This is a genomic window from Amorphoplanes friuliensis DSM 7358, assembly GCF_000494755.1.
GTDB lineage: Bacteria > Actinomycetota > Actinomycetes > Mycobacteriales > Micromonosporaceae > Actinoplanes > Actinoplanes friuliensis.
This window is the reverse complement of sequence record NC_022657.1, coordinates 1,936,166-2,051,508: the sequence shown is the minus strand read 5'-3', so window position 1 is coordinate 2,051,508 and position 115,343 is coordinate 1,936,166. Positions and strand designations below refer to the sequence as shown.

The window sequence follows — 115,343 nt, the reverse complement described above, 5'->3', positions numbered from 1 at the left end:
TTGCGCGAGAAGAGCACCCGGACGCCCCGCGGTGCCGGCGGCAGCCCGTGCACCCGCTCGGCGCCGTCAAAAACGACCGTGACCTCGTCGCCGGTCTGCGCGGCGATCCCGCCCAGACCGGTGATCAGCCGCTTGCGCTGCTGCTCGAGCGACATCTCGGCGAAGCCCCGCTTGGTGACGTTGTAACCGTCGACGATCAGGTGCGCCCGCGGCAGCGCGAGGAGCTGATCGAGCCGGCCCGGGTCGTCGGTGTCCTGCGCCCGCGGGCGCGAACGCTCCAGCCCACCCGGACGGTCCGCCGCGGCGTCCGCCACGAAGTCGGCCGGAAGCTTGTCGGTCGGGCCGAGCGCCAGCTCACGGCGCAGACCCGAGGCGGCCTGCCCGATCGTCTCCAGCAGCAGCCAGAGGCGGGCGTCGTCGGCTGCCCGCGCCTCCTTGGCGGACTGCTTGCCCGAGGTCGCCGCGGCTTCCGCTTCGGAAAGTCGCGTACGCATCCGGCGTACCTCGGCGTCATGATCTGCGGTGACCTTCGCCGCGCGGCCCTTCTCGGTGGCCAGGAGATCGGCGGCGCGTTTCTGGGCCGCCTGCGTCTCGCGCAGGGCGCGGGCGGTCGCCCGGGCCTCCTCGCGCAACTGGCCCAACTCCTCGCGGACCCGGGCCAGCTCGTCGCGGAGCTTGTCGGCCTCGACCTTGGCGACAGCCCGGTCGTGTTCAGCACGGGCGGCGCGCTGCTCGGCCTCGCGGACCTGGTTGGCGATCGCGGCACTGTCGGCCTCGGCCCGGACCGACTCACCGGCCGCGCCGACCAGCTCACGCCAGCCGTCCGGCCGGGCCAGATAGGCCAGCGCGGCGACCTCCACCGGATCGGCGGCGGCCGGCGCCATCCCGCTCGCGACCGCGGCCCCCAGGTCACCGGCGTCGGTCACGATGCGACCGGCGATGCGCTGCCGGAAGAGCGGGTCCGCGGCGAGCTGCGCGGCGATCACCTGCCCACCGAGCCGGGCCCGGCGATTGGGCGCAAAACGGGCAACCCGCCGCAGCGGCACAGGCGTCTCGTCCGCCGGCAGACCCGGCAGGGCCGCCGCAGCCAGCGTCGTGATCCGCTGCCGCACAGCCTCGGGCAGCGTCGGTTCCGGTGCGTGATCCTCTTCCGCTTCACCCTCCGGTACGCCCACAGCACCGCTGTCCCCACCGTCGGCACCCTCGGACCCGCCGTCACCGGTCTCGGACCACGTGCCGGTGGGGTGGGCAGGGTCGGCCGCGGATTCCGCCTCCTCGAAGGGGCGGTCGTCGGAGGGCGACGGCGCGGACATTTTTCTATTCTCCCACCGTGGGCAGCGGAAAAGCTTGCGGTAGCAAGTGATGTTTTCCCGCCGCCGCGCGGATCTTGTCATACCCCCTCTCTAAATTGCCCGTCGTGGCACAACCGGCATACGTGCAGGGCACTCTGGACACCCTCCTGAGTGCGGACGGCTCCGTCGATCCGGCGGCGTTGTCCCTGCAAGACACGACATTCGTGGTTCTCGACCTGGAGACGACCGGCGGTGCTCCCGACGGTGGTGGCATCACCGAGATCGGCGCGGTCAAGGTGCGTGCCGGCGAGGAGCTGGGCGTCCTCGGCACCCTGGTCAACCCGGGTGAGCGCATCCCGCCGTTCATCACCGTGCTGACCGGCATCACCGAGGCCATGCTCGCCCCGGCGCCACCGATCGAGGCCGTGCTGCCGAGCCTGCTCGAGTTCCTGCGCGGGGCGGTGCTGGTCGCCCACAACGCGCCCTACGACGTGGGCTTCCTCAAGGCGGCCTGCGCCCGGCACGGTCACCCCTGGCCGCAGGTGCGCGTCCTCGACACCGCCGCCCTCGCCCGGCGCGCCCTCACCCGCGACGAGGTGCCCAACCGCAAGCTCGGCACGCTCGCGCAGTTCTTCCACGCGGCGGTCCAGCCCACCCACCGGGCCCTCGACGACGCCCGGGCCACGGTCGACGTCCTCCACGGGCTGATCGAGCGGCTCGGCAGCTTCAAGGTCCACACGCTGGGCGACGCGATCGAGTTCGCCAAGGCGGTCACCCCCACCCAGCGCCGCAAGCGCCACCTCGCCGACGGTCTGCCGCACGCCCCGGGCGTCTACGTCTTCCGCGCGGCCGACGAGCGCCCGCTCTACGTCGGCACGTCGGTCGACATCGCCACGCGGGTCCGCAGCTACTTCACCGCCAGTGAGAAGCGCGCCCGCATGTCCGAGATGATCGGCGCCGCGGCCCGGGTCGAGGCGGTCGAGTGCGCGCACTCCCTGGAGGCCGAGGTCCGCGAGCTGCGGCTGATCGCGGCCCACGCCCCGCCCTACAACCGCCGGTCGAAATATCCCGAACGGGTGGTCTGGCTCAAGCTGACCGCCGAGGCCTTCCCCCGGCTGTCGGTCGTGCGCCAGCTGGCCGACGACGGCGCGGCCTACCTCGGGCCGTTCTCCTCCCGCCGCACCGCCGAGCTGGCCGCCGCCGGTGTCTACGACGCCGTGCCGCTGCGCCAGTGCACCCACAAGCTCTCCACCCGGACGATCACGCCGGCCTGCGCCCTGGCCGAGCTCGGGAGATGCCCGGCGCCCTGCGAGCACAAGATCACCCCCGAGGAGTACGGCGCACGGGCGGCCATCCCGTTCCGCACCGCGACCTACGGCGACCCGGAGCCGCTGGTGGAGGCGCTGATGGCCCGCATCGACGTGCTGTCCGAGCGCCGGCGCTACGAGGAGGCGGCCGTCATCCGGTCCCGGCTCGTGGCCCTGCTCCGCGCCACCGTCCGCATGCAACGGCTCGGTGCGCTGACCAGCATCGCCGAGCTGGTCGCCGCACGCCGCAACGACTCCTACGGGTGGGAGATCATCGTCGTCCGGCACGGCCGCCTCGCCGCCGCGGCGACCTCACCACCCAAGTTGCACCCGCGCCCGACCCTCGACATGGCGCGCGCAACGGCCGAGACGGTCCTACCCGGACCGGGACCGGTTCCGTCCGCGTCGGCGGAGGAGACCGAGCGGATCCTGGCGTGGCTCGAACGCCCCGACACCCGCCTGGTGGAAACTTCCGGCGACTGGGTGTCACCGGCGCGTGGCGCAGCGCGCTTCACTAGGCTGCTCAACAGGGCAGAAGCCGGAGGGTCGAGAAGAGACTCGTCCGTTCGCTCATCGGTAACTGCCCGAACGGATGACGGTCGCTCGCTTAGGCTGTAAGGAACGCGGCGCACGAAGCCGTGAAAATCGGTGGGATCCGCGCGTACCGTTCCGGGACCGTGCGGTCGATCGGTGAGGGGGTGTCCGAGTGGACGTCGACGCCGGCCACGGCGCCGCCCTTGGACGCGCCCTGTCTTCAGCAGCCGCGGAGATGCCCCTGTCCCGTCGGCTCATGTCGTTCCTGAGCTTCCAGGGCAACGACGACGACCCCGTCACCACCCTCACCCGCACCCACCGCGCGATCCACCCGTCAGCTGACGCGGGGGTCCTGCGCCGGAGCTACGCGGTCGCGGAAAACATGCACCGGGGGCAGTTCCGGAAGAGCGGTGATCCGTACATCACGCATCCGCTCGCCGTCGCGCAGATCTGCGCCGAGCTGGGCATGGACACGACGACGCTGGTCGCGGCGCTGCTGCACGACACGGTCGAGGACACCAGCTACACGCTGGAGACGCTCAACGGCGACTTCGGCCCCGAGGTGACCCACCTGGTCGACGGCGTGACGAAGTTCGACAAGGCGTTCTACGGCAAGGTGGCCGAGGCCGAGACGATCCGCAAGATGATCATCGCCGCCGGCAAGGACGTCCGCGTCCTGGTGATCAAGCTCGCCGACCGCCTGCACAACATGCGGACGCTCGACGCCCGCTCCCCCGCCTCCCGGGCCCGCATCGCGACCGCGACCCTGGACGTCCTGGTCCCGCTCTGCGACCGCCTCGGCATCCAGGCCCTCAAGCGTGACCTCGACGACGTCGTGCTCTATCACCTCGAGCCCGACTCGTTCTCCCGCATCGACGAGCACGTCAAGAACCGCCCCGGCTGGTCCGAATACGTCGAGGACGTCCGCGTCAAGGCGGCCGCGGCCCTGCGCCGCTCGCGGGTGGACGCGAAGGTGGCGCCCCGCCCCCGCCACTACTACTCGATCTGGAAAGACACGGTCGCCGGCGGTCACGCGGTCCCCCTCGACCTGCCCCGCATCGTGGTGATCGTCGACGGCCCCGAGACCGACTGTTACGCCGCCCTCGGCGCGATCCACGGTCAGTGGCGCCCGGTCGCCGGCCGCTTCAAGGACTTCATCGCCTCCCCGAAGAACAACCTCTACCGCTCGCTGCACACCACGGTCACCGGACCCGAGGGCCGCCTGGTCGAGGTGCTCATCCGCACGGTCTCGATGCACCGCTGCGCCGAGTACGGCGTCGCCACCGGCTACCGCTACCCGAAGTCACCGGAGGCCTCCGACGCCACCGGCGCCGACCAGCTGACCTGGCTCAAGCGGGTGCTCGACTGGGAGCAGGACACCACCGACGCGGGCCAGTTCCTGGCGTCGCTGCGGTGCGACCTCGCCGAGGGCCAGATCCAGGTCTTCGCCCACGGCAACACGTTCGACCTCCCCGCCGGTTCCACTCCGGTCGACCTCGCGTACGAGGTCAGTGCCGACAAGGGTGACCAGACGCTGGCGGCGACCATCAACGGCCGGCTGGCGCCGCTCAGCTCGCCCCTCCGCGACGGCGACGTCGTCGAGATCTTCACCGAGACCGACGGCCACGTCGAGGTCGAGCCCGGCGCCGCCCCGCGCGGCCCCCGCAAGGAGTGGCTCGGCTTCGTCAAGTCGACCCAGGCCCAGATGCAGATCAACCGCTACTTCGCGGAGGAGAACGCCCCCGGCATCAGCATCGCCGACAAGGTCCGCCTGGGCCGCGCCACGATCGGCCTGACGCTCCGCAAGCACGACCGCGGCCTGGCCAGCGAGGTCCCGCTGCGCCGCCTCGCCGAGGAGCTCGGTTACCCCGACCTCGAGACCATGCTGGTGGCGGTGACCGAACGCAACCTCGAGCCCGACCAGGTGGTCGAGCAGCTCATCGCCCTCGTGGACCACCCGGACTGAGAGCGTCGCACCAGGCCGCTAGCCTTGCGGTGTGAAAATCCCTCGGCGGTTGCGTGGCGTCGCGTACCAGACGTTCTACCGGCTGCCGCACCCCGTGCGCCGCCGTGTCGTCCGCCTGATCGTCCCCAAATATCTGGTCGGCGCGGTCGCCATCATCAAGGACTCGGAGGCCGCCGACCCGGGCCGTCTCCTCCTGCTCCGCCAGCCCCCCGGCCGCAGCTGGGGCCTGCCCGCAGGCCTCCTCAAAAAAGCCGAAGCACCCGAGGTCGGCGCGGCCCGCGAGCTCGCCGAGGAGTCCGGCGTCGTCCTCGACCCGACCGACCTCACCCCGGCCACCCCCAACGCCGTCGTCCACGCCAAGGGCTGGGTCGACATGATCTACCTGGGCCAGGTCCCCGCCTCGACCACCCCCCTGGTCGTCGACGGCGGCGAGGTCCTCGAGGCCGGCTGGTTCTCCCTCGCCGACCTCCCCCGCCTCACCCCCAACACCGCCAAGGTCCTCGGCCTCTACGGCATGGGCCCCAACGCGTCATGACCCCCGCTGTCTGCGCGGTCGTGCTCGCCGCCGGTGAGGGCCAACGACTGCGCCCCCTCACCGAACTGCTGCCCAAGGCCCTCTGCCCGGTCGGCAACGTCGCGCTGCTCGACCGGGCGCTGGCCCGCATCGCCGGCCTGGGCCTGACCGGCCCCACCGACGTGGCCGTCAACGCGGCCTACCTGGCCGACCAGGTAGTGGCCCACGTCGGCGACCGCGCCCACCTGTCGGTCGAGCCCGACGGCCCCCTGGGCACCTCCGGCGGCATCGGCCGCCTCCTCCCCTGGATCAACGGCCGCGGCGTCCTGGTCGGCAACGCGGACGCCTACCTGGCCGACCCCCACCGAGACCCCGGCAAGGACATCGAAGCCCTCCTCGAATCCTGGACGGGCGAAACAGTCCGCATGCTCACCCGCCCCATCCCCGAAGGCGGCCAGGGCGGCTTCAGCGGCCACCGCTTCGCCGGCTTCTCCCTCCTCCCCTGGCGCTACACCCAAAACCTCTCGGACAAACCCTCCGACCTGGTACGCACCGCCTGGCGCCCAGCCGAAGCAGCCGGCGAGCTCGAGTTGGTCACCTACGAAGGCCTCTACATCGACACCGGCACCCCCGCGGACTACCTGAAGGCCAACCTCCACGCCGCCGCAGGCCTGACCGACCCATCAGCAACCCTCGACGGCACCGCCTCAGAGTCCGTAATCGGCGCCGGCGCGCAGGTCCACGGCCAGATCAACCGGTGCGTCATCTGGCCGGGCGCCACGGTCGCCGCCAACGAAACCCTCCATAGCACCATCCGAGCCGGCACGACCCTGACCGTCCCCGCCTGACCCGCTCTCACCGCGCTGGGTTCCGCTCCGGCCGCGCACCGTCCATGCACTACAGCCCCACGCTGAGGCCGGACGTCTCCCACCGGCGCGACCGCATGACCGGCGGCCCGGACCCCGACCGCACAGCGAACCCGCTGGGCCTGGGGGCAGGAACGCCGCGCCGGCGCGGTATGACCGCCACCCACGGGCGAACCACGAGCACCAACGGCAACGCCGGTGCTTCTCGCACCGCCAACAAGGGCGGCGTTACGGAAGCAGCCGCCGCGCCCCACGACCGGCGGGACTCCGGCCGCGGGCGGCGATCCGTGAAGGTCCGGGCGCGACAATCTCTCCTGATGTCTGGCTGACGAGGTGCCGCCCGGCAATTGCCGGATGGCACCTTTGTCTATGAACCATCCGGCCCACCGTCCGCGATAGTCCTTGTGTGCGGCGGAAGACACCACGAGCAGAGCTGGTCACCGAGCTCAGCAGCGACCATGAGTTGCTGCGCGCCGTGGCCGGCGAGCAGCTCGAGGCGCTCCAACTACCGCATCATCAATGAACATCTTTGCGAGCACGTCGCGCTCTTACCGGTGAGGTCTGAGCGTCGGCTCGTCGGCATAGGTGACGCCCCGGTTCAGGGCCGAATACGACATCGGTGGTTCGACTTGAGGCAGGGGTGCCTCGCACAGCGTCGGGGTCGATCGGCCGAGTCGCTGCCGACCGGCCACTGGCCTGCTGGCTGCCGGCTACCGGCTGGCGGCTGGCGGCTACCGGCTGGCGGCTGGCGGCTGGCGGCTGCGGGCCTGCTTACACCGGCTACTGGCCTGCTTGCGCGGGGCCGGGGTTCGGGGCCAGGGGTGCGGGCACCAGCACTGGTTCGGGCCGGGGTGATCTCGCGGCGAGGCGGGCCGATTCGCGGACGTTGGCGCGGGTGATGAGGGCGGTGCCGATAACCGTGGGGGCTGTCCAGGCGATCAGGTTGCCGTCGGTGATCTGGACGAGGAAGGCGGTGACGAAGGAGATCACGCTGCTCGACATGAGGTTCAGGTGCCAGAGGCGCCAGGCGTGCCGGTTGCCGCGGATCACCGGTCGTTTGCGGGCCAGCCAGACGCCCGCCCCGACCCAGATCGTGGTGAGGGCGCCGAGGACCGCCAAGCCGGTGAGTTCGAGGGGGTCGTAGGCGACCAGGACGAACGCTGTCAGGCAAAGGACGGCTGCGCAGAGCGCGTAGGCACGGCCGAGGATCGGGTGGCGTCCGCGGCGTTTCGGGGCGGTGATCACCGGGATGGCCAGGAGGAGGCCCAGGCCGCCCGCGGTGGCGTGGAGGGCGATCAGGGTCGGATGGAACCATTCCATGGGATGCCCCCGTGACCTAACTATGTGGAATGTCGTGGGCCTCATCCTGCGACCTGACACAATGGGATGTCAAGGAGGTGCCGATGCCTGCCCGCCCGTTGAACGCCACAGCTGCGTCGTTGCTGGGATTTCTGCATGAGGGGCCGCTGTCAGGCTGGGATCTGGTGGCGACCGCGCAGGAGCGGATCGGGGATTTCTGGTCGCTGACGCAGAGCCAGGTCTACCGGGAGCTCTCCTCGATGGCTGCTGACGGGCTGGTCGAGGCGCAGGAGCGCGGGCGGCGCGACCGGCGGCCCTTTGCCATCACCGACGCCGGCCGGGAGGCTTTTGCCGTCTGGGTGTCGCGGGAGCCCGAGCCGGAGGCCATCCGGTTCCCGTTGCTGCTCACGATCATGTTCGGGCGATATCTTCCGCCGGGACGGTTGGCGGCGATCGTGGCGCGGCACCGGGAGGTGCACGCCGCACGGCTGGCCACCTACGAGCAGATCGAGGCCGAGCTTCCCTCCGGGGCAGCCGACGCCGAGCCGTACGCGGTGGCGACCCTGTCGTTCGGTCTTACCTATGAACGCGCCCTGCTGAACTGGTTCGATGCGCTTCCGGCAGCCGTCAAGGGCGAGGGGACCTGAGCGCGGATAGCATGAAGCGACCATCCGAGCTTGCGTCAGAAGCGAAAAGCCAAAAGCGGAAGCGAACCTGCCGAGGAGACCGCGTGAACACCGCGATCGTGCACATCGACTGCGCCACCGACTCGATTCCTGAGGTTGCTGAGGCGCTCGCGGCGCTGCCCGGTGTCAGTGAGGTCTACTCGGTGGCCGGGAACGTCGACCTGATCGCCATTGTGCGGGTGCCGCAGTTCGAGGACATCGCCGAGGTGATCGCCGGGCGGATCTCGAAGACGCCGGGGGTGCTCAACACCGAGTCGCACATTGCGTTCCGGGCGTACTCGAAGCACGACCTCGAGGATGCCTTTGCGATCGGGCTCCCCGACGCTGACTGATCGGTCTGACATACGAAGGCCGGACATACGAAAAAGGGGGCCCCGAGGGGCCCCCTTTGACGTTGGCGCTGTTACTGCTGCTGGCCGGAGGTGATCTCCTCGCGCTCCTCGCGCGCGGTGATCGGCGGCATGCCCGGCGAGACCGGGGCCTCGGCCGGCTTCTCGACCGGGTAGAAGAAGCCCTTCACCGCGGGCGCCAGGGCGCCGAGGCGGTTCATCTTCTTCGGGACGACCCAGCCGGCGTAGTCCAGCGGGAGCGGGTGGCCGTGGTCGTCCACCGGGCCGAGCGGCTGGTGGACCTCGTAGAACCGGCCGTCGGGCGACCGCTTGATGATGCCCGTCTCGACACCGTGGGCGAGGACCTCGCGGTCGTGCTGCTGCAGGCCCAGGCAGATGCGGACGGAGATCCAGTACGCCAGCGGCGGCAGGATCACCAGGCCGATGCGGCCGGCCCAGGTCATCGCGTTCAGGCTGATGTGGAACTTGTCGGCGATGACGTCGTTGCCGCCGGAGATCGTCGCGACGATGAAGAAGGTGAACGCCATCGCGCCGAGGCCGGTGCGCTCGGGTGCGTCGCGCGGCCGCTGGAGCAGGTGGTGGGAGCCCTTGTCCTTGAGACGGCGGGCCTCGATGAACGGGTAGAACATCGGGACCGTGGTCAGGGCGCCGAGGCCGACGACCGCGGGCCAGAACAGCGGCGGGATCACGTAGCCGTCGCCGATCGGGATGTCGATCTGCCAGGCCGGCATGAGGCGGACCAGGCCGTCCATGAACATGACGTACCAGTCGGGCTGGCTGGCCGAGGACACCTCGGAGGCGCGGTACGGGCCGAACAGCCAGATCGGGTTGATCTGGAACAGACCGGCCATCAGCGCGATCACGCCGAAGACGGCCATGAAGAAGCCGCCCTGCTTGAGCGCGTACCGCGGGAACATGCGCTCACCCACGACGTTGTCGTTGGTCCGGCCGGGGCCGGGCCACTGGGTGTGCTTCTGCGCGAAGACCAGGCCCAGGTGGACGCTGATCAGCGCGAGCAGGCCGCCCGGGATGAGCAGGACGTGCGCGATGTAGAAGCGGCCGATGATGAACTCGCCGGGGAACTCGCCGCCGAAGACCGACGCGGAGACCCAGGTGCCGACGACCGGGATGGACAGCATGATCGCCGAGGCGATGCGGAGGCCCGTGCCGGAGAGACCGTCGTCGGGGAGCGAGTAACCGGTGAAGCCGGCGAGGAAGCCGAGCAGGAACAGCGCGACGCCGATCGCCCAGTTCGCCTCGCGGGGCTTGCGGAATGCCCCGGTGAAGAAGATGCGCGCCATGTGCACGACGATCGACGCCATGAACAGCAGCGCCGCCCAGTGGTGCATCTGGCGCATGAACAGACCACCGCGCACCTCGAACGACAGGTGCAGCGAGGAGGCGTACGCCGCCGACATCTCGGTGCCGCGGAGGGCCGGGTAGGCACCCTCGTACGCGATCTCCCGCATCGACGGGTCGTAGAAGAGGGTCAGGAAGACACCGGTGAGCAGCAGGACGATGAACGAGAAAAGGGCGATTTCACCCAGCAGGAAGGACCAGTGGTCCGGAAAGACCTTGTTCAGCAGGCCGCGCAGTGGCGTAGCCGCCTTGTAGCGATCGTCCAGCCCCTTGCCGACGTTGGCGGGGACCTGGGCCAGATCGAGCTTTCGACGCTTCACGGCCGCTCCCAGAAGTCAGGCCCGATGGCCTCCTTGTAGTCCGACGCTGCCACGAAGAAGCCCTCGGCGTCCACCTCGATGGGCAACTGGGGCAGACGGCGACTGGCGGGACCGAAGATCGGGCGGGCGTTGTCGGTGATCAGGAACTGCGACTGGTGGCACGGGCAGAGCAGACGGTTGGTCTGCTGCTCGTACAGGCTGGCGGGGCAGCCGGCGTGGGTGCAGATCTTCGAGTACGCGATGTAGTTGCCCCACATCGAGTTCGCGTTGGTCGCGTCCGCGGCGTTGCGGCCCCGGGCGTCCTCGGCGTCGGTCGACCGCAGGTGGATCAGCAGGGTCGGCGAGTCCGCGTAGTGGTTGGTCGCGCCGCCCGGGATGCCGGGGAACACCGTGATCTGACCGCCAACGCTGACGTCCTCGGGCCGGACCGGGGTGCCGTCCTCACGGGTGAGGCGGACCAGGTTGCCGTCGTTCGGGACGGGGTCGAAGCCGGTGTGGTACATCATCGGCTCGTCGTCCTTGTGCGGGTTCTCGATGAGCCCGCCGATCAGCGGCGCCGCCGCGACCAGGCCCAGCGGCGCGAGGCCGAGGCCGATCGCCCCCTTGAGCAGCGGGCGGCGCTGGACACCCAGCTCCTCACCGAGGTACGCGATGGTCTGACCCGTGATCAGCCGGTCCTCGTCGCTGGACGGCGTGTTGTGCCGGTCCTGGATCGAGACCTCGTGGGGCAGGAGCTTCTTGGCCCAGGCGAGGATCGCGAAGCCGAGCGCCAGCAGCGAGACGCCCAGCGAGATGCCGAGAATCGGCGTGAAGAAGTCGCTGTCGGTGGCGCCGAGCTCGAACTCCCACGGCCACACGATGTAGAAGACCAGGAAGACGAGCGCCGCCGCGCCGGAGAGCAGGAACAGGAAGGCGATGTTGCGCACGACGCGCTTCTCGGCCTTGGAGTTGGTGCCCAGGAACTGCGACTCGTACGTGACGATCTCGATGTCGTCGCGCCGGGCGCCCTCGCGGACGATGTCGAAGCGGGACAGCCGCGGGTCGTTGACGTCGACCGGCTCGGTGCCGGCGCCGTGCGCCCCGTCCTTCACAACGGTCATGACTTCCCCGCAATCCACAGCGACGTGAAGACCAGGAGCGTGATGCCGACGACGAAGATCGCCAGGCCCTCGGTGACCGGGCCGTACCGGCCGAGGTTGAACAGGCCGCCCGGGTCCCTGTCCTCCTGCAGCTGCATCTTGACGTACGTGATGATCTCGCGCTTCTCGTCCGGGCTGAGCTCGTTGTCGCCGAAGACCGGCATGTTCTGCGGTCCGGTGAGCATCGCCGCGTAGATCTCCTGGGTGGTCGCGTCGTGCAGGCTCGGCGCGTACTTGCCGGAGGAGAGGGCACCGCCGCCGCCGCCGAAGCCGTGGCAGGAGGTGCAGTTGATGCGGAAGAGTTCGCCACCGGCGGCCAGCGCCTCGGGGTTCTCCTTCAGGTCGTCGGTCAGCTCGCCGCCCGGGATCTGCGGTCCGCCACCCAGCTCCTGGATGTACTGGCCCATCTGCTTCGTCTCGGCCTTGTCGAAGACCGGCCGCTTCTCCTCGGCCTGGGCCTCCTGGCGGGTCATCGGCATGCGGCCGGTGCCGACCTGGAACTCGACGGAGGCCGAGCCGACGCCGATCAGGGTCGGGCCACGACCCTCGACACCCTCGGCGTTGCGGCCGTGGCAGCTGATGCAGCTGTTGTCGAAGAGCGCCTTGCCCTCCTGCGCGGAGGCGGAGAGCTGACGGGTGTCATCGGCGAACGCACCCGGGGCGAAGGCGGTGTAGACGCCTCCGGCCAGCGCCAGCGCGGCGAGCATGCGGACAGCCGCGCCGAGGCGCCGGCGCGCCCGGCTCGGGGCCGACCGCCGCCGGTTGAACACCCGGAAGCGCCGGCCGGCGGGGGTGTCAGAAGTCATGGGTTGTGTCCCTCTGGGTTTTGACCTTGAAACTCTCACGGACGGACGGCTACTGCAGCCAGTAGATGATGGCGAACAGCGCGATCCACACGACGTCGACGAAGTGCCAGTAGTACGACACGACGATCGCCGAGGTCGCCTGCGCCGGAGTGAACCGGCCCATGGTGGTGCGGATCATGAAGACGATGAAGGCGATCAGACCGCCCGTGACGTGCAGACCGTGGAAGCCCGTCGTCAGGTAGAACATCGAGCCGTAGCCGTCGCCGTTGAGGGTCACGCCCTCGTGGACGAGGTTGCGGTACTCGTTCGCCTGGCCGAGCACGAAGATCAGGCCCATGACGAAGGTGATGGTGAACCAGCGTCGCAGCGCAAAGACGTCGCCCTTCTCCGCCGCGAACACGCCGAGCTGGCACGTGACCGAGGACAGCACGAGGATGACGGTGAAGAACGTCGCGTACGGGATCTTGAGGACCTCGGTGTGCTTCTCCCACTGGCTGTAGTCCGCAGCACGGATGGAGAAGTACATGGCGAACAAGGCCGCGAAGAACATGAGTTCACTGGAGAGCCACACGATGGTCCCCACGCTGACCATGTTGGGTCGGGTCAGCGAGTGGATCCGGCTCTTGTCGATGGCTGCCGCTGTCACGGGCTCATTATTGCCCCGCGATCACCCGAACATGTCGCGGGGGGCCTAATCCGCTCCGTGTCACTCCCCCGTCCAAGGATGGTCACGCTGCTGGGCCTAGCCTCAAGGGGTGCAGCACGCCGAATTGCCCGCGTTCACGATCGCCGCGGGGGATACTGTCCCCCCGCCGTTCAGCGTCGGTGAGATCTTCAGCCAGATCCGCCTGACCAGCCTGCTCGCGCTCTTCCTGCTGGTCGCGGCGGCCGTCTACCTGTACGGCGTCCACCGCATGCGGCAGCGCGGTGACCACTGGCCGCCGGGCCGCACGGTCGCGTTCATCGTCGGCGGCCTGGGCTCGCTCGCGGCCGTGACGGTCACCGGGATCGAGGCGTACGACACCACGCTGCTCAGCGTGCACATGGTGCAACACATGGTCCTGTCCATGGTGGGCCCGATCTTCCTGGCCCTCGGCGCACCGGTGACGCTGGCGCTGCGCACCCTGCCGGTCGATCACCGCAAGCTGCTGCTCCGCGTGCTCCACAGCCGCCCGGTCGCCGTGATCACGTTCCCGCTGGTCGCGTTCGGATTGTTCATCGCGAACCCGTTCGTCCTCTACTTCACCGGTCTCTACCGCGCGACCCTCGAGCACGCCTGGCTGCACGAGTTCATCCACGTGCACTTCATCATCACCGGCTGCCTGTTCTTCTGGCCGCTGCTGGGCCTGGACCCGCTGCCCAACCGCTGGCCCTACCCCGCCCGCGCCCTGCTCATGGTCCTGTCCGTGCCGTTCCACACGGTGCTCGGCCTGACGATCATGCAGAGCCGCACGCTGCTCGGCGGCGACTGGTACCCGAACCTGCACCTGGCCTGGTCGAACCCGTGGAACGACCAGGTCGTGGCGGGCGGCATCCTGTGGGCCGGCGGCGAGATCGTCAGCGTCACGATGCTGGGCATCCTGGTCCTGCAGTGGATCAAGCAGTCCGAGCGCGAGGCCAAGCGGATCGACCGGGCCCTGGACCGCGCCGAGGCCGCCGAGCAGGCCGAGGCCGTCACCTCGGCGACCAAGATCACAGACCGGACCGCCTCGGTACGACCACAGCCGGACGGCGACTGACCGGTTCGGTACGATCAGCGGGCACCTACGAGCGTCGGAACCGGGGCACACATGAGCGACAGCAAGCCGAAGCCGGACAAGTACACCGTCCTGCTCTACAGCGACGATCTCGCGGTCCGCGACCGGATCAGGCTGGCGATCGGCGTCCGTCCCGCCGCCGACCTGTCCGTGGAGTTCGCGGACGCCTCCACCTGGGAGGAGTGCCGGATCCTGCTGGACACGTACGAGATCGATCTGATGGTTCTCGACGGTGAGGCCTCCCCGGCCGGAGGTCTGGGCATCGCCCGCCAGACCAAGGACGAGTACGCCGACCCGCCGCCCACCTGCGTCGTGATCGCCCGTGCCGCCGACCGCTGGCTGGCCGCCTTCGCGCAGGTCGACGCGACCCTGGTGCACCCGCTCGACCCGGTGACCACCGGTCAGACCGTCGCCGGCCTGCTCCGCGGCCGCCGCAACGGCGTGATCCCGCTGGGCACCATGGGCACCCTCGGCTGAACTCCCCTCCCCCTTCCAGCCTCGACGCCCCCCGAAGGAGTGCCCGCCATGGGCGCACGTACCTGGCCGAACCTGCTGAGCGCCCTGCTGCGGGCCGAGGAGCTGTCGGCGCAGGACACCGCCTGGGCCATGGGCGAGATCATGGCGGGCAACGCCACACCGGTGCAGGTCGCCGGTTTTGCGGTGGCGCTGCGGGCCAAGGGTGAAACGCCCGGGGAGCTGTCCGGCCTGGTCCAGGCGATGCTGGCCAACGCCACGGTCGTGGATCTGCCGGAGGATGTCCGGGCCGACTCGGTCGACGTGGTCGGCACCGGCGGCGACCGGGCCCACACGGTCAACATCTCCACGATGGCCGCGATCATCACGGCGGCCTCCGGCGTCAAGGTCGTCAAACACGGCAACCGCGCAGCCTCCTCGGCCTGCGGCACCGCCGACCTGCTCGAATACTTCGGCATCCCGCTGGATCTCGGTCCCGAGGGTGTCAAGCGGACGGTCGCGGAGGCCGGGATCGGCTTCTGCTTCGCCGCCCGCTATCACCCGGGCATGCGGCACGCCTCGGTGACACGGCGCGAGCTGGGCCACCCGACGTTCTTCAACGTCCTGGGCCCGCTGACCAACCCCGCCCGGCCCCGCGCGGCGGCCGTCGGCTGTTTCGATCAGCGGATGGCGCCGGTGATGGCCGAGGTCTTCGCCGGCCGCGGCGACTCGGCCCTGGTCATGCGGGGTGAGGACGGCCTCGACGAGTTCACCACCGCGGCACCGACGCGGGTGTGGCTCGTCCGGGAGGGCACGGTCACGGAGTCCGTGGTGGACGCTGTCGACCTCGGCCTGCCCCGCAGCGAGCCCGGCGACCTGCGCGGTGGCGACGCGGCATTCAACGCCGACGCGGCGCTGCGGATGTTCGCCGGCGAGAAGGGCCCGATCCGCGACGCTGTGCTGGTCAACGTGGCTGCCGCGCTGGGCGCGCATGCGGGCTTCCCGGGCGAGTTCGCCGACACGATGCGTGCGGGCATCGCACGGGCCGCGGAGACCGTCGACTCGGGTGCCGCCACGGCGCTGCTCGGGCGCTGGGTCGAGGCCGCAAAGGCCGCCAAAGCCGCCGAAACAGTCTGACCCCAATATTTTCCTGACACGCCGGGCCGGTTTCCCGCACCGGCTCTTCCGTCGTGACAACGTTCGAATGACATTCGGGTAATTCCACCTTCCGGCGAAGAGGAGCCACCCGTGCGAAACCGTGAATTGCGCTGTGTCCTGTGTGACGCGGAGATGCCTTTCGAGACCCCGCCCTGCGCGGACGGCCACGAACAGGACTGTCCCGAACTCCTCTGCACCCGCTGCGGTGCCGCGGAGATCCTGGCGCCGGTCACCATCCGCGTGCTGATGTCCGCAGGGGGATCCCGGATCGCTCCCCAGCAGCGCCGCGCCGCCTGACAGCGCCGCAGAGAGCACAACCAGAAGGCCCGCACCCCCCGGGAGGGGATGCGGGCCTTTTCAGCGTCTGTTGCGTCCGGGTCAGTGCTCGGCCGGGTGGCGGGTGCCCGAGTAGTACTCGAACAGCAGGCCGCAGGCAGCGAAGACCACCAGGATCATGCCCAGGGCGACCAGCCACCACATCCAGAACACCAGTCCCAGACCGGCGATCGCGGCGGCCAGCGCCAGACCGAACGGCCAGTAGCTGCCCGGGCTGAAGAAGCCGACCTCGCCGGCGCCCTCCGCGATCTCACCGTCCTCGCGGTCCTCGGGACGCAGGTCGATACGCCGGGCGACGAACCAGAAGAAGCCGCCGCACATCGAGCAGAGCAGGCCGGAGAGGATGAGGGCGACAACGCCGATCCACTCCAGCTGCCCGGTCTGACCGTGGGTCCAGATGCCGTACACGGTGGCCGCACCGAAGAGGAAGACGGCGACGCCGGCGAAGATCTTGTATTCGGTCTTCAACTCGGGTTCCTACTTCCCTGCCGCGACGGGATCGTTGTTCTGGTTCCAGGACTGCCCGTGCCGGCGGGTGTCGAACGGCTGGGTAGTGATCGCGAAGCGGTCGTCACCGGTGTAACCGATCACGCCCATCGCGTCCTGGGTGGAGGAACCCGCCTCCTTCGCCGCGAGGAACTGGTCGAACTTCTCCGGGGAGACGACCACCAGCTCGAACTGCATGAAGGCGTGGTACGTGCCGCAGAGCTCGGCGCAGCGACCGACGTAGCGGCCCTCCTTGTCGAGGGTCACCTCGAAGGTGTTGCGCACGTTGCCCGGGAACACGTCGCGCTTGAAGAGCATCTCCGGGACCCAGAACGAGTGGATGACGTCCTTGCTGGTCTCCTCGAAGCGGATCTTCTTGCCCGTGGGCAGGACCAGCAGCGGGATGACGTCACTCGAGCCGAGCGTCGACGCGACCGTCTTGGCCTCGGCGCCGGGCGCATCGCGGTAGTTGAACTGCCAGTTCCACTTGAACGCGACGACCTCGACGGTCATGTCCGGCTTGGCCGACAGCTTGTCCACGTCGGTCTGCACGATCGCCGTGTAGTAGAAGAGCACCGCGACGATCAGCACCGGCGTGACCGTGTAGAGGACCTCCATCGGCATGTTGAACCGGGTCTGCACGGGCAGCTTGTCGCCACGCTTGCGGTACCGGATGACACACCAGAAGATCAGGCCCCAGACGAACACGCCCACGATCAGCGCGGCGATCGTCGAGGCGATCCAGAGGTCGTACATCTTGTGGGCCTGCAGGCTGATGCCGCCCTGCGGCCATCCGAAGCCACCGAAGGCGCTTCCGATCCCGTCGACGGAACAGCCCGACAGCAGGGCCAGCAGCATGGCACCACCGACACCGAGCCCGGCGAGCCGTACGACGCGCGGCCGTGCGACCGAACTCCTTGAGACCACCTGCTCCTGCCTCCCTAGAGCACCGCCCGGTGCGGAAATCCGGACACCGGCGGCAAGGTGTCACCGACGGTCGCACACTACTCGACCTGGCCCTGCCACCCGCTTACCGGGGGTCGGATCATGGGAGTACCCGTGTGACCACTGATCATGTGGACGATACCGTTCCGAGAGTGGAATACAGGGCCGTTCACGCCGGTGCGCCCGCCTACCTCGACGCCGCCTCGGCCACGCCGCTGCATCCGGTCGCCCGTCAGGCGCTGCTGGCCGCGCTCGAGGACGGCTGGGCCGACCCCGACCGGCTCTACAGCGCGGGCCGGCGGGCCCAGCAGCTGAGGGAGGCGGCCCAGGCCACCGTCGCCGAACTCCTGGGCGTACGCCCGGACGAGCTGTCCTTCGTGTCCTCCGGCACCGCCGCCGTCCACGCCGCGGTCCTGGGCGGACTGGCGGGACGGGTGAGAGTCGGCCGGACGCTGGTCCACTCCGCCATCGAGCACTCCGCCGTGCTGCACGCCGCGGCCCAGGGCGAGGCGGTCCCGGTCGGTGTGGATCTCCTCGGGCGGCTCGACCTGGACGCCTGGAACACCGCGGTCGCGGCACCCGGCGTGGCCCTCGCGAGCCTGATCAGCGCGAGTCACGAGGTGGGCACCGTGCAGCCCGTGGCGGCTGCGGCGGAAGCGTGTGCCGAGGCGGGTGTGCCGCTGTATGTCGACGCCGCCCAGTCCGTCGGGCGTTCGCCGGTGCCGCCGGGCTGGTCGCTGCTGACGGCCAGTGCGCACAAGTGGGGCGGCCCGCCGGGAGTCGGTGTGCTGGTGGTGCGCAAGGGCGTGCGCTGGCTGTCCCCGTACCCGGGTGATGATCGTCACCGGCCCCGGCCGACCGGCGCGCTGGACCTGCCCGCCGTGGTCTCCGCCGCGGCGAGCCTGCGAGCTGTCCTGGGCGAGGCGCAGACCGAGGCCGTGCGGCTGTCCGCCCTGGTCGAGAAGATCAGGGCGACCGTCGCGGCGACCGTGCCCGACGTCGAGGTCGTCGGCGACCCGGTCGAGCGGCTGCCGCACCTGGTGACCTTCTCCTGCCTCTACGTGGACGGCGAGGCGCTGCTGCACGCGCTCGACCGCCACGGTTTTGCGGTCTCGTCGGGCTCGTCGTGCACGGCGTCGACCCTGCAGCCGAGCCACGTGCTGGAGGCGATGGGTGTGCTCAGCCACGGCAACGTGCGCGTGTCGCTGCACCGGGGCACCACCGAGGCGGACGTCGACCGCTTCCTGGCCGTGCTGCCCGGCCTGGTCGCGGACATCCGCAAGGAGGCGGGAATGTGATCGAGGTGGACTCGCGGGGCCGGCGCTGCCCGCTGCCGATCATCGACCTGGCCCGGAAGATGCCGTCCGTCGAGGTCGGCGAGGTGGTCCGGGTGCTCGCGGACGACCCGGCGGCCGCCAACGACATCCCGGCGTGGTGCCGGATGAAGGGTCAGGAATACCTGGGCAGTCCGGCGCCGGACACCTACGACGTGCGCAGGCTCAGGTAGTCGACGACCGGGCCGACCGGCTCCTCGGCGAGGAACGTGTCGACGACCAACCGCGGGCCGAGGTAGGGCTCCCACTCGGCCTGACGTTCGAGGACCCGCACCCAGTCCGGGATGCCGTCATGGGCGCAGGCCGCAAATCGGGTCTCGACCCGGCGCCGGTGCTCGGCGTCGTCACCGCAGACGACCTCGACGACCCGGAGCGGGACGCCGAGGTTCTCCGCGAGCTCGGTCCAGAGCTGCCGGGCCGCCTTCACCGGGTTCACCGCGTCGATGATCACGTGGTGGCCCATCCTGAGCTGCGTCTCGGCCAGCGCCGCCACCACGCCGTAGGCCGCGTAACCGGGCCGGGGCTCGGAGACGTCGTACGACTGCATGGTGAAGTCGACCGTGTCGACGGCGAGCACCGCAGCCGGCAGCACCGCCCCCACCTGCTGCGCGAGCGTGCTCTTGCCAACGCCCGGCAGACCGGCGAAGACGGCGAGGACCATCTGTCTTACACCGCGGCCGGCAGGTGGGGCTGGACCTCCGCGGCGGCCTCGTCACCGTAGGAGTCGGCGAGGCGCTTGAGGAAGAAGTCCGGCTTGATGTCGTACTCCTGGGGGCCGACCGTCTCGAGGACGAGCGCGGCGATCAGCGAACCGACCTGGGCCGCCCGCTCGAGACCGACACCCCAGCCGAGCGCGGCGAAGAAGCCGGCGCGGAAGCCGTCGCCGACACCGGTCGGGTCCTCGGCGATGACGTCACGGGCGACCGGGACGTGGATGCGCTCGAGGCCGCGCCCGGTGATCTCGACGCCGTCCTTGCCCAGGGTGGTGACCCGGACCTTGACCTGCTCGAGGACCTGCTCGCTGGTCAGACCGGCCTTGGTCTCCAGCAGCGAACGCTCGTAGTCGTTCGTCATGAGGTAGTCGGCGCCGGTGATGAGCGTCAGCACGTCGCTGCCGTCCATGCGGGCGAGCTGCTGCGACGGGTCGGCGGCGAACGCGTAACCGCGGGCCCGGCACTCCTGCGAGTGACGGATCATGGCGGCCGGGTCGTTGGCGCTGACCAGCACCAGGTCGAGACCGCCGGCGCGCTCGGCGACCGGGGCGAGCTCGATGTTGCGGGCCTCGCTCATCGCACCCGCGTAGAACGAGGCGATCTGGTTGAGGTCGTCGTCGGTGGTGCAGACAAAACGCGCGGTGTGCGCGACCTCGCTGACGTGCACCGAGTCGCAGTTGACGCCGTGCCGCTCGAGCCAGGACCGGTAGTCGGCGAAGTCGGCACCGACCGCTCCGACCAGGATCGGGCGCAGGCCGAGCTTGCCCATCCCGAAGGCGATGTTCGACGCCACGCCGCCGCGCCGAACGACCAGGTCGTCGACGAGGAAGGAGAGCGAGACCTTGTGCAGCTGATCGGCGATCAGCTGCTCGGCGAACCTGCCGGGGAAGTGCATCAGGTGGTCGGTGGCGATCGAGCCGGTAACGGCGATCTTCATGTCGGCCCTCGAGGTCGGGTGCGATTACCGGGTGAGCCTACCGGCAGGGCGCCTGGACGACACCTGGGCGTCAACTGGTGGACATACGAACAGGGCCGCCCCGGAACGGGACGGCCCTGGACGAAGCGGCGATCAGTGGAACGAGTCACCACAGGCGCAGGAGTTCTGCGCGTTGGGGTTGTCGATGGTGAAACCCTGGGCGTCGATGCGGTCCGCGAAGTCGATCGTGGCACCCGCGAGGTAAGGCGAGCTCATCCGGTCCACGACGACCTCGACACCGTCGAAGTCGCTGACGACGTCACCGTCGAGCGAACGCTCGTCGAAGAAGAGCTGGTAGCGCAGGCCGGAGCAGCCACCGGGCTGGACGGCGATGCGCAGGCGCAGGTCGTCACGGCCCTCCTGCTCCAGGAGACGCTTGACATTGCCGGCCGCGACGTCGGTCAAAATGACGCCGGTCGGCGCGGCCGTGGTGGCCTCGGTCGACTCGGTGTGCGATTCAGTGGTCACGTTGCGGTTCTCCCTGCCGGTCCGGTGATGTGCCGTACCGGCCAACGCTAACGCTGTCCGGGTGTATTCCCAATCGCTGGGGGCGAGATGTCGCCCACCTGCTCAGCGGCTCCACAGCCGGGCCAGCCTGGCGGACACCTCCCGCAGCCCGCGGGCGGGCTCGGCCATCGCCTGCTCCACCGAGCCGAAGTGGTCGACCAGAGCGTACGTCTCGGTGACGCCGGCGCTCGCGGCCTCGCGGTGACCCGTCTCGTTGCGACCGGCGATGACCACGCACGGCACACCCCGGTCGCGGGCGCCGTTGGCGATGCCGGCCGCCACCTTGCCGCGCAGCGACTGGTGATCGAACGAGCCCTCCCCCGTGATGACCAGGTCGGCCACGTCCAGCTGGGCCTCCAGGCCGATCAGGGAGGTGATCAGGCCGATGCCCGACACCACCTCACCACCGAGGGCCAGCAGGGCGGCACCGATGCCACCGGCCGCGCCGCCACCCGGCAGCGTCCGCAGATTGTCGATGGCGAAGGCCTGCTCCAGGACACCCGCGAAGTGGTCGAGCGCGGCGTCCAGACGCAGGACGTCCTCCCTGGTGGCGCCCTTCTGCGGGCCGTACACACTGCTGGCGCCGTGCAGGCCGGTCAGCGGGTTGTCGACGTCGGTGGCCGCGACCAGCCGCACCTGGCGCAGCCGGGGCGCACCCTCGAGCGCGGCCGCGGTGATCAGCGGGGCACCGCCGTAGGGCAGGGCGTAGCCGCTCTCGTCGACCGGTCCGGCGCCCAGCGCGGCGAGCATCCCCGCACCCGCGTCGTTCACCGCGGAGCCACCCAGCCCGACCACGATCTCGGTCGCCCCCGCCTCCACCGCGGCGGCCAGGAGCAGACCCAGCCCGTACGAGGTGGTGACGTTGACGTTGCGCTCTTGGGGGGTGAGCAGGTGGAGGCCGCAGGCCTGGGCGCTCTCGACGTAGGCCGTGCCGCCGGCCAGCAGGACGTCACCGCGGGCCGGACGACCGAGGGGGTCGACGGTGTCCACGGCGAGCCGGCGCCCGTCCAGCGCCGTGGCGAGCACCTCCACGAAGCCCGGGCCGCCGTCGGAGAGCGGGCGCAGGACCGTCTCGTCGCCCGGGGCGGTCTCGTGCCAGCCCGCGGCGACGGCGGTGGCGACCTCGGAAGCTGTCAGGGTGCCCGCGAACTTGTCCGGGCAGATCAGTACGCGCACGCTGAGAAGGTACAGGCAGCACACAGGTAGGCATGAGACGGTTACTCCATGGCTACCCTCATGCAGCGACTGCAGATGTTCCTCCGCAGCCCCCAGGGGCAGCGGATCGTCCAGAAGGGTCAGCAGCAGCTGGCCAAGCCGGAGAACCAGGCCCGGCTCCGCAAGATCGCGACCCGCATCCAGAGCCGTAAGCGCTGAGTGCCCTAAGACACCCTCTCGACGGCCGACGGCACGGCAACGTTGTGGAAACATGAAGCCGTGACGTCTACCTGGACCGAACCCTCGAACACCGCCACGGCGCTGCTGCTGCTCGGCCGGGGCACCGACCCCGCCAGTGAGCGTGGCGTCGACTGCCCCGGCGATCTGCCGGCGGCCAGCGACCCGGACCTCGTCGCGCGGGCCACCGCCGCCAAGGCGGCACTCGGCGACCGCGTCTTCGTGCTCGGCCACCACTACCAGCGCGACGAGGTCATCCAGTTCGCCGACGTGACCGGTGACTCGTTCAAGCTCGCCCGCGAGGCCGCGGCGCGCCCCGACGCCGAGTTCATCATCTTCTGCGGTGTGCACTTCATGGCCGAGAGCGCCGACATCCTCACCGGCCCGGGCCAGCGTGTCGTGCTTCCCGACCTCGCAGCCGGCTGCTCGATGGCCGACATGGCCGTGCTGGGTCAGGTCGAGGCGGCCTGGGACGAGTTCACCGACCTGGGCATCGCGGACGACATCGTCCCGGTGACCTACATGAACAGCTCCGCCGACATCAAGGGCTTCGTCGGGCGCAACGAGGGTGTCGTCTGCACCTCGTCCAACGCCAAGCGGGCTCTGACCTGGGCGTTCGAGCGGGGTCAGAAGGTCTTTTTCCTCCCCGACCAGCACCTCGGCCGGAACACCGCCGTCCTCGAGATGGGTCTCACGCTCGACGACTGCGTCCTCTGGGACCCGCACAAGCCGCACGGCGGGCTCACCCCCGAGCAGCTCCGCGAGGCCAAGATGATCCTCTGGCGCGGGCACTGCTCGGTGCACGGCCGTTTCACCCTCGACAGCGTCCGCGAGGTCCGCGAGCGCGTGCCCGGCGTGCGCGTGCTGGTCCACCCCGAGTGCCGCCACGAGGTCGTCCGCGCGGCCGACGAGGTCGGCTCCACCGAATACATCATCAAGGCGCTCGACGCCGCGCCCGCCGGCTCGTCATGGGCCGTCGGCACCGAGCTCAACCTCGTCCGGCGGATGGCACTCGCCCACCCGGACAAGCAGATCATGTTCCTCGACCGGGCGGTCTGCTACTGCTCGACGATGAACCGCATCGATCTCCCGCACCTCGTGTGGTCCCTCGAGGAGCTCGTGGCGGGTCGCGTCCCCAACCAGATCTCGGTCGACGCCGACACCGCGAAGTACGCCCGGGTGGCGCTCGACCAGATGCTCGCCCTCCCCTAAACGATCACTCTTCGTAATCGGTGATGAGCCGTGCGCACGGCTCCACCTTTTTGTTGCCTTAATCATCAGCAATTCGTGCCGCCCTGGGCGTTGTGGTGATTTCTGCAACGGTCACTCAGGGCTATGCTGCCCGGGCGGCAGCCGCAGGTCCCCCAGACACGGCTGCACCCCTATTCGTTCCCGGGCGCGCCGACGCGCCCCCCTCTGGAGGTTGCGTTGACCGACGACGTCCTGGCCGTACACGGCGGTACGCCGCTGCACGGACAGATCCGGGTCCGTGGCGCCAAGAATCTGGTTTCCAAGGCCATGGTGGCCGCCCTGCTGGGCGAGTCGCCCAGCCGGCTCTTCGACGTGCCGCGCATCCGCGACGTGGAGGTCGTCCGCGGCCTGCTCGGCCTGCACGGTGTCAAGGTCAGTGACGGCGCCGACGACGGCGAGCTGGTCATGGACCCCACCAACGTGGAGAGCGCCAGCAGCGACGAGATCAACGTGCACGCCGGCTCGAGCCGGATCCCGATCCTGTTCTGCGGGCCGCTGCTGCACCGCCTCGGCCACGCCTTCATTCCCGACCTGGGCGGCTGCCACATCGGCCCCCGCCCGATCGACTTCCACATCCAGGCACTGCGCCAGTTCGGCGCGGTCGTCGACAAGACGCCCGAGGGCATGCACCTCACGGCGCCGAACGGCCTCCACGGCACCAAGCTGGAGCTGCCGTACCCGAGCGTCGGCGCCACCGAGCAGGTGCTGCTCACGGCCGTCCGCGCCGAGGGTGTCACCGAGCTGCGCAACGCGGCCATCGAGCCCGAGATCATGGACCTCATCTGCGTGCTGCAGAAGATGGGCGCCATCATCACCGTGCACACCGACCGGGTCATCGAGATCCTCGGCGTGCCGAAGCTCCACGGGTACAACCACAAGCCCATCCCGGACCGCATCGAGGCCGCCAGCTGGGCCGCCGCGGCGCTCGCCACCCGCGGCGAGATCGAGGTCCTGGGCGCGCAGCAGGCCGACATGATGACGTTCCTGAACGTCTTCCGGTCGATCGGCGGCGAATTCGAGATCACCGACGCGCGCGTCGCCCGCCAGGGTGTCACCGGCGTCGAGGGCGGCATCAAGTTCTGGCACCCGGGCGGCGAACTCAACGCCGTCGCGCTGGAGACCGACGTCCACCCCGGCTTCATGACCGACTGGCAGCAGCCGCTGGTCGTCGCGCTGACCCAGGCCCGCGGCCTGTCGATCATGCACGAGACCGTCTACGAGCAGCGCCTCGGATACACCGAGGCACTGAACACGATGGGCGCCACGATCCAGGTCTACCGCGACTGCCTCGGCGGCACCCCGTGCCGCTTCGGCCGCCGCAACTTCAAGCACTCCGCCGTCATCGCCGGCCCGAGCAAGCTGCACGCCGCCGACCTGGTCATCCCCGACCTCCGCGCCGGCTTCAGCCACCTCATCGCCGCCCTCGCAGCCGAAGGCACGTCCCGCGTCTACGGCGTCGACCTGATCAACCGCGGCTACGAGGACTTCGAAGGCAAGCTCTCCGCCCTCGGCGCCCTGGTCGAACGCATCTAGGCCCCTTTTGCGAAACCGCGTCGACATTTTGTCGGCGCGGTTTCGGCTTTGTCGGCCCTCTTGGCTACTCTGCTGGGGTGTCCTCGCTGTTTCGCCGAAAGTCCACCGACCTCGTCTCCGACGCCACCGCCACGGTGACCTCCGAGCCCGAGCAGTCGGCCGCGTCCAAGCCCAAGGCCTACACCCCCTCCAAGAAGGAGCTGGGTGTCGCCACGCCGAAGCGCACCAGCGCCCAGCGCCGGCACGACACGGCAGCGGCCCCGGCCAACCGCCGCGAGGCCTACAAGCAGATGCGCGAACGCCAGCGCGTCGAACGCGCCGAATCCGCCGCCGGCATGCGCGCCGGTGACGAGCGCTACCTCCTCGCCCGCGACCGCGGCCCGGAACGCGCCCTGGTCCGCGCCATCGTCGACTCCAAGCGCACCGCCGGCACCTGGTTCTTCGCCGGCGCCATCATCGTCTTCATCGGCTCGACGGGCGCGATGCCGCCGGTGGTCCAGCTCGCCGCCAACCTGCTGTGGGCGATCCTCGCCATCGCCGTGATCGTCGACAGCATTTTGATCTCGCGCCGGGTGAAGAAGCTGGTCAGCGCGCGTTTCCCGGACACTACTCAGCGGATGGGGGCCCTTTATCTGTACGGCATCATGCGAGGCCTGACCTTCCGCCGGATGCGCGTCCCTAAGCCTGCGGTCGAGCTCGGCGACAAGGTCTGAGGCGCCCTTCTTTCGGAACGACAGGCCCTTTCGAACGCTGATCGTTCCTGGCTGCGTGGTCTGGACTCCGGCTCACGCTCTCCTGATCAAGGGGCTGAGCGCTGCAAGATCCGGGGGTGGTCGTGCCTGGTTGCAGGGGGCTGACCGTTGCTCACGCCGAGGTTGGACGCGGCCGATCGCACCGGCCCCGGTGATGCCCACCGCCAGCCACGTCCGCTGGTCACACGGCCGCCTGGGCCACGTCGGCTGCCTCGTCGTGCTGCCACCAAGTCACGGCGGTCATGCCAGCGACCTGGACACGCCGCCGGGGCCACCGGCCGCCAGGCCGGTACTCCGCCCGCCAGCAGGTCACGCCGCAACTCGGCCAGGGGGTCAAACGGCCGCCGCCGTGGCCCAACTTCGATGAAGTTGGGCTTCTCCGAGCCGCGTATGGCCCGACATCGTTGAAGTTGGGCCTACGGGAGGCGTCGTTTGGGCCGACATCGCTGATGTTGTGGTGACCTTGAAGCCCGATCGCCAGCGCCTCGACGCCACGATCGCGCGGGGCTTGCTGATCACCCGGCCGCTGCCGCCGCCCAACTTCGGCGAAGTTGGGCTTCTCCGAGCCGCGTATGGCCCGACATCGTTGAAGTTGGGCCTACGGGAGGCGTCGTTTGGGCCGACATCGCTGATGTTGTGATGACCTTGAAGCCCGATCGCCGGCACCTTGTCACGCGGGCCACGCTCATCACCTGGCCACTACCGTGGCCCAACTTCGGCGAAGTTGGGCCTATCCGAGCCGCGCACGGCCCGACATCGTTGAAGTTGGGCCTACCCGAGCCTCGTATGGGCCGACATCGCTGATGTTGTGACGACCTTGAAGCCCGATCGCCGGCACCTCGACGCCACGATCGCGCGGGACTTGCTCATCACCCGGCCGCTGCCGCCGCCCAACTTCGGCGAAGCTGGGCCTGTCCGAGCCGCGGATAGCCCGACATCGGTGAAGTTGGGCCAACGGGAGGCGTCGTTTGGGCCTACATCGGTGAAGTTGGGCCTATCCGAGCCGCGCATGGCCCGACATCACTGATGTTGTGACGACCTTGAAGCCCGATCGCCGGCACCTCGACGCCTCGATGGCGCGGGGCTTGCTTGTCACCCGCCCGCGGCCGCGCCCAACTTCGGTGAAGTTGGGCCTGTCCGAGCCGCGCATGGCCCCGACATCGTTGATGTTGTGGTGACCTTCAAGCCCGATTGCCGGTGTCTCGGTTACCGGGGCTATGCCGGTCATCCGACTACTGGGCTTCTGCGTGTCCACGTTCGCTGTGGGGAACCGTGCGCGGCGGTGATTAGTTGATGCCGGCTAGGCGGAGTAGGGCGGCGGTTCCTGCCGCGGCGAGGACGACCACGACGAATGGGGCCTTGCGCCAGGCCAGGAGGGCGCCGACCGCGACGCCGGCTGGGCGGGCGATGCCGGCGAAGCCTGCGCCTTCCATCAGGGCTGCGGTGGTGGCCAGCGCTGCCAGCAGGGACGCCGCGGCCATCGGGAGCAGGCGCTGCAGGGAGTCTGAGAGTTCCAGGCGGTCGCGGAGCATCACGCCGCTGAGGCGCATTGTGTAGGTGCCTACGGCCAGGGTAAGGATTGCGGCGATCAGCACGGCGCCTCCTCGGTCTTGGTGTGATGCTCAGCTGTTTGATCTGAGGTGGCTGGGTTCCCGCGGCGGGGACGGACCACCGTGAGGAGGCCCAGCAGAGCGCACAGGACCGGGAGGCCGGCCGGGAGCACCGGCGTGAGCGCAACCGCGATCGCCGCGCCGGTCAGGGCGACCAAGCGGGTGTCGCGGTCTCGGAGGGACGGGAGGATCAGGGCGATCAGGCCGGCGGGGAAGGCCGCGTCCAGGCCCAGGGCGGCCGGGTCGCCGGTGGCGCCGCCGAGCCAGACTCCCAGGGCGGTGCCGAGGTTCCAGGACGTGAAGAGGGTGATGCCGATCAGCCAGTACGTGCGGCGGCGGCGGGCCGGGTCCTTCTCGGCGAGGGTGAACGCGACGACCTCGTCGGTCATCAGGTGGCTGCCGATGAGGCGGTCGCGGAGGCGGGGGCCGACCGTTTCCGAGACTGCCAGGCCGAACGGCAGGTGGCGGGCGTTCAGGAGCAGGCCGGCGAAGACCGCGGCCAGGGGGTTGCCGGCGGCGATCAGGCCGACCGCGAGGAACTGTGCGCCGCCCGCGAACACCGCGGTGGACATCAGGAACGGTACCCAGGTGGGCAGGCCGTAGGCGATGGCGATCGCGCCGAAGGAGGCGCCGACGGCGATCATGGCCGCGGCGATGGCAACGGCGTCGCGGAGGAGGGCGCGGTCCGGTGTTCGCTTTGGCGTACTCATGGTTCAAAATAATGAACGTAGGCGTAGCGTTCGTCAAACCGAACGATCCGATCGACGGAGTGAACATGTCGCAGCCCGGCAGCCCGCTGTCCACCATCGCCGCCGCCCTGCGCCGTGAGCGGGAGCGTGTCGGGATCTCGCTCGCCGAGCTGGCCCGGCGGGCGGGACTCGCCAAGTCGACCCTGTCGCAGCTCGAGTCCGGCACCGGAAATCCCAGCGTGGAGACCCTCTGGGCGCTCGGCGTCGCGCTCGGGGTGCCGTTCAGCCGCCTGGTCGAGCCGCCCGCGCCGCCGATCCGGGTGATCCGGGCCGGTGAGGGGCCGCGGCTTCCGTCCGATCACGCTGACTTCTTCGGTACGTTGCTCGCCGCCGGCAGCACCCATGCGCGCCGTGACCTGTACGTGGTGGAGCTCGAGCCGGGCACGGGACGGCAGGCCGAGGCGCACATCCCCGGGAGCATCGAGCACCTGGTCGTCGCGGCGGGACGGATCCGGACCGGGCCCTCGGGTGACGAGGTCGACCTCGGTCCGGGCGACTACGTGATGTTCCCCGGTGACGTCCCCCACCGCTACGAAGCCCTCGAACCCGGCTCCTGGGCGATCCTGCTCATGGAACACCGCTAGGACGCGTACAGGCGGGCCACGACGTCTTCGATGTCGGGTTCGACCAGGGAGAGGTCGCGCAGGGAGGAGAGGGCCGCCAGCCGGCCCACGACCGCTCCGGCCGTGTCGCCGGCCAGGTCGAACGAGGCACGGTGGCCCTCCGCCTCGACCGAGACCAGCGTTGCGCCCTCGACCGTGAAACCCGTCGGCAGGGGTGCGTCGAGGTCGACGACGAGGCGGCGGCGGGACCCGTACCGGGTGTGGAGGGCTTCGATCGTGCCGTCGTGGACGACCCGGCCGTGGTCGATGACGACCAGGCGGCGGCAGAGGCGTTCGATGTCGGCCAGGTCGTGGGTGGTGAGCACCAGGGTGACGTCGCCGGTGGCGCCGAGCTCGGCCAGGAACGAGCGGACGGCCTGTTTGCTGACCACGTCCAGGCCGATGGTCGGCTCGTCGAGGAACAGCACCTCGGGACCGTGCAGGAGTGCCGCGGTGAGCTCGCCGCGCATGCGCTGGCCGAGGGAGAGCTGGCGCACCGGCGTGTCCAGGAACGCCTCCAGGTCGAGGAGGCCGACACACCGGCGCAAGCGGGCGGCGTGCTCGTCCGGGCGTACCCGGTAAATGTGTTTGAGCAGGCGGAACGACTCGCGCAGGGGCAGGTCCCACCAGAGCTGGGAGCGCTGCCCGAACACCACGCCGAGGCGCAGCGCGAGCCGGGTGCGTTGCGGGACCGGCTCCAGACCGCAGACCGACACGTGGCCGCCGGACGGGGTGAGCACGCCCGTCAGCATCTTCAGCGTGGTCGACTTGCCCGCGCCGTTGGGGCCGATGTAGCCGACCATCTCGCCGCGTTCGATGCTCAGGTCGATGCCGTCGACGGCCGCCACGGTGCGTTTCTCCCGGCGGAAACGGCCCGCTTTGACCCGTACCGTGAAGTCCTTGCGCAGTTGATCCATCTTGATGACTGTCATGATCCTGTGCTCCGGTAGTGCCGGATGCCGGACCGCCAGACGGCGGCGGCGAGGGCGGCCGCGACCAGCGCGACCAGCGGCGAGACAAAACCCGCCCAGGTGGGCAGGCCCAGCGGATCGGCCCGGCCCAGGAGCGCCAGCGCCGGCTGATAGGCCACAAAACCAAAGCCCAGCCCGTACGCGAAGACGGCGCGGAACCACCCGGCGTACACGGGTGTGGGGTAGGCGGTGAAATCGCGGCCGCCGTAGGTGAACGCGCTGCCGACCTCGCCGGAGTCGACCCACCAGAACGCCAGGCTGGCGCTGAGCACGAAGATCGAGGCGAAGAAGACCGCACCGGCGAGCGGCGTGATCACCAGCAGCGTGACACGCGCCGGGGTCCAGTCGATGGGGTTGACGGTGAGGGCGACGGCCAGCACCCCGAAACCGACGACCAGGCGCAGGGCCTTGCGCAGGGGCAGATCCATGAGGACGAGCTGCATCAGGACACCCAGCGGGCGGACCAGGACGGCGTCCATCGCGCCGGTGCGGACGTACGTCTTGAGCCTGTCGATGTTGCCCACCGTGAAGTCGGCGAGGGCAAAAGCGCATGACGACAGGCTGACGATCAGCAGACCCTGGCTCAGCGTGAACCCGGCGACGGTGCTCGTGGCCTGGAAGATCACCAGAACGGCGAGCACGTCGAGCGCCGTACCCCCGATGTTGGTGATCATCTCCACGATGAACGACGCGCGGTACGACAACAGCGACCGCCACTGCCCACCGAACAGCGCGGCGTACGCCCGCAGCTCAGCCACCCTGGGCCACCAGCCTGCGCTCGGCGCGGCGCTGGACCACCGCGCACAGCGCGAGGAGCACCGCGGCCCAGACGGCCTGGAGAACGACCAGACCGGCCTGGAGCGGCGCCGCGTCCCGCTCGATCAGCACATCCAGGGGCGTCTGCAGGAAACCGGGGAACGGTGTCGCAACCCACAACGTCACCGCAAGCCAGTCCGGCAGGAACCGCAACGGGAAATACAGGCCGGCCAGCACACCGGCGGACAGCGTCCACAGCATGATCGGCCCGCGGGCGTCGTGCAGCCAGTACGCGGTGGCGTTGACCAGAAACCGCATCGCCAGACTGCCGATGACGGCGAACACGATCGAGACGGCGAACAGCGGCACCGTGAACCAGCGGCCCGGCAGGTACAGATCGAAGAAAATCAGGCCGACCACCAGCGGCGGGACGAACCGGAAAATCATCGCATGCCAGGCGCGGCCCAGGTCAGGGGCGAGATATCCGATCACCGGATGAACCGGACGTAACAGATCAGCGGTCACTTCACCGGACCGGATCCGGTCGGACAACTCGGTCCAACCCCACAAGGAAACTACGGTGAGCAACCCCTGCCCCACCCACACGAACGTGGCGAGCTGCTCCGGGCCGTAACCCGCGGGCCGGCCCCCGGCCACACCCGCCGCCACAGCGAGCAGCACGTAACAGCGGAGGAACCCGAAGACGATGTTCGTGAACGATCCGGCTATCGTCGCCTGCCGGTAGGTGGCGTACCTCTGGAAACCCGACCAGGCGAGCGCACCGAACGTAGCGAAGGAGTCCCGGAACGGACGGCGCGGAGAGATCTGAGGCACCCTGGCGTCGAGCCCGTCCACGCCGTTAATCTCCTTTCACAAACCCCTGCAGCGGAGCCGGGCGACTGTACCCGGTGCCCCGCCCTGCCACCGAGCAATTTCCGACAAGGTGGATGATCGTCGTGACGGAGCGTAGCCAGACATCCGGCGCCCAGAGGGCTGCCCGATGAACGGCTGGAGCTCGCACTCCGGCGCCGACCGCTGGGACGACGAACCCGCCTGGGTCTACGAGATCACCTGGGAATGGGAGCCGCTCCCCGGCCAGCGCTACCCCGGCGACCCGGGCCGCCGCCGAGCCGTCCACCAGCCCGTCTACGACGCTTCCCGCGCCGCCGAAGCCGCCTCCCAGTGGGACGCCGACTTCCGCACGATCGCCCAGGCTTCCGGACCACCGGCCCGGCCCGTCTCACCCGCGGCGGGCCGCGCCTCGGTCAGCCGCCCACCCCAGCCGCCACCGTCGTGGTCCGGCCCTGACTCGCGTACGCCGTACGTCGCCGGTCCCCCACCCTCGTCGCCGGCGCCTTCGTCTTCGCAGCCGTCCTGGAACAGGCCCGTGCCGCTGCCGGAGCGGCTCCCGGAAGCCCAGCGCCCACAGTCAGCACCTCCTCTGTACGGCGCGCGGCCGGGTGCTGTGCCGCCTCAGGATCCGCGCTATCAGGGGCAGCAGGATCTGCGCTTTCCCGAGTCCTACGACCCGCGGTCTGCTGGGGGGCGGGCCGAGGCGGAACCGCAGCAGGGGCGGCGGGGGGCCGATGGGCGGTTCCATCAGGATGCCCGCTCTCAGGACCCGCGGTCTTCTGACCCGCGGTCTTCTGACCCGCGGTCTTCTGACCCGCGGTCTTCTGACCCGCGGTCTTCTGACCCGCGGTCTTCTGACGCGCGCTCATCGGACCCGCGGTCTTCTGGCGACCGAGCTCGGGACCCGCGTGCTTCGGACCCGCGTGCTTCGGACCCGCGTGCTTCCGACCCGCGTGCTTCCGACCCGCGTGCTTCCGACCCGCGTGCTTCCGACGCCCGCGCTTCGGACCCGCGCGCTCAGGATCCGCGCTCTTCGGATCGGCGCTCTTCGGACCCGCGTTCTATCGATCCTCGCGCTCAGGATGCCCGTTCTGGGGATCCGCGTTCGTCCGATCCGCGTTCCTCTGAGTCGCGTTCCTCTGAGTCGCGTTCGTCCGACCCGCGCTTCTCCGACCCGCGCTTCTCTGACCTTCGTTCGCCCGAACCGCGTTCCTCGGGTTCGCGTTCGTCCGAGCTGGGCTCCTCGGGGCCGCGCTCGCAGGATTCGCGTTCTCAGAGCTCGCCGGCTTCGGATCCGCGTGGCGGGCGGGAGTCACACTCCGCGCCGCGGCCCGGGGCTCAGGAAGATCCGTTCTACGGGCCGCGGCCGGGGTCGACGGCGGCTTCCCAGCAGCCTGCGCGGCCTGTCAGCCGGGAGACGCCCGCCTACCAGGGGCCGGGTCAGACGACGCCGGTCGCGCCCCGCCAGGCGCCGCGGCCGACACCGCCGGATCCCGGCTGGGCTCCGCCGGTCGATCCCCGTCCGGCTACGCCGCTGGGACCGCGCTCGGCGCCACCGGCGACCGACCCCAGGCCGATGTATCCGGGTGGCGGCTCGCGGCACAGTGCCGAGCCGCCTACAGATCCTCGTTTCCCGGCGCCGCTGCGTGCCGTGCCGCCCTCGGAGTCGCTGCAGCCACGGTCGGCGCCGCCCGCGGCCCGCCCGGCTGCCTACTCGTCGCAGCCGCCTGCGCACTCCGCGCCGCCCGTGCACTCCGCGCCGCCCGTGCACTCCGCGCCGCCCGTGCACTCCGCGCCGCCCGTGCACTCCGCGCCGCCGGCGCCTGTGGCGCCGGCTGCGTATGCCGGGCCGTCGACGCAGTCTTCGCCTCAGCAGCCGCCGGTGCGGCCTGTCGAGTCCGCGCCGCCTGTGCGGTCGGCACCGCCTGCTTACACCGGGCCACCTGCGCATTCGTCGACGCCGGCGGCATACGCCGGGCCTCAGCAGGCCGGGCGAGTTCGGGATGATGCGCCGCAGCAGGCGCCGGTTTCGGGAGCTGCTTACTACCCCGGCTCGCCTGTGGCACCGGGGCGGCCGGCCGAGCCCGGGTCGAACCGGCCCGCGTCGCCGCGGTCGGCACCTCCCGGCTACTCCGCGCCCTGGCAGCAGGACCAGTCGACGCCGGCCGATTACGTGCGGCCTGCCGACGCCGGTCGGCCCGTTTCCGGAGTCCCGGGCCCTGCGGCGCCCGCTGCCCACTCGTCGCCGGCCCGGCCTGTGTCGGCTACTCCCCCGGCGCGTCCTGTGCCGGAAGCGGTGCAGTTCCCGCCGGTGGTCAACCAGCAGCAGGCGCCGCCGGTGGTGCGGCCTACCTCGGCCCAACCTGCGCATTACCGCCCCGCGCCGCCGGCACATCCCTACGAGCCGCAGCCACGCCACGCGCCCGGGCCCGAGGACCGCCAGGCGGTTCAGCAGACACCGCCCGTTTCGCCGCCGCAGCGTTCCGTCGAGCCCACCGTGTCCATTTCGCCGCCGCAGGCCCGCGTCGAACAGAGCTCGCCGGCTCAGTCTCGGGTTGAGCACGCCGCGCCGGCTTCCCGCCCGGACCGCGTCGGGCCGGCCGCGCCTGTTTCACCGCCCCCGGCTCCCGTCGAGCCGGTCAGGCCGGTTTCCCCACCCCAAGCCCGCGTCGAGCCTGTCAGGCCTGTTTCCCCGGCCCAGGCCCGCGTCGAGCCGGTCAGGCCCGTTTCACCGCCCCAAGCCCGCGTCGCGCCTGTCAGCCCTGTGTCGCCGCCGCGCGGTCCTGAGGAGGGGGTTGCGCCCGTTTCGCCGGCCTCGGGTGCTGCGGAGCAGGTGGCGCCGGTTTCGCCGTCGGCGTGGTTCGAAGGTGAGGAGCCTGCGGACGGCACCGCGCCCGATGTCGAGGCGACCGGGCGGATTCCGGCCGCTGATGAAGTCGAGCGCGAGGCCGCAGCACGCGAAGACGCAGCACCGGAGGCGGCGGCTGAGGGCGACGAGGGGCACGGGCTCGGCTGGTTGTTGTCGATGAGCGGGCTCGGCGCGGTCACCCGCGAACCGGAACCCGTCTCCCCCGCGCCCGCCGACCTCGTGGCCGAGACACCCGACATCACCGCCGATGCGCCGGTCAGCGCCCTGCCGGTGAGTCCGGTGCCGGTCAGTGCTGCCCCGGTCAGTGCCGTCCCGGTCAGCGGGCCTCCGCAGAAGCAGGACTGGTTCTCGCCCACCACCGAGACACGACTGGTCGTCCCGAAGGCCGCGCAGGAAGAGACCGAGGAAGCCGCTCCGCCGGTCACCGCGCCTGCGCAGCCCGACGAGGTCACCACCGCGCCCGCTCAGCCTGAACAGGCCACGACCGCGCCCGCGGAGCAGACCGAGTCGGCCGAGGTGATCGGCGCGGAGCCGGTGGAGGCCGAGCCCGCCGACGAAGAGCCGGCGGTGGACGAGTTCCGGGCCGAGGTTCCGGACACCAGCAGCGTGGACAGCAAAACGGCCCTGCCCGGCGACGAGCCGCAGGACGACACTGCACCGGAGGCAGTTGCCGACGACAACACGGCCGATGCTGAGGCAGGGATTCCCGGCGGGCCGATCGAGGAAGACTCAGGGCCGCTCGTCGTCGAGGCAGTTGTCGTCGAAGGTCCGCTCGTCGACGGTGAAGTCGTCGATGCGGTTGTTGTCGAGGCAGTGGTGGTCGAGCCCGCCGCCGAGGCTCCCGCTGAGGAGGCGGCCGATACCGTCGAACCGGCTACCGTCCATGCCACCGTGGGTGAGCCCATCACAGCCCCCGAGCCGGTCACCGTCGAGGACCCGGTTGCGACCCCCGAGCCGGTCAGCGCGGACGAACCAGTCCAGCCCGGCCGACCGGATGCCGTGGACGAACCTGCTCAGCCCAGTGGGGCGGATGCCTTCGACGAACCCGCCCTGGCCGAGACCGGTGAGCCCGTGGAAGCGGCCGGGCCCGGTGAGCCGGCGGCCGAGGACGAACCAGCCCCGACGGAGGCCGGCGAGCCGGTTGCCGACGACGAGCCCGTCGCGGACTACGAGCCTGTCACGGACTACGAGCCCGTTGCCGACTACGAGCCCGTCACGGACTACGAGCCCGTTGCCGACTACGAGCCCGTCACGGACTACGAGCCCGTTGCCGACGATGAGCCTGTCACCGTCGACGAACCGGCCATCGCTGAGACCAGCGCGACGGTCACCGTCAGCGAGCCCGCCGCGGCCGAAGAAGAGGACGAGCACGTCGCCCCAAGCGCCGAGGCCGGGCCGGTGCTAGCGCCGAGTATGCAGTTGCCGGCGTTGTCCGTGGCTCCGCCGCCGGAGCCGGAGTTGGAGCCGCTGCGACGCCGGGCTGATCCGGAGCAGATTCTGGCCACGTACCCATGGACGTTTGATGAGCGGACGTTGCGGGAGGTTGTCGACGACCCGGACCGGCTGCTGGATGTGCGGGACCGGCTGACCGACAAGCTGGAGTATGCCGAGCGTGACACCGTCCGGGCCCGGCTCCTCAGTCTGCGCGCGGTTGTTTCGCGCGTGCTGGGTGATCTGGGCCGGGCGCTGGCTGATGCTCGGGAGGCGTTGCGGCACGCCGAGGCGACCGGGGAGTTGCGGCGGACGGCGATCGTGCAGGCGCGGCTGGCGCACGTGCAGCAGTGGCGGGGGGATTTTGCCGAGGCTGACCGGATCTTCGAGGAGGCGAACTCCGTCGAGTTGCCGGACCGGTTGCGGGCGGAGATGCACGTGCAGGCCGGGAAGTCCTGTTACGAGCAGGGGCGGTACCTCGAGGCCTGCAATCATTTCGAGGCGGCGCTGGAGTTGCGGCGGGTCGAGGATCCGGATCTTGTCGCGCGTACCGAGGCGGCTCTGGATGCGGTGATGGCGCGGGTGCGGGAGGCCGGGTGGGGGCCTTATCCGCGGTCGCGGGAGGAGATCCTGCAGCAGACGCGGCCGCCGCACCCGGCGGTCGACTACGAGTCGGGCTGGCAGGGGTATGCGGACAGCAACGGCGACGTGGTCATCGGCGAGCGGTACGCCGACGCGCAGCCGTTCCACGAGGGTGCGGCGTGGGTGCGCCGGCCCGGCACCGACGCCTGGGAGCTGATCGACGAGACCGGCGGGCTGCTGATCGACTCGGCCAGCGGTTATGTGCAGGCCGGGCCGTTCGGTGACGGGCTGGCGTGGGTGTCGCGGGATCCGGTGGGTGGCTGGTTCGCCGTCGACTGGCACAACCGGGTCATCGTGCCGGGCGGGTTCGACGACGTGCGGCCGTTCCGGCGGGGTCTGGCGGCGGTGAAGCGTGGCGGCTGGGGTGCCATCGACCGGCACGGGCGGGTCGTGGTGCAGCCGAAGTTCCGGCGGTTCGCGACCGAGCTGATCGCCGGGGGCCCGGTCGAGGGGTTCACGGCGGACGGTCTGGCGGTCGTCGACGCCGGTGACCGGCTCGGTGTGGTGGACCGGACGGGGCAGTTCCTGGTCGCGCCGGTGCACGCCCGGCTGGTCATCCACCCGGTGGCGTTCATCGTCGGTGACCGTGAGGGCCGGTGGGGTGCGCTCGACCGGGGCGGTGAGCCGATCGTCGACGTCGTGCACTCCCGGGCCGCCGATGTGGTCGACGAGATCGAGCGCCTGCTCTCCGACACCCGGCCGGTTCTGTAGGAGCCAGGTAGTTTCGGGGCATGGAATTCCGTCACCTCGGCCGCTCCGGCCTTCTGGTCAGTGAGATCGCGTACGGCAACTGGATCACCCACGGTTCCCAGGTCGAGGAGGAGGCCGCGGACGCTTGTGTCAAGGCCGCCCTCGACGTGGGCATCACCACCTTCGACACCGCTGACGCGTACGCGGGGACCCGAGCCGAAGAGGTCCTCGGCCGCGCGCTCAAGGGTGAGCGCCGGGAAGGTCTGGAGATCTTCACGAAGGTCTTCTGGCCGACCGGCCCGGGCCCGAACGACCGCAGCCTGTCCCGCAAGCACCTGATGGAGTCGATCAACGGCTCGCTGCGCCGCCTGCAGCTGGACTACGTCGACCTGTACCAGGCGCACCGCTACGACTACTCGACGCCGCTCGAGGAGACGATGCAGGCGTTCGCCGACATCGTGCACTCCGGGAAGGCCCTGTACATCGGGGTGTCGGAGTGGTCGGCGACGGAGATCCGGGCGGGCTGGGAGCTGGCCCAGGACCTGAAGATCCAGCTGGTGTCGAACCAGCCGCAGTACTCGGCGTTGTGGCGGGTCATCGAGGCCGAGGTGGTGCCGACGTCGATCGAGCTCGGCATCGGCCAGGTCGTCTGGTCGCCGATCGCGCAGGGTGTGCTCACCGGCAAGTACGAGCCGGGTAAGCAGCCGCCGGCCGGTTCGCGGGCGACCGACGACAAGTCCGGGGCGGACTTCATCTCGCGGCTGCTCAGCGACGAGGTCCTCACCGCCGTGCAGCAGCTCAAGCCGCTCGCGGAGCAGGCGGGGCTGTCGATGGCGCAGCTCGCGGTGGCCTGGGTCCTGCAGAACTCGAACGTCTCCGCGGCGATCATCGGGGCTTCGCGGCCGGAGCAGGTCCGCGACAACGCCAAGGCGTCGGGTGTGAAGCTGGACGACGACCTGATGGCGGCGATCGACAAGGCGCTGTTCCCGGTCGCCGAGCGCGACCCGGCCAAGACGGTCAGCCCGGCGCAGCGTCCCTGACCGTGCTCCCGGCGCCCCCGTCCGGGGGCGCCGGGGTCACAGGGACGACCAGAAGCGCATGTAGAAGAGCCCGACCTCGCCGAGCCCGTCCGGGACGCCGATCAGGCCGGCCAGCCAGCTGACCAGCGTGAAGAACCATTCGTTGATCCGCGACTGCCAGAGCAGCACGAAGAGCAGGATGAAACCGTACGGCGCGAAGAGGTTGTACGCGCGCTGGTAGGGCGGGCTCAGCCACGGCTGGACGATGTTGCCGCCGTCGAGGCCGGGCACCGGCAGCAGGTTGAGCAGACTCGCCGTGACCTGCAGGAACGCCAGCGCGCCGAGGGCCACCCAGAAGTCGCCGTGGTTGCCGCCGACCACGACCCCGCCGGAGCCGTCGCTCATCAGCACCACGTCGGAGCCGGCGCCGAACGCGAACGGGATCGCCAGCAGCAGCGCGAAGACGACGTTGGTCGCCGGGCCCGCCGCGCTGATCAGCGACTCCTTGGCCTTGCTGCGGATGTGTGCGTGGTCGACCCAGACCGCGCCGCCGGGCAGGCCGATGCCGCCGAGGATCACGGCCACCAGCGGCAGCACGATCGACAGCACCGGGTGGGTGTACTTCAGCGGGTTGAGCCGCAGGTAGCCCCGGTCGGCGACACCGCGGTCGCCGGAGAAGTACGCGACGATCGCATGGGCGTACTCGTGGAGGCAGAGCGAGAGCACCCAGCCGGAGACGACCAGCAGGAAGACGTCGACCCGCACGTTGCCGTAACCGGTCCACGTCATCCAGCCGGCGACGGCCGTGACCGCGAGGATCCCGACGAAGACGGGACTCGGGACGAACGCGCTCTTCGGCGTGCCTTGCGAGACCTGATAACTCACTCGGCCGGCAGCAGACTCATCTTGTAGTCGACCCGGTCGTCCTCGACGAGGGTGACCTGGGTGACCCCGGCGGCTGCGAGCTCACGCCACGCCTGGCCGATCCACGACTCGGCGTCCGCCTGGCTGCTGAACGTCTCGGTGGGGCCGGCCACCGGCTGCCCGTCGACGCCCTCGTACCGCCAACTCCACGGCATTCCGCCGCCTCCCTCAGGTGTCGAACTTCAGTCCTGTTCCCACCCTACGGTGTGCCGGCCGGTACGCCCGGTACGCCCGCGCCCATCGAAGCCGGGTCGCCCTGCATGATCGCGACGCCCGGCCCTAAAGTACGGGGCATGTCTGCTGACGGGTGGAGTTCGGTCCTGGTGCTCGGCGGGATCCGGTCCGGCAAGTCGGCGTTCGCCGAGGCGCTGGTCGCCGGCGCGGCGTCGGTGCGGTACGTCGCGACGTCCGCCGGTGGCGAGGACGACCCGGAGTGGCGCGCGCGGATCGAGACGCATCAGCGCCGCCGCCCGCAGTCGTGGACGACCGAGGAGACAGGCGCGGACCCGGCGCAGCTGGCAGCCGTGCTGGCCGGCGCCAAGCCCGACGACACGCTGCTGGTCGACGACCTCGGCGGCTGGGTCGCGGCCCTGCTCGACCCGGCGCAGCAACCGAACGACGACGTGGCGACGGTGACCGCGCTGGCCGAGGCGGTCCGGGCGTGTGCGGCGCGGGTGGTCGTGGTCAGCCCCGAGGTGGGCCTGTCGCTGGTGCCGGCCACGCCGGTCGGGCGGGCGTTCGCGGATGCGCTCGGCACCGCCAACCAGGCGCTGGCCGCGGCGTGTGACCGGGTGGCGTTTGTCGTGGCGGGCCGTCCGACGTGGCTGAAGACCGGCGCGGACGAGCCCGGCATCGTCACGGACCTGGAAGCCGAGAACGCCGAGACGGCCGCGCCCGCGGAAGGCCTGGCCGTCGACACAGCCGCAATGCACGACGCCATGACCGCCGCGACCCCCACACAGCCCACGAGCCCGGCGGAAGAAACAGAAACCAGGAACGAGCCGCTCACCCCGGCCGAGGCGATCGCCGCCCACCGCGCCCGCACGGCCGACGCGGGCGCCCTCCACGCCCCGACCATGGCCCTCCCCCTGGTCGCCTCCGGCACGGTCATCCAGCCCGGCATGGACATGCCGCTCCCGGACAGCGACGCCGGCCCCGACGCCCGTGACCGCCTGGCCAATGTCGACCTGCCCGGCGCGGGCATCGGCATGCTCATCGAGGCGGTCGAGTTCGCGGCCGCCACCCAGAGCACGTCCACCCCGCGCCCGTGGGGCCCGGTCCGGGTCCTGCTGATCGACGGCCGTCACGCCGGCGGTGCCGCGGCGGGCGCCGATGTGGAGGATTCCGAGCGCCGGGCCGCGCAGGCCGAGGCCGGCGAGGGCGCCCTGGGCACCCTGGCCGCGACCGCGGACGCCGACATCGTGGTCGTCCGGACCCCGCCCTCGGGGGCCATGGAGGACGGACCGGTGATCGACGCCGACACCGTCGACGCGGCGCTGCGGCAGGGCTGGGAGCTCGCCGACGCGGCCGCCGACGCCGGTCGCGACGTGCTGATCCTGGGGTCCTGCGGCGCGGGTACGGAAGCAGCCGCGACCGCCGTGCTCGCCGCGACGACGGGCGCCGAGCCGGTCGCGATCCTGCCCCGGGTGCTGGTGCCGGGCGGCTTCTACGACGACAACGCGTGGATGGTGCGCTGTGCCGCCGTCCGCGACGCCATGCACCGGATCCGGCAGGAGCCGCGCGGTGCCAAGGACATCCTGGCGCAGCTCGGTGGTGCCGATCTGGCCGTGGCCACGGGCGCGATGCTCGGGGCGTCGGCCCGGCGGATGCCGGTGCTGGTCGACGGTCCGCTGGGCATCGCCGCGGGTCTCATCGCCCGGGACATCTCGTCGCAGACGCGGCACTGGTGCCTGCTCGCCGACGCGGGCACCCACCAGTTGGTCAAGCAGGGCGCGGACGTGCTCGGCCTGACCGCGGTGCTCGAGCTCGGTCTCGACCTGGGTGAGGGCACCAACGCGCTGGCCGCGCTGCCGCTGCTGCGGTCGGCGATCGCCCTCGCGAGCGCGCTGCCGGTGCACCCGGCGCTGCTGGCCGGTCACGGCGACGCCGGCCTGTCGGCGGACGACGACGCGGACTTCATCGAGCCGGAGCCGGACGGTCCCGGCCCGGCCCGTGCTTGACGGTCTGCGCCTGGCGCTCACCACGCTGACGGTCCTGCCGGTACGCACCGGCCGGGTCGACCGCGCCTCGGCCGCCGTCGCCATGAGCGTCGCGCCGCTGGTCGGGGCGCTGCTCGGCGCGGTCCTGGCCGGTCTTTTCGTGCTGCTGGGCCAGGGCCTGGTCGCCGCCGCGGTCACCGTCGCCGCGGGTGCGCTGCTGACCCGTGGCCTGCATCTGGACGGTCTGGCGGACACCGTCGACGCGCTCGGTTCCTACCGTGACGGCGCCGGTGCCCTCGAGATCATGAAGAAGCCGGACATCGGCCCGTTCGGTGTCGCCGCGATCGCCCTCGCCCTGCTGATCCAGGCGGCCGCGCTGACCGAGGTGGGTCCGGTCGCGATCGTCGTGGCCTGGGCCGCCGGACGGCTCGGTGTGACGGTCGCCTGCCGCCGGGGCGTGCCCGCCGCCCGCCCCGAGGGGCTCGGCGCCCTTGTCGCGTCGACCGTTCCCGTGCCGGTGGTCCTGGGTGTCGCGGCCCTCGTCGCCGGTGCGGCGGTGTGGGCGGTGCCGGGCCGTCCGTGGCAGGGGCCGGCCGCCGTCGCCGCCGCCCTGCTCGTCGTGGTCCTGCTGCTGCGCCACGCGGTACGCCGCTTCGGCGGCATCACGGGTGACGTGCTCGGCGCGGCTGTCGAGACGACCACCACCCTGGTGCTGGTCGCCCTGACCCTCGGCTAGCGGACCGACGTCTTCACGAACGGCGGCTTGACGACCCGCGCCTCGACCCGGCGGCCACGGATGTCGATCTCGACCAGGTCGCCGTCGGCCGGTGCGGTGGCGGTGTCGAGCAGGGCCAGGGCGATGCCGACCTTCTTCGTCGGGGAGAACGTGCCGCTGGTCGTCTCGCCGATGAGCGTCTCCCCCGCGTACACGTGCATGTGACCGCGGGGAATGCCGCGACCGGTGAGCTCGAGGCCCCGCAGCTGGCGCCGGGGACCGGCGGCCTTCTCGGCGAGGAGCGCGTCGCGGCCCCAGAACGCGGGCTTGGACCAGCCGACCGCCCAGCCGGAACGGGCCTGCACCGGGCTGATGTCCAGGGTGAGCTCCTGGCCGTGCAGCGGGTAGCCCATCTCGGTGCGCAGGGTGTCACGGGCGCCGAGCCCGCAGGGCCGCACACCGGCCTCGACCAGCGCGTCCCACACGGTGACCGCGTCGTCCCACGGCACGACCAGCTCGTAGCCCTGCTCGCCGGTGTAGCCCGTGCGGCAGACGATCAGGTCCACGCCGTCGATCTGCGCGGGGTTGAACGACATGTAGTCGTGGCCGGTCGGCAGGCCGAGCCGGGTGACCGTCTCGGCCGACTGCGGCCCCTGCACGGCGAGGATCGCAAACTTGCGGTGCTCGTCGGTGACCGTGATGCCGTCCGGCGCGGCCTCGGCGAGGCGGCGCACGACCTCGGCCGTGTTGGCGGCGTTCGGGATGAGAAAAACCTCGTCCGGCCCGATCAGGTACGCGATCAGATCGTCGACCACACCGCCGGAGGGATCGCAGCACAGCGTGTACTGCGCCTTGCCCGGGCCGATGCGACCGAGGTCGTTGGTGAGGCAGGCGTTGACGAAGTCCGCCGCGCCCGGACCGCTGACCCGTGCTTTGCCCAGGTGGGAGACGTCGAAGATGCCGACGGCCTCGCGGACCGAGGAGTGCTCGCGCAGGACGCCACCGCCGGCGTACTCCAGGGGCATCTCCCAGCCGCCGAAGGCGGCGAACTTGGCGCCGAGCGCGACGTGGCGCTCGTGCAAGGGCGAAAGGAGCGGGGTGGCGGCCTCGGCAGACATGAGTGGCAACTTACCCGTGACCTTGAGTGTGGTTAGCATCGGCGGGACACCACACACCGTCCGGCGCAACCCGTGCCGGGGTGAACCCACCGTCGGAGCGTCCCACGAGGGAGCTCCGGCCTCAGCCGTCGCGGAGAGCCCGAGTGACCCACCCCGCCCCCTCCCTCAGCCTGGTCGACAGCGACCCCGCCGAACTGGCCGTCGATGCGATCGTCATCGGGCTGCACAGTCAGCCCGACGAGGGTGGCGCGTTGCTGCCGGCCGCCGGCGCGGAGAGCATCGCCGCCGCGTTCGACGGGAAGCTGACCTCGACGCTGGCCCTGCTCGGCGCCACCGGCGCACCCGGCGAGGTGACCAAGCTCGCCACGCTGGGCACCATCGCGGCGCCGCTGGTCGTCGCCGTCGGTCTCGGTGACGAGCCGTCCGGTTCGGCGCCCGCCACCGAGACCCTGCGCCGCGGGACCGGCGCCGCCGTCCGTGCGCTCGCCGGCAGCGGCACCGTCGCGCTGGCCCTGCCCGTCCCGGACGACGCCGACGCTCCCGGTGTGCTGCGCACGATCCTCGAGGGTGCGCTGCTGGGGTCGTACAGGTTCGCCGGTTACAAGACCAAGCCGCAGCCGGGCCGGCGTGACCCGGTCAAGGCCCTGCAGGTCGTCGTGGCCGACGCCGCGGACGCCGCCGCCTCCTCCGAGGTCGAGCGGGCCGGGATCGTCTCCAAGGTCGTCCGCCTGACCCGCGACTGGGTCAACACCGCGCCCAACGACCTGCGCCCGCCGCAGTTCGCCGACGCCGTGGTCGCCGCCGCGGACGGCACCGGCCTCGAGGTCGAGGTCCTCGACTTCGACCAGCTCAAGGCCGGTGGTTACGGCGGCATCGTCGCGGTCGGCCAGGGCTCCGAGGCGCCGCCGCGGCTGGTCAAGCTCACCTACACCCCGCAGGGTGTGGAGAACCCCAAGCGGGTCGCGCTCGTCGGCAAGGGCATCACGTTCGACACCGGCGGCATCAGCATCAAGCCGACCGCGGGCATGTGGGAGATGAAGTCGGACATGGCCGGTGCCGCCGCGGTCGGCGCCACGATGCTCGCCGTCGCCGCGCTCAAGCCGCCGGTCGCCGTCACCGGGTACCTCGCGATGGCCGAGAACATGCCGTCCGGTACGGCGTACCGGCCGGGTGACGTCATCACGATGTTCAACGGCAAGCGGGTCGAGGTGCTCAACACCGACGCCGAGGGCCGGATGGTGCTCGGCGACGCGATCGCCCGGGCCTGCGCCGACGGCACCGACTACGTCTTCGAGACCTCGACGCTGACCGGCGGCCAGGTGGTCGCGCTGGGCAAGCGCATCGCCGGTGTCATGGGCTCGCCCGAGGCCTGCGAGCGGGTCAAGGTCGCCGGTGACTCGGTCGGCGAGCCGGCATGGCCGATGCCGCTGCCCGACGACGTGCGCAAGGGCATGGACTCCGAGATCGCCGACATCAGCCAGGTCAACGCGAGCATGGACCGCGCCGGGCACATGCTGCAGGGCGGTGTCTTCCTGCGGGAGTTCGTCGCCGAGGGTGTCGAGTGGGCCCACATCGACATCGCCGGGCCGTCGTACCACTCCGGTGAGGCCACCGGTTACTGGACGAAGGGCGGCACGGGCGTGCCGGTGCGCACCCTGCTGACCCTGATCGACGACGTCGCCGCGAACGGCTGACCGCCGAAGTGCCGCCCGGTCTCAGGCCGGGCGGCGCTTCTGCCGCTCGTTGTAGTCACGCATCCGCTGCGGGTAACCCATGAGCCGGATGTCGTAGATCGGCATGGCGAGCTGGTGCGCGAAGCGCCGGGCACCCTCCGGGGAGTCGACACGCCGCCGGGTCCACTCACCGTCGTGTGCGACGAGCAACAGCGTGGTCTCGGTCACCGTCGTCTCGGGCTCGATGAAGCCCTCCACACCACGCCGCGACCGGACGAACTCAGCGAGATGCTCGAGACCGGCACGATCCGCCTGCCGTCCGGCCCCGCGGGCCGGCTCCCTGCGCCGCCGGAACCAAGCCACGCCCCACTCCTTACGGTCAACTGCCGCAAGGGTACGTCCTGACCGGTTTTGTTGGGCACCTGGATACATAGACGAGCCGGGTAAGTGACAAGATGGCCGGGACAGCTGTGACCGTTTCCACCGTGTGACCCACGTGGCAACGACGCGATCCGGGAGTAGACGTGAGCCAGCCTGGCGGAACCTTCGACATCGTGATCCTCGGCGCCGGCAGCGGCGGTTACGCCGCCGCGCTGCGTGCGGCCGAGCTGAACCTGTCGGTGGCCCTGATCGACAAGGCGGAGTTGGGCGGCACCTGTCTGCACCGCGGCTGCATCCCGACCAAGGCGCTGCTGCACGCGGCGGAGGTGGCCGACCAGACCCGCGAGAGCGAGCAGTTCGGCATCAAGGCCGACCTGGTCGGTGTCGACATGGCCGGGGTCAACGCCTACAAGGACGGCGTTGTCGGCCGCCTCTACAAGGGCCTCCAGGGCCTCATGAAGCAGCCGAACATCACGCTGGTCCAGGGCGCCGGCAAGCTCGTCTCCCAGGACACGGTCGAGGTCGACGGTCAGCGGTACACCGGCCGCAACATCATCCTCGCGACCGGCTCCTACTCGCGGACGCTCCCGGGCCTCGAGATCGACGGCACCCGCGTGCTGGCCAGCGAGCACGCCCTCAAGCTCGACCGCGTGCCGACCTCCGCGATCGTGCTCGGCGGCGGTGTCATCGGCGTCGAGTTCGCCAGCGTCTGGAAGTCGTTCGGCGCCGACGTGACCATCCTCGAGGCGCTGCCCCGGCTGGTCGCCGCCGAGGACGAGGAAATCTCGAAGCAGCTCGAGCGCGCGTTCCGCAAGCGGAAGATCAACTTCAAGGTCGGCAAGCCGTTCGAGAAGGTCGAGCACACCGAGAACGGCGTGAAGGCCCACCTCGCCGGCGGCGAGACCGTCGAGGCCGAGATCCTCCTGGTCGCCGTCGGCCGTGGCCCCACGACCAAGGACCTCGGGTACGAGCAGCAGGGCATCACGCTCGACCGCGGTTTTGTCATCACGAACGAGCGCCTGCACACCGGCGTCGGCAACATCTACGCGGTCGGCGACATCGTGCCCGGCCTGCAGCTGGCCCACCGCGGCTTCCAGCAGGGCATCTTCGTCGCCGAGGAGATCGCGGGGAAGAGCCCGGCCGTCATCGACGAGAACGGCATCCCCCGCGTCACGTACTCCGACCCCGAGGTCGCCTCCGTGGGCCTGACCGAGGCGAAGGCCAAGGAGCAGTACGGCGCCGAGCAGGTGTCGACCTACAACTACAACCTCGGCGGCAACGGCAAGAGCCAGATCCTCAAGACCCAGGGCTTCGTGAAGCTGGTCCGGGTCAACGACGGGCCGGTCGTCGGTGTGCACATGGTCGGCGCCCGGATGGGCGAGCTGGTCGGCGAGGCGCAGCTGATCTACAACTGGGAGGCGTTCCCGGAAGAGGTCGCCCAGCTCGTGCACGCCCACCCGACGCAGAACGAGGCGCTCGGTGAAGCGTTCCTCGCGCTGGCCGGCAAGCCCCTGCACGCCCACGCCTGACCACGATTCCCGTTCTTTAGCGGTTAAGGAGTTCTGAGAGATGCCGGTATCGGTCACCATGCCGCGGCTCGGTGAGAGCGTCACCGAGGGCACCGTCACGCGCTGGCTGAAGCAGGAGGGCGAGCGGGTCGAGGCCGACGAGCCGCTGCTCGAGGTCTCCACCGACAAGGTCGACACGGAGATCCCGTCGCCCGCCGCCGGTGTGCTCTCGCGCATCGTCGTCGGCGAGGACGAGACCGCCGACGTCGGCTCCGAGCTCGCGATCATCGCGGGTGACGACGAGGACGCCGGTTCGGCTTCGCCCGCCCCTGCCCAGGAGCAGGAGGAGGAGGAGGAGCCCGAGCCGGCCGCGCTCGACGAGCCCTCGACCGAGAAGCCCGTCGAGGAGGAAGCGCCGGCGCCGAAGACTGCGGCACCGACCGGTGGTGGCGAGGGCACGGCCGTCAAGATGCCCGCCCTGGGCGAGAGTGTCACCGAGGGCACGGTCACCCGCTGGCTCAAGCAGGTCGGCGACTCCGTCGAGGCCGACGAGCCGCTGCTCGAGGTCTCCACCGACAAGGTCGACACCGAGATCCCGTCGCCGGTCGCCGGCACGCTCCTGGAGATCAAGATCCCCGAGGACGAGACCGTCGAGGTCGGCGCCGACCTGGCGATCATCGGCGCCGAGGGCAGCACGCCCGCCGAGGCCCCGGCCCCGAAGCAGCCCGAGCCCGCCCAGGCCGAGGCTCCGAAGGCCGAAGCGCCCAAGGCCGAGGCTCCGAAGGCGGAGGCCCCCAAGGCCGAGGCCCCGAAGCCCGCCGCGCCCGCGCCGCAGCAGCAGTCCGCGCCGCTGGTCGAGTCGAAGCCCGCCCCGGAGCCCGAGCCGAAGGCGCCCGCCCAGCAGGCGCCCGCCCAGCCCGCCGCCCCGGCCGCCGAGACGGTCAAGGCGAACGGTGCCGGCGACGCCGGTTACGTGACCCCGCTGGTCCGCAAGCTCGCCGCCGAGAAGGGTGTCGACCTCGCGTCGCTCACCGGCACCGGCGTCGGCGGCCGGATCCGCAAGCAGGACGTCATCGAGGCCGCCGACAAGGCCGCCGCCGCGAAGGCCGCCCCGGCTCCCGCCGCCAAGGCCGAGGCGCCGGCACCGGCTGCGGCGCCCAAGGCCGCTCCGAGCCCGCTGCGCGGCCGCACCGAGAAGCTGACCCGGATCCGCGCGACGATCGCTCGTCGCATGGTCGAGTCGCTGCACATCTCGGCGCAGCTCACCACGGTGGTCGAGGTCGACCTGACCAAGGTCGCCGCCCTGCGCCAGAAGGCCAAGGCGGACTTCCAGGCCAAGAACGGCGCGAAGCTCACCTTCCTGCCGTTCCTCGCCCTGGCCGCGGTCGAGGCCCTGCGTGAGCACCCGGTGGTCAACTCGTCGATCGACCAGGAGGCCGGCACGGTCACCTACCACGACGGCGAGCACCTGGGCATCGCGGTGGACACCCCGAAGGGCCTGGTCGTCCCGGTCATCCGGGACGCCGGCGACCTCAACCTCGCGGGCCTGTCCAAGCGGATCGCCGACGTGGCCGAGCGCACCCGCAACAACAAGATCAGCCCGGACGAGCTGTCGGGCGGCACCTTCACGCTGACCAACACCGGCAGCCGGGGTGCGCTCTTCGACACACCGATCATCAACCAGCCGCAGGTCGGCATCCTCGGCACCGGCGCGGTCGTCAAGCGCGCCGTGGTCGTCGACGACCCCAACCTGGGCGAGCTGATCGTGCCGCGTTCGATGATCTACCTGGCGCTCAGCTACGACCACCGGATCGTGGACGGCGCGGACGCTGCCCGCTTCCTGGTGACGATGAAGGAGCGCCTGGAAGCCGGTCAGTTCGAGGGAGACCTCGGCCTGTCCTCGTAAAGAGCCGGAATGCGAAAGAGGGGGCGCCTGCGTCCCCTCTTTTGTTTTGAGCGGGTTCAAGTTCGGGCAATGATGGAGGCATGCGCATCCTCCTGGCCGGCGCGTCCGGCTTCCTCGGCACGCGGCTCGTCGAACGCTTCCGTGCCGAAGGGCACGAGCTGACCAAGCTGGTGCGCCGTCCCGCCCAGGCGGCCGACGAGGCCACCTGGAAGCCGTCCTCGGGCCAGCTCGACCCGGCGCTGGTCGCCGGGGCCGACGCGGTGATCAACCTGGCCGGGGTCGGTGTCGGTGACAAGCGCTGGAACGCCCGGTACAAGAGCCTGATCCGCAGCAGCCGGGTGGACACGGCCGGCACGATCGCCCGCGCGATCAAGACCCTGCCCGCCGCCGACCGCCCCCGCGTCCTGCTGCAGTCCTCCGCCGTCGGCTGGTACGGCGACACCGGCGACCGCCCGGTCACCGAGGAGGCGCCGGCGGGCACCGGTTTCCTGGCCGACGTGTGCCGGGTGTGGGAGGCCGCCGCCCGCCCGGCCGAGGACGCCGGCACGCGGGTGGTGCTGCTGCGCACCGGTCTGCCCCTGGACGAGCACGGTGGTCTGCTCAAGCCGCAGATGCTGCTCTTCCGGCTCGGCATCGGCGGCAAGCTCGGTGGTGGCAAGCAGTGGGTGCCGTGGATCGGTCTCGCCGACTGGCTCTCCGCGACCGGTTTCCTGCTCGACCGCGACGACGTGAACGGCCCGGTCAACATGGTGGGCCCCGACCCGGTCACCAACGCCACGTTCACCCAGGTTTTCGGGCGTGTCCTGAATCGCCCGGCCGTGCTGCAGGTGCCGGGGATCGCCCTGCAGGTGGCTCTGGGCGAGTTCGCCGGCGAGGCTCTGCGCAGCCAGAGGGTGCTGCCGGGTGTGCTCGAGCGGGCCGGTTTCCGCTTCTCGCAGCCCACTCTGGAGGAGGCGCTGCGCGCCGCGGTCGACCAGGAATCGAACGCGGCGGCCTGAGTCCCGGCCCGGACTTGCTAACCTGCGGCTGGTGTCCGTCGTCGCCGCAGCGCCTTCCGAGTCCGCCGATCCGCCGGTCGTCACACCGACCCGCACCGGCGGTCTTCTGTCGTGGCGTCCCCACCTGATCGTCGCCGTCGCGGCCCTCGCCCTCGCGGCGTGGGTCACCAACGGCCTGTGGCAGGACCCCGCCGGGCACGTCGTCGCCAAGAACGCCGGTGATCAGGCCTTCTTCGAATGGCTGCTGGGTTACGGCGTCTACCTGCTGGGGCACGGCGCCGATCCGTTCTTCACGGACCTGATGAACACCCCGCTCGGCGTCAACCTCGCGGCGAACACGTCCATCACCGTGTACATCGTCCTGTTGGCACCGCTGACCGTGCTGGCCGGTCCGCAGGTGAGCTTCGCGGCGATCCTGACCCTCAACCTGGCCGGCTCGGCGTTCGCCTGGTACCTCTTCCTCCGCCGATACCTGGTGAAGCGGTCCGCGGCCGCGGCGCTGGGCGGCTTCTTCTGCGGCTTCGCGCCCGGCTTCATCTCGCACGCCAACGGCCATCTGAACTGGACCGCCGGCTGGGTCGCGCCCGTGGTGCTGTGGTGGGTGCTCAAGCTCCCCGAGCCGAAGCGCTGGCTCCGGAACGGCATCATCCTCGGCCTGCTGGTGGCCGTCGGCTTCTCCATCGCCGCCGAGGGGCTGTTCTTCACCGCGCTGGCCAGCGGCGTCTTCCTGATCACCCGGTCGCTGCTGCCGGCCTGCCGGTCCGAGGCGCGCCGGGCCGTGCCGACGGTCCTCGCCGGCCTGGGCGTGACCGCGGTCGTCGCCGGCGCGCTGCTGGCGTACCCGTTGTTCATGCACTTCGCCGGGCCGCAGACGTTCAGCGGGACCGGTTTCAACCAGGCGCACTACGCCGAGGACATCGGCGCCTACTTCGAATATCCGACCCGGTCGGTCGCCGGCTGGCTCGGCCTGGGCAGCGCCCTGGCGCCGAACCCGACCGAGGAGACGTCGTTCTTCGGCCTGCCGTTGCTGGTCCTCGTGGTCGTCGCGATGGGAATGCTGCGACGGCACGCGACACCCAGCCGCTTCGCGACCTTGACGGCGCTCTCCACCGTCGGCGTCGTCTTCCTGGTGCTGTCCCTCGGACCGCAGCTCAAGTTCTTCGGCGGCACCACAAGCATCAAGCTCCCGTACGCCGCCCTGCTGCACCTCCCGCTCTTCGACTCGGCCCTGCCCGGCCGCCTGGCCCTCGTGGTCGTCGGCGTGATCGGCATCGTCCTGGCCCTGACCGTCGATCGGCTGCTGACCGAGCCGATGCCGTCGACCCGGACACACACCCTGTGGGCGGCCGGCTTCGCGGTGGCGCTGGTGCCGCTCTTCCCGATGCCGGTGCTCACGACCGAACGCGCCCCGGAGCCCTCGTTCATCGCGGACGGGATCTGGAAGGACTACGTCAGCGACGGCGGTGTGCTGACCACGCTGCCGTTCGCGACCACGGACACCGCTGACGGGCAGCGCTGGCAGGCGTACACGATGGCCCGGCGCGGGGAGCAGTTCCGCATCCCCGACGGGTATTTCCTCGGGCCCGGCGGGCCGGACGGCACGGGCCAGATCGGGGCCACCCAGCGGCACACCGACTGGCTGTTCTTCCGCGCGGCCCTGTACGGCTACGTGATCCCGCTCGACGACTACGACCGCCAGCAGGCCCGGGACGACTTCGCGTACTGGAAGGTCCAGGCCGTGTTCCTGCCGGACCAGATCACGGGATCGCAGAGCCCGCTGTTCCGCGCCGCCGTGGAGATGACGGCGACCGACCTGCTCGGTGAGCCCGAACGTGTCGGCGGGGTGCTGCTGTGGCGCATCCGCCCCGGGATCGATCCGCTCTCCAAGAGCTAGGCTCTTGTTCGTGACGACTTCTACGCTGCAGGTCCTGCGCCCGGGCCTGGTCGATTACCGCGAGGCCTGGGACGAGCAGCGGCGGCTGCACGACGCCGTGGTGGCGGGCACCCGGCCGGACACGATCCTGCTGCTCGAGCACCCGAGCGTCTTCACCGCCGGCAAGCGCACCGAGCCGCTGGACCGGCCGACGGACGGCACCCCCGTCGTCGACGTCGACCGGGGCGGCAAGCTCACCTGGCACGGCCCGGGTCAGCTCGTGGGGTACCCGATCGTCAAGCTGCCCGACCCGATCGACGTGGTGGCGTACGTCCGCCGCGTCGAGCAGTTGCTGATCGACGTCTGCGCCGAGTTCGGTGTCACGACCGACCGCGTCGAGGGCCGCAGCGGCGCCTGGGTGCGCGCCGACGACCGTGGCCCCGACCGCAAGATCGCGGCGATCGGCATCCGCGTGTCCCGCGGTGTCACCCAGCACGGTTTCGCCATCAACGGCGACTGCGACCTGGCGAACTACGACCGCTTCGTGCCGTGCGGCATCCGCGACGCGGGGGTGACCTCGCTGAGCTGGGAGCTGGGCCGGCCGGTGACGGTCGCCGACCTGCTGCCGGTTGTCGAACGCCACCTGCCGACCCTGCTGTGAACCTCTACCGCGACCCGCTGGACAAGCGCGTCTTCGTGCCGACCAGGAACGGCCGGGTGCTGCTGAACTTCGGCCACCCGATCGCCTGGGCGATCGTCGTCAGCACCACGATCATCCCGCTGGTGGTTGTCGTCGGCATCACCATCGCCGTGCTGGCCTGACTCAGGGTGTGACCCGGGTCAGGTCGCGCGGGAACGCCGTGACCTCGCGGACGTTGGACGCACCGGTCAGCCGCGCGACAAAACGCTCCAGCCCGATGGCAAAACCGCCGTGCGGCGGCATCCCGTAGCGGAACGCGTCCAGATAACCCTCGTACGGCGCGGTGTTCCCGCCCAGGGCCGCCTCGTAGTCCTCGTAACGGTGCAGCCGCTGCCCGCCGGTGACCAGCTCGAGCCCGCGGAACAGCAGGTCGAAGCTGTTCGACCAGGCCGGGTCGGACGGCTGCGGATGTGTGTAGAACGGCCGTTTGCGCATCGGATAACCGGTCACGAAGACGAACTCCGACCCGTGCTCGCGCAGCGCCCACTCCCCCAGCGCCCGCTCGTGCGCGGGCGCCAGGTCGGGCTCGTCGGCCGGCGCACCGGCGATCTTCAGCGCGTCCGAGAAGTGCAGTGCCGGGATCTCCGCAGGCACCTCGGGCACCTCGAAGCCGGTCCGCTCCGCAACGGTGGCCGTCATGCCGGCGATCACCTCGGTCAGCACCGCCATCACGTCCCGGTGGTCGCCGATGAACCCCAGCTCGGCGTCGAGCGACGTGTACTGCGCCAGATGCCGGGCCGTGTCGTGCGGCTCCGCCCGGAACACCGGCCCGACCTCGAAGACCCGCTCGAAGACGCCGACCATCAGCTGCTTGTAGAACTGCGGCGACTGCGCCAGATAGGCCGGCCGCCCGAAGTAGTCGAGCGCAAAGACGTTCGCCCCCGACTCGGTCGCCGACGCCACGATCTTCGGCGTGTGGATCTCGACGAACCGCTGCCGTGCCAGCGTCGCCCGGAACCCCTCGGTCGCGGCCGCGGAGATCCGCAACGCCGCTGCGCGGCTCGGATGCCGCAGAGCCAGAGCCGCATGGTCCAGCTGAGTGGGCAGGCTAGCCCCGAGCGCGGGCCGATGCAGCTCGAACGGCAGCGGTACGCCCACAGCGTTCAAGATCTGCAAGGTCGGACCGGTGAGCTCGACCCCGGCCGGGGCCGCGGAGTTGGCGGTGACCGTGCCGGTGAGCGAGACGACCGACTCCTCGGGCAGCGTCTCGATCCGGGCGCGCAGCTCCGGCTCGGTGACGACAACCTGGGTGAAGCCGGCGGCGTCCCGGACGATCAGGAAGGCGACGGCCTTGAGCAGCCGGCGGCGGTGGACCCAGCCGGCGACCGTGACGGTCTCGCCGGTGTGCCGGGCCAGTTCGGTGGAGAGGATGCGTTGCATGGCTGTTGACCTCCTCGGTGACTGCAACGCGGCCCCAGGGAGGCGTGGGCGAGCGGGATCCTCGCGGTACCACCACACCTTCACGCCCGGAGGTCCGGGCGCCTCTTGTCGTGCTCGGCTCAGGAGTGTCTTCGCGCCCCGGCGCCGGGCCACCTTCACAGCTGCCGGTGGCTCTCTCGGCCGGTCGGATCGGGGCGTTACTCGGTTCCGTCGTCGCCGTGGACGAGACCTTAACAGCGGCGGATCGGCCCGCAAACTGAGTTTCCGCAAAAGGCGTGAGGGCCCTCACAGGATCAGGTAAGTGAGCCTCGTCGCCCCTGCCACGGTTGATCTTGTCTTCGGCGTAACCTCAGCCTTGTGACTATTGCTCCCGAGGGCCGCCGCATGCTGCGCATCGAGGCGCGCAACGCCGAAACTCCCATCGAGCGCAAGCCGCCGTGGATCAAAGTCAAAGCCAAGATGGGCCCGGAATACACGCACATGCGTGGCCTGGTCCAGAAGGAAGGCCTCCACACGGTCTGCCAGGAAGCCGGCTGTCCCAACATCTACGAGTGCTGGGAAGACCGCGAGGCGACCTTCCTCATCGGCGGCGATCAGTGCACCCGCCGCTGTGACTTCTGCCAGATCGACACCGGCAAACCCGCCGAGTTCGACGCCGACGAGCCCCGCCGCGTCGGCGAGTCCGTCGCCACGATGGGCCTGAAGTACGCAACAGTCACCGGCGTCGCCCGCGACGACCTCCCCGACGGCGGCGCCTGGCTCTACGCCGAGACGGTCCGCCAGATCCACAAGCTGCAGGCCGGCTGTGGCGTCGAGCTGCTCATCCCCGACTTCAACGCCGAGCCCGACCAGCTCGCCGAGGTCTTCGGCTCCGCCCCCGAGGTCCTGGCCCACAACGTCGAAACCGTGCCCCGCATCTTCAAGCGCATCCGCCCCGGTTTCCGCTACGACCGCTCTCTCGGCGTGATCACCCAGGCCCGCGCGGCCGGCCTCGTCACCAAGAGCAACCTCATCCTCGGCATGGGCGAGGAGCGCGCAGAGGTCTCCCAGGCGCTGCGCGACCTGCACGCCGCCGGCTGTGAGCTCATCACCATCACCCAATATCTGCGCCCGACCCCCCGCCACCACCCCGTGGAACGCTGGGTCAAGCCGGAGGAGTTCGTCGAGCTCCGCGACGAGGCCGAGGAGATCGGCTTCGCGGGCGTCATGAGCGGGCCGCTGGTCCGCTCGTCCTACCGCGCCGGCCGCCTCTACCAGCAGGCCCTCGCCGCCCGCGGCTGACCACACCGTCGCCGTCCTCTTCATCCGGCCCGCCCACCGTTTGTTCTGGTGGGCGGGTTCTTGCGCGGTGACCTGATCAGGCGAGCGCGGCGACCAGCATGGTGAAAGCCGCGATGATGACAACGACGCGGATGTAGTGGAGGCGGTCCCAGCGCTTCATCTGCTGCTTCCAGTCGTCGGGGCGGTTGTCGGGGGTCCAGGTGCTGGTCCGGTTGTTGATCGGGACGAGCAGTACGACCGACATGAGCACGCTGACGAGCAGGAACGCACCGGCGGTGACAACGAGGCCGGTGCCTTCGTCTCCCCACCCGGCGACGGCCCAGATCGCGACCAGGACGAGCGACGTGATGTACCAGACCGGCATCACGGCGCCGAGCATCCGGCCGCCGTGGGCGCGGCCGAGCAGACCGCTGTCGCGGGGCAGGGCGCACAGGATCGGGTTGATGACAAAGGCGACCGCGAATTCCACCCCCACCATCACGCCGACGATGACGGTGGTGAGGACCTCGAGGGCGTTGAGCATGATGGTCCTTCCTGAAATCTAGCGTTGATAGCTGCCAGTGCAACGCTATACCTTCTACCGCTCGATTGTCTAGCGGTGCTAGGATCACATCATGTCGGTACAGGAACGCAAAGAGCGCGAACGGGCGGACCGCGAGCGCCTCATCTTGGCGACGGCTCGCGAGATCGCCGAGGACCAGGGCTGGGACGCGGTCACCACGCGGCGGCTGGCCGAGCGGATCGAATACAGCCAGCCCGTCCTCTACAGCCATTTCCGCGGCAAGCGCGAGATCATCGGCGGCGTTGCCCTCCAGGGCGCCGCCGAGATGGCCGTGGCGTTGCGGGCTGCGGCCTCCGCCGCGGACGGACCAAGGGCCCGGGTCACCGCCCTCGCCCGCACCTATCTCGACTTCGCCGCCCGCAGCCCGGCCGTCTACGACGCCATGTTCCAGCTGGACGGCGGGCTGGCGTTCGCCCAGGAGGACACTCCGGCACCTCTGCAGGACGCCTTCGCCGCCCTGCTGGAAAGCCTCGGGGAGGTCGCGGGCAACGGCGTCGATCCGGGGCTTTTCACCGAGGTGTTCTGGGCGTCCCTGCACGGGCTGGCCACCCTGACCCGGGCGGGGCGACTGCCACCGGCGGAAACCGAGCGCCGGACGGAGCTGCTGGTGGACCGGCTCGCCGTCCTATCCCGAAGTTAGGCAGTTCGAGTCTTTGGCCGGTGGCCGGTAGCCGGGTGGCCACGCTCCGATGGAGAGGTTCCGACTTCTCCGGGAGGACAGCCATGGCAGGCACCACACGCAGAACCGTCCTGACAGGCGCAGCGGCAACGGCAGCCGCGGCGATACCCGCGACTGCGTACGGCAGGCACCGGGCCCCGACCATCGTCCTGGTGGCGGGGGCCAACGGTGGGCCCGGCGGCGACGCCGAGCTGACCATGCGCGGCCATCGTGTGCTGGGCGTGGAGCTCCCCGGCCACGCGGCCGCGGACGGCCAGTTCCGTCTGTCGTACCAGGCGCCGCAGGACCTCGCGGCGCTGGCCACCGAGCGTTCGCCGATGGCCGGCATCACCCTCGACGACTACGTGCGGAGCACCGTCGCCGTTGTCCGCCGGGTGGCCCGGAACGGCCCGGTGCTGCTCTGGGGCGGCAGCATGGGCGGCGCGACGCTGAGCCGTGTCGGCAACGAGGTCCCGTACCTGATCGACCGCATCGTCTACAGCTCGGCGTTCTGCTGCATCGACCTGCCGAGCTGCGGCGCGTACCTGACCACGCCGGAGGCCGCGGACAGCCTGCTCATGTCCCTGGCTCCGGCGGGCATCGGCGACCCGGCGGTCATCGGGGCGTCCCGCACCAACTGGCGCACCGCCGATCCGGAAGTCATCGCCCTGCTCAAGGAGGCCCTGCAGGCCGACGCGAGCGACGCCGAGTTCCTGGCCATGCTCAACACCATGCAGCCCGACGAGTCGGTGCAGGTCCCGCTGGACGAGGCGCGCGGACACGCGGCAACCTGGGGCCGGATCCCCCGCACCTACATCAGGCACACCCGCGACCGCTGCCTCCCGCCGGCGCTGCAGGACCGCATGATCGCCGAGGCCGACCGCCTCACCCCACACAACACGTTCGACGTCCACTCGATCGCCACCACCCACGCACCGGACGCGGCGGGCTGGGCGGCAACCGTCGATCTCATCGATTCCCTGGCCCGGCGTCTCTGAACGGCTTGAGCCGGCGAAGGGTGAACCCTCGCCCGTCCGGGTCGAGGGGTCCTGTCGCCTTCTTGAAGAGGTATTCGGCGCGTTCGTAGGACAGGCGTCCGCGGCCGGTGTCCGGGCAGCGGTCCGCTTCCGGCGGCATCCGGCCCGGCCCCGGCCGCCGGTCAGCCAGGAACACCGGCCCACGGGTGCGTCCCCCCAGCAGCTCGTCCAGCAGCCGGGCAGCACCGGAACGCCAGGTCACCCAGGTTGCACCGGCGCGGGCCCGGCGGTCTTCAAGGTCCAGGTCCTCGACGTTCAGGGACAGCACCGTACGGACACCGGCCGCCGACTCGTGCAACAGGCGCCACAGTGCGCGCTCGCGGAGGGGCAGGTCCAGACCCCACACGGCTTCGAGACCAGTGGCGGTGATCGGCGTGATGCGGGGGCGGGTCTCGGGGCGGCGTTCCAGGGTCGCGGCCAGGTCGCCGGTCGCCGACCAGGTGCTGAAGGAGCGGATCGCCGACAAGTGGCGGTTCCAGGTCTTGGCGGACGTCGAGCCCCACAGCGACGAGAACGCCCGCGCCACCTCCGGAGCGGTGACGGTGGTGAGTGGCAGTCCGCCGCCGACGGCAAGGCTCAGTCGTTCGAGAGTCTGCCGGTAGGACCGCAGTGTTGCCGGGCCGAGGTCGTCGCGGGCGAGGAAGTCGCGGACCGCCTCGCCGAGCGTGCTGCCGGCCGGCGCCGGCGCCGGGATCTCCGCGGCGCGGCGGAGCAGGAACGCGCTCTCGGCGGCGTTGCGGGCCAGCGCGGCCGCACGTTCGAACTCGTGGCGGGCCTCCTCGTCGCGGCCGAGCCGGAGCAGGAGATCACCGCGGACGCCCGGAAGCAGGTGATAGGCCCGCAGGGCGGCGTCGGTGCGCAGTGAGTCGACGAGGTCCAGCCCGGCCTGCGGACCCCGGGCCAGGCCGACCGCGACCGCCCGGTTGAGCTGGACGACCGGTGTCGGCAGCAGCCGGGCCAGTGCGGCGTACAGCCCGGCGATGCCCGCCCAGTCCGTTTCCTCCGCCGTACGCGCCTGGGCGTGGGTGACCGCGATCGCCGCCTGCAGGACGTACGGTCCGGGCGTACCGCCGAGGTCCTTGGCGCGGAGCAGCGCGGTGAAGCCGCGCCGGATGAGCAACGGATCCCAGCGGCCGCGGTTCTGCTCGTGGAGCTGGATCGGCTCGCCGGCCGGGCCGGTGCGCGCCGCCGAGCGCGACTCCTGGATCTCCATGAGCGCGACCAGGCCGTGGACCTCGGCCTGGTCCGGCGCGAGTTCGGCCAGCATCCGGCCGAGCCGCAGCGCCTCGTGACCCAGGGCCGGACGCATCAGGTCATCACCCGAGGTCGCCGAATACCCCTCGTTGAAGATCAGGTAGACGACTTCGAGCACCGACGACAGCCGGCCGGTCAGCTCCTCCGGCTCCGGCAGCGCAAAGGGCACCGCGGCGTCGGCCAGTGCGCGCTTGGCGTCGGCGATGCGGCGGGTGATCTCCGGCTCGCTCGTCAGGAACGCTCGGGCGATCTCCTTGGTCGTCAGCCCGCCGACGACACGCAGGGTCAGCGCCGCCCGGTCCTGCGCCGGCAGGACCGGATGGCACGAGATGAACATCAACCGCAGCACGTCGTCGTGGTCCGGCTCGGCCGGTCGGTCCAGGTCACGGGCGTACGCGTCAGCCTTGCGCTCGTGCAGCCGCGCCCGGCGGAGGTGATCGACGGCCCGCCGTTTGGCGATCGCCGTCAGCCACGCCGCGGGATTTTCCGGTACGCCCGCAGCAGGCCATTGTTCGAGCGCAGCGACCAGGGCGTCCTGGGCCAACTCCTCGGCCAGGCCGATGTCGTGCACGAGGTGCATGAGCCCGCCGATGATCCGGGCGGACTCGAGCTTCCAGACCGCATCGATCGTGCGGTGGGTGTCCGTCACCCCCGGCCCGCATCGAGGCCGGGGGTGCGGGTCGATCCGGTCACGGGCCGAAAACCTCCTGCAGGACACTCTCGCCATCGCCGACGATCTTGCGGAAGCGCCGGGTCAGCTCGATGGCCTCCTCGCGGGACCGGACCTCGACCAGCGCGAACCCGGCCACGGCCTCCTTCGCCTCGGTGAACGGCCCGTCGGTCACGGTGATCTCGTCACCGGCCGAGGTGACCCGGACGCCGCCCGGCTCGAGACCACCCGTGGCAAGCAGGACGCCGGCCGCGGTCAGTTCCTCGATGAACTTGCCCATCTCGGCGTAGAGGTTCTCGTCGGTGGACTGCTCGGTCGGCTTGGACATCATCAGAAAGCGCATCGTGCTGCTCCGTTCTCGGTGGTGACTCCTGCCCAGACGTCGAACGAGAGATGTGACAGGTAATCACACCATTCCCTGTCACATCACAGGGCCGACGTGAAGGCAGAACCGCAGAATACGAACCCGAGAGAGGCCCAGCCATGCCCACGCCCACCACCCGTTCGATGTTGATCTGCGCCGCCGTCGCCGGACCGCTGTGGGCGGTGGTGTCCCTCGCCCAGGCGGCCACCCGCGAGGGCTTCGACCTCACCCGGCACCCGCTGAGCATGCTGAGCAACGGCGGGCTCGGGTGGCTCCAGATCATGAACTTCCTCGTCGCCGGCGTGCTGACCATGATCGGTGCGGCTGGACTGCGCCGGGTGCTGGACAGCAGGTGGGTGCCGAGGCTGGTCGCCACCTACGGGGCCGGGCTCTTCGCCGCCGGAGTTTTTGTAATGGACCCCGCCGACGGGTTTCCGGCCGGGACGCCGTACGGGATGACCTCGGCTCTGACCTGGCACAGCTACGGCCACATGGCCGCGGGAACGGTCGCTTTCACCGCCTTGATCGCGGCCTGTTACGTCCTGGCCCGGTCTTTCCGGCGTGCCGGGCACCACGGCGCGGCGGTGGTCTCGGCGGTCGCGGGCTCGGCGTTGCTGATCGGGAATCTGTGGGCGATGAGCGGCGGCGCGGCCGGATCACTGGGCCTGGCCGTCGGGGCGATCACGGCGTCGGTCTGGATCTCGGCGGTCGCCGGGTCCTGGGCGAGTAGGGCGCCTCGCTGACCACTACACTTTCGGGTATGGCAAAACCCCAGGAGAAGGTGTCGTTCGTCGAGCGCCTGAAGCAGATCGGCCAGGTGTTCGCGTTCACGGCGCGGCAGGACAAGTGGTTCGTCCCGCTGCTCATCGCGGCGGTCCTGATCCCGCTGGCGCTGACGGTGCTGGTTGTTCTCCTGGGGCTCGGCTGGGTCTGGATCCCGATCGGCATCATGGTGGCCCTCCTGGCCGCCCTGATCGTGCTCAACCTCCGCTCGAACACCGCCATGATGAACGCCGCCGAGGGTCAGCCCGGCGCGGCGGCCTCGATCGTCGAGAACATGCGCGGCGACTGGCGTGTCCGCCCGGCGGCCAGCTCGACCACCCAGTTCGACATGGTCCACATCGTGATCGGCCGCCCCGGTGTCATCCTCCTCGGCGAGGGCCAGACCCAGCGCGTCCGCAACCTCATGGGCCAGGAGAAGCGCCGCCTCTCCAAGGTCATCGGCAACGCCCCGATGTACGACTACCTGATCGGCCAGGGCGAGGGTGAGCTGTCCATCCGCAAGCTCCGCACCACGGTCATGAAGCTCCCCCGCAACCTCACGGGCAAGGACGTCAACGCCCTCGACAAGCGCCTCGGCGCCCTGATGGCCCGCCCCCAGATGCCCAAGGGCGCCATCCCCAAGAACATGCGCCCCGGCGGCAAGGGCATGCGCCAGCAACGCCCCCGCTGACGTTCATCACTGGGTATCGGCTGTTCGGACGTTGATCCTCATCACTTCGCGCTGCTACAAAGATCGAGCGTCCATCATGGAATTCGGATGCTCGACGGGGTTGTCTTTCGCGAGTGAGACAGGAGCTGATCCACCCATGAAACTCAGCACAAGGTTCGTCCGGCGTGCCGCGCTGGCCTCGGCCGCCGCGGCCGGTGCCGCGGTTCTGCTGTCGCCCGGGGCCGCGTTCGCGGCGACCGACGACAGCTTCACGGTCAAGACCACCAACGGTTGCGGCTCGGTGGAGTTCGTCGACTACGGCCCGGGTGCCGCGGGCGGTGGCAACAACGACGACTACCTGGTCATCCACGACTACTGCTCCGACGGCCACGGCGTCACGGCGTTCTCGACCGTCAACAACGGTGAGCAGAAGTCCGAGTACAACGGCAACGGCCTGGCCGGCGCCGCCGTCATCTGGGACCCGTTCGCGCCGCGGAACATCAACGCCGGTGACACCATCAAACTGAAGGTCTGCCTCTTCGACGGTCCCGCCGACGAGACCGGTCAGTACTGCAAGACCGTCTCGAAGACGAGCGTCGACGGCTGATCGTCAGGCCACGCAGAACTCGTTCCCTTCGGGATCGAGCATGACCACATGACCCAGCTCGTCACCGCCGTAGGACTCCTCACGCACCACGGTCGCCCCGGCGGTGACGAGCTCGGCCACCCGGGTACGGATGAGGTGCTCGCCGCCGACCCGGATGTCGATGTGCATCCTGTTCTTGGCGGTCTTGCCCTCAGGCACCCGCAGGAAGCTGATCGCCGGCCCTTTCCCCGCCGGATCGATCAGCGAAGCATTGTCAGGACCGTCGTAGCCCGGCTCCGGCACATAACGCAGCGCCTGCGCCCAGAATGCGGCCAGCCGCTGCGGGTCGGCAGCATCGCACCCCAACGTCCAATGGGTTCCCATGCCCGGCACGCTACCGGCGGTCACGTTCGTCCGCTCTCGGCGGCCGCACCAGGTGACGCCGCCGTTCGTCCGAGGCCCCGAACGCTGCGAAGTTGGCCCTGGCCTGCGTCAGACTGAGCGCCCTGTTGGGCCCGCCCCGCACCTCGTGGGCGTCGTGATCGTCCTGCCCGTCGTCCTCCCAGAAGCACACGGGACAGATCTCGTACTCCCCGCGCTGCTCCAAGGTGACGTATCCGCAGCACGGGCAGGCGCAGCCGGCGTGCCGCATCTCGCAGACCGGCTGCCCGGGATCGTCGTTGTGCACGATGACGTCGGCCCGCCCGGTGGGAAGAACCGCCGCGTTGTACAACTCCTGCGCGGGCAGGTAACGCTCGCGCCAACGCCGTTCGACGTCGGCCTATGACAACACCCCGCGCTCCCGGATCACGGCCCGTTCCAAGGTGGTCTCGAACGCCGTAGACACCAGAATCCGCAGGTCCCACCGATCATTCAGCTCGGGCCGCATCAGGAAGACCCCGTCAAAGATCAGCACAGCGCCGGCCGGCGCCGTCCTGACCGGCGGAGACAGCACGGCATCCGCCGCCCGGTCGTAGAGGGTGTCCTGAAACTGTCGATCACCACCCGGCCCGAGCGGATCGAGCAGCACCCGCTTCAACCCGTCGTTGTCGTGAGTGTCGAAGTAGCAGCCCTCGGCCGAATACTCCCCGCGCGCATAACGCCGCGCCCGCGGGAAGAGGAAGTCGTCGATCGTCGCCCGAACGACGTCACGACCCTGCGCACGCAAGACACCGGCCAACTCGTCGGCCAGCGTGGTCTTACCGGAGGCGGGCACCCCATCGACAGCAACCCGTACCGGATGCGCGACGGTGATGGACTCGACCACCTCAGCCAGTCTCCGAAGCACGTCGTTGCGCATCCTCGGTCCACCTCCCTGTCCGTCGCTCACCAGGCCCGCGGGCGTTCCCCGGAGACCTTCTCAGACGCGGGTCTCCGCCACGATCCAATCCAGGTACCTGCTCCACCCGCCGGTGATCGGCAGGACGATCACTTCTGGGACCTCGCTGCTGTGGTGCTCGGGCAGCCAGGCCACAAGGTCGTCGACCTTGTCGGACGCGGTCTTGATCCACAGCTGCCACTCCGGCTCGTCGTAGATCTCGCCCTGCCACCGGTAAACCGAGCGGACAGGCGAGGTGATCTGCACGCACGCGGCCAGCCGGGCCTCGACCAGCTCGTGCGCGATCTTTCGGCCCTCCTCTTCCGAGGGTGTCGTGGTCAGGACTACGACGTGATCACTTTCCATCGGGGTCTCCTTCGATTACAGCTGCATGAACTGCATTGTCTGATCCGCGCCGGGGACACAAACGGCGGCCATGTCGGCTGGGAGCCGGGGCATGCCACCGTTTCAGGCGTCAGAACAGGTCAGACGTTGTAGTACATCTCGAACCAAGCGGGGTAGTGCGCTGACCTCGGCCGGTGTGACGAATGGCGGCGCTGACCAGGGCATATCGTTCGCGCTCGTTGTCATCGCTTTTCGGCTCTTTACGGCGGGGCTTGTGCCCTCGTTGGGCCGCATGATCTTGAGACTTGTTAATCCCTCGATCTTCAAAGCGATAGGTGGTCTGTGTTCCGGTATGGCATCCCGTCGCGCAAGCTTCGCTCGGCCGGGCCGCGCCTGCCTGGTCCAGGTGGAGCGCCCCGCTGGACGAACGACCTGGACCAGGCAGGCGCGGTCTGGTGGCCTCCGGTGTGCGATGGTCCGCCGGGTTCCGGCCATCCCAGAGCGGCCCAGGGTCCAGGGGCGGAGCCCCGGCCGCCGGAGGCCCTCCCGGGTCGTAGGGCCGGAGGCCCTACCCGCCGGAGGCGTAAGTACGCCTAACAGGCTATGGGCTCGCGGCAAGGAGACGAAGCCCAGCAAGCGGTACGCCGTAAGCATCCGCCGCCCAAGACCCGCCCGTTTCGCGGGCAAAGGCAAGCGGGCACTTGAGGCTACCCATGCCTTAGGATCGGAAGTTATGCGTGCCAACGTTGCCAGCAAGCTTGAAACTAAGACGCCGATCCTCGCTGATTTGATCAAGGATGTCCGTGACGGACTGATCAAAGTGCCGCAGTTTCAAAGGCCCTTTGTTTGGAAGCCTAATCAGGCGCGAGACTTGCTGGATAGCATCGGAAGTAACTATCCTATCGGGAGCCTTCTTCTCTGGAAGACGACCGAGAAGCTTGCCGTTGAGCGCAACATTGGCGATTTTCGCCTTCCGGAGACGGAGGAGCTTAGCCCTACGGACTATGTGCTTGACGGCCAGCAACGAATGACGGTCATCTACGCCGCTTTGGGTGCAGAACCGAAGGAAAGCGGATTCTCCGCCGTCTATAATTTGCAGGACCAGGAATTTCTTACGCCCGGTGATGATTCCTACTCCCCCGTGGAGTTTCCGCTTCGCTGGATGTATCGGACTACTGAACTGCTTAACTTCAGAACGGCGCTTCAATCCCATCCTGATGCTTCCACCCTTCAGCCTCGATTGGACGAGCTGGTCCATGTATTTACGAACTACCGCGTTCCTGTAGTCATCCTCAAAGGTTTAACGGTAGAGGAAGTCTGCCCGATCTTTGAACGAATTAATAACTCGGCCACTAGGTTGTCAATATTCGATCTGATGGTGGCTGCAACTTGGTCGAAGTCGTTCGACCTGAACGACAAAGCCGACGACATCTCACTATCCCTAGAGTCGAAGAGCTACGGTGATATCCCCCGCAATACAGTACTGAAGTGCCTCTCCGCGCTTGAAAACAAGTCTGTGGCCAAAGAGCGAATCATGGGGCTGCGGAAGAAGACCGGAGAGGAGATGGAAGATCTGGTGGCTCGTACGAAAAAGGCGCTGATGCGGTCGGTGGATCAGCTGGTCACAGATTTTAAGATCTACTCGATCGACTTCTTGCCGTACGAAGCTCATCTGGTTATCTTGACTTACATCTGGGCCAACAATGCGACACTATCGGCCGAGCAGCTTCGTAGGGTACGGCAGTGGTTCTGGCGTACGGCGTTTTCCGAACGATACAGGGGAGCGTCGGAGAACTTCATCTCGAAGGATCTAGAGGGCATCCAAAATTTCGTCGTCAGTGGAGGCGACCTAGACGCTTACGGGTCAATTCCAAGTGACGCTGCACTGCGCAGAATCACCTTCCGTAAGAATAATTCGCGTTCTGCGGCCTTTGTGTTGGCTCTGGCGAAACAGGGGCCAGTTAACCTGACTAACGGTGCTCCGATCGACACGAGTGACGCCTTATCGGTGTACAACAAAAAGCAGTTTCACCACATCTATCCTGAAGCTTATCTACGCAATAACCGACCGGATGTCGAGCGTAATTACCTGCTCAACTTCTGTATGCTCGCCGCCTCGGAGAACAATAAGGTCAGCGATGATGACCCGAACGTTTACCTGCCGCAGCTTGCGGCTGATCTCGGCGGGCATGCCGACTCGGTTTTTCGGTCGAACCTGATGCCCGCTCCGAGTGATCTCGACTACGGGAAGGCGACGCTTGAGGAATTCCTGGAAGCCCGACTTCCAATTGTAAGGGAAGTAATGAGTACTCTGTGTGAAGGAAACAGCTAAGACCTAACTACGGCCTTGAAGCGCCTGGGGGCGCGCGAATGAACGGTTGGCTATGCTCCCAATCCGCGAAGCCCCGGCATCCTCGTAGTCGAGGCCGCCGGGGCTTCGATGTGCCTGCCTATGTCGCGGCAAGGTTCGCCGGGCCGCGCCGGGAGCGGAGCGGCAAGGCGCGGGCGGCCGGCGAAAGTGGCTCGCGTGCGGCCCGCAGGGCCGCCTTGAAGACGTATGGAAAGTTCTCACCGCTGTCCCCACCCTGGATTGTCGTGTCTCGGGACCTGCGTGACAGATCGGTATCAGGACGTGCATGACACTCCGCCAAGTGTTGGTGGAGCTGGCGTGACGAAGCTGCGGTATCAGGCCGTCCTAGGGTGTTCATTAACTGACCGTGATGATTATGAGTGTGAGGCCGTGGCAGCGATGCCGAGATGGAGGCCCGTCCACAACTGGTGAAGGCGTAGTCGGTGTAGTCGTGGGTAGCGCCGGTAGTGGCGTTCTCGGGCTTGGTCGAGGGCGGTGTTGTCGGTTAGTGCGCCGCGGTCACCAGAATCTGGGTGAGGGCCCTGGCCTGTTGTAGGTGGTACTCGGCGCGTTCGTGGTATTTCGCGGTGGCGAGGGCCCTGTACAGCCCCACAACGGTGATCAAGGCAGACAGCGGAGCGTAGAATCCGCGAATTTCTGTTGCACGATCAGGGCGCTCAACGCGGCGGCGACGACCAGCAGGTAGTTAGTCAGCATTGCTCGTTGGGTCTCGGATTGCCGTAATTGATCGCGGTGTTCGCTCCAGTAGGCCAACGTTGCCGTCTCCGAATGACTCACATCTTCTCCGTTCGAGGCACGTGGGCTCAGCCGTTAGTTTCTCGGCGCTTGGCGATGTCCTCGCGTAGGCGGCGCGCTTGCTCGTGCTCGCCCAGGCTGTTGAGGCTGTTGGCGAGGTTGTTGGCTGCGTGGAGGGTGTCGGGGTGGTCGTCGCCCTGGACCCGCCGCCGCCCGGCCAGCGTGTCCTCGTGCAGGCGGCGGGCCTGCTCGTGCTCGCCCAGGCTGTTGAGGCTGTTGGCGAGCTGGCTGGCTGCGACCAGTACTGCGCGATCGTCCGGCCCGACGGTTTGCTGCCAACGCTGGTGCCAATCGGTCGCTAGGGCCTGCGCGGTGCGATGCTCGCCCCTCAGTAGCAGGTAGAAAAGAGCTCGCCCTGCGGTCATGCGCAGGGCGGCGCTCGCGGTAACGGTGGCTCGTGCCAGAAGATGTGGCAACAGCGCTGCCCACATCGGCCACTGGTCCGGATCACTTTCGTCACCGGGTGCGGCAGCAACAAGCAACCGGTCGGCGTGTTCGATTTCGAGGCTGGTGGTAGTGGGGGTGATAACGGCTTGAGTGAGCCGGTGGACCTGTAGGTTGTCGGTGTCGACACGGGCCAGCCCAAAGGCCGCGATCCGGCCGAGCATGCGCCGCCGCGCGGTCGTGCTCGCGGCGACGGTAGCCAGCGGTCGCGGCAAGGTGCCGTCGGCAGTGCCGGTCAGCCAGGACAGTGGCACGGGTTCCGGCGCCAAAACGGCAACCAGGCGCATCACCTGGCCAGCCGCCTCATCTTGCCCGGACAGGTGCCGCATCGACGCCGTGACGACCGCCGCCAGCGACTGCGGATACCGGCCGGTCGGCCCTTCCCCCAATAACTCCGCAGGGTTGGCGGACAACTCGTCAAGATATTCATCGACGCTCATGCCGGTCTCGGCGACCAAGCCGGCCGCTTGCCCCAGCGCCAGGGGAAGGTCGCCGACCGCGGCGGCGAGCCGACCCGCGTCTGCCTCCGGCAGGGCCGGGGCCAGCTCCCGCACCAGACGCGACGCTGTCTCCCTGTCGAGCAGGTCGACGCTGATGGGGGCGGCCGCCACACCCCCGGTCTGCTGGCTGCGGGAGGTGATCACCACGTGCCCGCCACCGTCGGGGATCAGCGCGGCGATCGCGTTGACGGTTTCCGCGTTGTCGTAGATCAGTAGCCACCCTGACTCGCGTTGCAGTCGGCGCAGCACCACATCCGCTGTGATGACGGCTGCGTCGCCGATCTCGGTCCAGCCGGCCGCGGCGGCGAGTGCGGTCAGCTGCTCGCCGATCAGTTCCGGGACTTCGGCGTCGATCCACCACACCAGGTCGTATTCGTTGCCGAACAGGTGCGTGTACTCCACCGCAAGCTCAGTTTTGCCGACCCCGCCAATACCGTGCAGGGCCTGTACCAACGCCCGCTCACCCGAGCAGAGCCGTTCACGCAGCCCGGCCAGCTCCCGGCCACGGCCGGTGAACGCCGGATTCCGGCGGCGCACATTCCACACCGGAGGCAACGAGCCCGGCACCCGTACCCCGCCCACCGACGCCGTGACCGGATCGCCGCCAGGGAACCGGACGTCGCCGGACGGACGCGTCCGTCCGGCGACCGCCTCCAGCAGCACCTGCCGCGCACGCTGCTCGGGCAGACCGAACACGTCCCGGTACGTCACCACACGCAGGATCGGCGGCGGCGTCACCTTCTCGACCCGGACCGGCACCAGCCGCCGCCCCCCGTGCTCGTCGGGCGGCTCCGCCAGCACAGCCGTCCACTCGTCGGTGGTGAACCGGTCCCGAGCGAAGTAGGCCGTCGAGTACAACGCCAGCACCCGGTTCGCCCGGCCGAGCGCGTCGTTCATCCGCAGGACAAAGTTGTCGCCAGCCGACCAGTCCCACGGCGTCAGCTCCACCGACATACCGGCCCGCTCGAGCTGCTGCGCCGCCCAGCTGGCCCACGGACGGTCCGGACCGGCATAACTGATGAAGACGTCGACCCGCCCACCGCCTGTTGCGACTCCCATACCCGCCACAATGACCAGTGTTGCCGCAAACTGCGTCAGCCGAACGGGCGACGACCGCAACACGCCGGAAAATTGACTAGCCGGATGTGTCACCTACGTCCCGAGACTCAACTGTCGCGGACGTCCTGAGACTCGACAAAGTCGGCTCGAAGTCACTGCCTTTACTCGGTCCCCAGCGAGCCTCGAGGCCGTCTTCACATGGTGGGGCCAGCGGCCCACTCCCATGATGGGCGGGTCGACGGCAAGCACGGTGACGCTGAGATTGCCAGACGGAGAAGCCGCAGGACCCGTCTGTATCTTGTGGCGGTGGCGCTAAGGCGAAAACCGAGAGACGACATCCGTCAGCTGGGGCATGTGCGCCTGTGGCTCGATGATCTAGTCGAGTTGGCGAGGGTGCTTGGTGCTCAAGACATCGAAACCATCACGATTGATGGTGACATCATCGCCGAGGACATCAACGACTTGCGCGATTACGAACGCACGAAAGTCGACTCACTGCTTCTGCAATGCGTAGGTGGGCAGACTGTAGAGCTCAGTCGGAACGTCGCGAAGTTGGTGCTACCGGATCAAAGTATCCGCGATCTGGGTATGGCGGCTGAGGTGGAGCGAATAACTCGCCAGCGCCGAAGGCACATCTATCGGCTGCGACGAGCAATTTTCGCTGCGATACCTACCTTCTTGGCCGTGCTTGGAATTGTCGCATTTATGGTTCAGAAAGCGGCGACGACATCTTTGCCTGACGTCATATTTGTCTGTGCATTTTCGGCAACGATCGCGTCCATACTCACTTGGGTTCTTTGGGCCTCGACCGCAGGCAGCGTATCAAGTGCAATTATCTATACCCGGACACGAGTGGAGGCACCAACCTGGCTAGAGCGAAATAGGGACGGCTTAACAACCAACGTTATCGTAAGCCTGGTGTTTGCCGTTGTTGGTTTCATTGTGGGTCGACTCACCGATAGTGACTAACTCTGAAGCCGCCACTCTGCTCGATCCGGTTAAGGACTGGTAAGCACCGTCGAGACAGTGTCTGTCTGGTCAAGGATTCATCGTTCCGAACTAGACCAGTCTAGCCACTCCTTTTGCCAGGGTGTTTCCGGATGCTTCATCTGTTTCAGGTACTCCTCAACCGCCTTTTTGTGTCGCTCGTCATAGTCAAACAAGCTGCCCAGTAGCGATACGCGCGACAAGAAGTCCTCGCCGGCAACGATTTCCTTATCGGTGCGTAGCATTCGACGTAGCAGAAGGGTCAAGATGTCACCCGCGACCTTGGCCCTCGGTGCCAATGTCTGATCATCAAGCTCGTTGCGGCCGGTATGGACGTCTACATGATGGTTGCCGGCGTTGGCTTCGGCCTGTACTGCCAGCAAGCGGTCGTTGAAATCGTCCCATAGCCACATCACTGGAACGGTGGCGAAGAGTTCCACCCGGCCCGCAACTTGAAAACGAGGAACATCTAAGCCAGACGGGTCGTGTTCGTACCCGTAATCGACCTGCCGGATCCAGGATTGGCGTTCCTGAACGGCCTCAGCAATGTCAAGCAGCAATCGGCGCCGTTCCTCTATCGCTTTGACCTCGTCCTCGCGCTTCCAACGGGCAACGCGATCAGCCGCATCCTTCTTGCGGTTTCCTCGCTGAGTCAGTACGACACCAAGCAGCGAGAGCAAGCCACCGATCAAGCTGCCGGCCCCAGCGATGAGCAGTAGCTGCCAGAGCGACTGCTGCTGGGCAGCAGGAGCGAGCAGGGTCATTCATCCTCCTCAGCGACGTTTCGCCGGCTCGAAGAATTCATGAGATTCACGGCGGGCCGTCGGTCGGGCTTTTCAGCTTCGCTATCGTGCGTCGGCCGGCGGTGTGGCGTCAGCAGGTAGTTCTTGGCCGTTGAGACGGGCGCGGGCATCAGAGATGAAGGCTTCGCGTTCTTCGGGTGTGAGTTCCTCCTGCCAGTCCTGAAATTTGCCGATCGCTTCGGTCATTGGGGTGGAGTAGGCGGAGCTCTGGCCAACTGTCCGGAGATCCGAGTGTCCGTCGAGGACGTCACGTGCCATCTCGGCCAGGTCAGGGCCGGCGGCCCCGCCGCGGAGCCGGTTCAGGGCATCCTTGATGGCGCGAGCGACGGCAGGACTACCTGCCATTTGCTCAAGCTGCAGGTTCAGGCGATCGTCGCTCATGTCAGGCCCCCGGGCCGCTGTAGGCGGTAGCAGGCAGCGGCACCGCGGTGAGGTCGCCGCCCTGGTAAGCGGCGTCCATGACACCGCCGAACAGGCCGAGGATGACCGTGCCTGCGGTGTTGATGATGACCGACGCATCGTTGATCAGTTGCAGCATGTCAAGGACGATGTACGCGGCCGCGCCGTAGCCGGCCACCGCGCCGACCCCGGTTTCGATCAGTGCGGTACCAGCGGCGGCGGCGATCCCGGCGAGGATGGCCTTATCAGCCAGTGCCTGCAGGATGTTGCCGAGCTGGTTCGACAGCTGCCAGGCCCCGAGCGCAGCCTTGTGGTAGCTGTCTTGCGTCTTGGCGATCGCGACCTGCTGCCCGCTTGTTGCGGCGGCGAGGTCAGAGAAGTATTTGTAGGCGGCGTCGCTGGCGTTGCCGTCCCAGGAGGCGTCGAGCTGGAGCATCCCGGTTTGGATGTTGATGCCGATCTGCTGCATGCACTGGGCGAGGTTGGCCATCGCGTCGCCGTACTTCCATAGCGACTCCCAGTCGCCGCTGACCCAGTCGGTCATCCAGCCGAAGACGTCGACGCCGGTGAGCTTCTCGATGGCGGCGTTGAGCCATGCCGACGGGCTTACGTAGTTGAACAGATCGAGCGGGTTGGCGAAGCCGTTGCTCACGCTGTCGTCCGGCTTGGCGGGCTCCGTGAGGAACGCTGTCGGGTCGTCCATGTCGTTGTCCCCAGTGCCTGGTGTCAGTCGTGCTTGAACGAGGTGCGAGGCACCACCGGGTAGGTGGAGTCGACCTTCGCGGCGGCGCTCTCGTCGGTTTGCTCGTACTTGGCGGCAAGCTGTTTGAGTGCCACTTCTGAGGAGTCGGCCAGGTCCATTAGGTGCTTGAGCATGGTGTTCAGCGACGCTACGAAGTCGGCGTGGGCACCGGAGATGTAGCCCATCAGGCCGCTCTCGTGGGTGCTGAAGCTGCCGTGCTTGTTCACGTAGGCGTTCGCGGTGTCAGCCGCGCGGCGGACCGCGGCGAGCTCGTCGGCGTACTTGCGGACGGCCTGGGGGTCGACCTCGAAGCTCATGAGTTGCCCATCTTGCCGATGACCGCGATCGCCACAATCAACAGACCGGAGCCGATGCCCGCGTACAGGGCAGAGCGCGGCCACAACGACTTCATCCGCTCCGTGTCCGACGTCTGATGCAACCGGACCGCATCCCGCACCGACACCGCAAACGCAGCGGCCGGGAGCAGCAGGATCACGAAGCCGAGAACAGGCGCGGTGCCCTTAACGAGGCCCACCACCCCGGCGACAAGAGCCAGAACGTAGACGAAGGCGAGCAGTAGTGCGAACTTGCCGACCACGCGTCGTAACTCCATGGCCGAATCGCGCACGCCACTCCCCAATCACCGGATCTGTGACCGCGACGCTACCGAGAGCCGAGCCAGTCTCGGCTGAGCCGTTCGGCCCCCTGCGGACCGACCCGGACTGCGGTGGCTGCACCCGCTACCGGACCTGTCCGAGCTGCGCGGCGGAACAGGTCGCCGCCACCGATGCGGCCCGCCGGGTCCCGGCCGGGCCGCCGGCCAGCCCGTATCTGAAGCTGCGCAAGTGGGCCCACATGCTCGGCTTCGGCGGCCACTTCCTCACCAAGTCCCGCCGCTACTCCATCACCTTCGCCATGCTCGACGACGAACGCGTCACGTTCCGCCGCGCGCAGACTGGCGGCCCCGAACGGTCCGACCCGGTCGCGGAGCCCACGACGCTGGTCATCAACTTCCTCGCCTTCGTTGGCGCCGGGTGGCAAACCCCGGCCGACGCGATGCTCGCCAACACCTCCGCTGCAATGGCCCGAGAGCACCAAGATGCCGCTCGGCAGTACCTGCACACGGCAACCGCATGAGCGGACGTCAACCGTCAAGGCGAGCTTGACGCCTAGCCCAGAGATGAATCGGGCCCAATGGAATCGGAGCAATGGCAGTGAAGACAGCGCACGTGAGCGCGACGGCCGCCGAACGGCTATGGACGGTCGACGACGTCGCCGCCTTCCTTCAGGTGCCAGTCGCCACTCTCTACCAGTGGCGGCACCACCGCACCGGGCCGCCCGCCTACAAGGTGGGGCGGCATCTCCGCTACGACCCCAACGCGGTACACGCCTGGCTGACTGAGCAGGTAGGTGGCGACGATGCCCGTTGATGACCTGTGGTATCTGACGAAACGAGGGCCGGACGGGCTCCGTCTACCTTCCAAGAGGCACGGCCGCGGTAAGCGTTGGCGGGTCCGGTGGGTGGACAACGTCGGCAGCTCGCGGGAACGCCTCTTCGAGCGCAAGGCAGACGCCGACCGGTACGACGCCAACGTGCGGGCCGACCTGAGCCGGGGTGAGTACATCGATGAGCGCAGCGGACTCATCAGCGTGGCGGAGCTGGCCGAGCGGTGGCGTGCTGACCAGCTCCACATCGAGAGCACGGCGATTCATGTGGAGCACGCCATCCGGCTGCACATCGCGCCGACTATCGGCAGAGTCGCGGTCGGGAAGGTGCGACCGAGCAACGTGCAGGCCTGGGTCAAGGATCGGTCAGCGGTGCTGGCTCCCACGACGCTGCGGGTGGTCTACCGCTATCTGAGCGCGATCTTCGCCTCTGCGGTGCGCGATCGGCTCATCGCCCGCACGCCGTGCGTCGACGTCAAGTTGCCGGGCGTCGACCGCGACAAGCGCGTGATTCCGACCCCGGAGCAGGTCCACAGTCTGGCGCGGCTGATGCCGGATCGGCTGTCGGCGGCGGTTTACGTGGCGGCGGGTTGCGGTCTGCGGTTGGGTGAGGTACTCGGCCTTGAGGTGGAGGACATCGACTTCGACCGGGCCGAGCTATCGGTGCGCCAGCAGCTCAAGTCCCACAAGGGCCGTCCGCCCTACCTTGGCCGGCCGAAGACGAAGACCAGCAGTCGGGTGGTCGAGCTGCCCGAGGTGGTGGCACACGCGCTGCGCAGTCATCTCGAGAACGCGCCGAAGCCGATTGAGGTGGACGACGACACGAACCCGCGGAAGCCGATTCGGCGACCCGCCGCGCTCGTGTTCCGCAGTGCTGACGGTGGCCCGGTGTTCGCCTCGACGTTCTCGCGGACCTGGGTGCCGGTGCGGACCCAGGTGGGGCTGCCGGGCCGTTGGGGGTTCCACGGACTGCGGCACTACTACGCGACGCTGCTGATCCACGCGGGTGCAAGCGTCAAGACGGTGCAGCTGGCGCTCGGGCACTCCACGCCGACGATCACGCTCAACGAGTATGTGCATGAGTGGCCGGACGTGCTGGATCGCACCCGGGCGCTGGTCGACGGCGCTCTCGGGAAGCCGGAAACGGCGGCCACACCGGCTGTGAGCCAGGCATGACCGCCGTTCCGTACGTTGTGCCCAATCTGTGCCCGCCGCAAGATCAGAAAGCATCGGTCCTGGTCAGGGCACTAAATCAGGTCAGACGTTGTAGTACATCTCGAACTCGTGCGGGGTGGGGCGGAGGCGGACCGGGTCGATCTCGTTGGTTCGCTTGTAGTCGATCCAGGTGGAGATCAGGTCGTCGGTGAAGACGCCGCCGGCGGTGAGGAACTCGTGGTCGTTCTCGAGGGATTCGAGGACGGCGTCGAGGGAGCCGGGGACCTGCTTGACGTTGCCCCACTCCTCCGGGGGGAGGTCGTAGAGGTCCTTGTCGATCGGGGCCGGGGGCTCGATCTTGTTCTTGATGCCGTCGAGGCCGGCCATCATCTGGGCCGAGAACGACAGGTACGGGTTCGACGACGGGTCCGGGACGCGGAACTCGACGCGCTTCGCCTTGGGGTTGCTGCCCGTGACCGGGATGCGGGTGCAGGCGGAGCGGTTGCGCTGCGAGTAGACCAGGTTGACCGGGGCTTCGTAGCCGGGCACGAGACGCCGGTACGAGTTGACGGTCGGGTTGGTGAACGCGAGCAGCGACGGCGCGTGGTGCAGGAGGCCGCCGATGTACCAGCGGGCGGTGTCCGACAGGCCCGCGTAGCCGGTCTCGTCGTAGAACAGCGGCTCGCCGTTCGACCAGAGGCTCTGGTGGGTGTGCATGCCGGAGCCGTTGTCACCGAAGAGCGGCTTCGGCATGAACGTCGCCGTCTTGCCGTGCTCCCAGGCGGTGTTCTTGATGATGTACTTGAACATCTGCATCTGGTCGCCGGCGTGGAGCAGCGTCGAGAACTTGTAGTTGATCTCGGCCTGGCCCGCGGTGCCGACCTCGTGGTGCGAACGCTCGACGGTGAAGCCGACGTCGATCAGGCGGCGCACCATGGCGTCGCGCAGGTCGGAGTAGTGGTCGAGCGGCGAGACTGGGAAGTAGCCGCCCTTGTACGCGGTCTTGTAACCGCGGTTGCCGCCCTCCTCCTCCTTGCCGGTGTTCCAGGCGCCCTCGATCGAGTCGATGTAGTAGAACGCCTGGTGGGCGGACGTCTCGTGCCGGATCGAGTCGAAGATGTAGAACTCGGCCTCGGCGCCGAAGTACGCCGTGTCGGCGATGCCGCTCGACGCGAGGTAGGTCTCGGCCTTCTTCGCGACGTTCCGCGGGTCACGGGAGTAGGCCTCACGCGTGAACGGGTCGTGGATGAAGAAGTTCAGGGCGAGCGTCTTCTGGATGCGGAACGGGTCCACGAACGCGGTCGTGACGTCCGGGAGCAGCATCATGTCGGACTCGTGGATGGCCTGGAACCCGCGGATCGAGGATCCGTCGAAGGCGAGACCGTCGGTGACCACACTGTCGTCGAACGACTCCACCGGCATGTTGAAGTGCTGCATCACGCCGGGAAGGTCACAGAATCGTACGTCGACGAACTTGACGTCCTCGTCTTTGAGGTATCGCAGGAGTTCCTCGGGATTGGCGAACACACGTCCTCCTGGCACAAAGATTTTTCGAACCTGGGCGGCGTCAGCCGCCGCGTGGCAAGGCTGGTCGCGACGCTATGGGTCCGCGGTTGCCCGGGCGTATCCCTATTGTTACCGGCGTGTTACGGAGCCTGTGATCAGCCCGCGACCACCCGGACCCTACCGCCGGCCGCGGCGCTGCCGGGCCAAAATGCTCCGACAGGTACGCCCACAGCAATACTCCAGCCGTACGCCGTTACTCTCGTTTCTCGTGGCGACACGCGCGAACGGCTCCCCGACTCCGCCCGAGAAGGCGGCTGCCCTCGATCTGACACAGCTGAAGCCGGCGCATTTCGGACGCCGGTTCGCGGCCCTGCTGATCGACTGGGCGCTCTGCCTGATGATCTCGAGTTTCTACGCCGACCCGCGGGTCGTGGCCTGGCCGCCCGTGGTCGTGCTGATCCTCTTCAACGTGGTCTTCATCGGCCTGTTCGGACAGACGCTGGGCATGGCCCTGGCCCGCATCCGCTGCGTGTCGGTGGTCGATGGCGGCGCGATCGGCGTCGTCAAGGGTCTGGTGCGTGGTGTGCTGCTCGCGCTGCTGGTCCCGGCGGTCATCATGGACGGCGACCGCCGCGGTCTGCACGACCGCGCCGCCGGCTCGATCGTCGTGGCGCTGCCCCCACGGGCCAGATAGTCACTCCAGGTCGACCTTGATGCCCAGCCCGGCGGCGAGCGTGTAACTCAGCGCCGGGAGGTCGTCGGCGTGCACGATCACCCCGCGCCAGCTGGTGATCCCCGCGATCCCGTCCAGTTCGCAGCGGCGGAACCGCGTACCGTCCATGTCCGCGTGGTGGAACTGGGCCCCGGTCAGGTCGCAGTTGCTGAAGCGGGCACCCCGGAGGTCGGCGTTGGTGAAGTCCGCGCCCGCCAGGTTGCAGCCGGTGAAGCGCACGCTGTCGAAGGCCGTGAAGCGCCAGCCCGACAGGTCCAGCCGGCACTGGTCGAAGGCGACGTCGCTCAGCTTGCCGTCGGTCACCGTGAAGCCCGTCATCCGCGACTCCTCGAAGATCGCCCGGTGGACCGCACCGCCGTCGCTGCGGACGTTCGCCCAGTTCGAGGTCTGCACCTGGCAGTCGGTCAGGGACAGGTGCGGCAGCAGCGAGCCGGACAGGTCGACGCTGCGGAAGCGGCACTGGGCGATCTCCAGCGACTCCGACTCCCGCCCGGAAAGATCAAGACCGGTGAAGGCCAGTCCCTCGTACGCCGCCTCGGGCTCGAACTCGTGCAGGTCGAGCGTGGCCGTCCTGAAATAGGCAGGAGTCACGGGCTTGCGCGGCTCCCCGGTGCGACGGGACGGTGTGCGGCGGGCTGAAGGCATCCCGACACACTAGGGAGGAGAATCGGACGCGTGGACATCGCGGTGCTCGGTCCGGTCGAGCTACGGTCCGGTTCCGGTACGGCGGTGCCGGTCGCGGGCGCGCGTCTGCGTACCCTGCTGGTCCTGCTGGCGCTCGACGCGGGCCGCGCTGTCTCGACCGGGCGGCTGGCCGACGGGGTCTGGGGTGATGATCAGCCGGCGGCGGCCGGGAACGCGCTGCAGGCGCTGATCTCCCGCCTGCGCCGCGCTGCCCCCGGGCTGGCGATCGCCGCGACCCCGGCCGGTTACCGGCTCGACCTGGACCGCGACCGGGTGGACGCGCACCGTTTTGCCCGGCTGGTCTCCGAGGGCCGCTGCGACGAGGCGCTGGCGCTGTGGCGCGGGCCGACGGAGTTTCCGGACGTGGCGCGGGCCGACGCGGTGCGGCTCGACGAGTTGCGCCTGGCCGCGTGGCAGGACAGCGCCGAGGCGCGGCTGCGCGCGGGTGGCGGCGCCGAGCTCGTCGCCGAGCTGGAGGCCGTGGTTGCGGAGCATCCGCTGCACGAGCCCCTGGCCGGTCTGCTGATGCGGGCGCTGGTCACGGCCGGTCATCCCGGGCGGGCGCTGACGGTTTTCGAGCGCCTGCGGGCCGGGCTGGCCGACACGCTGGGCGCCGATCCATCACCCGAGCTCGCGGCGCTGCACGTGGAGACGTTGCGCGGGCAGCAGCGCCGGGCGCGGGGCAACCTCCCGGCCGGGGTGAGCAGTTTTGTCGGCCGCGAGGACGACCTGCGGACGGTCCGGAAGCTGATCGCCGAGCACCGGCTCGTGACCCTGACCGGGCCCGGTGGCAGCGGAAAGACCCGGCTGTCGGTGGAGGCGGGTCAGTCGCTGACCACCGTACGGCCGGACGGCGTGTGGCGGGTCGAGCTGGCGCCGGTCAGTGATCCCGCCGAGGTGCCGCAGGCGATCCTGACCGCGCTGCGGCTGCGCAGTCAGATCCCGATGATCCGGCCCGGGCGCAGCCCGCTGAGCGAGTCCGTCGACCCGCTCGCCCGACTGACCGAGGCGCTGGCCGGCAAGGACCTGCTGCTGATCCTCGACAACTGCGAGCACCTGATCGACGCCGCGGCCACGGTCGCCGACGCGCTGCTGCGCGCCGCCCCCGGGCTGCGGTTGCTGGCGACGAGCCGGGAGCCGCTCGGCATCCCCGGTGAGCAGCTCTGGCCGGTCGAACCACTTGCCCTCCCGCCCACGGAGACGCAGGCGGCGAGCTTCCCGGCCGTACGCCTGCTGCTGGACCGGGCAGTGGCCGCGCGGCCGGATTTTACGCTCGACGCCCGCACCACAGGCCCGGTGGTCCGGATCTGCCGGGCGCTGGACGGCATGCCGCTCGCCATCGAGCTGGCCGCGGCCCGGCTGCGGACGCTGCCCGTCGAGGTGCTGGCCGACCGTCTCGCCGACCGGTTCCGGCTGCTCACCAACGGCAGCCGCACCGCGCTTCCCCGCCATCAGACGCTGCGGGCGGTGGTCGACTGGAGCTGGGACCTGCTCGACGACAACGAGCGCGCCCTGTGGCGGCGGTTCTCGATCTTCCACGGCGGCGCCGAGGTCACCGCGGTCGAGCAGGTCTGCGGGGCCGACGTCGACCTGCTGGGTGCCCTGGTCGACAAGTCCCTACTGGTCCTGACGGGCGACCGCTACCGGATGCTGGAGACCATCCGGGAGTACGGCCGGAACCGTCTCGCCGAGGCGGGTGAGACCGAGCGGATGCGCCTGGCGCACGCCCGCTACCTGCTGGAACTGGCGACCGCTGCCGAGCCCGAGCTACGGCGGTCCGACCAGCTCACCTGGCTGCGCCGGCTCGGCGCCGAGCACGACAACCTCCACGCCGCCGTCCGCGCGGCGATCGACGCCGGCGACGCCCGCACGGCGACCGCGCTGACCGCCCGGCTGGGCTGGTACTGGTGGCTGCGCGGGCACCGCGCCGAGGGCTGCGCGCTGGCCCGGGACGTGCTCGCGCTGACCGGCGAGACGGATCCCGAGGACCGTGCCCTGGCCTACACCTACGCGGCCATGAACGGGCTCGAGGGCGCCGCCCCGATCGACGAGGTCGTCGGGTGGTTCGGCGCCGCCGAGCGGCAGGGCGCCGGACCCGGGGCCGCGCACCCGGTCCTGCGGCTGCTGCGGCCGCTGTCGGCGATCTTCCAGGCCGGCGGGCAGGTACGGGAGATCGAGCTGGTCGAGCCGCTCTTCGACGACCCCGACCCGTGGCTGCGCGCGATCTCCAAGATGCTCGTGGCGCAGCTACGGCTCAACTTCGGGCAGAGCCCGGATCTCGCCCGGGCCGAGCTGCGGGAGGCGCTCGACGGATTCCGCGCCACCGGCGAACGCTGGGGCATCGGCTTCTCGCTCAGCTCGCTCGGTGACATGGCCGCGGCCCGCGGCGACTTCGAGGAGGCGGTCGGCTGGCAGCGCGAGGCGATCACCCTGGTTCGCGAGGTCGGCATCCGGGAGGACCTGCCGCAGCTCGAGATGAAGCTGGCCCAGCAGCTGTGGCTCGCCGGCCACGACACCGAGGCGCGCCGGATGCTCGAGCAGGCGCGGGAGTCGGCCGAGGACGTCGGCTTGTCCGAGGTCATGGCTTCGGTGGAGTACGGCTATGCGACCCTCGCCCGCGAGGAGGGCGCCCTGGACGAGGCTCGCCGCCGGATGGCCCGGGCGGCCGAGCTGATCGACGCCTCGTCGCTGGCACCGCAGTTCAGGGCGATGACCCACTCGGGGCAGGCCCTGATCGAGGGCGCGGCGGGTGACCTCGCGGCGGCCCGCGACCTGCATGTGAGCGCAGTCGAGATCGCCGCCGACACTCGGGACTCGCCCGTCATGGCCCAGACCCTGGTCGGTGTGGCCGACTACGCGCTGCGTCTCGGCGAACCGGCTCGGGCGGCGATGCTGCTGGGCGCGGCCGACGCCGTTCGCGGCTCCGAGGACCGGTCGGTGCTGGACACCGCCCGCATCCGGACCGCGGCCCGCGCCGCACTGGGCGACGCGGGCTACGCGGAGGCCTACCGCTCGGGCGCGGACGTCACCCTGGAGACCGCGCTCGCTGCGACAGGCCTGTGACTCAGAAGCGGCCCAGGCGCAGGAAGACCGTCTCACCCGTCGCGTCGTCGATCGCGTCGTTGTCGGTGACGGCGTACGCCTGACCGTTGCCCGCGATCGCCAGACCCTCGACCTTGTCCTGCACCCAGCCGTTGTCCGCCTTCAGCATCGGCAACAGGTCCTCGACCAGCGACTTCCGCACGACCGGAACACCGGTCCACGTCTTCGGCACGTCGAAGCGGTAGATCTTCTTGATCGCCGCCGCCGGTCCGCGCTGGTTGTCCCGCTCGACGACCGCAAACGTGTTGTGGTCCACGGCGACCAGCTCCGACAGTCCGGTCCAGCCGACCTTCGCGGTGTCCAGCGGGTAGGCCAGCCACGACCAGGTGCCGTTCGACCAGCGGCCGACGCGCGCGGTCGTCTCGCCCTTCAGCGGGCGCTGCACCGCGACCCACACGTCGGTGCCGGCGACGGCGATCCCCTCCAGGCCGTTGGTGGTCACCGCGGCCGCCACGTCGGCGGGCAACGGCACTTCCTCCTGTACGCGGCCACGCTCGTCCACCCGTACCAGAAGGTTGGGGGTGGAGGCGGAACCCTCGACGGCCAGCCAGTAACCGCCGGTCCTGAGGGTGGCGACGCCCTCGGCGTCGTAACCGATCGGCCGGCCGTCCTTGGTCACGGTGAGCTCGCGGATGATCGCCGCCGGGCGCACCGCGGTGTCGATGGTCAGCAGCCGCGTCGGGCTGTAGGCGCTGTCGGTGACCGAGACCAGCTGGTCCTTGCGCCCCGGCACGGCCGCCAGGCCCGACAGCGTGCCCCACGGGATGGTGTTGCGGGACACCAGCGACGGGAACGACGACCGCCCGAACCCGTAGATCTGCACGGTGCCGCGGATGCCCTCGTCCGGGAGCTCCTCTTCGCTGGAGACGACGATCAGGTTGCGCTTCGGCACGGCGACAACACCCTCGGGGCCGTTGGTCGTCGGCAGGATCTGCCGGAACTTCGGCGCCCACGGGCGCGACACGTCGTAGACGGCGGTGAAGTTGCCGCGCTCGGCGTTGACAAAAACGTACGGAACGCCGTCGAACCGGCCGAACGCCACGTTCTCCGGCTCGATGCCCTTGGCGTCGGAACGCTTGTCCGGGTAGAGCCCGTGCTCGACCGCCAGGTGCTCGAGCGTGTTGCCGGCGTCCCAGACGACCTTGCCGCCACGGTCGAAGATCGTCCAGCCGCGGGAGCCGCCCTCGTAATCACCCTCGTTGGCCGTGGCGAACAGGTCGTCGGAGAGCCAGGTGACACCGTCGGGCTCGCGCTTGGCGGTGATCGTCCCGCTCAGCTCGATGCGGTCGTCGTCCTCGGTGTCCACGCCGGACACCGTGACCGTACCCGCGCTGAAATGCTTGACGACCTTGCGCTTCGCCAGCGACACGATCGCCAGGTGGTTGTTCTCCTGCAGGCTGACGATCGCCTCGTCCCGCGAGTTGACGCTGACGTACTCCGGCTCCGGATCACCGGGCGCGACCTCGGCCAGACCGGTGAGATCAACCTTGCTGACCGCCCAGGTACGCGTGTCGATCACCGACAGGTAACCGGCGGGCGCCTGCGGAATCGCACCGTCGTCGACGTCCTCGTCACGCTCGTTCTCGATCGCGACGGCGATGTACCGTCCGCTCGGCGCCACGGCGACGGAGTCAGGCTGCCCGCCCAGATCCAAACTCTTCCGGATCACCCGGGTACGCGCGTCGATCACCACGAGCTTGCCGGACGGCTCGGTGAAGCTCGCACTGGTGTTCACCCCGGCGAGCAGCAACCCCCCGAGATGCGCGACGGAGGTCGGCTCACCACCCATCGCCAGCGTGCCGGCCGGCTTCGGCCGCGACGGATCGGTGATGTCGACAAAACCCAGCCGCTTGCCGGGGCTGTCGGTGTAGACCACCGTGCGCCCGTCCTCGGTCACGGTGGAAATCTCCGCGGCGGCGGTGTCGTCGACACTGGAATTCAGATAGGCCGGAACGGTCGCGAGCCGCTTCCACTGCTGAGGTGCCGGTTGCCCGTGCGCCGACGCTGTAGCTGGTGCCGCAAGTGCGGTCAGGGCCGCGATGCCTCCCAGAGCCAAAACTTTTCTGGTACGGCGAAACGATGTGCTGGATGGCATGGACACTGCCTACGGGCACCACCCGACCCTCAGGTGACCACCCGGGAAACGTCAGGTGTCCCTGCCTTGCCCATCGGACGCCTTGTCTCATCCGTCCTGATCTTGGAGGTGACCGGCATACCGATGAGCAGCGCCAGGCTGAACCAGACGTAGAGATTGCTGCCGAGGAAGGCCAGGGGCGGCTTGGGTCCGGTCTCCCACAACCAGGTCAGATGCGAACTGAGCACGAGGTAGGCCGAAGCGCCCAGCCATAACGACCGCCGGTCTCCTGCGCGCGCCTTGCTGCTGTCGTGGTCGGGGGTTGCGGGGTTGGTGATCCGCTCGCCGCCGCGGGTTGCGGCAGGCTCGCCGCCGGAGTTGACGCCTGGCTCGCTGCCGGGGTTTGCCGCAGTCTTGCTGTTGAGTTTTGCGGCAGGCTCGCTGCTGGGTGTTGTGGCCGGCTCCGGGCGGGGGTTTGCGGCCGGCGTGCTGCCGGGTGCTGGGAGCTTTGCGGCCGGCGTGCTGCCGGGTGCTGGGAGCTTTGCGGCCGGCGTGCTGCCGGGTGCTGGGAGCTTTGCGGCCGGCGTGCTGCCGGGTGCTGGGAGCTTTGCGGCCGGCGTGCTGCCGGGTGCTGGGAGCTTTGCGGCCGGCGTGCTGCCGGGTGCTGGGAGCTTTGCGGCCGGCGTGCTGCCGGGTGCTGGGAGCTTTGCGGCCGGCGTGCTGCCGGGTGCTGGGAGCTTTGCGGCCGGCGTGCTGCCGGGTGCTGGGAGCTTTGCGGCCGGCGTGCTGCCGGGTGCTGGGAGCTTTGCGGCCGGCGTGCTGCCGGGTGCTGGGAGTGAGGTCAGGCCGGCTTCGACGCAGCGGACGATGGCCGGGAGCAGCCAGACACAGTGGTGGATCCAGGTGACCGGGCTGATCAGGCAGCCGAGCAGGCCGGTCAGGGCCAGCCCGCCGAAATGGTCACCGTTCCGGGCCGCCGCGCGCACCCGCCAGAACCAGAAACCGAGCGTCAGCAGCACACCGACGATCCAGAGCTTGGACTCGACACCGTCGACCGGAAGCCGCGCGAGCATCCCCCGCAGCGACTGGTTGGAGAGATATTCGAGGTTGCCGACCCGGTTGGTGTCCCACAGCGCGGCCGTCCAGAACTCCCGCGCCTCGTCCGGGAAGATCCACGCGGCCACCAGCGTCGCCGCAGCGGCCGCCCCGATGGCCGTACCCGCAGCCCGCCACTGCCGCGTGACCAGCAGATAGAGGATGAACACGCCAGGGGTCAGCTTGATCGCGGTGGCCAGCCCGATGCCGACACCCGCCCACCGCCGCCCGCGCGCCACCCCGAACAACACGTCACCGGCGACCAGCGCCAGCAGCAACGTGTTGACCTGCCCGAACCCGAACGTCTCCCGTACCGGCTCGAAGCAGAGCGCCAGCGCCACCGCGACGCTTCCCGCAAACCACTTCGTCCAGCCTTTCCTGCGTACGAGCGGCGCGACCAGCCACCACGTCAGCACCGCCGTGCTGACCACCGTGGCCAGGCACGCAATCACCAGAATCACCGGAAACGGCAGAAACGCCATCGGCGCCATGACCAGCCCGGCAAACGGCGGATACGTGAAGCCGTAGGGAGTTCCCGGCCGCAACCAGTCGTAGACCATGCCACCGTCACGGAACCAGTAGCGAACGGCACCGGAGTAGACCTTCGAGTCGAAGAACCCGTGGTGCACGGAAGCCCACACCAGCAGCGCCGCGGTGACCACCGCACAGGCGGCAACGATCAGGGCCCGGCGAGTCACGCGAACACCCTACGGCGCCGCACCTGAACAACAGCCAGGACCACAAGCGCGGCAGTCACCACGATCGCCCCCGGTATCCGCGTGTAGAGCGCCCAGTTGTACCCGGCCGGCAAGGTCAGCGTCGCCGCAAACGCACAAAGCCCCAGCAGCCAGCGATTGTCGTCCTCGATTCCGCCTGTGGCCGGGTGCTGCGGATCGCCGGCACGGCTGCCGGTGGTGGCTGGATCGCGGAGGCGGGTGCCGGTGGTGGCAAGAACCGCGAGGGGCCATGTGGCGTACCAGGGGTGGAAGACCGGCGCGCACAGCACCGTCGCGGCCAGGGCCAGGCCCGCGCCGGGCAGCGCGCCGCCCTGCCGGGCCCGCCACCAGAGGGCCACCAGGATCACCGCGAGCAGAACCACACCGATCGCCCGCGTGACCGGCACCGCGTTGATCTCGGGGCCGAAGAGCCGGACCAGAAACTCCACGGTGAGCCCCACGGCGGTCGACGGCGAACCCCAGGTGACGCTGTCGCCGCTCCGGGCCAGACCGGCCACCCAGCCGAACCCGCGCCCAGAAACCAGCGACAACACCGCGGTGGCGAGCAGCGCTCCCCCACCGATAGCCACGGCCGGCCGCCACAGCGCTCTGAGCGGTGCCGAGTTTCTGACGACGGCCAGGACGGCGAACGGCAGGACGACCACGGCGGTTGCTTTCACCGCAACCGCAAGACCGAGCACCACCCCACCGCCGACCAGAAACGCCAGGACTCGCCACGCCGGCCGTCCCAGTCCGCCCCGGGTGCCCGAAAGGCGGTCCGGATCCTCCCGCTCGGTGGCCGACGACTGATCCTGCTGCGCTGCGTCAGAAAAGCCGGACCGGTCGGCGTTCAGAAGGCTGGGCTGCCCGGTGGTCGGTGGAAGCGTGGCAGACTTGGCGATCAGGGCGAGGCCGGCGACGATGAGGCCGATCATCAGAGCGTCGTTGTGGGCGCCCGACACCAGGTGGACCAGCACCAGCGGGCAGGCCAGCACCAGCCACACCGCCCTCGCCGGGTCCTTCCCCGCGCGCCTGGCCAGCACCGGCAGGCCCAGAGCGGTCAACGCCAGACCCGCCAGCGCGATCACCCGCAACCCGGCGATGACCGCGCCCAGCGAGTCTCCGGCCAGGCCCACCGCCCAGGCCGCCAGGATCAGGAACAACGGACCGTACGGCGCAGGTGAGTCGCGCCAGGAGGTTGCCACCGAATCGAGCCAGGGGCAGCCGAACTCCTGGACGCCCATCGCGTACGGGTCACCGCCGGCGTGCTGGACGTAGCCCTGGCAGGCGTAGGAGTACACGTCCGCGCTGCCCAGGGGCAGGAACGGGAGCACCGGCAGGAGCCACAGACCGGTGGTGATCAGGGCCCAGCGTGTCGAGGGCACCACGTGCCGCCCCCACCACCACGCGGAGATCAGCAGGGCGGTGCCGACGACCCAGCAGATCGGCAGCAGCACACCCTTCTGCCCGCTGAGCAGCGTGAGGGGGTTGACGCTCGGCACCCGCTCAAAGCCGGACCCGCCGAGGTAGGCACTGCCGGCGGTCGCCAAGCTGCCCACGAAGCCGCCCCACCGGATGACCGCGGGTTTCAAGAGACGGGCTCGCGCAGCCACGTGACGGCACGCCACAGCACCCAGCCGACGAGCGCGGTGACCAGGAACGCAAACGGCACCTGCAGCGGTTTCCACGCGCCGTCACCGTTGGGCAGGATCAGAAACATCGACGCGACCACAGCGATCTCCAGCCACCGCATGCGCACGGTTGTGACGGCCAGCAACACCAGCACCCAGTACAGGTACCAGGGCTGCGTGATCGGCGCGCAGAAGATGACGATGAGGCAGGCCAGCGCCGCGCCGTGCAGAGCGTTCCCCCGCCGGAAGCGCCACCAGACCACCACCAGGGCGACCAGCATCAGGCCCAGCGCGACCAGCCGCGTCGCGGGCACCACATCGATCTGCGCCCCGAACCACTTCCCGACAGCGTTGACCGCAATTCCGACCGCGGTCGACGGCGAAGTCCAACTCCGCGACTCCCCCGCGCCGGACAGGGCCGTGGCCCAGCCCAGCCCGAGCCCCGACACGAACGAAAGAACAAGCAACCCGGCAAGCGCCCCACCGACCACCGCGCCACCCCGCCGCAGGAAGCGCAACCAGCCGTCACGCCCGGCCTGCAGTCCCCCGGCAGCGAGCAACGCCGCAAACGGCAGCACCACACCGACGGTCGTCTTGATCGCAATGCCCGCGCCGACCAGCGCACCCCCCGCCACCAGCCAAGCGATAGACCGGCCACCCCCCGACCGCACCCGCTCCCCGCCGGCCAAATTCGCGCTGACCAAGTCCCGGTCGATCAAGTCCGCGTCCGCTGAGTCGCGGTCGGCCCGGTTCGGGTCGGCCAAGTCTGCGCCGGCCCGGCCCACTCCAGGCCGATTCGCGCCAGGCCGAAGCGGGTCGCTGTCAGGCGACGGCCCATCCTCTGCGGGGTAAGGCCGCTCACTGCCGGTCCGATTCGCGCCAGGCCAAAGCGGGCCGCCGCCGGGCGACGGCCCATCCTCTACGGGGTAAGGCCGCTCACTGCCGGTCCGATTCGCGCCAGGCCAAAGCGGGCCGCCGCCGGGCGACGGCCCATCCTCTACGGGGTAAGGCCGATCATCGCCGGCCCGATTCCCGCCCTGCCAAAGCGGGTCACCGCCGGGCGACGGCCCATCCTCTGCGGGGTCGGGCCGATCATCGCCGGCCCGGCCAGCGCCCGGCCGAAGCAGATCACCGCCGACTCGAAGCCGACCCCCGCCAGGTCTCGAAGCTGCGATCATCGCGAGGCCCGCGAGCAGGGCCACCATGGTCAACGCGTCGTTGTGCCCGCCACCGATGACGTGGATGGCCACGATCGGGCAGCACAGGACCAGCCACAGGGCCCGGTCCGGAGGCGCGCCCAGCCGGCGGGCGAGCACGGGCACCACGGCCGCGAGGGCGATCACCGCCAGCAGGGCGTAGATGCGGAAGATCGCGAGCGCGAGGATCTGGGAGCCGAAGGCAGCGGCCAGGCCCGCGAGCATGATCCAGAGCGGCCCGTACGGCGTGGGGGTGTCGCGCCAGACCACCGAGACCGAGTCGAGCCAGGGGCATGGCTGGGCCGAGATGCCGACGACCGAGGGGTTGAAGCCCGCGTCGTAGCTGGAGCCCTGGCAGGCGTACGCGTACATGTCTCGGCTGGCCAGGGGTGGGATCACCAGGAGCGGGACGATCCAGAGCAGGGCGGTGACGATGATCCAGCGCTGGGACGGCAGAGTGATCTTGCGGCCCCACCACCAGGCGATGCACAGGGCGGTGAGCCCGGCGATCCACAACAGCATGATCGCCACGCCGTTGGGTCCGCGCAGGATGCTCATGACGGACACGCCGCGGCGGATCCACGTGGGTGCGCCGAAGAGGATGCCGTCGATCGCGCAGCAGAGTGCGCCGAAGAAGCCCAGCCAGCGCAGCACCGCTGGTCGCGCCAGCCAGCCCTCGACGGTCTGCCGGTGCCCGGTGAGCAGGGCGGCGGCCATCAGTTGGCCCTCAGGATCGTCACGTCCTCGACGACCGTGTCGAGGTGGTAGTGCGCGGCGAGGTCGGCCGCGATGCCACCGCTGGGGTCGACGGCGGCCGGTGGCGTGTCGAGGACAACCAGCACCGGCCGCTGCGGCGAGGTGAGCATCGCGCGCAGCCGTGGCAGTGCGTCCGGGATCTTGTCGATCGGTTTGCCCCAAAGGTAGGGATACGGCGATTGGCGGTCCGCCGCGAAGTACAGGTACGCCTCGGACTCCAGCACGTAGATCCGGTCGTCCGGCGCGGTGGAAGCCCTGATCACGGCGGCTATCCGGTCGTCGCGGGCGGCCAGCGCATCGTACGGGATGGTGTCCGCACGCCGGGCCGGCGACATGACGGCCAGCGTGACCAACCACCCGAGGGTGGGCAGCACCACGACCGCGGCGAGCACCCGCCGCCATCGCACCGAACGGACGCCGACCACCGCGGCGGCGACCAGCAGCACCAGGGCGGGCAGCGGCTGGACGAAGTAGTGCGGCCAGTACGAGCCGCCGAGGTTGATGCCCACGAACCCGGCGAACAGCCAGGCGCCGAGCAGCCACCGGCCACCGCGGTCGAACGCCTTCCACCCGAGCAGCGACACGATCAGGATCACGGTCAGGTCGAGCGCGATGTCCCCGGCGTGCCGCCCGAGATCCGTCAGCCGGGTCCCGGTGTTCGACCCGGACCCGCCCATGGCGGAGAGCTGATAACCGATCAGCGCCGTCCAGTAGTAGGACCACCCGACCGCGATCCCGTGCAGCACAGAAGCCAGAAGCGGAAGAGCCACCCCGCCGAGGAACGCCCCACCGGCGGCAAGCACCCCCACCCCGTCAGGCACAGGCTCGGCAGTGCCCTCCGATGCGGACGGAAGGCGGGCTGCCTCTGACCCGGTGAGCAAGTGGAAGGCCGGGCCGGCCGGGTCGGAGGCGGGTGAGAGCGAGGACGGCGAGCCGGCCGGACCGGAGACGGGGGCGGGCCGCACGGATCGAGCGGCGCGGGCGACCAGCAGAAGGATGACCAGGCCGACGACGATGCCGTCGATGCCGGACTGTTTCATCGTGAGGGCGACGCCGGACAGCACACCCGCCCCCGCCAGCCACCACAGGGATCGGTCGCGCCGCCACCAGAAGACCGCCAGGGCGATCGCCACCGTCGACGGGACGGAGGCGAGGAGTTCGCCGTTGAAGGTGATGCCTTCGAGGTGGGGAGCGAGGCCGACGACGGCGTAGATCCAGGCGGCGGCGATGCCGGTCGCGCGGCCGATCAGCAGCCAGCCGATCGCGGCGAGGGCCACGGTGATGATCGCGCCGGCGAGGACCATGCCGAGGCGGATCGTCCAGCCGGAGTCGTCGATGGCGAGCAGGGCGCGGTAGGTCAGGAGCAGGCCCTGCGGGCGGTCGAGCCAGGCGGTGTCGTAGAGGCGGTCACCGCGGGACCACTGCTGGGCGACGTAGGCGTAGCCGCCCTCGTCGGTGGACAGGCCGGTGAACAGGAACGGCACGCGCAGCAGCACGGCGAGGACCGCCGCCGCCAGGATCGGCCGGCGGGCGGCGTCAAGCATCCAGGACACGCTCCATCGCCGCGCGGGACCGGCGGGTGATGCGCAGGTAGCGGTCGACGAACTCGCCCGGGTCGCCGCCGCCGAGCAGCTGGACGACACCGGCCAACTCGACACCGTGGCGGGGCAGCTGGTCGGTCGGGCGACCGCGGACCAGGGTCAGGGCGTTGCGCACCTGGGCCGCCAGGGTCCAGCCGGCGGTCATCGCGGCGGCGTCGACCTTGTCGACCAGCTTGGCGTCGAGCTCCGCGCTGAGCGCCTCCAGGGTGCGGGTCATCCGGAGGGCGGGCAGGGCGTAACCGTGGCGCAGCTGGAGCAGCTGCACCGCCCATTCGACGTCGGCGAGGCCACCGCGGCCGAGCTTGGTGTGGGTGTTGGGGTCGGCGCCCCGGGGCAGCCGCTCGGTCTCGACCCGGGCCTTGATGCGGCGGATCTCGACAACCTGCTCACGGGTGAGGCCGCCGCTCGGGTAGCGCATGCCGTCCGCGAGCTCCTCGAACTCACGGCCCAGCCCTTCGTCGCCGCAGACAAAACGGGCGCGCAGCAGCGCCTGGGACTCCCACACCTTCGACCAGCGGGCGTAGTACTGCGCGTAGGCGTTCAGGCTGCGGACGAGCGGACCCTGGCGGCCCTCGGGGCGCAGGTCGGCGTCGATGCCGAGCGCCGGGTCGGGCGCGGGAGCGCTGAGCGTGCGACGCATCTCCTCGGCGATGGCGTGGGCCGACGCGCTGGCCTCGCCGTCGGACATGCCCTCCGGCGGCGCGTAGACGAAGAGCACGTCGGCGTCGGAGGGGTAGCTCATCTCGTAGCCGCCGAGCCGGCCCATCCCGATGACCGCAAAACGCAGGCCGTCGGGGCCGGGGTGGACCCGGCGGGCGGCGTGCAGCGCGGCACCCAGCGTCGCGTCGGTGACGTCGGAGAGGGCGATGCCGACCGCGTGGACGTCGAGCGGGTGGGCCGGGGCAAGGTCACCGGCCCGGCTGAGGATGTCGGCGCAGGCCAGCCGGAACAGCTCCCGGCGGCGCAGGGCGCGGACGGCCGTGATCGCCTTGGCCGGGTCGGTGGTGCCGTCACGCAGGTGCCGGTCGGCGGCGGCGATGAACCCGTCGCGCAGCACGTCACGCGGCCGGGGCTGCAGCTCGGCGTCGTCGGCGAGCAGCCGCAGCGCCTCGGGGTCGCGGGTGAGCAGATCCGTCGCGTACCGGGAGAGGCTGAGGACACGCGCGAGCCGGCGGGCGACCGGGCCACCGTCACGCAGCAGGCGCAGATACCACGGGGTGCTGCCGAGCTTGTCGGAGACGTGGCGGTAGTTGAGCAGGCCGCGGTCGGGCTCGGGGGCGTCCGCGAACTCCTGGAGCAGCATCGGCAGCAGGGTCCGCTGGATCGCCGCGGTGCGGCTGACCCCGCCGGTGAGGGCCTGCAGGTGGCGCAGCGCCCCGGCCGGGTCGGCGAAACCGAGGATCTCGAGCCGGCGACCGGCGGACTCGGTGGTCATCCGCAGCGCCTCGGCGGGCACCCGGGCCACCGCCTCGAGCAGCGGCTGGTAGAGCAGCTTGACGTGCAGGCGCCGCACGTGGGAGGCGTGGCCGACCCAGTCGGAGCGGAACGCCTCGACCGCGTCGCGTCCGGGCAGCGCCCGGTAACCCAGCGCGGCGGCGAGCCAGCGCAACGCCTTGGGGTCGTCCGGCACGGTGTGGGTGCGGCGCAGATTTTGCATCTGGAGGCGGTGCTCGATGCTGCGGAGGAAGCGATATCCGCGCAGCAGCGTCTCGCCGTCCTCGCGGCCGACGTAACCGCCCGCGACCAGGGCGCGCAGGGCGGGCAGCGTGCCCGGCTCGCGCAGCGTCTCGTCGATGCGGCCGTGCACGAGCTGCAGCAGCTGCACCGCGAACTCGATGTCACGCAGCCCGCCCGGCCCCCGCTTGATCTCGCGGTCGACCTCGCGGGGCGGGACGTTGTCGATGATCTTCCGGCGCATGTCGCGGACGTCGGCGACCGCCTCGGGCCGCTCGGCCGCGTGCCAGACGAGCGGGGCGAGGTCGTCGATCCACTCGGCCGCCAGCGGCAGGTCACCGGCGGCGGGACGGGCCTTGAGCAGCGCCTGGAACTCCCAGGTGCGCGCCCACCGGCGGTAGTAGGCCTGGTGGCTGGCCAGGGTGCGGACCAGAGGACCGCGGTTGCCCTCGGGCCGCAGCGCCGCGTCGACCGGCCAGGCGACCTGTCCGCAGACCTCGATGAGCCGGGCCGCGACGGTGGTGCCGGCGCTGAGGTCGTCGTCACCCGCGGCCACGAAGATGACGTCCACGTCGGACACGTAGTTGAGCTCGTAACCGCCGCACTTGCCCATCGCGACCACGGCCAGCCGCGGCTCCGGGGTGCCGGCCGGCAGGCCCGCAACGGCGATTGCATAGGCCGAGGCCAGGGTCTCGTCGGCGAGACGGGACAGCGCGGCCATCGTCGGCTCCAGGCCGCGACCGCCCGTCAGGTCGGCGGCCACGATCCGGAGCAGAGAGATCCTGTACGCGGTCCGCAGCGCCGGCACCGTCGGCGGCCCCTCGGCCATCGACTCACCGAACTCCAGGTGACCCTCGGCATTGGGCGGGAGCCCCGTCTTGCCGGTCGCGAGGACCCGCCACTGGTCGTGGTTGGCCACCAGGTGGTCACCCAGCGCGGACGAGGCGCCGAGCACCGCCACCAGCCGCCGCCGCAGGCCGGGGTCGGCGTAGAGCGCGTGGAGCACGGCGTCGGCGGCCGGGCTCTCGACGATGTCCTCGCCGGGACCGATCACCGGGCCGCCGTTGGCGCGGTGCGCGGCCCGGGCGACGGAGTCGATCAGCCGGTGCAGCTGGCGCAGCGCCAGGTTGGGGTCGGCCGCGCGGGACAGGGCGTGGATGAGCTCACCGGCGTCGGCGTCGACCGGACCCTGCGCCTCGACGTCCCACAGGCGCAGCCCGCCCGGGCCGAGGAGGTCGGCCGCGCGGGTGCCGTTGTCGGCGAAGCCGTACCGGGCCAGCCGGCTGGGCCTGGTCACCTACTGACCCAGCAGCGGAAGGGTGCGGAGGGTGCCGGGGTTGGGGATGTCGGCGTCCGGCAGCTGACCGAGGGCGAGCGCGGCGAAGCGGGCCGCGAACGGCTGCCACACCTCCTCGACGTCGGCCAGGACCTCGGCGGTGGCCGCGACCACGGCCTCCGCGTCGTAACCGAGCTCGTCGAGGGTCGCGCTGTCGGTGCGGGTCCACTCGGCGATCATGTCGGCGTCGCACTCGATGTGGAACTGCAGGCCCCAGGCCCGGTCACCGAGGCGGAAGGCCTGGTGCGGATAGCGGGTCGAGGCGGCCAGCAGCACCGCGTTGATCGGCAGCTCGGTGATCTCGTCGCTGTGCCACTGCACCACGTCGGGCAGCAGCGGCACCCGCTTGAAGAGGGGGTCGTTGTCGGAGGCATCACGCCGGGCGACCAGCCCCGGGCCGATCTCGGGCCCGGAGGTGCTGCGCTCGACCAGACCGCCGTGGGCGGTGGCCAGCAGCTGCCCGCCGAGGCAGACCCCCAGTGTCGGCACGTGGTGGCGCACCGCCTTGCGCAGAAGCCCCTCCAGCGCCGGGAACCACGGCGCCGCGGGCTCCCCCGTCGCGCTCGCACAGGCGCTCTGGTCGCCGCCGAGCACCACCAGGGCGAGAAAGTCGTCGAGCGTCTCGGGCAGCGGATCACCCGCATGCGGGCGCAGCACGGTCAGCTCCAGGCCCGCCTCGGCGAACCAGTCCCCCAGCCTGCGGAGATCGTCGGACGGGTCGTTCTCGATTACCAGCGCTGTTCCCACGGTTCGAGGCTATCGGGTGGCACCGACATTCCCCGCCGGCCCACCCGTTCCGGCCGGGTCGCGAGGACTCCAGCGGGCGACGATCTCGTCGTCCTCCATCTCGCCGGTCTCCACGAACCCGAGGGACGCGTAGAGGGCCCGGGCTGCTGTGTTGTCCGGCGAGTAGCTCAGCGCGACGTTCGGGCAGCCGGGCTCGGCGGCCAGCCGGTCCCGCAGGGCCACGACCAGGGCCCGGCCGATCCCGGTGCGCTGGCGGGCGGCGTCGACCACAACACCGCCGATCCACCGGCTCCGATCGTCGTCGACACCCCAGATGCAGAAGCCGACAACCTCGCCCCCGCTCACCACGGCGAGCGGCTGCCAGACGCTGCCGTAATGGCACATGCACAGGTAATAGGCGACGTCGTTGACGAAGGCCTGCTGATCGGGTCGCACGCTGAGCGCCGCGCACGCACGCCAGTTGTCCTCGGTCACGGGTTCCAGGGAGATGTCCACGCGGGCATCATCCCAAGATCAGCCGAACCACCCGGCACCACCGGTCTGCCGCAGCGCCGAGACGTCACGCTCGACGGTCCGCGCCGAAAACCCCGGACCCCTATGCTGCGCCGGTGACCGAGCCGACGCCGCCGCCCACTGTCCGTGTCTCGACGCTGGAACTCTTCTTCGACCTGGTCTTCGTCTTCACGATCATCCAGCTGACCGAGACGTTGTCGCACCACCTCACCCTGGCCGTGTTCGGCGAGGTGCTGCTGATGCTCTTCGTCATCTGGTGGATGTACTCGGGTTACGCCTGGCTGACCAACGCCGTCGCCCCGAACAGCACCACCCGCCGCACGCTGCTGCTCGCGGGTATGGCCGGCTTCCTGGTGCTGGCCCTGGCGATCCCGGACGCCTTCGGCGCGTACGGCTGGATCTTCGGTGTGAGCTATCTGGTCGTGACCCTGGTGCACTCGGGGCTGTTCCTGCAGGCCGGCGCCGGGTCGATGCGGATGATGCGGTTGCTCGCCCCGCTCAACCTCCTGGCCGCCGCCCTGGTGCTGGCCGGAGCGCTGCTCCCGGAGCCGTGGCGGCAGGTGTGCTGGATCGCCGCGCCGCTCGTGCAGATCGGCGCCGGGCATCTGCACAACATCGAGATGCACACGATCGTCGCCGGGCACTTCGTCGAACGCCACAGCCTGGTCGTGATCGTGGCGATCGGCGAGTCGATCATCTCGATCGGTCTCGGCTTCCGCGACGTGGAGCTGGGCGGCGGCGCGATCCTGGTCGCGGTGCTCGGCCTGTGCATCGCGTACTACCTGTGGTGGATCTACTTCGCCGGCGACGACGAGCGGTCCGAACAGGTCCTGGCGCGTACCGCTGATCCCCGGCGGCGGGCCCGCCTCGCCCTGGACGGGTGGGGTTACGCCCATTACGTGATGCTGCTCGGCATCGTGGTGCTCGCCGTCGGCATCAAGAAGAGCGTCGGGTACGCCTTCGAGCCGCTGCACTGGGGTGAGGCGATCGCGCTGGCCGGCGGGGTGGCGCTCTACCAGACCGGCCACGCGATCTTCCTGCGGTTGCTCGGGCTGCACGGCTGGCTGCACCGCCTCGTGGCGGCGGCCGTGGTGCTCGCCACCATCCCGCTGGGCCACGTGCTTGCCGTGGCCCAGCTCGCCGCGATCCCGATCATCATGGCCGGCGCCGCGATCATCGAGGATCTCCCCGCGATGCGCCGCACGGGCAGCACCGCGATCAGCAGTTTCGGGCGGAACGCCTAGGCGATGCAGGCGCAGATGATCAGGGCGGCGCCGAAGTGGGACGCGGCGCTGACCGTGGCACCCGGGTGGCGCTCGGGCGTGCAGATGACCTCGCCCAGCTTGCCCGGTGTCATCCAGTCGAGGACCAGGAAGGCCAGGCCCATGACGGCGATGCCGATGAGGCCGAAGATGGCGGTGGACAGCAGGCCCTCGCCGAAGTTCTCATAGCTGGTGAAGATCGCGGTGAACACGATCGCGGCGATGCCGATCTGGTTCGCGGCCAGCAGCAACGCGGCGTTCGGGTTTTTCTCGACCCAGATCAGATCGCGCAGTTTGCCCGGGGTCAGCAGGTCGACCAACAGAAAGCCGACCGCCATCAGCCCGATGCCGACCCCACCGAACACAATGCTGCGCCCGGCACCCTCAAGCAAATTTTCCAGCACGGCTTCTCCCTCGTGACGACGTCAGAGGGCACCGTATCGGACCTGCGCACATGCGTGATCCACCGGCTGGATAAAAGGTCAGAGTGTCCCGAGATAACGCTGGCGTTCGAACGGCGTGACCTCACGCCTGTACTGCTCCCACTCCTGGCGCTTGTTGCGCAGGAAGAAGTCGAAGACGTGCTCGCCGAGCACCTCGGGGATCAGCTCGGACTTGGACATCACGTCGATCGCCTCGGCCAGGTTTTCCGGCAGTGCTTCGTAGCCCATGGCCTTGCGCTCGGCCGGCGAGAGCGACCAGACGTCGTCCTCGGCGCCCGGGGGCAGCTCGTAGCCCTCCTCGATGCCCTTGAGACCGGCACCGAGCATGACCGCGAAGGCCAGGTACGGGTTGGTCGCCGAGTCGATCGAGCGGACCTCGACGCGCGCGGAGTTCGGCTTGCCGAACGCGGGCACCCGGACCAGCGCGGACCGGTTGAGGTGGCCCCAGCTCACGAAGGCCGGCGACTCGGTGATCCGGTCGGGCAGCTGCATCGGGAAGAGCCGCTTGTACGAGTTGACCCACTGGTTGGTGACCGCGGTGTATTCGCGGGCGTGCACCAGCAGACCGGCGATGAACGCGCGGGCGGTCTTCGACAGCTTGAGCGGGTCGTCGCCGTCGTAGAACGCGTTGCGCTCGCCCTCGAACAGCGACAGGTGCGTGTGCATGCCGCTGCCGGGCTGGTCGGTGTACGGCTTCGGCATGAAGGTCGCCCGCACGCCCTGCGAGAGCGCGACCTCCTTGACGACGTGCCGGAACGTCATGATGTTGTCCGCGGTGGTCAGCGCGTCGGCGTACCGCAGGTCGATCTCCTGCTGGCCGGGGGCGACCTCGTGGTGGCTGAACTCGACGGAGATGCCGATGCGTTCGAGGGCCAGCACGGCCTGGCGGCGGAAGTCGCGGGCGACCGCGTGCGTGGTGTGGTCGAAGTAGCCGCCGCCGTCGACCGGGATCGGCACCGAGCCGTCCAGCGGGCCGTCCTGGACCAGGAAGAACTCGACCTCGGGGTGCGTGTAGAAGGTGAAGCCCTTCTCGGCCGCCTTGGCGAGCATGCGGCGCAGCACGTGCCGCGGGTCGGCCCAGGCGGCGCTGCCGTCGGGGAGCAGGATGTCGCAGAACATCCGGGCGCTCTCGCCGCTGACACCACCCTCGAACGGGAAGACCTGGAACGTCGTCGGGTCGGGCATGGCGACCATGTCCGACTCGGTGACCCGGGCGAAGCCCTCGATGGCCGAGCCGTCGATGCCCATGCCCTCCTCGAAGGCGGACTCGAGCTCGGCCGGTGCGACGGACACGCTTTTCAGGGTGCCGAGCACGTCGGTGAACCAAAGCCGGACAAAACGGATGTCGCGCTCTTCGAGCGTACGAAGCACGAACTCCTGCTGTCGGTCCACGTCAACCCCTCGTACTTGCCCGGCGATCAGTCTCTCCCGGTCCCGTTACGCCGAGATTACGCTGACCACACCCCGCCGGGGCGCCCGGGTAAGGCCCGAACTTGATCACAGACGGTACGGCAGGGGACGGCGACATGGGACGCCAACACTGGGGAACAATGACGTCATGCCTTCGTTGCGTGTCGCTCTAGCCCAGGTGAACTCCACCGTCGGGGACATCCCCGGCAACGCCGCCGCCGTGCGGCACTGGTCCCGGACGGCCGCCGAGGTCGGTGCCCAGCTGGTCGCGTTCCCCGAGATGATGCTCACCGGGTACCCCATCGAGGATCTTGTCTTCCGGGACTCGTTCGTCGCATCGTCGCAGGCCGCGCTGCGGACGCTGGCCGCCGACCTGGCCGGCGACGGCCTGGGTGACGTGGCCGTGATCGTCGGCTACGTCGACGCCGACGGCCCCGCGCCGACCAGTTCCGCGGCCGTGCCGGGCAGCGGCCGCCGCGACGCCTCGGCACTGCTCTTCGGCGGCGAGATCGTCGCCACCTACTTCAAGCACCACCTGCCCAACTACGGCGTCTTCGACGAGGACCGCTATTTCGAGCCGGGCGATTCGCTCACCGTCGTGCGTCTCGGCGGCGTCGACGTGGCTCTCACCGTCTGTGAGGACCTGTGGCAGGCCGGCGGGCCGTTCGCCGCTGCCGGCCGCGCGGGCGTCGGCCTGGTGGTCAACATCAACGCCTCCCCGTACGAACTGAACAAGGACGACCTGCGACTGCCCCTGGTCCAGCGCCGCGCCGCCGAGGCCGGTGCCACCATCGCGTACGTGAACATGGTCGGCGGTCAGGACGAGCTGGTCTTCGACGGCGACTCGATGATCGTGACCGCCGGGGGCGAGCTGCTCACGCGGGCCGGGCAGTTCACCTCCGAGCTGCTGATCCACGACCTGGACGTGCCCGCGGCCGACCCGACCCCGAACGTCACCGACGCGCAGGGTGACGACGGCATGGGCATCCGGCGCGTCACGGTCGAGGCGCCGCCGCGGCCGCTCACGGACGGACCGGCGGTCGGTGGCATCGCCGACCGGGTCACCGACGAGGCCGAGATCTGGTCGGCGCTCACGCTGGGCCTCCACGACTACGTCGAGAAGAACGGCTTCCGGTCGGTGGTCCTCGGCGTCTCCGGTGGCATCGACTCCGCCGTGGTCGCCGCGATCGCGGTGGACGCCCTCGGCCCGCAGCGGGTCGTCGGTGTCTCGATGCCCAGCGGTTACTCGTCCGGGCACTCCAAGGACGACGCGGCCGACCTGGCCAAGCGCACCGGCCTGGACTACCGCAGCGAGCCGATCCAGCCGATGGTCGACGCGTTCCTGGCCAACATGTCGCTCTCCGGTCTCGCCGTGGAAAACCTGCAGGCCCGGGTCCGCGGCGTGATCCTGATGGCGTTGTCGAACCAGGAGGGCCACCTGGTCCTCACCACCGGCAACAAGAGCGAGCTCGCGGTCGGTTACTCCACGCTCTACGGCGACTCGGTCGGCGGGTACAACCCCCTCAAGGACGTGCCCAAGACGATGGTGTGGCGCCTCGCGAAGTGGCGCAACGCCGACGCCGCGAACCGTGGCGGCGAGCCCCCGATCCCGGAGAACTCCATCGTCAAGCCGCCGAGCGCCGAGCTGCGTCCGGGCCAGGTCGACAGCGACTCGCTGCCCGATTACGACCTGCTGGACGCGATCCTGATCGGCTACATCGACGGCGACCAGGGCCGCGACGACCTCATCGCCGCGGGCCACGACGCCGCGCTCGTCGACCGGGTGCTGCGCATGGTCGACCTGGCGGAATACAAGCGCCGCCAGTCCGCACCGGGCACGAAGATCTCGAGCAAAGCGTTCGGCCGCGACCGCCGGCTGCCGATCACGAACCGCTTCCGCGAAGGCGTGTGATCGGCTCCACTCAACCCTGACCGGTACGCCTCCCCGGGTGCGACGATTTGGTGGCACCCGGGGACCGCACTCCGCGGCCTCGAGGGAAGGAGACAACGATGTCCGAGATCCCCACGCTCTACGGGGGCCCCGCCACCCGCCGCGTCCGCACCCGCGACCTGATCGCCGCCAAGGAACGCGGCGACCGCTGGCCGATGCTGACCTCCTACGACCAGTACACCGCGGCGCTCTTCGAGCAGGCCGGCATCCCGGTCCTGCTGGTCGGTGACTCCGCGGCCAACAACGTCTTCGGCTACGAGACGACCCTCCCGGTCACCGCGGACGAGCTCCTCTCCCTGGTACGCGCAGTCGTGCGCGCCACGACCACAGCCCTGGTGGTGGCCGATCTGCCCTTCGGCTCGTACGAGGAAGGGCCGGTCCAGGGGCTGCGCACCGCGGTCCGGTTCATGAAGGAGGGCGGCGCGCACGCGGTCAAGCTCGAGGGCGGCCGCCGCGTCGCGGAGCAGATCCGGGCGATCACCGGGGCGGGCATCCCGGTCATGGCCCACATCGGTTTCACACCGCAGAGCGAGCACACCATCGGCGGTTACCGCGTCCAGGGCCGGGGCAGCGCCGCCGAGGAGGTCATCGCCGACGCCCGCGCCGTGGCCGAGGCGGGCGCGTTCGCGGTGGTGCTCGAGATGGTGCCGGGCGAGGTCGCCAAGCAGATCACCAAGGAGCTCGCCATCCCCACCGTCGGCATCGGCGCCGGTCCCGACACGGACGCCCAGGTACTGGTCTGGCAGGACATGGCGGGTCTGCGCACCGGCAAGACGCCGCGCTTCGTCAAGCGGTACGCCGACCTGTCGGGTGTCCTCACCGAGGCGACCAAGCGCTTCGCCGACGAGGTCCGCGGCGGCGACTTCCCCGCCGAGGAACACACCTTCTGAACCGCGACAGGGGTACGGCTCGGGCAAGATCGGATCAGTGGCAGACTTCGTGCCATGGTCGTTCCTGCCCGAGTCAGCCTGGCCACCCTGGGGGTGGCCGACGTGGCCCGTGCGACCGAGTTCTACGAGTCGCTGGGCTGGCGCCTCTCCCCCGCCTCCATCCCCGGTGTGGTCAGCTACTTCCACACGGCCGGTGGCCTGCTGTCGCTGGTGACGACCGAGAACATGGCGGCCGACGCGGGCCTGCCCGCCCGGCCGGCACCACCGAACCCGGCGACGGACTTCCGCGGCACCAAACTCGCGATCAACGTGGAGACCCCGGGCGCCGTCGACGAGTCCCTGCGTGCCGTCGTCCAGGCCGGCGCCACCCTGGTGAAAGCCGGTGGCGCAACCGAGTGGGGCGGCTACCTCGGCTACTTCACCGACCCGGACGGGCACCTGTGGGAGATCACCCACAACCCGGTCTGGCCGCTCGACGCGACCGGCAGCCCGCAGCTGCCCTGATCGGCCGCCTGGCTGCTCGATCGGCCCGGAACGCCGGTCAGGCCTGCTCGAAGAGCACGCTGCGCTTGACCGGGTCGGCCTCGGTCAGCCGCACCTGGATGCGGTCGCCGAGCGGCAGCTCACCCAGGCAGCGCGCCTGGACGGCCGGATCGTCGAGGGCCACCGTGCCGCCACGCGGACGCCGGTTGTTCTGCTTCTGGGTCTCCGGCTGCGCCGGTTTCGACGGGGCGTCGACGTCGACCACACCGGCCTCGAACGTCTCCCCGACCCGGTGGGCTAGCACCACGGCCTCGGCCAGCGAGACCGCACCACGGTCGGCCGCCGACGCCACCCGGTCGGTCGCCGCCATGCACTTCGGCAGCCGCGGCAGGGCCTCACGGGCCCACTCCGGCACCGGCCTGTCCTCGTGCAGAGCCAGGCAGACCTCCGTCGCGTACCGGTCGGCCAGGCGCCGCAGCGGCGCGGTGACATGAGCGTAGGGAGCACCGACCCCGCCGTGGCCGATCTCGGTGGGCCGCTCACCGTCAAAGGCGGTGTACGCAGCGCCACGCAACAGATCAGCCACCTGATTGAGGAACGCGGCACCCCGCGGGCTGGCCGGATCGACCGAAGCGACAACGGCACCGACCGAACTTCCCTCGGGCCACGGGACGCCGAGTGACTCCCCCGCGGCCCGCAGCTTGGCGATCGCCTCGGGCCGCGCAGCAGGCATCGTCCGCAGCAGCCCGACCCCGCCGTCGAGCATCAGCGTCGCCGCCGCCATGCCCGTGAGCAACGAGATGTGTGCGTTGTGCTCCTCGACAGCGTGCGGCGCCCGCAGCACCAGCCGCCAGCCGTCCCCGTCGGGCTCGACCTCCTGCTCGGGCAGCGGCAGGTTGACCGCACCACGGTCCGCCGCCCGGGCGGCCAGCAACGCCCCCAGCTCCGGCAGCAGCGCGATCGGCTCCGGCGCCGTCCCGGCATCGACGGAGGCCTGCAGACCGGCGTAATCCAGCTTCGCCCGGCTGCGCACCCGCGCCCGTTCCAGGGCAATTCCGGCGAACGACCCCTCGGCGTCGAGGTCGATCGTCCACAGGATCGCGGCCCGGTCGACGTCCGGCAACAGGCTCACGGCACCCTCGCTGAGCACCTGCGGATGCAGCGGCACCTTGCCGTCGGGGAAGTAGATCGTCTGACCGCGTACCCAGGTCTCGGCCTCGAGCGGACCGCCGGGCCGCACGTAGGAGGCGACATCGGCGATCGCGTAGCGCACCCGGTAACCGCCGGACGGCAGACGCGTCAGCTCCATCGCCTGGTCGAGGTCCTGCGAGGTCGCCGGGTCCACCGTCACGAACGGGATGTCGGTACGATCGACCGGCGGCAGCGCGATGGACGCGGCCTCCTGCGCCTCCTGCAGCGCCTCGGCCGGAAAGTCGGCGGGCAGCTCCAGCTCCCGTCGCAGCACGGAAAAATCGATACGCGGAGCCCACACCCGTTTGATCGGCACGGCTCATTCCTACCAGGCCGGGAACGACGGAAGGGCCGCGCCGAGGTCGGCGCGGCCCTTCTTTCCTGCGTTATGAGGATCAGCGCTTCGTGGTCGCCTTGCGCGCGGAGGTGACACGGCCGTTGCCGGCCGCGGTCGCCTGGCGGGCGGCGGCGGGCGTCGACGCCTTCTTGACCCGGCCCGCGTTGGTCGCGGAGGTCTTGGTCATCGAGGACGCCTTGGCATTGCCGGCCTTGGCCGAACTACCCGAACGAACCTTGGCACCCGCGGTGTTGCCGGCGCTGCGAGCAGCGGTCATGTTCCTGACGGCCGCCGAGCTCGACTTCGCGGCCGCCTTCTTGGCCGGCGCCTTCTTGGCGGCCGCCGACTTCGCACCGGCAGACTTCGCAGCGGTCGACTTCGCAGCCGTGGACTTCGCCGCGGTCGACTTGGCGGCAGTCGACTTCGCAGCGGTCGACTTGGCGGCGGTGGTCTTCTTGGCGGCCGTGGAATTGGCCGCGGTCGACTTGGCCGCGGCCTTCTTCGCGGGAGCCTTCTTCGCCACAGCCGAGTTCGCCGTCGACTTCGCCGCAACCTTCTTCGCCGCCGCGGACTTCGCGGTCGACTTCGAGGCCGTGGACTTGGCTGCAGTCGACTTCGCAGCCGTGGACTTCGAGGCGGTGGACTTGGCGGCAGTCGACTTCGCAGCGGTCGACTTCGAGGCGGTGGACTTGGCGGCAGTCGACTTCGCAGCGGTCGACTTCGCAGCGGCGGGCTTGGCGGCCGTGGACTTCGCAGCGGTGGACTTGGCCGCGGTTGACTTGGCGGCGACCTTCTTCGCGGGAGCCTTCTTCGCAGCCGTCGGCGTCGCAGTCGTGGACTTGGCGGCGGTGGTCTTCTTCGCAGCCGAGTTCGCAGCGCTCGACTTTGCGGTGGTCGACTTCGTGGCGGTCGACTTGGCCGCGACGCTCTTGGCCGGAGCCTTCTTGGCCACGGTCGACTTCGCCGTCGTGGACCCGGCGGTCGTCGACTTCGCAGCGGCGATCCGCTTCGCGGCGGCGGGCTTCGCAGCGGTGGACTTCCCGGCGGTCGAGCTGGTCGCTGCCGGCTTGGCCGAGGACGCGGCCTTCGCGGAACGCCCGGCCGGCGCCTTCTTCGCCGCGGCCGGCTTGGCGGCGGCGGTGGTGCTGCCGGTGGTGGTGCTGCTGCTGGATCGCGCGGTGACCGACTTCGTCGCGGTGGACGTCGCGGCAGCGATCCGCTTCGTGCCGGCAACCTTGGCCGGCCGGCCCGCCGTGGTCTTGCTCGCTGCCGACTTGACCGCCGTGGTCTTCGCAGTCGCGGACTTCGCAGCCGTGGTCTTCGCAGTCGCGGACTTCGCCGCCGTGGTCTTCGCCGCCGTGGTCTTCGCAGTCGCGGGCTTGACCGCCGTGGGCTTGGCCGCGGTCGACTTCGCCGCCGGGGACTTCGCGGACGTGGTGGCGGGCTTGGCCGCACCGGCCTTGCCCGCGGACGCCTTGACGGTCGCCGGGCGGCCGGCCGGGCGCGACGCCGCCGCAACGGTCCGGGTGGCTGACGTCCGGGCGGTGGTCGTCCGGGCGGCCGCCGGCTTGGCGGCGGCCGGGGTTGCCGCGGCCCGCGCGGATGTGGCGCGGGTCGTGGCAGCCCGGGTCGGGGCCTTCTTGGTCACGGCCATGGGGAAGTTCCTCCTTGCGAATGACTGTGGGCTCGTCTCCGCATGGAGACAGCAGGATTCCGGCTTGGACACAGGGGTCACGCCGGCCTTGCTAGCTGACCTCCCCGGTCCAGCGGGCATCCTCGGCGTCCCAATCCGCATTGCGCTTCTCGACGGTCTCGAGCGCGTGCGTGGCTTCGTCAGCGGAGGAGTACGGGCCGAGCCGGAACTGGGCAGGACACACGTCGTCCCCGGTCTCGACCCGGTTGTGGCGGAGGCACCAGAAGTAGCCGCCGCCGGGCCCACTGTCGTTCATGCAATCACTGTGCACCTCAAATCGACCATGCGCTACCGATTCAGGCAAAAAGCCCGTTTTTTCCATAGTGGAGTGTCGAAAAGACCCCCCGAAGGAACGACAAACCCGTCTCACCCAACGGGTGAGACGGGTCGCGGAGCGGGTCGGATCAGAGGGCGGCGGCGACCAACTCGGCCACCTGGACCGCGTTGAGGGCGGCACCCTTGCGCAGGTTGTCGTTGGAGAGGAAGAGTGCGATGCCGTTGTCGACGGTCTCGTCGGCGCGGATCCGGCCGACGAAGGTCGGGTCACGACCGGCCGCCTGCAGCGGCGTCGGGACGTCGGACAGCTCGACGCCGGGTGCGGACGCGAGCAGCTCGCGGGCGCGTTCCGGGCTGATCGCCCGGGCGAAGCGGGCGTTCACCTGGAGCGAGTGGCCGGTGAAGACCGGGACGCGGACGCAGGTGCCGGAGACCTTGAGGTCCGGGATGCCGAGGATCTTGCGGCTCTCGTTGCGGAGCTTCTGCTCCTCGTCGGTCTCGCCGAGACCGTCGTCGACGATCGAGCCGGCCAGTGGCAGGACGTTGAACGCGATCGGCTGCGAGAACGATCGCGGCGCCGGGAACTCCACGGCGCTGCCGTCGTGGGCGAGCTCGGTGGCGCGGTCGACGACCTTCTTCACCTGCTCGTCGAGCTCGGCGACACCGGCGAGCCCGGCGCCCGAGACCGCCTGGTACGTCGTCGCGACGAGCGCCACCAGCCCGGCCTCGTCGTGCAGCGGGCGCAGCACCGGCATCGCGGCCATGGTCGTGCAGTTCGGGTTGGCGATGATCCCCTTGGGGCGCTGCGAGATGGCGTCCGGGTTCACCTCCGCCACGACGAGCGGGACGTCGGGGTCCATCCGGTACGCGGAGGAGTTGTCGATGACCACGGCGCCGGCCTCGGCGACCCGGGGTGCGTACTCCTTGGAGCTGCCTTTGCCCGCGGAGAACAGGACGATGTCCAGTCCGCGGTAGTCCGCCGTGGCGGCGTCCTCGACGGTCACTTCGCCGTCGCCCCAGGGGAGCGTGCGGCCCGCGGAACGGGCCGAGGCGAAGAGCCGGAGCTGGTCTACGGGGAACTCGCGGTCGGCCAGGATGCGGCGCATGACGCCGCCGACCTGTCCCGTCGCGCCTACGATGCCGATCCTCATGGGGATAAAACTACGGCCTGGTTTCCCGCGGGCAAACTCGGTATCCCAAGCCTCGGACCAGCATCGACAGCCCTGCGTTTTACATTGTGGGATTTTACTCCCGATATGCGAGACGCGGACGTAGCGTCGGGACATGGCTGCTGTGTACACCCACGGGCATCACGAATCGGTCCTGCGCTCACATCGCTGGCGCACCGCAGAAAATTCGGCGGCGCATCTCCTGCCGCGGCTGAAATCCGGCGACACCCTCCTGGACATCGGCTGCGGTCCCGGCACGATCACCGGTGATCTCGCGACTCTCGTCACACCCGGGCGGGTCACCGCTCTGGAGATCACCGCACCGGCCCTGGATCTCGCGCGCGCCGAGATCACCCGCCGCGGGCTCGGCAATGTCGACTTCGCGGTCGGCGACGTGCACGCGCTCGACTTCCCGGACGACACCTTCGACGTCGTGCACGCCCATCAGGTGCTGCAGCACGTCGGTGATCCGGTGGCGGCCCTGCGCGAGATGCACCGCGTCACCAGGCCGGGCGGTGTGATCGCGGTCCGCGACAGCGACTACGCGGCCTTCACCTGGTTCCCGCAGATGCCGGAGCTGGACGAGTGGCTGGATCTTTATCAGCGGGTGGCCCGCGGCAACGGCGGTGAGCCCGACGCCGGACGCCGGCTGCTGTCCTGGGCGCACGCGGCCGGCCTCACCGACGTGACGGCGACGTCGAGCACGTGGTGCTTCGCAACACCCGAGGACCGGCAGTGGTGGGGCGGCATGTGGGCCGACCGCATCCTCGAGTCCGACATGGCGCGCACCGCCCGCGAGAAACACGGCGCGACGGAAGCCGACCTCCAGCGGATCTCCGAAGCCTGGCGGACCTGGGCCGCGGAGGACGACGGCTGGATGTCACTCCTGCACGGCGAACTGATCTGCCAGGTCTAGAGCGACTTCGGCTTGAACGCCCAGTGCCACGGCTCGCGCGGGGTGTTCTCCACGAAGCCGTACTTCTCGCCGTTCTCGCGCATCCACGCCTGCGCCTTGTTGTTCAGGTCGAGGTCGGTGGCCATGCCCCAGCCGTGCTCGCTGGTGCCGGGCTTGGCCGCCAGCCCGCCCTGCGAGTAGAGCCCCTTGCGGCGGGCCACGTCGACCTGTTCGTCGTACGAGCGGTAGGAGTCGGTGATCCCGATCTTGACGCCCTGGGCCTTGGCGTCGGAGATCATCCGGTTCAGGTTCTCCGCCGCCGGCGCCCACAGCTTGTGGTTGGTGGTGCCGACCTTCTCCAGCGCGTTCGCCGGGATCTTGCCGTTCCCGTACGCGGCCAGCTCGGTCGGGATCCCCTTGCTGTTCAGTGAGAACGACTTCGCGGTGCCCGCGGACGACTGGGTTCCCATGGCGTCCGCGAGCGCCGTCGCGAAGGTGCTGCCCGAGCCTGATGTGGTTGACGTGGCCGAGGTGGCCTGCTTGGTCGCGGTGGCCTGCTGAGTCTGCAGCGCGATCATCCGGCTCTGGATGTCCGCGATGCGGCTGTTGACGGCCTCGATCCCCACAGCGATGAACCTCCGTGCTCGACGGTGCAACGTTCTACCGATCGGCGCAACGGAAAGCGGACTGAGGCGCTCCGGGAAAGAAACCGGAAGTCAGACCGCCAGGGGCAGCGCGATGGTGTGCGCGGTGTGCGACACCTTCGCCTGGAGGTAGCGCACGTTGGCGTCGGAGGCGTGCACCTGTGTCGGGACCACGGCCCGCACGTCGACACCGGACGCCCGCAACTGTGCCGGTTTGTCGGGATTGTTGGTGAGCAGGTCGACGGTGCCGGCGCCCAGCGCGGTCAGCATCTGCGCGGCGGCCGTGTAGTCACGCTCGTCGTCGGCGTGCCCGAGTGCCCGGTTCGCCTCGTACGTGTCCAGGCCCAGGTCCTGCAGCGCGTACGCGTCGAGTTTGGCGTAGAGGCCGATCCCCCGGCCCTCCTGCCGCAGGTAGAGCAGGAAACCACCGACGCCGGCGATGCGTTCGACCGCCTCGCGCAGCTGGGGGCCGCAGTCGCAACGCTCGGAGCCGAACACGTCACCGGTGAGGCACTCGGAGTGCGGGCGTACGAGAGGAACCTCGGCGCCGAAGGCGTCACCGAGGGCGAGCGCGAGGTGCTCCTTGCCGTCGGCGAGGCCGTCGAACGTGATGACCTCGGCAGTGGTGCTGTATCCGTCCGCGAACTTCAGCGGCACGGTGACCCGGCTGCGAATACCCAAAGACATGAGAGCTCCCTAAGCACTTGACGCTTCAAGCACAGGCTCGACCATACGCCGCGCCTGTGCAGGGAACCACGAGCCGAACGTCACAACGGATCAAGAAATGGCGGATCAGATCGCCACGGGCTCCCGCGTCTCGTTGCCCTCGATGCGGTCTTTTAGGTCGAGTTCGACCTCCGAGACACGGTCGGCGCGGTTCGGCAACAGGTTCGTGACCAGCACGAGGAGGCACCCGATGCCGGCGTAGAGAGCAAGCACGAGCAGGTGCGTACCGATGGGTGCGGCCGGAAAATAAAGATTGTCCCGAACGGCCTGGACGCCGGCGCCGGTCGGGAGGTTTTCGCCGAGGAGGCGGCCGAACGCCGGCAGGAACTCCGGCAAAATGCTCGCGCCCGAGATGACCGTACCGACGGTGAAGTAGAGAGCGCCGACGAGCGCGCCACCGGGACCGAGGAGGGCGACCGCCCCGGCGGTCGAGCCGGTGATGGCCAGCGAGAGCAGGGCGAAGATGCCGAGCATCTCCCAGTGGTTCGCGTCGGCGCCCACCCCGAACCACGTCATCGACCAGAGCACCGCGGCCGCGGATCCGGCCGCGTACACGATGAGCGTGCTCAGATGGCCGAGCGCACGCTTCCACGACCGGCGGGTGCGCGGGATGAGGCGGCCCAGCCCGATCGAGGCGATGGTGCCGCCGAGGGCGAGCGCCTGTGTCAGGAAGCCCAGCGAGGCGCCGTTGACGTCGTCAGCGGGCAGCGGAACGACGTCGGTGATCGTGGGAGTGCCGGCCAGCACCTGCGCCTGCGCGACGGTGATCGTCGTGCCCTCCTGCGCCAGCGCCGTGAGCTGCTGGGCGTTCTGCTGACCGACCACCGTGGTGTAGGTGCTGCGCAGCAGGCTAGCGGCGGCCGGGCCCGCCGCGGAGGCGAGGTACAGGTGCGGCTGGGCGGCGCTCGCGTCGACACCGCCGTAGACCTCACGGCTCGTGATGCCGGCGCGGAGATCCGCGACGTCGGCGTACGCGTGGACCTCGAAGACACCCTCACGCTCGAGCAGGTCGACGATCGCGGCGGACTTGGCGGCGGGCGCGATCAGCCCGACCGGCACGTCGCGCGGGGTCGCCTTGTGCCCCATGCCCAGGTAGTAGGCCGTCAGCGCGAGCTGCACCGCCACGCCGACCAGACAGACCACCAGCGCGAACCGGCGGAACTGACGCGACGACTGGATCTGGTTGTCCTCGGACATCTACTCAGCATCGCGGAGACCCCCGGACGGCCGCAGGTGATCGTCGATCATCCCGAGCAGCGCCCGCGCGGCCGCACTCGGCGCGCGGACCGCCGACGTCGCAACCCCCAGCGGCCAGTTCAGATCCACGTCGGCCACCGGCACCAGGACCAGATCCAGATCCTCCGGTACGGCGAAGCGCGGCAGGATCGCGACGCCGAGCCCGTGCCGCACGAACGCCGCCCCGGTGGTGATGTCGATGACCTCGAGCGACACCTGCCGGTCCACACCGGCGGCGGCGAACGCGCGGTCCACCACGGTCCGGTTGCCGTAACCGATCGGGAAGTCGACGAACCGCTCGTCGGCCAGGTCCTCGACGCGAACGACGGGCAGCCGGGTCAGGCGGTGCCCGGCCGGGACGACCAGCTCCAGCGGATGCCACAGCAGTTGCCGCACGTGGACACCCGTCGGCGCACGCCCCGGCACCGACACGAGGGCGACGTCGAGGCTGCCGTCGGTCAGCGCGTCGACGAGACCTTCGGAGCCCCGGGTCGAGACGGTGAGCTGCAGGATCACGTCGGGGTGGGCCCGGTGGAAGCGGCCGAGCAGCGCCGGCTGGTCGACCAGCCCGATCGACGTCAGCGTCCCGATCCGCAACGTGCCCCGCAGCCCACCGCGCACCTCGTCGACGGCGTCGCGGGCGGCCCGCGCGGCATCCAGCGCGGCGCGCGCCTTGGGCAGCAACGCCGCCCCCGCGTCGGTCAGGGTCACCCGCTTGGAAGTGCGTTCGAGCAGGGCCGCGTCGAGTTCGTGCTCCAGGGCTTTGATCGCGGCGGAGACCCCGGACTGCACGACATGCAGGCGTGCGGCGGCGCGGGTGAAGCTGCGCTCGTCCGCGACCGTGACGAAGTATTCGAGGTGCCGCAGTTCCATCGGCCAACTATCGCATCCGGTGATAGTTACGTGCACGAATCTTCGTTGTACATGATGCTTCCGCCGGAGCATCGTGAAGCCATGACCGTTACCGCAGCACCCCGGCACGAGCGGGCCACCTCGACCCGTCACGGCACCGGCTTCTGGCTGATCGCCGCCGTCTTCGCCGTCTCGATGGCCTTCTCCACCGTGCCGACGCCGCTGTACCCGATCTACCAGCGGGAGGACGGCTTCACCCCGTTCACGGTCACGATCGTCTTCGCCGTGTACGCCGTCGGCGTCGTCACCAGCCTCCTGCTCGCCGGTCACATCTCCGACTGGGTCGGCCGCCGCCGCGTCCTCCTGCCGGCACTCGCCCTCGAAGCCGTCGCCGCGGTGCTGTTCCTGGTCTGGCCGGCACTCCCCGGTCTACTCATCGCCCGCTTCGTGACGGGACTCGGCGTCGGCATGATCACCGCGACCGCCACTGCTTACCTGCTGGAACTGCACAGCGCCCACAAGCCGAACGCGGGGCGCGGACGTTTTGAGCTGGTCTCCGCCGCTGCCAACCTCGGTGGGTTGGGCGCGGGCACCCTGGTGGCGGGTGCCCTTGCGCAATTTGTGGACGCTCCCCTGCGTACCCCGTACCTCGTCTTTCTGGTCTTGCTCGCCCTCAGCGCGGTCGCGGTTGCGGCCACGCCCGAGACGGTGATCGCGCCGGCCGTGAAGCCGCGCTATCGGCCGCAGCGGATCCGGGTGGCCGCGGCCGACCAGGCCGGATACGCGGTCGCGGCGGCAAGCGCATTCGCGGGATTTGCGGTCTTCGGGCTGTTCACCTCGCTTGCACCGAGCTTTGTCGCCGGCTCGCTGCACCACCCTGGACGGCTCCTCGCGGGTGTGGTCGTCTTCCTGGTCTTCGGCGCTGCGGCCGCGACCCAGGCTGCCTCGAACGCGCTGAGCCCGGCCCGCCGCTTCACCACCGGCGTGGTTGCGCAAGCCGCCGGGCTGATCGTGCTCGGCGCCGGGATGCAGCTCTCGTCACTGATGTTGTTCCTGGTCGGCGGGGCGATCGCGGGTGGTGGCGCCGGACTGCTCTTCAAATCGGCCGTGGGTGCCGTCGCGGCGATGGCTGCTCCCGAGGTGCGCGGTGAGGCCCTGGCTGGGCTGTTCCTGATCGCCTACCTCGGGTTGATCGGGCCGGCGCTGGGCCTTGGGATCGCGACCCGGTTCCTTTCGGCGACCACTGCGATGCTCTGGTTCACCGGGATTTTGCTCGCTTTGCTGGGGGCGACGGCCGCTACGAACCGGGCTCTTCGCTCCTGAGCCGATCAGCCGGATCGCGGATCGAAGCCGGGCCTTGATTCGCTCCGGGCCGTGACTCGCTCTGGGCCGTGACTCGCTCTGGGCCGTGACTCGCTCTGGGCCAGCGCGCTGGGTCACCACAACATCAGCGATGTCGGGCCCGCAACGGCATCGCTAAGGCCCAACTTCACCGAAGTTGGGCCTTAGCCCACTCCGAGCCCTGACTCACTCCGGGCCCCGACTCACTCCGGGTCCCGGACCCACTACCGGCCCTGACCTACTCCCGGCCCTGACCTACCTGCGGCCCTGACCTACCTGCGGCCCTGACCTACCTGCGGCCCTGACCTACCTGCGGCCCTGACCTACCTGCGGCCCTGACCTACCTGCGGCCCTGACCTACCTGGGGGCCTGACCTACTTGCGGCCCTGACTCACTCCAGGCCCCGACTCGCTCTGGGCGAGCACGCAAGATCACCACAACATCAGCGATGTCGGGCCTACAACGACCCCACAAAGGCCCAACTTCACCGAAGTTGGGCCTTGACCCACTCCGAGCCCCGACCCACTCAAGGCCCGACTCACTACCGGCGCCGGACCAACTACCGGCCCTGACCTACTCCCGGCCCTGACCCACTTCCGGCCCTCACTCACTCCCGGCCCCGACTCGCTCTGGGCCAGCGCGCAAGATCACCACAACATCAGCGATGTCGGGCCTACAACGACCCCGCGAAGGCCCAACTTCGGTGAAGTTGGGCCTTGACCCGCTCCGAGCCCCGAGCCACTCCAGGCCAGGGCTCACTTTCAGCCCGGACCCACTCCAGGCCCTCACTCACTGCAGGCCCCGATTCGCTCCGAGCGAGCACGCAAGATCACCACAACATCAGCGATGTCGGGCCTACAACGACCCCACGAAGGCCCAACTTCACCGAAGTTGGGCCTTGACCCGCTCCGAGCCCCGAGCCACTCCAGGCCAGGGCTCACTTTCAGCCCGGACCCACTCCAGGCCCTCACTCACTGCAGGCCCCGATTCGCTCCGAGCGAGCACGCAAGATCACCACAACATCAGCGATGTCGGGCCTACAACGACCCCACGAAGGCCCAACTTCACCGAAGTTGGGCCTTGACCCACTCCGAGCCCCGGACCCACTCCCGGCCCCGGACCCGGACTCCCGGACGCGGACCCCGGCCCCGGACCCACTCCCGGCCCCGGACCCACTCACGGCACTCACTCCCGGACCCGACTCGCTCGCGACTCAGCAGCAAAATCACCACAACATCAGCGAAGTCGGGCCTACACCAACCCCGCGAAGGCCCAACTTCACGGAAGTTGGGCCTTGACCCACTCCGGGCACATCGGCCCAGGGCTTGATCGGCCGGGCCTGATCAGCCCAGGGCTTGATCGGCCGGGCCTGATCAGCCCAGGGCTTGATCGAGTTCGGCGAAGAGCGCCTCAGGCGGCGCGGGGTCGATCTTGAGCCAGAGAGCGCGGCCTGCCTGCCAGGCCGCGCTTACTTCTTCATGGGCGCGCCCAAGCGCGCCGATCGCCTCCGCGCTCAGCTCCGCCTCGGCCAGCCGGGACGGCGTGAGTCAGTGCCCGGTGCGCCCCTCGGCGAGCCGTGCCATCCAGAGCAGGTGCCGCTGCGCGTGGGCGAGAGCATCGCGTTGCCGCAAAAGCTCGCCCCGCCGGCCGACGTGGTGGGCCAGCAGCAGCCAGTTGGCGAACCGTCCGCACACGTCGGCGGTCATGTCGATCTCACCCGCCGGCCGTGCCGCCCCCAGAAGCCCGTGGCGGTCCACAATGATCTCGACCGGGCTCGCCGGCCAGTCCCGGACGGACGCGATGTCGGCCACCCCGGCGAAGTGGAACTCACCGCGGATCAGCCCCGGAAAGAACGCCACGTGGCTGCCGAACTCGTTGAGCACCACATACCGGACCGGGGCGATCCGCTCGATCCAGGCCCGCGGGCCCTGCGACGGCGGCGCGGTGAAGAACAGCCAGAACTCGATGTCACTGTGCGAGTCGGCGCTGCCCTGGACGAACGAGCCGTACATAAGTGCGGCGTCGAGATCGGTGTCCGCGCGGCAGGCCGAGCGGACCCGGTCGATCAGGCGGAGTTGCTCACGCAAGGTCGGCGGGATTCGTGTTGGCGCCGCAGAGCAGCACGACGACCCGCTCCCCCGGCGCCGGCACGTAGGCGCCTGAGGTCAGGGCGGCCTGGGCGGCGGCCGTGCCGTGTTCGACGGCAACCCGGTAGTCCTCCCACAGCTGCCGGCGCGCGTCGACGATTGCCTGGTCCTCGACCAGCACCGACGGCAGCCCAGCCGCCACGGCCGTCGTGTACGCGATCGTTCCGGCCCGGCGGGCACCGAGCGAGTCGACCGCGACACCCGACACGGGGACGTCGACCGGTCCGCCTGCGGCCAGCGCCGCGTGCAGCGCCGAGGAGGTGCGGGGCTCGACCGCGACCACCTTGGCCCGCCCGTCCAGGGCGGCCGCGACTCCGGCGATGAGGCCGCCACCGCCGACGGCCACGAGCACGGTGTCGAAGCCGTCGGGCAGCTGTTCCAGCAGCTCCAGACCCAGGGTGCCGTTGCCCGCGACCATGTCCGGGTCGTCGTACGCGTGGCAGAACAGGGCGCCCGTCACCTCGGCCTGAACGATTGCGGCCGCGTACGCCTCGGCGTACTCGGAGCCGGTCTGGGTGACCCGTGCGCCGAGCTTGCTCAGTTTGGCCACCTTGACCGGTGGTGCCGTGACCGGGACGTAGATCTCGGCGGGCACACCCAGCTCGCGGGCCGCGTAGGCCGCCGCGAGACCGGCGTTGCCACCGGACGCGGCGATCACACCGGCTTCCGGGAGGCCCCGCTCGGCCGCGGTGAGGATCTTGTTGAACATGCCGCGGGTCTTGAAGGACCCCGCGTGCTGGAGGAACTCGAGTTTCAGGAGAACCGGCCCGTCCTGCAGCACCGGGGTGCGCCGGACCCGGCCGGCGATCCGTTGCGCCGCCGCCTCGACCTCGCTGGTGGGAGTCACCCGACCTTTTCTACACGACGCCGGACCGGTACGGGGCGCCCACCGGTACGGCCTCACGTTCCCCCATCAGGCGCGCCAGATCCAGCAGCCGGTGCGAGAAGCCCCACTCGTTGTCGAACCAGCCGCGGACCTGCACGCCGCCGTCGGGGGTGGTCTGGGTACCGGACGGGTCGAAGAGACAGGACGCCGGGTTGTCCCGGACGTCGATTGAGACCGTCGGATCGGGGTCGTAGTCGATGATGCCCCCCATGAACCCCGCCGCGGCCTCGGCCATGGCCCGGTTGACCTCCTCGCGGCTGACCGGGCGGTCGGTGAAGCCGGTCAGCTCGGCCAGGGACCCGATGGGTGTCGGCACGCAGTAGTAGCTGTAGCGGACCTTGCCGAGCTCGGGCAGCGCAACACTGAGCAGGTCACCGGCCACGTGGTTGTGCGGGATGATGCTCTCCGCCGTCGCCCGGCCCAGCCGCGGATCGTCGCGCGACGAGCCGGTCATGGCGTCCTGGGCCTTCTGCCAGCCCTGGACCGCCAGCACGACCGAGGTGTGCACCGACCGCAGCCCGAACCGCTCGAGCAGCACCTTCGCCATGACCGACAGTGCGTTGACCCCGCAGGAGGCCGGCGAGATGACGTGGTGCGCCAGCGGGTCGTACCGCTCGTGGTTGGCGCCGTAGATCAGCACCGCGTCGGGGTCGTCGGCTGAGGCGCTGATGACGACCTTGCGCGCACCACCACCCGTGATGTGGTCACGGGCGAGGTCGCCGTTGCGGAAGCGGCCGGTGGCTTCGATGACCACGTCGACGCCCGCCTCCGCCCACGGGATGTTCCCCGGTTGCGACTCGCTGAAAGCCCAGATCGGACGGTTGTTGACCAGCAACTGTCCGGTGCCGGCCGCGACAGTTCCGCCGAATCTTCCGCGGAGGCTGTCGCGTTTCAACGCGTATGCCAATCTGTCGACCGGGGCGATGTCGTTAATGGCGGCAACCGTGATTCCGGAGTCGGAATTGGCACCGATGATGCGCATAACGCTTCGCCCGATCCGACCGAAACCGTTGATGCCGATCGCGACACTCACCAAGAACTCCCTACGGCCGGCTGCTGGTCGGACGCACGGTGCTCAACCCTGCCGGATTCCTCCCAGCACGCACCCGCCGTCACTCTCCAAACACTATGAGTGTGCAACTTGCACGTCAACCGGAGGGGGCCGAGGAGAACTTCACACACCCGCTCCCGGCGGCAGACGCCCGGCCGGGCATCGTACTCAACCGGCGAGTCCCTCCTGGACAGACGACCCCACCTGCTGATATTTGACTTTTCCGGCGCATCGACCGGCTCGGGACCCGTGATCGTTGAGTACCCTCGACCCGGCCCGGCGCAGCGACCACTGAGCGTGGAGGGGTCACCGGCTCCACTTCGGACCGTATCGGTGCTGCCAGGGACGCCTGCGGCCCCTCCGGGCGGCCACCCGCGCGCGAGGCCCGAACTTCGTGTCCAGTACCTCTGGCCCGATTCCGATCATTGTGCTTTCGATGGTCCAGGACCTTGCCGACCATTCATTTCACACTTCGAAACGTATGCCCGCAAACGATCCGGACTCGCAGTCTAAACCTGCGACCGTTGCCTCGCTTCGGGGCCCACGTGGTTGCCCGCGGGCAGCGTGAACGTCATCCGGGAACCGCGGCCGGACGGGTTGTCGGTGGCGGCGATCGTCCCGCCGTGCCGCTCCACGATCCGTTTGCAGATCGTCAGACCCAGACCCGTGCCCGCGTACCCGGCAGTCCGGTGCGCGCGGTGGAAGTTGTGGAAAATGGCCTCGTGCTGGCCGGGCGGAATGCCGATGCCGTTGTCGACCACGTCTATCCGGACGAAGCCGTCAGCGGCCGGCTCGCTCACCACCGACACGTACGGCGTCACCCCGGGAGCTGTGTACTTGACCGCGTTGCCGATGAGGTTGTCGAGGAGCTGCCGGACCAGCACCGGGTCCGCGTCCACCGCACCGAGATCACCGATCACGAACCGCGGCACCGGGGTGCCGGTGCTCTGCGCCTGATCGACCCGGCCCGCCGCGATCTCACCGACGACCTCCCGCAGGTCGACCGTGCTCGCGGAAAGCGTGGCGTCCCGTGCGGTCGTGAAGGCGAGCAGGCCGTTGATGAGGCTGCTCATCCGGGCGGCGGCTCGCTGGATCCGGATGACGCTGTCGACGGACTCGTGGTCGTCGCGCTCGTTCAGGCTCTGGTGCAGCGCCTCGGCCCAGCCCTCGATGGTGGCCAGCGGGTTGAGCAGGTCATGGGCGACCACCCCGGCGAACGAGACGAGCTCGTCACGCCGGCGGCGGTCCGCAGTGACATCCCGGAAGACAACAACGGCGTGCGTGGCGCCGTCCATGTTCACGGGCAGCCGTGTCGCGCTCAGGTTGATGAT

The 115,343-nt window shown here is 69.8% G+C and carries 105 protein-coding genes and 1 pseudogene (2 of these 106 running past the window's edge); 48 read left to right on the top strand and 58 right to left on the bottom strand.

Features of this window, described 5'->3' with window-relative positions; all coding sequences use genetic code 11:
• Positions 1–1,313 carry the 5' portion of an NYN domain-containing protein gene (locus AFR_RS09590; protein ID WP_023359813.1) on the bottom strand. The gene continues 166 nt to the left of window position 1, outside the view, so 1,313 of the gene's 1,479 nt are visible here — the first part of the coding sequence; the start codon lies at positions 1,311–1,313; the stop codon falls past the left edge of the window.
• A 104-nt stretch (positions 1,314–1,417) separates the two neighbouring features.
• Between AFR_RS09590 and AFR_RS09585 the strand changes: the two genes are divergently transcribed.
• The 4 genes from AFR_RS09585 to AFR_RS09570 all read left to right on the top strand — a co-directional run bounded on the left by AFR_RS09585 (position 1,418) and on the right by AFR_RS09570 (position 6,461).
• The gene (locus AFR_RS09585) at positions 1,418–3,217 is read left to right on the top strand and encodes a DEDD exonuclease domain-containing protein (RefSeq protein ID WP_041840732.1); all 1,800 of its coding nucleotides are present in this window, start codon (positions 1,418–1,420) and stop codon (positions 3,215–3,217) included.
• 88 nt (positions 3,218–3,305) lie between these two features.
• On the top strand, positions 3,306–5,099 hold the full coding sequence (locus AFR_RS09580; RefSeq protein ID WP_041840731.1) for a RelA/SpoT family protein: 1,794 nt from the start codon (positions 3,306–3,308) through the stop codon (positions 5,097–5,099).
• 31 nt (positions 5,100–5,130) lie between these two features.
• Complete coding sequence (locus tag AFR_RS09575) at positions 5,131–5,634, top strand: NUDIX hydrolase (protein ID WP_041840730.1); 504 nt, start codon at positions 5,131–5,133, stop codon at positions 5,632–5,634.
• Positions 5,631–6,461, top strand: a complete 831-nt coding sequence (locus AFR_RS09570; RefSeq protein WP_023359805.1) for an NTP transferase domain-containing protein — start codon at positions 5,631–5,633, stop codon at positions 6,459–6,461. Before AFR_RS09575 ends, AFR_RS09570 begins: the two co-directional genes overlap by 4 nt.
• Positions 6,462–7,259: 798 nt before the next feature.
• Here AFR_RS09570 and AFR_RS09565 read toward each other — a convergent pair.
• Complete coding sequence (locus AFR_RS09565; protein ID WP_023359803.1) at positions 7,260–7,799, bottom strand: DUF2306 domain-containing protein; 540 nt, start codon at positions 7,797–7,799, stop codon at positions 7,260–7,262.
• An 83-nt stretch (positions 7,800–7,882) separates the two neighbouring features.
• On the opposite strand from AFR_RS09565, the gene AFR_RS09560 reads away from it, so the two are divergent.
• Positions 7,883–8,425, top strand: a complete 543-nt coding sequence (locus tag AFR_RS09560) for a PadR family transcriptional regulator (protein WP_023359801.1) — start codon at positions 7,883–7,885, stop codon at positions 8,423–8,425.
• An 83-nt stretch (positions 8,426–8,508) separates the two neighbouring features.
• On the top strand, positions 8,509–8,796 hold the full coding sequence (locus AFR_RS09555) for an Lrp/AsnC family transcriptional regulator (protein ID WP_023359799.1): 288 nt from the start codon (positions 8,509–8,511) through the stop codon (positions 8,794–8,796).
• Between the two features lie 71 nt (positions 8,797–8,867).
• Here the strand turns inward: AFR_RS09555 and qcrB are convergent, their stop codons facing one another.
• Genes qcrB through ctaE form a run of 4 tightly spaced genes read right to left on the bottom strand, consistent with a single transcriptional unit; the run spans position 8,868 to position 13,084 of the window.
• Positions 8,868–10,493 carry a cytochrome bc1 complex cytochrome b subunit gene (gene qcrB, locus AFR_RS09550; RefSeq protein ID WP_023359797.1) on the bottom strand — a complete coding sequence of 542 codons (1,626 nt, stop codon included), beginning with the start codon at positions 10,491–10,493 and terminating at the stop codon, positions 8,868–8,870.
• Positions 10,490–11,593 (bottom strand): cytochrome bc1 complex Rieske iron-sulfur subunit, encoded by a 1,104-nt coding sequence (qcrA, locus tag AFR_RS09545; protein WP_023359795.1) that lies wholly within the window; start codon positions 11,591–11,593, stop codon positions 10,490–10,492. Before qcrA ends, qcrB begins: the two co-directional genes overlap by 4 nt.
• Entirely contained in the window at positions 11,590–12,438 is an 849-nt protein-coding gene (gene qcrC, locus AFR_RS09540) for a cytochrome bc1 complex diheme cytochrome c subunit (RefSeq protein ID WP_023359793.1), read from the bottom strand. The genes qcrA and qcrC overlap by 4 nt, the downstream gene beginning before the upstream one ends.
• A gap of 49 nt (positions 12,439–12,487) precedes the next feature.
• Positions 12,488–13,084: an aa3-type cytochrome oxidase subunit III gene (gene ctaE, locus AFR_RS09535; protein ID WP_023359791.1), complete on the bottom strand. Its 597-nt coding sequence runs from the start codon at positions 13,082–13,084 to the stop codon at positions 12,488–12,490.
• A 109-nt stretch (positions 13,085–13,193) separates the two neighbouring features.
• On the opposite strand from ctaE, the gene AFR_RS09530 reads away from it, so the two are divergent.
• From AFR_RS09530 to AFR_RS09515, 4 genes are all read left to right on the top strand, one after another.
• Positions 13,194–14,177, top strand: coding sequence for a cytochrome c oxidase assembly protein (locus tag AFR_RS09530; protein ID WP_041840729.1), 984 nt, complete (start codon positions 13,194–13,196; stop codon positions 14,175–14,177).
• Between the two features lie 51 nt (positions 14,178–14,228).
• Entirely contained in the window at positions 14,229–14,672 is a 444-nt protein-coding gene (locus AFR_RS09525; RefSeq protein WP_023359787.1) for a transcriptional regulator, read from the top strand.
• Positions 14,673–14,720: 48 nt separating this feature from the next.
• Positions 14,721–15,785 (top strand): anthranilate phosphoribosyltransferase, encoded by a 1,065-nt coding sequence (trpD, locus tag AFR_RS09520; RefSeq protein ID WP_023359785.1) that lies wholly within the window; start codon positions 14,721–14,723, stop codon positions 15,783–15,785.
• A gap of 111 nt (positions 15,786–15,896) precedes the next feature.
• Complete coding sequence (locus AFR_RS09515) at positions 15,897–16,103, top strand: hypothetical protein (protein ID WP_041840728.1); 207 nt, start codon at positions 15,897–15,899, stop codon at positions 16,101–16,103.
• 81 nt (positions 16,104–16,184) lie between these two features.
• On the opposite strand, the gene AFR_RS09510 is transcribed toward AFR_RS09515, so the two are convergent.
• Both AFR_RS09510 and ctaC read right to left on the bottom strand, forming a co-directional pair.
• Entirely contained in the window at positions 16,185–16,610 is a 426-nt protein-coding gene (locus AFR_RS09510) for a cytochrome c oxidase subunit 4 (protein WP_023359781.1), read from the bottom strand.
• Between the two features lie 9 nt (positions 16,611–16,619).
• On the bottom strand, positions 16,620–17,486 hold the full coding sequence (gene ctaC, locus AFR_RS09505) for an aa3-type cytochrome oxidase subunit II (protein ID WP_052359674.1): 867 nt from the start codon (positions 17,484–17,486) through the stop codon (positions 16,620–16,622).
• Positions 17,487–17,725: 239 nt separating this feature from the next.
• On the opposite strand from ctaC, the gene AFR_RS09500 reads away from it, so the two are divergent.
• Positions 17,726–18,871 (top strand): cysteine desulfurase family protein, encoded by a 1,146-nt coding sequence (locus AFR_RS09500; protein WP_023359777.1) that lies wholly within the window; start codon positions 17,726–17,728, stop codon positions 18,869–18,871.
• On the top strand, positions 18,868–19,080 hold the full coding sequence (locus tag AFR_RS09495) for a sulfurtransferase TusA family protein (protein ID WP_023359775.1): 213 nt from the start codon (positions 18,868–18,870) through the stop codon (positions 19,078–19,080). Before AFR_RS09500 ends, AFR_RS09495 begins: the two co-directional genes overlap by 4 nt.
• Here AFR_RS09495 and AFR_RS09490 read toward each other — a convergent pair.
• The 4 genes from AFR_RS09490 to AFR_RS09475 all read right to left on the bottom strand — a co-directional run bounded on the left by AFR_RS09490 (position 19,056) and on the right by AFR_RS09475 (position 22,303).
• Positions 19,056–19,568 (bottom strand): P-loop nucleotide/nucleoside kinase family protein, encoded by a 513-nt coding sequence (locus AFR_RS09490; RefSeq protein WP_023359773.1) that lies wholly within the window; start codon positions 19,566–19,568, stop codon positions 19,056–19,058. The genes AFR_RS09495 and AFR_RS09490 overlap by 25 nt on opposite strands.
• 5 nt (positions 19,569–19,573) lie before the next feature.
• Entirely contained in the window at positions 19,574–20,557 is a 984-nt protein-coding gene (locus AFR_RS09485) for a carbohydrate kinase family protein (protein ID WP_023359771.1), read from the bottom strand.
• Between the two features lie 132 nt (positions 20,558–20,689).
• Positions 20,690–21,064 carry a HesB/IscA family protein gene (locus AFR_RS09480; RefSeq protein WP_023359769.1) on the bottom strand — a complete coding sequence of 125 codons (375 nt, stop codon included), beginning with the start codon at positions 21,062–21,064 and terminating at the stop codon, positions 20,690–20,692.
• Positions 21,065–21,166: 102 nt separating this feature from the next.
• Positions 21,167–22,303 (bottom strand): glycerate kinase family protein, encoded by a 1,137-nt coding sequence (locus AFR_RS09475; RefSeq protein WP_023359767.1) that lies wholly within the window; start codon positions 22,301–22,303, stop codon positions 21,167–21,169.
• A 24-nt stretch (positions 22,304–22,327) separates the two neighbouring features.
• Here AFR_RS09475 and AFR_RS47100 point away from each other — a divergent pair, with 24 nt between their 5' ends.
• The 4 genes from AFR_RS47100 to AFR_RS09460 all read left to right on the top strand — a co-directional run bounded on the left by AFR_RS47100 (position 22,328) and on the right by AFR_RS09460 (position 25,992).
• Positions 22,328–22,477 (top strand): hypothetical protein, encoded by a 150-nt coding sequence (locus AFR_RS47100; RefSeq protein WP_023359765.1) that lies wholly within the window; start codon positions 22,328–22,330, stop codon positions 22,475–22,477.
• Between the two features lie 60 nt (positions 22,478–22,537).
• The gene (gene nadA, locus AFR_RS09470; RefSeq protein WP_023359763.1) at positions 22,538–23,707 is read left to right on the top strand and encodes a quinolinate synthase NadA; all 1,170 of its coding nucleotides are present in this window, start codon (positions 22,538–22,540) and stop codon (positions 23,705–23,707) included.
• Between the two features lie 216 nt (positions 23,708–23,923).
• Entirely contained in the window at positions 23,924–25,279 is a 1,356-nt protein-coding gene (gene murA / locus AFR_RS09465) for a UDP-N-acetylglucosamine 1-carboxyvinyltransferase (protein ID WP_023359761.1), read from the top strand.
• Between the two features lie 77 nt (positions 25,280–25,356).
• On the top strand, positions 25,357–25,992 hold the full coding sequence (locus AFR_RS09460) for a DUF3043 domain-containing protein (RefSeq protein WP_023359759.1): 636 nt from the start codon (positions 25,357–25,359) through the stop codon (positions 25,990–25,992).
• A gap of 1,325 nt (positions 25,993–27,317) precedes the next feature.
• Here AFR_RS09460 and AFR_RS09450 read toward each other — a convergent pair.
• Complete coding sequence (locus AFR_RS09450; RefSeq protein WP_023359757.1) at positions 27,318–27,626, bottom strand: AzlD domain-containing protein; 309 nt, start codon at positions 27,624–27,626, stop codon at positions 27,318–27,320.
• Entirely contained in the window at positions 27,620–28,351 is a 732-nt protein-coding gene (locus AFR_RS09445; protein WP_023359755.1) for an AzlC family ABC transporter permease, read from the bottom strand. The genes AFR_RS09450 and AFR_RS09445 overlap by 7 nt, the downstream gene beginning before the upstream one ends.
• A 65-nt stretch (positions 28,352–28,416) precedes the next feature.
• Between AFR_RS09445 and AFR_RS09440 the strand changes: the two genes are divergently transcribed.
• A complete protein-coding gene (locus AFR_RS09440; protein WP_041841961.1) occupies positions 28,417–28,974 on the top strand; it encodes a helix-turn-helix domain-containing protein in 558 nt (185 codons plus the stop codon).
• Here the strand turns inward: AFR_RS09440 and AFR_RS09435 are convergent.
• Genes AFR_RS09435 through AFR_RS09425 form a run of 3 tightly spaced genes read right to left on the bottom strand, consistent with a single transcriptional unit; the run spans position 28,971 to position 31,574 of the window.
• Positions 28,971–29,924 carry an ABC transporter ATP-binding protein gene (locus AFR_RS09435; protein WP_023359751.1) on the bottom strand — a complete coding sequence of 318 codons (954 nt, stop codon included), beginning with the start codon at positions 29,922–29,924 and terminating at the stop codon, positions 28,971–28,973. The genes AFR_RS09440 and AFR_RS09435 overlap by 4 nt on opposite strands.
• On the bottom strand, positions 29,921–30,721 hold the full coding sequence (locus AFR_RS09430; RefSeq protein WP_023359749.1) for an ABC transporter permease: 801 nt from the start codon (positions 30,719–30,721) through the stop codon (positions 29,921–29,923). Before AFR_RS09430 ends, AFR_RS09435 begins: the two co-directional genes overlap by 4 nt.
• Positions 30,714–31,574, bottom strand: coding sequence for an ABC transporter permease (locus AFR_RS09425; protein ID WP_023359748.1), 861 nt, complete (start codon positions 31,572–31,574; stop codon positions 30,714–30,716). Before AFR_RS09425 ends, AFR_RS09430 begins: the two co-directional genes overlap by 8 nt.
• Before the next feature lie 2,830 nt (positions 31,575–34,404).
• Between AFR_RS09425 and AFR_RS46705 the strand changes: the two genes are divergently transcribed.
• Positions 34,405–37,224 (top strand): WG repeat-containing protein, encoded by a 2,820-nt coding sequence (locus AFR_RS46705; RefSeq protein WP_023359746.1) that lies wholly within the window; start codon positions 34,405–34,407, stop codon positions 37,222–37,224.
• Positions 37,225–37,244: 20 nt separating this feature from the next.
• On the top strand, positions 37,245–38,243 hold the full coding sequence (locus AFR_RS09415; RefSeq protein ID WP_023359744.1) for an aldo/keto reductase family protein: 999 nt from the start codon (positions 37,245–37,247) through the stop codon (positions 38,241–38,243).
• Between the two features lie 36 nt (positions 38,244–38,279).
• On the opposite strand, the gene AFR_RS09410 is transcribed toward AFR_RS09415, so the two are convergent.
• Both AFR_RS09410 and AFR_RS09405 read right to left on the bottom strand, forming a co-directional pair.
• On the bottom strand, positions 38,280–39,107 hold the full coding sequence (locus AFR_RS09410) for a site-2 protease family protein (RefSeq protein ID WP_023359742.1): 828 nt from the start codon (positions 39,105–39,107) through the stop codon (positions 38,280–38,282).
• Entirely contained in the window at positions 39,104–39,301 is a 198-nt protein-coding gene (locus AFR_RS09405; protein WP_023359740.1) for a hypothetical protein, read from the bottom strand. The genes AFR_RS09410 and AFR_RS09405 overlap by 4 nt, the downstream gene beginning before the upstream one ends.
• 138 nt (positions 39,302–39,439) lie before the next feature.
• Between AFR_RS09405 and AFR_RS09400 the strand changes: the two genes are divergently transcribed.
• Together AFR_RS09400 and cobS are read left to right on the top strand one after the other, a co-directional pair.
• Positions 39,440–41,326 carry a bifunctional adenosylcobinamide kinase/adenosylcobinamide-phosphate guanylyltransferase gene (locus AFR_RS09400; protein WP_041840726.1) on the top strand — a complete coding sequence of 629 codons (1,887 nt, stop codon included), beginning with the start codon at positions 39,440–39,442 and terminating at the stop codon, positions 41,324–41,326.
• Positions 41,319–42,041 carry an adenosylcobinamide-GDP ribazoletransferase gene (gene cobS, locus AFR_RS09395; RefSeq protein ID WP_023359736.1) on the top strand — a complete coding sequence of 241 codons (723 nt, stop codon included), beginning with the start codon at positions 41,319–41,321 and terminating at the stop codon, positions 42,039–42,041. The genes AFR_RS09400 and cobS overlap by 8 nt, the downstream gene beginning before the upstream one ends.
• On the opposite strand, the gene gcvT is transcribed toward cobS, so the two are convergent.
• Positions 42,038–43,138 carry a glycine cleavage system aminomethyltransferase GcvT gene (gcvT, locus tag AFR_RS09390; RefSeq protein ID WP_023359734.1) on the bottom strand — a complete coding sequence of 367 codons (1,101 nt, stop codon included), beginning with the start codon at positions 43,136–43,138 and terminating at the stop codon, positions 42,038–42,040. The two genes, cobS and gcvT, sit on opposite strands and share 4 nt — an antisense overlap.
• Positions 43,139–43,281: 143 nt before the next feature.
• Between gcvT and AFR_RS09385 the strand changes: the two genes are divergently transcribed.
• Positions 43,282–44,832, top strand: coding sequence for a leucyl aminopeptidase (locus AFR_RS09385; protein WP_023359732.1), 1,551 nt, complete (start codon positions 43,282–43,284; stop codon positions 44,830–44,832).
• Positions 44,833–44,853: 21 nt separating this feature from the next.
• Here AFR_RS09385 and AFR_RS09380 read toward each other — a convergent pair whose 3' ends face one another.
• A complete protein-coding gene (locus tag AFR_RS09380; protein WP_023359730.1) occupies positions 44,854–45,174 on the bottom strand; it encodes a hypothetical protein in 321 nt (106 codons plus the stop codon).
• 161 nt (positions 45,175–45,335) lie between these two features.
• On the opposite strand from AFR_RS09380, the gene lpdA reads away from it, so the two are divergent.
• From lpdA to AFR_RS09350, 6 genes are all read left to right on the top strand, one after another.
• The gene (gene lpdA, locus AFR_RS09375) at positions 45,336–46,721 is read left to right on the top strand and encodes a dihydrolipoyl dehydrogenase (protein WP_023359728.1); all 1,386 of its coding nucleotides are present in this window, start codon (positions 45,336–45,338) and stop codon (positions 46,719–46,721) included.
• A gap of 40 nt (positions 46,722–46,761) precedes the next feature.
• Positions 46,762–48,606: a 2-oxoglutarate dehydrogenase, E2 component, dihydrolipoamide succinyltransferase gene (gene sucB, locus AFR_RS09370; RefSeq protein ID WP_023359726.1), complete on the top strand. Its 1,845-nt coding sequence runs from the start codon at positions 46,762–46,764 to the stop codon at positions 48,604–48,606.
• A gap of 80 nt (positions 48,607–48,686) precedes the next feature.
• Entirely contained in the window at positions 48,687–49,604 is a 918-nt protein-coding gene (locus AFR_RS09365) for a TIGR01777 family oxidoreductase (RefSeq protein WP_023359724.1), read from the top strand.
• 31 nt (positions 49,605–49,635) lie between these two features.
• Positions 49,636–51,498, top strand: a complete 1,863-nt coding sequence (locus AFR_RS09360; RefSeq protein ID WP_023359722.1) for a DUF6311 domain-containing protein — start codon at positions 49,636–49,638, stop codon at positions 51,496–51,498.
• 4 nt (positions 51,499–51,502) lie between these two features.
• On the top strand, positions 51,503–52,138 hold the full coding sequence (gene lipB, locus AFR_RS09355; protein WP_023359720.1) for a lipoyl(octanoyl) transferase LipB: 636 nt from the start codon (positions 51,503–51,505) through the stop codon (positions 52,136–52,138).
• Positions 52,135–52,299, top strand: coding sequence for a hypothetical protein (locus AFR_RS09350; protein WP_023359718.1), 165 nt, complete (start codon positions 52,135–52,137; stop codon positions 52,297–52,299). The genes lipB and AFR_RS09350 overlap by 4 nt, the downstream gene beginning before the upstream one ends.
• Before the next feature lies 1 nt (position 52,300).
• Here AFR_RS09350 and aspS read toward each other — a convergent pair whose 3' ends face one another.
• A complete protein-coding gene (gene aspS, locus AFR_RS09345) occupies positions 52,301–53,557 on the bottom strand; it encodes an aspartate--tRNA(Asn) ligase (protein WP_023359716.1) in 1,257 nt (418 codons plus the stop codon).
• Positions 53,558–53,941: 384 nt separating this feature from the next.
• Here aspS and lipA point away from each other — a divergent pair, with 384 nt between their 5' ends.
• On the top strand, positions 53,942–54,838 hold the full coding sequence (gene lipA / locus AFR_RS09340; RefSeq protein WP_041840724.1) for a lipoyl synthase: 897 nt from the start codon (positions 53,942–53,944) through the stop codon (positions 54,836–54,838).
• Between the two features lie 76 nt (positions 54,839–54,914).
• Here lipA and AFR_RS09335 read toward each other — a convergent pair whose 3' ends face one another.
• Positions 54,915–55,361 carry an anthrone oxygenase family protein gene (locus AFR_RS09335; protein WP_023359712.1) on the bottom strand — a complete coding sequence of 149 codons (447 nt, stop codon included), beginning with the start codon at positions 55,359–55,361 and terminating at the stop codon, positions 54,915–54,917.
• Between the two features lie 91 nt (positions 55,362–55,452).
• Here AFR_RS09335 and AFR_RS09330 point away from each other — a divergent pair, with 91 nt between their 5' ends.
• Positions 55,453–56,040, top strand: coding sequence for a TetR/AcrR family transcriptional regulator (locus AFR_RS09330; RefSeq protein WP_023359710.1), 588 nt, complete (start codon positions 55,453–55,455; stop codon positions 56,038–56,040).
• Between the two features lie 191 nt (positions 56,041–56,231).
• Positions 56,232–57,056, top strand: coding sequence for an alpha/beta fold hydrolase (locus AFR_RS09325; protein WP_238547254.1), 825 nt, complete (start codon positions 56,232–56,234; stop codon positions 57,054–57,056).
• Here AFR_RS09325 and AFR_RS48575 read toward each other — a convergent pair.
• Positions 57,028–58,998: a sigma-70 family RNA polymerase sigma factor gene (locus AFR_RS48575; RefSeq protein ID WP_023359706.1), complete on the bottom strand. Its 1,971-nt coding sequence runs from the start codon at positions 58,996–58,998 to the stop codon at positions 57,028–57,030. The genes AFR_RS09325 and AFR_RS48575 overlap by 29 nt on opposite strands.
• A gap of 40 nt (positions 58,999–59,038) precedes the next feature.
• Positions 59,039–59,362 carry a YciI family protein gene (locus AFR_RS09315; RefSeq protein ID WP_023359704.1) on the bottom strand — a complete coding sequence of 108 codons (324 nt, stop codon included), beginning with the start codon at positions 59,360–59,362 and terminating at the stop codon, positions 59,039–59,041.
• 140 nt (positions 59,363–59,502) lie between these two features.
• Here AFR_RS09315 and AFR_RS09310 point away from each other — a divergent pair, with 140 nt between their 5' ends.
• The 3 genes from AFR_RS09310 (at position 59,503) to AFR_RS09300 (ending at position 61,422) form a co-directional block, all read left to right on the top strand.
• A complete protein-coding gene (locus tag AFR_RS09310; RefSeq protein WP_023359702.1) occupies positions 59,503–60,126 on the top strand; it encodes a DUF998 domain-containing protein in 624 nt (207 codons plus the stop codon).
• Between the two features lie 17 nt (positions 60,127–60,143).
• Positions 60,144–60,836, top strand: a complete 693-nt coding sequence (locus AFR_RS09305) for a DUF4191 domain-containing protein (RefSeq protein WP_023359700.1) — start codon at positions 60,144–60,146, stop codon at positions 60,834–60,836.
• 136 nt (positions 60,837–60,972) lie between these two features.
• Positions 60,973–61,422 (top strand): hypothetical protein, encoded by a 450-nt coding sequence (locus AFR_RS09300; protein ID WP_023359698.1) that lies wholly within the window; start codon positions 60,973–60,975, stop codon positions 61,420–61,422.
• A gap of 3 nt (positions 61,423–61,425) precedes the next feature.
• Here the strand turns inward: AFR_RS09300 and AFR_RS09295 are convergent, their stop codons facing one another.
• From AFR_RS09295 to cutA, 4 genes and pseudogenes are all read right to left on the bottom strand, one after another.
• Positions 61,426–61,785, bottom strand: a complete 360-nt coding sequence (locus AFR_RS09295; RefSeq protein ID WP_041841956.1) for a VOC family protein — start codon at positions 61,783–61,785, stop codon at positions 61,426–61,428.
• A gap of 10 nt (positions 61,786–61,795) precedes the next feature.
• Complete coding sequence (locus AFR_RS09290) at positions 61,796–62,053, bottom strand: CPCC family cysteine-rich protein (protein ID WP_084298353.1); 258 nt, start codon at positions 62,051–62,053, stop codon at positions 61,796–61,798.
• A pseudogene (locus tag AFR_RS09285) lies at positions 62,054–62,701 on the bottom strand (nucleoside/nucleotide kinase family protein); the annotation flags it as partial. It lies immediately after the preceding gene.
• 60 nt (positions 62,702–62,761) lie between these two features.
• A complete protein-coding gene (cutA, locus tag AFR_RS09280; RefSeq protein ID WP_023359690.1) occupies positions 62,762–63,085 on the bottom strand; it encodes a divalent-cation tolerance protein CutA in 324 nt (107 codons plus the stop codon).
• A gap of 712 nt (positions 63,086–63,797) precedes the next feature.
• Between cutA and AFR_RS44965 the strand changes: the two genes are divergently transcribed.
• Entirely contained in the window at positions 63,798–65,396 is a 1,599-nt protein-coding gene (locus tag AFR_RS44965) for a DUF262 domain-containing protein (RefSeq protein ID WP_023359688.1), read from the top strand.
• Positions 65,397–66,238: 842 nt separating this feature from the next.
• Here AFR_RS44965 and fxsT read toward each other — a convergent pair.
• Positions 66,239–68,233: an FxSxx-COOH system tetratricopeptide repeat protein gene (gene fxsT, locus AFR_RS09275; RefSeq protein ID WP_023359686.1), complete on the bottom strand. Its 1,995-nt coding sequence runs from the start codon at positions 68,231–68,233 to the stop codon at positions 66,239–66,241.
• 354 nt (positions 68,234–68,587) lie between these two features.
• Here fxsT and AFR_RS45980 point away from each other — a divergent pair, with 354 nt between their 5' ends.
• Positions 68,588–69,202 (top strand): hypothetical protein, encoded by a 615-nt coding sequence (locus AFR_RS45980; protein WP_148307915.1) that lies wholly within the window; start codon positions 68,588–68,590, stop codon positions 69,200–69,202.
• Positions 69,203–69,279: 77 nt separating this feature from the next.
• Here the strand turns inward: AFR_RS45980 and AFR_RS09270 are convergent, their stop codons facing one another.
• The 5 genes from AFR_RS09270 to AFR_RS09250 form a co-directional block, all read right to left on the bottom strand.
• Positions 69,280–69,984, bottom strand: a complete 705-nt coding sequence (locus AFR_RS09270) for a hypothetical protein (RefSeq protein WP_023359684.1) — start codon at positions 69,982–69,984, stop codon at positions 69,280–69,282.
• Between the two features lie 81 nt (positions 69,985–70,065).
• Entirely contained in the window at positions 70,066–70,404 is a 339-nt protein-coding gene (locus AFR_RS45975; RefSeq protein WP_148307914.1) for a hypothetical protein, read from the bottom strand.
• Between the two features lies 1 nt (position 70,405).
• On the bottom strand, positions 70,406–71,125 hold the full coding sequence (locus AFR_RS09260; protein ID WP_023359682.1) for a hypothetical protein: 720 nt from the start codon (positions 71,123–71,125) through the stop codon (positions 70,406–70,408).
• 23 nt (positions 71,126–71,148) lie between these two features.
• Positions 71,149–71,481: a type VII secretion target gene (locus AFR_RS09255; protein WP_023359680.1), complete on the bottom strand. Its 333-nt coding sequence runs from the start codon at positions 71,479–71,481 to the stop codon at positions 71,149–71,151.
• Entirely contained in the window at positions 71,478–71,792 is a 315-nt protein-coding gene (locus tag AFR_RS09250; RefSeq protein ID WP_023359678.1) for a hypothetical protein, read from the bottom strand. The genes AFR_RS09255 and AFR_RS09250 overlap by 4 nt, the downstream gene beginning before the upstream one ends.
• Positions 71,793–71,815: 23 nt before the next feature.
• Here AFR_RS09250 and AFR_RS47255 point away from each other — a divergent pair, with 23 nt between their 5' ends.
• The 3 genes from AFR_RS47255 (at position 71,816) to AFR_RS09235 (ending at position 73,786) form a co-directional block, all read left to right on the top strand.
• Positions 71,816–72,301, top strand: a complete 486-nt coding sequence (locus AFR_RS47255; RefSeq protein ID WP_023359676.1) for a replication initiator — start codon at positions 71,816–71,818, stop codon at positions 72,299–72,301.
• Between the two features lie 71 nt (positions 72,302–72,372).
• Positions 72,373–72,594, top strand: a complete 222-nt coding sequence (locus tag AFR_RS09240) for a helix-turn-helix transcriptional regulator (protein ID WP_023359674.1) — start codon at positions 72,373–72,375, stop codon at positions 72,592–72,594.
• Between the two features lie 91 nt (positions 72,595–72,685).
• Positions 72,686–73,786 (top strand): tyrosine-type recombinase/integrase, encoded by a 1,101-nt coding sequence (locus AFR_RS09235; RefSeq protein ID WP_023359672.1) that lies wholly within the window; start codon positions 72,686–72,688, stop codon positions 73,784–73,786.
• An 81-nt stretch (positions 73,787–73,867) separates the two neighbouring features.
• Here the strand turns inward: AFR_RS09235 and glnA are convergent, their stop codons facing one another.
• On the bottom strand, positions 73,868–75,292 hold the full coding sequence (gene glnA, locus AFR_RS09230; protein ID WP_023359670.1) for a type I glutamate--ammonia ligase: 1,425 nt from the start codon (positions 75,290–75,292) through the stop codon (positions 73,868–73,870).
• 247 nt (positions 75,293–75,539) lie between these two features.
• On the opposite strand from glnA, the gene AFR_RS09225 reads away from it, so the two are divergent.
• The gene (locus tag AFR_RS09225; protein ID WP_023359668.1) at positions 75,540–75,965 is read left to right on the top strand and encodes an RDD family protein; all 426 of its coding nucleotides are present in this window, start codon (positions 75,540–75,542) and stop codon (positions 75,963–75,965) included.
• On the opposite strand, the gene AFR_RS09220 is transcribed toward AFR_RS09225, so the two are convergent.
• A complete protein-coding gene (locus AFR_RS09220) occupies positions 75,966–76,649 on the bottom strand; it encodes a pentapeptide repeat-containing protein (protein WP_041840721.1) in 684 nt (227 codons plus the stop codon).
• Between the two features lie 30 nt (positions 76,650–76,679).
• On the opposite strand from AFR_RS09220, the gene AFR_RS09215 reads away from it, so the two are divergent.
• Entirely contained in the window at positions 76,680–79,751 is a 3,072-nt protein-coding gene (locus tag AFR_RS09215; protein ID WP_023359664.1) for an ATP-binding protein, read from the top strand.
• A gap of 1 nt (position 79,752) precedes the next feature.
• On the opposite strand, the gene AFR_RS09210 is transcribed toward AFR_RS09215, so the two are convergent.
• From AFR_RS09210 to AFR_RS09165, 8 genes are all read right to left on the bottom strand, one after another.
• Positions 79,753–81,687, bottom strand: a complete 1,935-nt coding sequence (locus tag AFR_RS09210) for an esterase-like activity of phytase family protein (RefSeq protein WP_238547253.1) — start codon at positions 81,685–81,687, stop codon at positions 79,753–79,755.
• Between the two features lie 227 nt (positions 81,688–81,914).
• The gene (locus AFR_RS48775) at positions 81,915–83,657 is read right to left on the bottom strand and encodes a glycosyltransferase 87 family protein (protein WP_023359660.1); all 1,743 of its coding nucleotides are present in this window, start codon (positions 83,655–83,657) and stop codon (positions 81,915–81,917) included.
• Positions 83,654–85,234, bottom strand: coding sequence for a polyprenol phosphomannose-dependent alpha 1,6 mannosyltransferase MptB (mptB, locus tag AFR_RS47095; protein ID WP_238547252.1), 1,581 nt, complete (start codon positions 85,232–85,234; stop codon positions 83,654–83,656). The genes AFR_RS48775 and mptB (AFR_RS47095) overlap by 4 nt, the downstream gene beginning before the upstream one ends.
• A gap of 29 nt (positions 85,235–85,263) precedes the next feature.
• Positions 85,264–87,219 (bottom strand): polyprenol phosphomannose-dependent alpha 1,6 mannosyltransferase MptB, encoded by a 1,956-nt coding sequence (mptB, locus tag AFR_RS43495; protein WP_023359656.1) that lies wholly within the window; start codon positions 87,217–87,219, stop codon positions 85,264–85,266.
• Entirely contained in the window at positions 87,219–88,802 is a 1,584-nt protein-coding gene (locus tag AFR_RS09180; protein ID WP_023359654.1) for a glycosyltransferase family 39 protein, read from the bottom strand. The genes mptB (AFR_RS43495) and AFR_RS09180 overlap by 1 nt, the downstream gene beginning before the upstream one ends.
• The gene (locus tag AFR_RS09175) at positions 88,795–91,830 is read right to left on the bottom strand and encodes a bifunctional [glutamine synthetase] adenylyltransferase/[glutamine synthetase]-adenylyl-L-tyrosine phosphorylase (RefSeq protein ID WP_023359652.1); all 3,036 of its coding nucleotides are present in this window, start codon (positions 91,828–91,830) and stop codon (positions 88,795–88,797) included. The genes AFR_RS09180 and AFR_RS09175 overlap by 8 nt, the downstream gene beginning before the upstream one ends.
• A complete protein-coding gene (locus AFR_RS09170; RefSeq protein ID WP_023359651.1) occupies positions 91,831–92,616 on the bottom strand; it encodes a type 1 glutamine amidotransferase in 786 nt (261 codons plus the stop codon).
• A 9-nt stretch (positions 92,617–92,625) separates the two neighbouring features.
• Positions 92,626–93,111: a GNAT family N-acetyltransferase gene (locus tag AFR_RS09165; RefSeq protein ID WP_023359649.1), complete on the bottom strand. Its 486-nt coding sequence runs from the start codon at positions 93,109–93,111 to the stop codon at positions 92,626–92,628.
• A 113-nt stretch (positions 93,112–93,224) separates the two neighbouring features.
• On the opposite strand from AFR_RS09165, the gene AFR_RS09160 reads away from it, so the two are divergent.
• On the top strand, positions 93,225–94,373 hold the full coding sequence (locus AFR_RS09160; RefSeq protein ID WP_023359647.1) for a low temperature requirement protein A: 1,149 nt from the start codon (positions 93,225–93,227) through the stop codon (positions 94,371–94,373).
• Here the strand turns inward: AFR_RS09160 and AFR_RS09155 are convergent.
• Positions 94,370–94,795: a DUF350 domain-containing protein gene (locus AFR_RS09155; RefSeq protein ID WP_023359645.1), complete on the bottom strand. Its 426-nt coding sequence runs from the start codon at positions 94,793–94,795 to the stop codon at positions 94,370–94,372. The genes AFR_RS09160 and AFR_RS09155 overlap by 4 nt on opposite strands.
• Positions 94,796–94,873: 78 nt before the next feature.
• The gene (locus AFR_RS09150; protein ID WP_023359643.1) at positions 94,874–96,226 is read right to left on the bottom strand and encodes a glutamine synthetase family protein; all 1,353 of its coding nucleotides are present in this window, start codon (positions 96,224–96,226) and stop codon (positions 94,874–94,876) included.
• A 166-nt stretch (positions 96,227–96,392) separates the two neighbouring features.
• On the opposite strand from AFR_RS09150, the gene AFR_RS09145 reads away from it, so the two are divergent.
• From AFR_RS09145 to AFR_RS09135, 3 genes are all read left to right on the top strand, one after another.
• Entirely contained in the window at positions 96,393–98,156 is a 1,764-nt protein-coding gene (locus tag AFR_RS09145; RefSeq protein ID WP_023359642.1) for an NAD+ synthase, read from the top strand.
• Positions 98,157–98,254: 98 nt separating this feature from the next.
• Complete coding sequence (gene panB, locus AFR_RS09140) at positions 98,255–99,085, top strand: 3-methyl-2-oxobutanoate hydroxymethyltransferase (protein WP_023359640.1); 831 nt, start codon at positions 98,255–98,257, stop codon at positions 99,083–99,085.
• Positions 99,086–99,139: 54 nt separating this feature from the next.
• Positions 99,140–99,589: a VOC family protein gene (locus AFR_RS09135; RefSeq protein WP_023359637.1), complete on the top strand. Its 450-nt coding sequence runs from the start codon at positions 99,140–99,142 to the stop codon at positions 99,587–99,589.
• A gap of 37 nt (positions 99,590–99,626) precedes the next feature.
• Here AFR_RS09135 and AFR_RS09130 read toward each other — a convergent pair whose 3' ends face one another.
• Positions 99,627–101,075, bottom strand: a complete 1,449-nt coding sequence (locus AFR_RS09130) for an RNB domain-containing ribonuclease (RefSeq protein ID WP_023359636.1) — start codon at positions 101,073–101,075, stop codon at positions 99,627–99,629.
• 79 nt (positions 101,076–101,154) lie between these two features.
• Positions 101,155–101,373, bottom strand: coding sequence for a hypothetical protein (locus tag AFR_RS43490; protein WP_023359634.1), 219 nt, complete (start codon positions 101,371–101,373; stop codon positions 101,155–101,157).
• Here AFR_RS43490 and AFR_RS47245 point away from each other — a divergent pair.
• Positions 101,372–103,237 carry a pentapeptide repeat-containing protein gene (locus tag AFR_RS47245; protein WP_023359632.1) on the top strand — a complete coding sequence of 622 codons (1,866 nt, stop codon included), beginning with the start codon at positions 101,372–101,374 and terminating at the stop codon, positions 103,235–103,237. The genes AFR_RS43490 and AFR_RS47245 overlap by 2 nt on opposite strands.
• Here the strand turns inward: AFR_RS47245 and AFR_RS09105 are convergent.
• Positions 103,194–104,216, bottom strand: a complete 1,023-nt coding sequence (locus tag AFR_RS09105) for an aspartate-semialdehyde dehydrogenase (protein ID WP_023359630.1) — start codon at positions 104,214–104,216, stop codon at positions 103,194–103,196. The two genes, AFR_RS47245 and AFR_RS09105, sit on opposite strands and share 44 nt — an antisense overlap.
• 142 nt (positions 104,217–104,358) lie before the next feature.
• Here AFR_RS09105 and AFR_RS09100 point away from each other — a divergent pair, with 142 nt between their 5' ends.
• On the top strand, positions 104,359–105,150 hold the full coding sequence (locus tag AFR_RS09100) for a class I SAM-dependent methyltransferase (protein WP_041841942.1): 792 nt from the start codon (positions 104,359–104,361) through the stop codon (positions 105,148–105,150).
• Here the strand turns inward: AFR_RS09100 and AFR_RS09095 are convergent.
• The 4 genes from AFR_RS09095 to AFR_RS09080 form a co-directional block, all read right to left on the bottom strand.
• Positions 105,147–105,755, bottom strand: coding sequence for a M15 family metallopeptidase (locus AFR_RS09095; RefSeq protein WP_023359626.1), 609 nt, complete (start codon positions 105,753–105,755; stop codon positions 105,147–105,149). The genes AFR_RS09100 and AFR_RS09095 overlap by 4 nt on opposite strands.
• Positions 105,756–105,845: 90 nt before the next feature.
• The gene (locus AFR_RS09090) at positions 105,846–106,460 is read right to left on the bottom strand and encodes a GTP cyclohydrolase II (protein WP_023359624.1); all 615 of its coding nucleotides are present in this window, start codon (positions 106,458–106,460) and stop codon (positions 105,846–105,848) included.
• A gap of 105 nt (positions 106,461–106,565) precedes the next feature.
• A complete protein-coding gene (locus tag AFR_RS09085) occupies positions 106,566–107,696 on the bottom strand; it encodes an ABC transporter permease (RefSeq protein ID WP_023359622.1) in 1,131 nt (376 codons plus the stop codon).
• Complete coding sequence (locus AFR_RS09080; RefSeq protein ID WP_023359620.1) at positions 107,697–108,608, bottom strand: LysR family transcriptional regulator; 912 nt, start codon at positions 108,606–108,608, stop codon at positions 107,697–107,699.
• A gap of 81 nt (positions 108,609–108,689) precedes the next feature.
• Here AFR_RS09080 and AFR_RS09075 point away from each other — a divergent pair, with 81 nt between their 5' ends.
• On the top strand, positions 108,690–109,910 hold the full coding sequence (locus AFR_RS09075; RefSeq protein ID WP_023359618.1) for an MFS transporter: 1,221 nt from the start codon (positions 108,690–108,692) through the stop codon (positions 109,908–109,910).
• A gap of 1,565 nt (positions 109,911–111,475) precedes the next feature.
• Here the strand turns inward: AFR_RS09075 and AFR_RS43480 are convergent.
• From AFR_RS43480 to AFR_RS09055, 4 genes are all read right to left on the bottom strand, one after another.
• A complete protein-coding gene (locus tag AFR_RS43480; RefSeq protein ID WP_023359616.1) occupies positions 111,476–112,015 on the bottom strand; it encodes a hypothetical protein in 540 nt (179 codons plus the stop codon).
• The gene (locus tag AFR_RS09065; protein ID WP_023359614.1) at positions 112,008–112,922 is read right to left on the bottom strand and encodes a threonine/serine dehydratase; all 915 of its coding nucleotides are present in this window, start codon (positions 112,920–112,922) and stop codon (positions 112,008–112,010) included. The genes AFR_RS43480 and AFR_RS09065 overlap by 8 nt, the downstream gene beginning before the upstream one ends.
• A gap of 10 nt (positions 112,923–112,932) precedes the next feature.
• Complete coding sequence (locus AFR_RS09060; protein WP_023359613.1) at positions 112,933–113,994, bottom strand: type I glyceraldehyde-3-phosphate dehydrogenase; 1,062 nt, start codon at positions 113,992–113,994, stop codon at positions 112,933–112,935.
• A 527-nt stretch (positions 113,995–114,521) separates the two neighbouring features.
• Positions 114,522–115,343, bottom strand: the 3' end of a protein-coding gene (locus AFR_RS09055; protein ID WP_023359612.1) for a sensor histidine kinase. 1,215 nt of this gene lie beyond the right edge of the window; only the last 822 of its 2,037 coding nucleotides appear in the window; its start codon lies beyond the right edge, outside the window — the gene reads right to left on this strand; it ends in the stop codon at positions 114,522–114,524.

Bases quoted from the DNA above. Each gene is read 5' to 3' on its own strand.
- AFR_RS09570 (WP_023359805.1), top strand. From the start codon at position 5,631: ATGACCCCCGCTGTCTGCGCGGTCGTGCTCGCCGCCGGTGAGGGCCAA.
- AFR_RS09565 (WP_023359803.1), bottom strand. From the start codon at position 7,799: ATGGAATGGTTCCATCCGACCCTGATCGCCCTCCACGCCACCGCGGGC.
- AFR_RS09560 (WP_023359801.1), top strand. From the start codon at position 7,883: ATGCCTGCCCGCCCGTTGAACGCCACAGCTGCGTCGTTGCTGGGATTT.
- qcrA (WP_023359795.1), bottom strand. From the start codon at position 11,593: ATGACCGTTGTGAAGGACGGGGCGCACGGCGCCGGCACCGAGCCGGTC.
- qcrC (WP_023359793.1), bottom strand. From the start codon at position 12,438: ATGACTTCTGACACCCCCGCCGGCCGGCGCTTCCGGGTGTTCAACCGG.
- AFR_RS09525 (WP_023359787.1), top strand. From the start codon at position 14,229: ATGAGCGACAGCAAGCCGAAGCCGGACAAGTACACCGTCCTGCTCTAC.
- trpD (WP_023359785.1), top strand. From the start codon at position 14,721: ATGGGCGCACGTACCTGGCCGAACCTGCTGAGCGCCCTGCTGCGGGCC.
- ctaC (WP_052359674.1), bottom strand. From the start codon at position 17,486: ATGCTGCTGGCCCTGCTGTCGGGCTGTTCCGTCGACGGGATCGGAAGC.
- AFR_RS09490 (WP_023359773.1), bottom strand. From the start codon at position 19,568: ATGGTCCTCGCCGTCTTCGCCGGTCTGCCGGGCGTTGGCAAGAGCACG.
- AFR_RS09485 (WP_023359771.1), bottom strand. From the start codon at position 20,557: ATGAAGATCGCCGTTACCGGCTCGATCGCCACCGACCACCTGATGCAC.
- AFR_RS47100 (WP_023359765.1), top strand. From the start codon at position 22,328: ATGGCTACCCTCATGCAGCGACTGCAGATGTTCCTCCGCAGCCCCCAG.
- AFR_RS09445 (WP_023359755.1), bottom strand. From the start codon at position 28,351: ATGAGTACGCCAAAGCGAACACCGGACCGCGCCCTCCTCCGCGACGCC.
- AFR_RS09440 (WP_041841961.1), top strand. From the start codon at position 28,417: ATGTCGCAGCCCGGCAGCCCGCTGTCCACCATCGCCGCCGCCCTGCGC.
- AFR_RS09435 (WP_023359751.1), bottom strand. From the start codon at position 29,924: ATGACAGTCATCAAGATGGATCAACTGCGCAAGGACTTCACGGTACGG.
- AFR_RS09415 (WP_023359744.1), top strand. From the start codon at position 37,245: ATGGAATTCCGTCACCTCGGCCGCTCCGGCCTTCTGGTCAGTGAGATC.
- AFR_RS09405 (WP_023359740.1), bottom strand. From the start codon at position 39,301: ATGCCGTGGAGTTGGCGGTACGAGGGCGTCGACGGGCAGCCGGTGGCC.
- AFR_RS09400 (WP_041840726.1), top strand. From the start codon at position 39,440: ATGTCTGCTGACGGGTGGAGTTCGGTCCTGGTGCTCGGCGGGATCCGG.
- gcvT (WP_023359734.1), bottom strand. From the start codon at position 43,138: ATGTCTGCCGAGGCCGCCACCCCGCTCCTTTCGCCCTTGCACGAGCGC.
- sucB (WP_023359726.1), top strand. From the start codon at position 46,762: ATGCCGGTATCGGTCACCATGCCGCGGCTCGGTGAGAGCGTCACCGAG.
- AFR_RS09365 (WP_023359724.1), top strand. From the start codon at position 48,687: ATGCGCATCCTCCTGGCCGGCGCGTCCGGCTTCCTCGGCACGCGGCTC.
- aspS (WP_023359716.1), bottom strand. From the start codon at position 53,557: ATGCAACGCATCCTCTCCACCGAACTGGCCCGGCACACCGGCGAGACC.
- lipA (WP_041840724.1), top strand. From the start codon at position 53,942: ATGCTGCGCATCGAGGCGCGCAACGCCGAAACTCCCATCGAGCGCAAG.
- AFR_RS09335 (WP_023359712.1), bottom strand. From the start codon at position 55,361: ATGCTCAACGCCCTCGAGGTCCTCACCACCGTCATCGTCGGCGTGATG.
- AFR_RS09330 (WP_023359710.1), top strand. From the start codon at position 55,453: ATGTCGGTACAGGAACGCAAAGAGCGCGAACGGGCGGACCGCGAGCGC.
- AFR_RS09315 (WP_023359704.1), bottom strand. From the start codon at position 59,362: ATGCGCTTTCTGATGATGTCCAAGCCGACCGAGCAGTCCACCGACGAG.
- AFR_RS09310 (WP_023359702.1), top strand. From the start codon at position 59,503: ATGCCCACGCCCACCACCCGTTCGATGTTGATCTGCGCCGCCGTCGCC.
- AFR_RS09305 (WP_023359700.1), top strand. From the start codon at position 60,144: ATGGCAAAACCCCAGGAGAAGGTGTCGTTCGTCGAGCGCCTGAAGCAG.
- AFR_RS09300 (WP_023359698.1), top strand. From the start codon at position 60,973: ATGAAACTCAGCACAAGGTTCGTCCGGCGTGCCGCGCTGGCCTCGGCC.
- AFR_RS09295 (WP_041841956.1), bottom strand. From the start codon at position 61,785: ATGGGAACCCATTGGACGTTGGGGTGCGATGCTGCCGACCCGCAGCGG.
- AFR_RS09290 (WP_084298353.1), bottom strand. From the start codon at position 62,053: ATGCGGCACGCCGGCTGCGCCTGCCCGTGCTGCGGATACGTCACCTTG.
- cutA (WP_023359690.1), bottom strand. From the start codon at position 63,085: ATGGAAAGTGATCACGTCGTAGTCCTGACCACGACACCCTCGGAAGAG.
- AFR_RS44965 (WP_023359688.1), top strand. From the start codon at position 63,798: ATGCGTGCCAACGTTGCCAGCAAGCTTGAAACTAAGACGCCGATCCTC.
- fxsT (WP_023359686.1), bottom strand. From the start codon at position 68,233: ATGGGAGTCGCAACAGGCGGTGGGCGGGTCGACGTCTTCATCAGTTAT.
- AFR_RS09270 (WP_023359684.1), bottom strand. From the start codon at position 69,984: ATGACCCTGCTCGCTCCTGCTGCCCAGCAGCAGTCGCTCTGGCAGCTA.
- AFR_RS45975 (WP_148307914.1), bottom strand. From the start codon at position 70,404: ATGAGCGACGATCGCCTGAACCTGCAGCTTGAGCAAATGGCAGGTAGT.
- AFR_RS09260 (WP_023359682.1), bottom strand. From the start codon at position 71,125: ATGGACGACCCGACAGCGTTCCTCACGGAGCCCGCCAAGCCGGACGAC.
- AFR_RS09255 (WP_023359680.1), bottom strand. From the start codon at position 71,481: ATGAGCTTCGAGGTCGACCCCCAGGCCGTCCGCAAGTACGCCGACGAG.
- AFR_RS09240 (WP_023359674.1), top strand. From the start codon at position 72,373: ATGGCAGTGAAGACAGCGCACGTGAGCGCGACGGCCGCCGAACGGCTA.
- AFR_RS09220 (WP_041840721.1), bottom strand. From the start codon at position 76,649: ATGCCTTCAGCCCGCCGCACACCGTCCCGTCGCACCGGGGAGCCGCGC.
- mptB (WP_023359656.1), bottom strand. From the start codon at position 87,219: ATGGCCGCCGCCCTGCTCACCGGGCACCGGCAGACCGTCGAGGGCTGG.
- AFR_RS09180 (WP_023359654.1), bottom strand. From the start codon at position 88,802: ATGCTTGACGCCGCCCGCCGGCCGATCCTGGCGGCGGCGGTCCTCGCC.
- AFR_RS09145 (WP_023359642.1), top strand. From the start codon at position 96,393: ATGCCTTCGTTGCGTGTCGCTCTAGCCCAGGTGAACTCCACCGTCGGG.
- panB (WP_023359640.1), top strand. From the start codon at position 98,255: ATGTCCGAGATCCCCACGCTCTACGGGGGCCCCGCCACCCGCCGCGTC.
- AFR_RS09135 (WP_023359637.1), top strand. From the start codon at position 99,140: ATGGTCGTTCCTGCCCGAGTCAGCCTGGCCACCCTGGGGGTGGCCGAC.
- AFR_RS47245 (WP_023359632.1), top strand. From the start codon at position 101,372: ATGTTCCTGACGGCCGCCGAGCTCGACTTCGCGGCCGCCTTCTTGGCC.
- AFR_RS43490 (WP_023359634.1), bottom strand. From the start codon at position 101,373: ATGACCGCTGCTCGCAGCGCCGGCAACACCGCGGGTGCCAAGGTTCGT.
- AFR_RS09105 (WP_023359630.1), bottom strand. From the start codon at position 104,216: ATGAGGATCGGCATCGTAGGCGCGACGGGACAGGTCGGCGGCGTCATG.
- AFR_RS09090 (WP_023359624.1), bottom strand. From the start codon at position 106,460: ATGTCTTTGGGTATTCGCAGCCGGGTCACCGTGCCGCTGAAGTTCGCG.
- AFR_RS09085 (WP_023359622.1), bottom strand. From the start codon at position 107,696: ATGTCCGAGGACAACCAGATCCAGTCGTCGCGTCAGTTCCGCCGGTTC.
- AFR_RS09080 (WP_023359620.1), bottom strand. From the start codon at position 108,608: ATGGAACTGCGGCACCTCGAATACTTCGTCACGGTCGCGGACGAGCGC.
- AFR_RS09075 (WP_023359618.1), top strand. From the start codon at position 108,690: ATGACCGTTACCGCAGCACCCCGGCACGAGCGGGCCACCTCGACCCGT.